Raw genomic sequence first — 115343 nt, forward strand, 5'->3', positions numbered from 1 at the left:
TCGGTGTTTCCGACTCTATCAGATCTTTCCGATCCGATTTCCTCGGTGCTTTCCAGGTTTCCGCTCTCGCGTTTCCCTTTCCGGCGGTTCCGACTTTACCAGAGATTCTGAGTCGGATTTTCCGCCGTTTCCGGGAACGTCTTCCGAAGCGCATGAGGCCTTCGGCTTCCCGTCCTGGCGGAGCCGTAAACGTACTGGAGCGGGGCGCCCCGATGCAAATCGAGGCGCCCCGCCACCAGTTCGCGTGTCCCTGGGACGTACGCGGGTCAGACCTCCACGACGACCGGGAGGATCATCGGCCTGCGCCGGTAGGTGTCCGAGACCCACTTGCCGAGGGTGCGCCGGATGAGCTGCTGGAGCTGGTGGACCTCCGCGATGCCCTCCTGGGCGGACTTCTCCAGCGCCTCCGCGATCTTCGGGACGACCTCGGCGAAGGCGGAGTCGTCGATGCCCGAGCCGCGGGCCTGGACGTGCGGGCCGCCGGTGATCTTGCCCGTGGTGGAGTCGACCACCACGAAGACCGAGATGATGCCCTCGTCGCCGAGGATCTTGCGGTCCTTCAGCGCGGGCTCGCCCACGTCGCCGACCGAGAGCCCGTCGACGTAGACATAGCCGGCCTGGACCTTGCCGGAGATCTTGGCCTTGCCCTCGACCAGGTCGACGGTCACGCCGTCCTCGGCGATGACGATCCGGTCGTGCGGCACTCCCGTGAGGGCGCCGAGCTCGGCGTTGGCCCGCAGGTGGCGCCATTCGCCGTGGACCGGCATCAGGTTCCGCGGGCGGCAGATGTTGTAGAAGTACAGCAGCTCGCCAGCCGAGGCGTGGCCCGAGACGTGGACCTTGGCGTTGCCCTTGTGCACGACGTTGGCGCCCCAGCGGGTCAGTCCGTTGATGACCCGGTACACCGCGTTCTCGTTGCCGGGGATCAGCGACGACGCCAGGATCACCGTGTCGCCCTGGACGATGCGGATCTGGTGGTCCCGGTTGGCCATGCGGGACAGGGCCGCCATGGGCTCGCCCTGGGAGCCGGTGCAGACGAGCACGACCTCGTGGTCGGGCAGGTCGTCCAGGGTCTTGACGTCGACCACCAGGCCCGGCGGGACCCTCAGGTAGCCCAAGTCCCGGGCGATGCCCATGTTGCGGACCATGGACCGGCCGACGAAGGCGACCCGGCGGCCGTGCTCGTGCGCGGCGTCCAGGATCTGCTGGATGCGGTGGACGTGACTGGCGAAGCTGGCCACGATGATCCGCTTGCGGGCGCCGGCGAAGACCTGGCGCAGCACGTTGGAGATGTCCCGCTCATGCGGGGTGAAGCCGGGGACCTCGGCGTTGGTGGAGTCGGTGAGCAGGAGGTCGATGCCTTCCTCGCTCAGCCGCGCGAACGCGTGGAGGTCGGTCAGGCGGTTGTCCAGCGGCAGCTGGTCCATCTTGAAGTCGCCGGTGTGCACGACCATGCCCGCGGGGGTGCGGATGGCGACCGCGAGGGCGTCCGGGATGGAGTGGTTGACCGCGATGAACTCGCAGTCGAAGGGGCCGACGCGCTCACGCTGTCCTTCCGCGACCTCGAGGGTGTACGGACGGATGCGGTGCTCCTGGAGCTTGGCCTCGATGAGGGCGAGGGTCAGCTTGGAGCCGATGAGAGGGATGTCCGGCTTCTCGCGCAGGAGGAACGGGACACCGCCGATGTGGTCCTCGTGGCCGTGGGTGAGGACGATGCCCTCGATGTCGTCGAGGCGGTCACGGATGGACGAGAAGTCCGGCAGGATCAGGTCGATTCCGGGCTGCTCCTCCTCGGGGAAGAGCACTCCGCAGTCGACGATCAGCAGGCGGCCGTCGTATTCGAAGACGGTCATGTTGCGGCCGATCTCGCCGAGACCGCCGAGAGGGGTGACCCTCAGACCGCCGTCGGGGAGGCGCGGGGGCGAACCCAGTTCAGGATGCGGATGACTCAAAAGACTCTCCTCAACCACGCACGCCACGTACCGGTGGGCACGTGGCGCGCGTGACGTTCGTGCAGAAGCAGTTGTCATGGTGGGATGCGGGCACCGGTGTGGCCCGCTTATTCAGTTGTCAGGCCTCGGGTGGTGCGGGGTGGTGCGAAGTCTCGTTGTCAGAGCTGTACCCCGCCGGCGGCAAGATCGATCTTGAGCTGCTCGATCTCCTCGGGCGTGAGCTCGACCATCGGGGACCGCAGCGGCCCTCCGGGCAGACCCTGGAGGGCGAGCGCGGCCTTGGTGGTCATGACGCCCTGGGTGCGGAACATGCCGGTGTACACCGGGAGCAGCTTCTGGTGGATCTCGGTCGCCTTCTGGACCTCACCGGCGGTGTACGCCTCGACGAGGGCGCGCAGGTCCGGGGTGACGACGTGGCCGACGACCGAGACGAAGCCGACCGCGCCCACCGAGAGCAGGGGCAGGTTCAGCATGTCGTCGCCGGAGTACCAGGCGAGTCCGGAGCGCGCGATGGCCCAGCTCGCCCGGCCGAGGTCGCCCTTGGCGTCCTTGTTGGCGACGATCCGCGGGTGCTCGGCGAGGCGGACGATCGTCTCGGTGTTGATCGGGACGCCGCTGCGGCCGGGGATGTCGTAGAGCATGACCGGCAGGCCGGTGGCGTCGGCGACGGCCTTGAAGTGGCGGTACAGGCCCTCCTGCGGGGGCTTGTTGTAGTACGGCGTGACGGTCAGCAGACCGTGCGCGCCGGCCTGCTCGGCGGCGCGGGCCAGTTCGATGCTGTGGCGGGTGTCGTTGGTGCCGACGCCGGCCACGACGTGGGCGCGGTCGCCGACCGCGTCCAGGACCGCGCGTACCAGGTCCGTTTTCTCCGCATCGCTGGTGGTGGGGGACTCGCCGGTGGTGCCGTTGACGATCAGGCCGTCGTTGCCTGCGTCCACCAGGTGGGCGGCGAGCCGCTGCGCGCCGTCGAGGTCGAGTGCGCCGTCCGCCGTGAAGGGCGTGACCATGGCGGTGAGGACCCGCCCGAAGGGGGTCTGCGGAGTCGAGGTCGGAGCCATGGGTAACACGCTACTCGCTGCTCAATGTGGGGACTGCCCTCGGGGGGCGGGCCGGCGGGCGGTGGCAAAGGTGGAGCCCGGCACTGCCTGCTCGGGGGTTCAAGCAGTGCCGGGTCCGTTTGATCAGGCTAGATGAACTTCTCCAAAGCCCGCAATCCGGACACTTCACACGGCTGAACCGTACATCTGTACCGGCTCCGGCGGGCGGTCGCCGGCTACGGCGCGACCCTGCCGTTGGCGTTGAAGGCGGCGTAGGTCAGCGGCATGAGCCTCGCCCACTCGGCCTCCATCTTCTCGCCCACCATCTCGATCTCCCGCTGCGGGAAGGACGGCACCTTGGCCAGCTCGTGCTGGGTGCGCAGACCGAGGAAGTGCATCAGCGAGCGGGCGTTGCAGGTGGCGTACATCGACGAGAACAGGCCGACCGGCAGGACCGAGCGGGCCACCTCGCGGGCGACACCGGCCGCGAGCATCTCCTGGTAGGCCTCGTACGCCTCCCGGTAGGAGTCCGCCATGACCCGCCCGACCAGCTCCTGCTGGGCCTGGGTGCCCTCCACGAACCGGTACTTGCCCGGGCGCCCCTCCTGCACGAGCTTGCGGGACTCGTCCGGAACGTAGAAGACCGGCTCCAGCTCGCGGTAGCGACCGCTCTCCTCGTTGTACGACCAGCCCACGCGGTGCCGCATGAACTCGCGGAAGACGAAGATGGGGGCGCTGATGAAGAAGGTCATCGAGTTGTGCTCGAAGGGGCTGCCGTGCCGGTCGCGCATCAGGTAGTTGATCAGGCCCCTGGAACGCTCGGGGTCCTTGTCCAGCTCGGCCAGGGACTGCTCGCCGAGGGTCGAGACACGGGCCGCGAACAGCACGTCGGCGTCCGACGCGGTCTGCTTGACCAGTTCGACGGTGACATCACTGCGGAAGCTGGGCTTCGGGTCGTCGGCGGGGGTGGCGGTCACGGCTCGGAGGGTCCCTTCCTTCACGTCTGCGGGGCGGCGCCCACTCTACGGCCCGGCTCTGACATCGGGGCGATCGGTGCCGACGCGCGACATCTTCGGTGAAGAACTGCGATTTCGGCGGAACCGGGCACCTTTTGGGACACTCGGTCGTCTGTATGGGTGAAACACCTGTATGGGTGAGACCCCTCAGTTCGACCCCCGGAAGGAGTCGTACCCCCGATGCCCCGTCGGCGCGAACCCGTACCGTTCGCCTTCGTCGCCGAAGCCGATCGGTTCCGCAGCAATGTCGCTCCCCCGCCCCGCGAGCGCGCGTCCACCGGCCGAATAGCCGGGCGCTGCCTGCTGGGGCTGACCATCGTCGCCGCGCTCGTGGGCTCCGTGATCCTGGGGACGCCCGCGCTGACCATCAGCCACTCCCCCGCCGAGACGCAGCAGTCCCAGGTCTCCCCCGGGCACTGAGCGGGTACGGGCACTGAGCGAGTGCGGGCGCCGTGCCGCCGGGACCGACGGCACCGGCGGCGCCTCCCGGCCCCCGCGGCTGGTGGGCACGGGCACAGGCGGATAGCCTCACCGGGCACAGCCCATGCATGGATTTGAGTGAGGACCAGTCGTGCCCCTGTCCTTCCTGACGGCCGACCGCACCTTCGACGCGGCGGACGACGAAGCGCTGCCGTTCGACGACCGCGAGCGCTGGCGACGCCCCTACCGGCCCGGGCCGTGGCGCGTGGGGGCGGCCGCCCTCCTGCTGCTGCTCGCCTCCTTCGTCCTGCTCGCGGGGGTCGTCACAGCGCTCACCGCCACACTCTCCTCCGCCGGTTTCTGCTTCGTCCTCGCCCTGGTCGTGATCGCCGGCGCGCTGCGGCTGCTGCGCATGGGCGTCTGGGTCGGTGCGCGCGGGCTGCGCCACGTGAGCCTCCTCGTCACCCGTACGACGCCGTGGGCGCAGGTCGCCGGCGTGCGGACCGTGCAGCAGCCGGTGCGCTGGCTGGGGCTGCCGCGCACGGTGCAGGGCCAGGCGCTGGTACTCAGCCGCAAGAGCCGTGCACAGCAGGGGCTGCCGCCGCTGCTGACCACGCACAACGCCGACTTCCTGGGACGCGCCGAGGCGTTCGACCGAGCGGCGGACGCGGTGGAGGCGTGGGCGGCGGAGAACAGGAAGCGCTGACCCCGGCCGACGGCATGCCGAAGGGGCCCGGTCCGCGCGCGGACCGGGCCCCTTCGCGTTCACGGGGTGCCGTGGGTGTCAGGCGGCCTGCACCGGTCTGCCGTCGTGCAGGGCGATCGCCCGCTGCATCGCCTTGCGGGCACGGGGGGTGTCCCGGGCGTCGTGGTAGGCGACGGCGAGGCGGAACCAGGTGCGCCAGTCGTCGGGCGCCGCCTCCGTCTCGGCCTTGCGCCGGGCGAAGACCCGGTCGGCCGAGTCGCGGTCGACGCGCCCGCTGGGCGTGCGCGCCAGTTCGTCGACGGGCAGGCCCCCTTCGGCGTCGAGTTCGGCGGCGAGCCGGTTGGCCCGGCGGACGAACTGGGTGTTCTTCCACAGGAACCACAGGCCGATCACCGGCAGGATCAGCACGGCGATGCCGAAGGCGACGGTGACGGGTGTGCCGTACTGGATGAGCATGACGCCGCGGCTGCCGACCAGGACGAAGTAGAAGACCAGGACGGCGGCCGTGACGAGGTAGGTGATCTTCGCGCGCATGAGGGGCTTCGGGGCTCAGTTCAGGTCGAGGAAGTGCTCCAGGCCGACGGTCAGGCCCGGAGTGGTCACCACGCGGCGCGCGCCGAGCAGGATGCCCGGCATGAAGCTGCTGTGGTGGAGCGAGTCGTGGCGGATGGTGAGCGTCTCGCCCTCGCCGCCCAGCAGGACCTCCTGGTGGGCGAGCAGTCCGCGCAGGCGCACGGAGTGGACCGGCACCCCGTCGACGGCCGCGCCGCGCGCTCCGTCCAGGGCGGTGACGGTGGCGTCCGGCGCCGGGGCCGAGCCCGCCTCGGCCCGGGCCGCGGCGATGAGCTGTGCGGTGCGGGTGGCGGTGCCGGAGGGGGCGTCGGCCTTGTTCGGGTGGTGCAGCTCGATGACCTCGACCGACTCGAACCAGGGCGCGGCGATCTGCGCGAACTTCATGGTGAGCACGGCGCCGATGGAGAAGTTCGGGGCGATGAGCACACCGGTCTGCGGGGACTGGGCCAGCCAGCCCCGCAGTTGCGCGAGGCGCTCGTCGGTCCAGCCGGTGGTGCCGACGACGGCGTGGATGCCGTGCCGTACGCAGAAGTCGAGGTTGCCCATGACCGACCCGGGGGTGGTCAGTTCGACCGCCACCTGGGCGCCCGCCTCGGCGAGGGTCTCCAGCTTGTCGCCCCGGCCGAGGGCGGCGACCAGTTCCATGTCCTCGGCGGCCTCGACCGCCCGTACCGCCTCGGACCCGATCCGGCCCTTGGCTCCGAGGACCGCCACGCGCAGCTTGCTCATCTCTTGCTTCCTTACCACCGACGGACGGGACAGAGGTTAGGCGACCGCATCGTCCAGCCGTGCGGCCTGCTTGTCCTTGAGCGGGCCGATGACCGACAGCGACGGGCGCCGGCCCAGGATCTCCCGGGCGACGGAGCGGACCTCGTCCGGGGTGACCGCCGCCATCTTGGTCAGCATGTCGTCGACGGACAGCTGCTCGCCCCAGCACAGTTCACTCTTGCCGATACGGTTCATCAGCGCACCCGTGTCTTCCAGGCCGAGGACGGTGGAGCCCTGGAGCTGGCCGATGGCGCGGCCGATCTCGTCGTCGGTCAGGCCGTTCTCGGCGACGTGGTCGAGTTCGTCCCGGCAGATCCTCAGCACGTCGTGCACCTGGCTCGGGCGGCAGCCGGCGTAGACGCCGAACAGTCCGCAGTCGGCGAAGCCGGAGGTGTAGGAGTACACGCTGTAGGCCAGGCCGCGCTTCTCCCGGACCTCCTGGAAGAGGCGGGAGGACATGCCGCCGCCGAGGGCGGTGTTCAGCACGCCCAGGGCCCAGCGCCGGTCGTCGGTGCGGGCGAGTCCGGGCATGCCGAGGACGACGTGCGCCTGCTCCGTCCTGCGGTTCTGCAGCTCGACCCGGCCGGCGGTGCGCAGGGTGCGGCGGCCGTCGCGCGGGGCGATGGGGGTGGCCAGGGTGTTCTTGAGGGCGCCGGCCTTCTCGAAGGCGGCGCGGACCTGGCGTACGACCTTGGCGTGGTCGATGTTGCCGGCGCAGGCGACCACCAGGTGGGTGGGGTCGTAGTGCTTCTTGTAGAAGCGGCGGATGCGGTCGGCGGTGAGGGCGTTGACCGTGTCGACCGTGCCGAGGACGGGGCGGCCGAGGGGGTTGTCGCCGAACATGGTGTGCGCGAACAGGTCGTGCACGCAGTCGCCGGGGTCGTCCTCGGTCATGGCGATCTCTTCGAGGATCGCGCCGCGCTCGACGTCGACGTCCTCCTCGAGGATCAGCGAGCCGGTGAGCATGTCGCAGACGACGTCGATGGCGAGGGGCAGGTCGGTGTCGAGCACGCGCGCGTAGTAGCACGTGTACTCCTTGGCCGTGAACGCGTTCATCTCGCCGCCGACGGCGTCGAGCGCGGCGGAGATGTCCAGGGCGGACCGGCGGGACGTGCCCTTGAAGAGCAGGTGCTCCAGGTAGTGCGTGGCGCCGCCCAGCGCGGGGGTCTCGTCGCGGGAGCCTACGTGCGCCCAGATGCCGAAGGTGGCCGAGCGCACGGAGGGCAGCGTCTCGGTGACGACGCGCAGGCCGCCCGGGAGGGTGGTCCTGCGGACGGTGCCGATGCCGTTCTGGCCCTTGATGAGGGTTTGGGTACGGGCGACGGCCCGCGCCTCCGAGGAGGTGCGGGCCGTCGCCTTGAAGCCACGGGACGTCACTTGTCGGCGTCGTCCTTCTTGTCGTTGCCGTCTTCCTCGCCCTCGATCACGGGGACCAGGGAGAGCTTGCCGCGGGAGTCGATCTCGGCGATCTCGACCTGGACCTTGTGGCCCACGCCGAGCACGTCCTCGACGTTCTCCACGCGCTTGCCGCCGGCCAGCTTGCGGATCTGCGAGATGTGCAGCAGACCGTCCTTGCCGGGGAGCAGGGAGACGAACGCGCCGAAGGTGGTCGTCTTCACGACCGTGCCCAGGTAGCGCTCGCCGACCTCGGGCATCGTCGGGTTGGCGATGCCGTTGATCGTGGCGCGGGCGGCCTCGGCGGACGGGCCGTCGGCGGCACCGATGTAGATGGTGCCGTCGTCCTCGATGGTGATCTCGGCGCCGGTGTCCTCCTGGATCTGGTTGATCATCTTGCCCTTGGGGCCGATGACCTCGCCGATCTTGTCGACCGGGATCTTCACGGTGATGATCCGCGGCGCGTTCGGGGACATCTCGTCCGGCCTGTCGATCGCTTCCATCATCACGTCGAGGATGTGGAGGCGGGCGTCGCGGGCCTGCTTCAGGGCGGCGGCCAGCACGGAGGCCGGGATGCCGTCCAGCTTGGTGTCGAGCTGGAGCGCGGTGACGAACTCCTTGGTGCCGGCGACCTTGAAGTCCATGTCGCCGAAGGCGTCCTCGGCGCCGAGGATGTCGGTCAGCGTCACGTAGTGCGTCTCGCCGTCGATCTCCTGGGAGATCAGGCCCATGGCGATACCGGCGACCGGGGCCTTGAGCGGCACACCGGCGTTCAGCAGCGACATGGTCGAGGCGCAGACCGAGCCCATCGAGGTCGAGCCGTTGGACCCGAGGGCCTCGGAGACCTGACGGATCGCGTAGGGGAACTCCTCGCGGGCGGGCAGCACCGGCACGAGCGCGCGCTCGGCGAGGGCGCCGTGGCCGATCTCGCGGCGCTTGGGGGAGCCGACGCGGCCGGTCTCACCGGTGGAGTACGGCGGGAAGTTGTAGTTGTGCATGTAGCGCTTGCGGGTCACCGGGGAGAGGGTGTCCAGCTGCTGCTCCATGCGGAGCATGTTCAGGGTGGTGACGCCCAGGATCTGGGTCTCGCCACGCTCGAACAGCGCGGAGCCGTGCACCCGCGGGATGGCCTCGACCTCGGCGGCCAGGGTGCGGATGTCGGTGACACCGCGGCCGTCGATGCGCTTCTTCTCCTTGATGACGCGCTCACGGACCAGGGTCTTGGTCAGCGAGCGGTACGCGGCGGAGATCTCCTTCTCGCGGCCCTCGAACTCGGGCAGCAGCTTCTCGGCGGCCAGCCCCTTGACGCGGTCCAGCTCCGTCTCGCGCTCCTGCTTGCCGGCGATGGTGAGCGCCTGGGCGAGCTCGGGGCGGACGGCGGCGGCGAGCGCCTCCAGGACGTCGTCCTGGTAGTCGAGGAAGATCGGGAACTCGCCGGTCGGCTTGGCGGCCTTGGCGGCGAGGTCCGACTGGGCGCGGCAGAGCACCTTGATGAAGGGCTTCGCGGCCTCCAGACCGGCGGCGACGACCTCCTCGGTGGGGGCCTCGGAGCCGCCCTCGACCAGCTTGATGGTCTTCTCGGTGGCCTCGGCCTCGACCATCATGATCGCGACGTCGCCGTCCTCCAGGACGCGGCCGGCGACCACCATGTCGAAGACGGCGTCCTCGAGCTCGGTGTGCGTCGGGAACGCGACCCACTGGCCGCGGATCAGCGCGACGCGGACGCCGCCGATCGGGCCGGAGAAGGGCAGGCCGGCCAGCTGGGTGGAAGCGGACGCGGCGTTGATCGCCACGACGTCGTACAGGTGGTCGGGGTTGAGCGCCATGACGGTGCAGACGACCTGGATCTCGTTGCGCAGGCCCTTCTTGAAGGACGGGCGCAGCGGGCGGTCGATCAGGCGGCAGGTGAGGATCGCGTCCTCGCTGGGCCGGCCCTCACGGCGGAAGAAGCTGCCGGGGATCTTGCCGGCGGCGTACATCCGCTCCTCGACGTCCACCGTGAGCGGGAAGAAGTCGAGCTGGTCCTTGGGGTTCTTGGAGGCGGTGGTGGCCGACAGCACCATGGTGTCGTCGTCCAGGTACGCCACGGCGGAGCCGGCGGCCTGCTTGGCCAGGCGGCCCGTCTCGAAGCGGATGGTACGGGTGCCGAAGGCGCCGTTGTCGATCACGGCTTCGGCGTAGTGGGTCTCGTTCTCCACTAGCGTTTTCTCCTCGTCGTCGTCCTCCCGCCCGTGTGGCGGGGGGACGGTGGCGGAGAGGCGCTCCGTCTGGTGCGGGCCGGTCTTCGATCGAAGCACCCGGGGTTCTTCTCCCGGGAGCCACTACCGAGGACCGGCGGCGGCGAGGTGCGCTCCTCCTCGTTCGTCAGGCGCGATGACGTGCCGTGCCCTCCTCGGGCAGGCCGTATCACGCCGTGTCATGGGGTACTGCGTCTACTGCGTCGTGCTACCACACTACAAAGCGGCACCGACACTCCGCACGTTCCCGTACGTTCCCGCGTGCACTCCGCACGCTCCCGCGCGGTTCCGTGGCTCGCGTTCCCGTATGTACGGCAAAGGGAGCGGTCCCCTGTCTCCCGGGAACCGCTCCCTTCACGACGTCTTACTTGGCGCCCGCCGCACCACGGCGGATGCCGAGGCGGTCGACCAGCGCACGGAAGCGCTGGATGTCCTTCTTGGCGAGGTACTGCAGCAGGCGGCGACGCTGACCGACCAGGATCAGCAGGCCCCGGCGGGAGTGGTGGTCGTGCTTGTGGGTCTTGAGGTGCTCGGTCAGGTCGGAGATCCGACGGGACAGCAGAGCGACCTGGACCTCGGGGGAGCCGGTGTCACCCTCCTTGGTACCGAACTCGGTGATGATCTGCTTCTTCGTTGCGGCGTCGAGCGACACTCGTACTCCTCGTGCTCTGTGAGTGGCCTCCGAGTGCCCCCGGTCTTCATCTCGGGGGACCTTCCGTTACTCGGGAGGCGGGGATCCGCTGGGCGCGGCCTCCAGGACCCGCAGGACTTCCTGCGAGGGCTCCGGGGGTGCGTACACAAACGGCCGTTACACAGGGTACCAGGACGCGACGGCCCGTTTTCCCCCGGTTCTCCGATCACGACGAGACGGGCCGGCGGGCCACTAGGGTGAGCCCGGCATCGTAGGGCACGTCTGGAAGGGGTCGCTGCGACATGGCGGAGACGGAAGCGGAGATCAAGGCCCGCAAGGAGCGCGAGCGTGACGAACTCTACGCGCTCGACATCTCCGGTGTGCGGTGGCACTGCGCGCCGGGTACGGAGGAGCACGAGGAGCGCGTCGAGATCGCCTACCTGCCCGACGGTGCCGTCGCCATGCGCTCCTCGCTCGACCCGGACACGGTGCTGCGCTACACGGAGGCGGAGTGGCGGGCGTTCGTGCTGGGTGCACGGGACGGTGAGTTCGACCTGGAGCCGGCGCCGCACAACGGGGGTCTCGCTTCCGAGTGAGGGGCGCGCGGATACGCAAGGAGGCGGCACGTGCGCGTGCCGCCCCCTTTTTTCTGTTTTTCTGTCAGCTTTCCGTCAGCCATGCCGGTCGACCCGTCAGATGTGTGCATCACATGTGCGTCATGTGTGCGCCATATGCGCGTGGTTGACGGCTCGGGCCTTCAATGGACCGGCCGCACCGGCCGGTTCGTGAGCCCTGGTGCATCGGGTTCAGTGTTCATCTTCTGTACGACCTGGCCACGGTTGTGTCCGGTTTGCTGACGGATGCCTTGCCGCGTACGGCGATTCCGGGCCGGTTGTCGTCAAGTGGGCGGGCACCACGAGACGGACGGGCCTGCCATGGTGAGTCTCCTGGTGATTAGGCTGGTACATGGGGGCGCGATGTCAGAACCCGTGGACCGGACATCGTCGTCACGGGGGGAAGTCGGTGGATCGGACGACCTCGAACGACCAAGGACGACGAGTAATGGTCGCCCCCGCACGGCATTGAGGGTGCTCGACCACACCAGGAGGAACTGTGAGCAGCGATCGGGACGGGATCCGCGGGGGCTGGGCCACGCCCGGCGACGACCAGCCCGACACGGCGTCCTCCATCGAGACGACCGGCGAGTTCACGATCGACTACGCACCGCCCGCCTGGTACACGCAGAACGCGTCGAGCGGTTCGGGATCGGGGTCCGGGGCGGAATCCGGGGCAGGGCAGGGGGCCAACGCGGGTGGTGCGGCCCCCGGGGGTCCTTCCTCCGATGCGCCGGCTTCTCCGGGCGGTCCCCTGCGGCCCGCTGCTCCGAGCGGTCCGGTGCCCGGGCTGACTCCGCCGCCGCACGCCACCGCGACGCCCGGTGCTCCCTTCACGCCTCCTCCGCCCGCGCCGGGTGCGCCCTTCACTCCGCCGACTCCCGCGCCGGGTGCGCCCTTCACGCCTCCCCCGCCGCCGGTGGGAAGCCCGATCGCGGTGCCGAAGCTGCCGGTGGGGAGCGGGTTCGAGCCGCAGGGGGCGGCCTCGCCGGACACGGATCCGGCCGGTGCGGGGTCCCCGACGGCGGTGCCGAACATTCCGGTGGGCGGGTTCCCGTCGCCGGGAGCCCGGGCGGCGCGGCCGCAGGGTGAGCAGGGGGCCGGTGCCGGAGCCGGTGACCTCGAGAGCGGTGCCACCATGCGGATCTCCGCCGTCGCCGTGCGGCGGGAGGTGACGGAGGCGGCCGAGGAACGGGGGGAGGCGTCCGGCGCCGAGGGCCGGGAGGAAGAGTCGGCCGCGGCGACGGACACGGAGCCCGGGGCCGAGCCGGCCGAGCCGGCCGAGGCCGAGACCGCGGTTGACGAGGCCGACAAGGCGGACGACGACGCCGGGGAGTCCGGGGCCGGAGAGTCCGGGTTGAGCGACGTGGCCGAGGTGTCCGGGCTTCGAGACGGAGCCGACGCGACGGAGGAAGCGGAAGCGGCCGAGGAAGTCGACTCGGCCGACGTGGACGCTGCCCCGGCGGACTCCAGCGCCGAGGTGGACGACGAGGACCAGGTGGCGGAGACGGCATCCGCCGCGTCCACATCCACGGAATCCGAGGAATCCGAGGAATCCGAGGAATCGGACGAGGCGGAGGCCGAGGAGGCGGAGCTCGAGGAGACGGAGCTCGAGGGTGCCCCGGACGCCTCGGCGTCCGACGTCGAGCCGGCGGACGGTGCGCCCGAGGACTCCGCTGCCGCGATCTCCCTGCCTGTCCCCGCCGAACCCCGGGACTTCGCTCTCGAGGACTCCACGCCCACCGCGGAACCGCAGGACGCGGAACCACGGGACGCCGCCCCTCACGATGCGGAGCCGCAGGACGCCGTTCCGCAGGAGTCCACGCCCGAGGACTCGGAGCCGCAGGACGAGGCTCCTCAGGACGCCGTCGCGCAGGCCTCGGCGGCCCAGGACATGGCGTCCCAGGAAGTCGCTCCGGCCCCGGCCGCCGAGGCTTCGCAGGGCGCGCCCGCCGCCTGGGCTCCGCCGCCGGTCCCGCAGGGTCCGGTGCCGCCCCTTCCGCCGTCCTACCGGCCCGCCGCGCCCACGGCGGCGGCCCAGTGGCCCAACGAGCCGCAGGCGGCCGCTCCGCAGGGGCAGCCGCACGTGCCGGCCCAGCAGCCGCCCTTCCAGCCGCAGGCACCTCAGCCGGCCCCCGCCGCCTGGAATCCCCCTGCCGCGCCGACACCGCCGCCCCCGGCGGCCCCGCAGCAGGGTTACGGCTTCCCGCACCCCGGCGCGCAGCAACCGTCTGCCCAGCAGTCGGCACCCGGCCCCACCGCGCCCCCGGCCAACCCCCAAGCCGGATACGGCTTCCCCCAGCCCGGCACTCCCGGCGCACCACCCTCGCCGACGGGCCGGCCGCCGGTCGGCCCCACCACGTCCCCCGCCAACCCCCAACAGCCCGGTTACGGCTTCCCTCAACCCGGCGCGCAGCAACCGCCCGCCCAGCAGCCGGCACCCGGCCCCACCGCGCCCCCGGCCAACCCCCAAGCCGGATACGGCTTCCCCCAACCCGGCACTCCCGGCGCACCACCCTCGCCGACGGGCCGGCCGCCGGTTCCGGGTTCGGTGGTCGCGGAGCAGCCGCACGGCTACGGATTCCCCCAGGCGCAGGCCGCCGCGCCCGGCGTCCCCAACCCGCCCGCGCAGCCCGACGGGTACGGCTTCCCGCAGCCGCCCGCACAGCCCGACGGGGCTCAGCCCCAGCCGCCGGCCGCCCCGCAGCAGCCCGTGGACCCCCGTCTCGGGGCCAGTTGGCCGCAGCCGATACAGCACGACCAGCGGCAGCCGATCAACCCCGGGGCGGCGCCGCTCGGTTACACGGCGGCCGTGGAACTGTCCTCCGACCGGCTGCTCAACAACAAGAAACAGAAGGCCCGCAGCACTCGGCCCGCCGGTCCCGGGCCGCGGTTCCGGATCGGCGGGAAGAAGGAGGAGGCCGAGCGGCAGCGGAAGCTGGACCTGATCCGTACGCCGGTGCTGTCCTGCTACCGCATCGCCGTCATCAGCCTCAAGGGCGGCGTCGGCAAGACGACCACCACCACCGCGCTCGGCTCCACGCTCGCCACCGAGCGGCAGGACAAGATCCTCGCCATCGACGCCAACCCGGACGCCGGCACGCTCGGCCGCCGGGTGCGCCGGGAGACCGGGGCCACCATCCGTGACCTCGTCCAGGCCATCCCGTACATCAACTCCTACATGGACATCCGGCGGTTCACGTCCCAGGCGCCCTCGGGTCTCGAGATCATCGCCAACGACGTCGATCCGGCCGTGTCCACGACGTTCAACGACGAGGACTACCGCCGCGCGATCGACGTGCTCGGCAAGCAGTACCCGATCATCCTCACCGACTCCGGCACGGGTCTGCTCTACAGCGCCATGCGCGGTGTGCTCGACCTCGCCGACCAGCTCATCATCATCTCCACGCCGTCCGTGGACGGAGCCAGCAGTGCCAGTACGACGCTGGACTGGCTGTCGGCGCACGGGTACGCCGATCTCGTCGCCCGTTCCCTCACCGTGATCTCCGGGGTGCGCGACACCGGCAAGATGATCAAGGTGGAGGACATCGTCGCGCACTTCGAGACCCGGTGCCGCGGCGTCGTCGTGGTGCCCTTCGACGAGCATCTCTCCGCGGGCGCCGAGGTCGACCTCGACATGATGCGGCCGAAGGTGCGGGAGGCGTACTTCCACCTCGCGGCGATGGTCGCGGAGGACTTCGTCCGGCACCAGCAGGCGCACGGGTTGTGGACCTCCGACGGCAACCCGCCGCCGGTCGCGGCCCCGCCCATGCCGGGCCAGCCGATCCCGAACCAGCCGTACCCCGGGCAGCCGTATCCCGGTCAGCCGGTTCCGGGACAACCCGTCCCCGGCCAGGCCGCCCCCGGGCAACCGGTTCCGGGCCAGCCCGGCGTCGGCCAGGCCTACCCCGGGCAGCCCGTCCCCGGTCAGCCTGCCCCCGGTCAGCCGGTTCCGGGGCAGTTCGCTCCCCAGCAGCAGCCCGGCCAGCCCGGCCCCGGTCAGCCGTACCCGGGCCAGCCGCAGCCCTATCCCGGCCAGCCCGGCCAGCCCATTCAGCCGGGCCAGTCCGAGCAGCCCTACCCCCAGGCCCCTCACCACCCCCAGTACCCGCAGCACCCGCAGTACCCGCAGTACCCGCAGGGGCAGACCCCGCCTCCTCCCCCGCCCCACCAGTAGCTCGGCCGCACCACTCAAGGGCCCGCGTCGTCTCCCACGGCGCGGGCCTTCGCGTGTTCGCAGTCAGAACCGGTCGGATTCCGCCGCCACGCCCTCACCAGCGAGGCTTCAGTGGTCTCAACCAATGGGAGCAAGATCGCGGTCAAGTCGTTATTTCCGCAGGCCACATGGGGTTTGACATACCGTTGACGCGCGCAGACTGGCGCTGGTAGACACTCACTTCATTCCGACGGCGTCACCCGATCAAGCCCGTTCAAGCCCGCCCGGCAGGAGGCGCAAACCGTCTTCTGCGTGCGACGACGCGAGGTCACCGAGCCATGAAGACACATGATCAGCACGGCAGAGGACGTACCGGCCCCCGGCTGAAGGGGATACGGCTTCTGGCCGCGGGAGCCGCCGCCCTCGTCCTCACGGCCGGGCTCGCGTCCCCGCTCGCTCCGGCCTCGACGCAGGCCCACGCCGCGGAGAGCGCGCAGAGCGCCAAGGACACCAAGGGCAAGAAGGTCCTCACGGTCGCCGTCGCGCAGAGCGTCGACTCGCTCAGCCCGTTCCTGGCGGAACGCCTGCTCAGTACGAGCATCCACCGGCTGATGTACGACTTCCTGACCAACTACGACCCCAAGGACGCCCACGTCGTCCCGGGCCTGGCCACCAAGTGGGAGACGTCGCCGGACAAGCTGACCTGGACGTACACGATCCGCTCCAACTCCAAGTGGTCGGACGGGCAGCAGGTCACCGCCGAGGACGCGGCGTGGACGTTCAACAAGATGATGACGGACGAGGGCGCCGCCACCGCCAACGGCAGCTTCGTCAGCAACTTCGCGGAGGTCACCGCTCCCAGCCCCACCAAGCTGGTGATCCGGCTCAAGGAGCCGCAGGCCACGATGACCGCGCTCGACGTGCCGATCGTGCCCAAGCACGTCTGGGAGAAGGTCACCGACTTCTCGAAGTTCAACAACGACACGAGCTTCCCGATCGTCGGCGACGGACCGTACGTCCTCACCGACTACAAGCCCGACAGCTATGTGCGGCTGGTGCCCAACAAGAACTTCTGGCGGGGGGCGCCGAAGTTCGACGAGCTGGTCTTCCGGTACTACAAGGACCAGGACGCCGCCGTGGCCGCCCTGCGCAAGGGCGAGGTCTCCTTCGTGGCCGGGTCCCCGGCGCTGACGCCCGCCCAGGCCGCCTCCCTCAAGGGCGAGAAGAACATCCGGGTCAACGAGGGCCCCGGCCGCCGCTTCTACGCCATTGCCGTCAACCCGGGCGCGCAGGCCAGAAACGGCGAGAAGTTCGGTGACGGCGACCCGTCGCTGCTGGACGAGCGGGTGCGGCACGCGCTGTTCATGGCCGTGGACCGAAAGGCCATCGTCGACAAGGTCTTCCAGGGCCACGCGGTGGAGGGCCAGGGCTACATCCCGCCGCGCTTCCCGTCGTACTTCTGGGAGCCGTCGGCGGACCAGAAGCTGGCGTACGACCCGGCGAAGGCCGCCCAGCTCCTCGACCAGGCCGGCTACAAGAAGAACGCCGACGGCAAGCGGGTGGGCAAGGACGGCAAGCCGCTGAACTACCGCATGCTGTGCCACGCCACCGACCCCAACGACAAGGCGGTCGGCCAGTACCTCCAGGAGTGGTGGGGCAAACTCGGCATCGGGGTCACGCTCAACTGCCTGGACAACGTGACCGACCCGTGGCTCGCGGGCAAGTTCGACCTCGCCTTCGACGGCTGGTCCGTCAACCCCGATCCCGACTACGTGCTGTTCATCCACACCTGCGGCGCGCGCCCGGCGACCCCGAAGGACACCGACGCCACCGACGACTTCATCTGCGACAAGAAGTACGACGAGCTGTACAGCCAGCAGCTCGCGGAGTACGACCCCGCCAAACGGGCCGACCTCGTCCAGCAGATGGAGTCCCGGCTGTACGACCTCGGGTACATGAACGTCATGGCGTATCCGAACGCGGTCGAGGCCTACCGCACGGACCAGATCGAGTCGATCACCACCATGCCGTCCGCGGCGGGCAACATCTACGGCCAGGACGGCTACTGGAGCTGGTGGTCCGCCGTTCCGGCGAACTCCGGCGACTCCTCGGGCGGTTCCACGTCCACGGGGGTCATCATCGGGATCGCCGCCGGTGCCGTCGTCCTCGCCGGCCTCGGAGTGCTGTTCACGGTGCGCCGCCGGGCCACCGCGGAAGAGCGTGAGTAGACAGTGAGTGCGCATGACCGCTGAAGCGACTCCCGCGCTGGTCGAGGAGTCCGCCGCCGACCCGGGAAGCTCCGGGCCGGCGGCGGGCCGCGGGCCACGGGCACGGACCGGGACCGCGTATCTGCGGTACCTGGTGGGCAAGCTGGCCGGCGCGGCCGTCTCGCTGCTGGCCGTCCTCGTCACCAGCTTCTTCCTCTTCCGGCTGATCCCGGGCGACCCGGTGAAGTTCATGACCGGCGGGCGTCCGGTCTCCGAGCAGCAGATCGCCATCTACCGACGGGAGTTCGGGCTCGACCTCCCGCTGTGGCAGCAGTTCACGGACTACTGTGGCAAGGCGCTGACCGGGGATCTGGGCACCTCGTACCAATTCCGCGCCCCGGTCATCGACAAGATCACCGAGGCGCTCCCGAACACCCTGCTGCTGACCGTGACGGCCTTCGTGCTGTACACCGCCCTCGGCATGTTCCTCGGTACGCGCTCCGCCTGGCGGCACGGCCGGCTCGGCGACCGGTTCAACACGGGGCTGGCGCTGACGCTCTACTCCATTCCCGCGTTCTGGCTGGGGCTGCTGCTCATCATCGTGCTGTCGGTCGGTGTGGGCCCCATCCCGGGTCTGTTCCCGACCGGAGGCATGGAGTCGGTCGGCAAGGAGGGCTTCGCGTACGTCCTCGACGTCGCCCACCACCTCGTCCTGCCGGTGGTGACGCTGGTCGCGGTGGAGTACGGGCAGACGCTGCTGGTGACGCGGTCGGCGCTGCTGGACGAGATGGGCGGCGACTATCTGACGACCGCGCGCGCCAAGGGACTGCGGGACGACGTCGTACGGCGTCGGCACGCCGTGCCGAACGCGCTGCTGCCGACCGTGACGCTGATCTTCGTCAATCTCGGCCGGACCGTCGCGGGTGTGATCCTCGTGGAGACCGTCTTCTCCTGGCCCGGCCTGGGCGGACTGTTCTTCCAGGCGCTGAGCGTGCCCGATCTGCCGCTGGTGCAGGGGCTGTTCTTCGTCTTCGCCGCGGCGGTGATCCTGATGAACACCCTGGCCGACCTCCTGTATCCACTGCTCGACCCGAGGGTGGGCCGATGACCGCCGACACCGCCACGACCACGGGCCCGCGCACGCTGGCCTGGCAGCGCCGCCGGGCCTCGGCCCTGCGCTTCTGGAGGGAGTACCGGACCCACCGCGCCGGCCTGTTGGGCCTCGCCGTGCTCGTGCTGTGCGCGCTGATCGCGCTGACGGCGCCGCTGACCGTCGGCGCGGACGTGCAGAGTGTGACCGAGGCACCCGGCAAGGCGCTGGAGGACCCGAGCGCCCGCTTCCCCCTCGGCACCGACCAGTTCGGGCGCAACCTGCTGGGCCTGGTGATCTGGGGATCGCGCGTGTCGCTCCTGGTCGGGCTGCTGGCGGCGGTGCTGTCGGTGGCGATCGGGGCGCTCATCGGGATCACCGCGGGGCACTTCCGCGGCTGGTACGACACGGTGATGATGCGGATCACGGACTGGTTCCTGGTGATGCCCACGCTGGTGCTGGCCATCGCGCTCGCCACCGTGTTGTCCCGCTCGCTGGGCACGATCATCCTGGCGATCGGCGTGACCACCTGGCCGACGACCGCCCGGCTGGTGCGGGCGCAGACGCTGGCGGTGGAGTCACGGCCGTACATCGAACGCGCGAAGGCGCTCGGCGGCGGCCACGGACACGTGATGTCCCGGCATGTGCTGCCCAACGTCATGCCGCTGGTGCTCGCCCAGACGACCCTGATCATCTCCTCGGCGATCCTCGCCGAGGCGACGCTGGCCTTCCTCGGGCTCGGCGACCCGACGGTCGTGTCCTGGGGCGGGCTGCTGCAGAACGCGCGGGAGGCGGGGGCGGTCAGCTCCGGCGACTGGTGGTACCTGGTGCCGCCGGGCATCGCCATCGCGGTCGTCGCGCTGGCGTTCACGCTGTGCGGCCGTGCCGTCGAGTCCGTTCTCAACCCCAGGCTGGGGGTGTCCCGTTGAGCCTGCTCGACGTCAGAAACCTCGAAGTGACCTACCCCGGCGGAGTGGCCGCGGTGCGCGGCGCCGACCTCTCGCTGGAGGCGGGCGAGAAGCTCGGCATCGCGGGCGAGTCCGGCTGCGGCAAGTCCACGCTGGCGCTGGCGCTGCTGCGGCTGCTGCCCGCCGGCACCCGGGTCGGCGGCGAGATCCTGCTCGACGGCGAGGACGTGCTGGCCATGAAGTGGGGCCGGGTGCGGGCGGTGCGCTGGGCGGGGGCCTCCATCGTCTTCCAGGGCGCCATGCACTCCCTCAACGCCGTGCACCGCGTCGGCGACCAGATCGCCGAGCCGATCCTGCTGCACCGCAAGGCGACCGCGGCGGGCGCGAAGAAGAAGACCGGGGAGCTGCTGGAGCAGGTCGGCCTGCCCGCGGCCCGGGCGGGCGCCTACCCGCACGAGCTCTCCGGCGGTCAGCGGCAGCGCGTGATGATCGCGATGGCGCTGGCCTGCGATCCGCGTCTGATCATCGCCGACGAGCCGACCACTGCGCTCGACGTGATGATCCAGGCCCAGATCCTGCGCCTGATCGAGGGGCTGGTGAGCGAGCAGGATCTCGGGCTGGTCATGATCAGCCATGACCTCGCCGTGCTGGCCGACACCTGCGACCGGCTTGCGGTGATGTACGCGGGCCGCGTGGTGGAGGAGGGCCCGGCCCGGCAGGTCTACGACGACGCCCGGCACCCCTACGGCAGGGCCCTGTCGGAGGCGTTCCCGCGCATCGGCGACCCGTCGTCGCGGTTCGCGCCCCGCGGCCTGCCGGGCGACCCCCCGGACCCGGCCGCCGTGCCCGCCGGATGCGCCTTCCACCCGCGCTGCCCGGTCGCGCTCGACCTGTGCGCCACCCAGGACCAGTCGCTGCGGGAGGCGGGACCGGCCCGGCGGGCGGCCTGCGTGCACGTGGCGCAGGAGGCGCAGGAGGCGCAAGCGGTGACGGTGGAGAACGACGCGAGGAGCAGTAACCGATGAGCAATGCGCCGCTGCTGAGCGTCGAGGGCCTGCACGTCACGTTTCCCGGGCGGCATGGTGCGGCGACCGCCCGGGCCGTGGACGGGGTCGACCTCGACATCCGGCCGGGCGAGATCGTGGCCCTGGTCGGCGAGTCGGGCTGCGGAAAGACGACCCTGGCCCGCTCGCTGCTCGGTCTGGTGCCGCCGACCGCGGGCCGCGTCACCTTCGACGGCGCGCCGCTCGACTACTCGTCGCGCGCCCTGAAGGCGTACCGCAAGCGGGCCCAGCTGGTGCTCCAGGATCCGAGCGGCTCGCTCAACCCTCGGCACACGGTCTACGACGCGGTGGCCGAGGGGCTGCGCATCCACGGGTACGGCGGTGACGAGCGGGCGGCGGTCGCCGGGGCCCTGGCCCGGGCGGGGCTGCGGCCGCCCGAGCGGTTCTTCCTGCGTTACCCGCACGAGCTCTCCGGTGGTCAGCGCCAGCGGGTGGTCATCGCCGGCGCCCTGGTCCTGGAACCCGAACTCGTGGTCGCCGACGAGCCGGTGGCCTCCCTCGACGCCTCGGTCCGCGGCGAGATCCTCGCTCTGCTGCTGCGGCTGCGCACCGAACTCGGCCTGGCCGCGCTGGTGGTGACCCACGACCTGGGCCTGGCCTGGAACATCGCCGACCGGGTCGCGGTGATGTACCTGGGCCGGATCGTGGAGACGGGCGAGGTGGAGCAGGTTCTGACGGCGCCCCGCCACCCGTACACCCAGGCCCTGCTGTCCGTCCTGCCCGAGGCGCCCGGAGAACCGGTCGTCCTGTCGGGCGAGCCTCCGGACCCGTCCCGGATCCCCTCCGGCTGCCGCTTCCACGCTCGCTGCCAGATCCTGGCGAGCGGCGAGGCCGAGCGGGCGGGCGTCGCACAGGCGTGCCGCGGCCGGGACCTGGAGATCCTGGGCGGGGGCGGGGAGGCACAGGTGGCGTGCCACTGGGCACGGGCCCAGGCAACCGCCGAGACCGTCCCGGAACCGTCGTAAGCCGAGTCCCGCCACCGCAAGTCGCGCCGTCGTAAGCCGGTCGCTGGAACGGGCAGCCGACGCAAGAAGGCCCCCGGGACGAGCGGCCGGTCCAGAACTGCCCCCGGACGGGCGGGCCGTTCCGGAACCGCCAAGCCGGATCCGCCGTCGCAAGCCGGTCGCCGGAACGGCGGCCGACGCAGGACAGCCTCGAGATGGGCGGCCGACGCAGGACGGCCGCCGGGGCGGTTACGCTCGGGCGGTGTCTGCGGTGATGATCTCCCGGCACTTCTCGACGTCCTTGGCCATCGTCGCCAGGAAGGCCTCCAGCGAGTCGAACCTCGCCTGGCCGCGGACGAAGTCGAGGAAGTCGACGCCGACGTGCAGACCGTACAGGTCGAGGCCCACCCGGTCGATGGCGTACGCCTCCACCGTGCGCTCGGTGCCGTCGAACTGCGGGTTCGTGCCCACGGAGATCGCTGCCGGCATGACCTCGCCCTGGGCGTGCAGATAACCGGCGTAGACGCCGTCGGCGGGGATCGCGGTGTGCGGGAGGGTCTCGACGTTGGCCGTCGGGAAGCCGAGCTCGCGGCCGCGCTGGGCGCCGCGGACCACGACACCCTCGACCCGGTGCGGGCGGCCCAGGATCTCCCGGGCGCCCCGGACGTCGCCCTCGGCGACCAGGCGGCGGGTCAGGGTCGAGGAGAACGGGCGGCCGCCGCCCGCCTCGCCGGTGACGTACAGCTCGACGACCTCCACCTCGAAGTCGTAGGTCTTGCCCTGTTCGGCCAGGAAGTCGACGGTGCCCGCGGCCTTGTGCCCGAAACGGAAGTTGGGGCCCTCGACGACCGCTTTGGCGTGCAGCTTGTCGACCAGCACCTTGACGACGAAGTCGGCGGGCGACAGCTTCGAGAACTCGGAGGTGAAGGGCAGTACGAGGGTCGCGTCCACGCCCAGCTCGGCCATCAGCTCGGCACGGCGGTGGTGCGGGGCGAGCAGCGGCGGGTGGCTGCCGGGACGCACGACCTCGCTCGGGTGCGGGTCGAAGGTGACGACGACGACCGGGACGCCCAGCTCGCGGGCACGGGCCACGGCGTGTTCGATGATCAGCTGGTGTCCGCGGTGGACTCCGTCGTAGGAGCCGATGGTGACGACGCTGCGCCCCCAGTCCTGGGGGATGTCCTCCAAGCCACGCCAGCGCTGCACTGTGACCGCTCCTCGTCGAACCCGTGTCCGTGTTGCCTTGGTTGTCTTGCTGTCCTGCTGCCTTGTCCGCAGGTCTAAGGGTGCCATGCCCGGCGGTCGCCGCCTGCATCGGCATGGGGAGCTGTGACCGGGCGCACGTCGCCGGGCGAGGGCGGGTGCGCCGTCAGGCGGGGACGGGTACGCCCGCGATGTTCTCGATCATCCGGCGGGTGCTGGGGCCCACCACCACGGCCCAGTCCCGCGGGGCGTCGGTCAGCCAGCCGGTCACGCGGGCGGCGAAGCCGGGCACCTGCCGGCCCAGCTCCACGAGGGCCCGGTCGAACACGGCCGCGCCGTCGGGGGTGCGGAGGAGGAGCAGGCCGACGCGGTGGACCAGGCCGGGGAGGTCCTCCTCGGCCGTGGAGGCGGCGGCGCGCAGCACGGCGTCCAGGACGGCCGGGACGTCCTCGTGGGCCAGGAGGAAGTCCAGCAGCTCCCGGCGCAGCGGACGGGAGGCCGGGGTGCCGGGCACGGCGAGCACGCCGGCCAGCGCGGAGCGCAACCGCTCGGGGCCACCGGGGCCGCCCTCGCCACCCTCCCCGGCGCCGCCTCCGGTCCCACCGTGTCCGCCATCGCCGCCGCCATCGCCGTCGAGGAGCCCCGCGACCAGGGGGAACAGCACCGAGCGGGCGGCCAGGTCGTCGTCCAGGCGCTGATCGACGTACGCCGCCACCGGTCCGGCGGCCTCCGGGTCCCGCGTCACCGCCTCGCGGACCAGGACGGCGACCCTGCGGGCGAGCGCCGGCGTGGCGACGTCACCCAGGGCGCGCAGTACCTCACCGATGCCGATACCGGGACCGGGACCGAGACCGGCGCCGGCGCCTCGACGCAGGCACGCGCCGATGACCGCGAGGACCGCCTCGGGATGGGTGACCAGGGCGGGCGCCAGCGCGCTCGACGGCAGATGCGGGTCGCCCCCCGCGAAGTGCCGCAGCGCCTGCGGCAGATGGCGGGCGCGGGTGTGCGGGTCCCGGACGAGAAGGGCGAGCGCGCCGGCGTGCAGGGCGGAGTCGTCCGGGCGGTCGAGCAGGGTGAGGGCGGCGTGGCGCAGCAGCTCGCGGTCGGCCCCGCTACGTACCTGGGGCGCGGTGCGCAGGCCGTACGTCAGGGCCGCCGCCCGCAGCGCGGGGCGGTCGTCGTGCGCCCACCGGTCCACGGCCCGGCACAGCGCCGACGGCTCCTCCTCGGCGAGCACGGTCAGCAGTTCCTCGGCGCGCGGGTGCGCGCATTCGGCCAGTGTGTCGGTGAGGTCGTCCAGGGCGCGGTCGCGGTGGGTGTGGAGCAGTGCCTGGGCGGCCGTGGCCACGGTGGCGTGCGGCGCGGCGGGCAGCGGGCGCTCGTCCGCGAACCAGCGTGTGAGCTGCGGTTGCACGGCGGCGGGGTCGGCGGTGAGAAGGTGTGCGACGGCGTCCAGGTAGCGGGACGGACGGCGGGGTCCGGCGCTCGCGTCGTGGCCGTCCCGGGGTGCGCCGTCGGCGAGGAGGAGACGCCTGAGCAGGTCGCAGCGGTCGGCGTCGGACAGGTGGAGCGCGGTCCAGAAACCCGGCCCGAAGCCGGACGGCACGGGCAGGTCGCACTGCTGCCACACCACGATCCGCTCGGCGAGCAGCCGCAGCACGCGGACGTACGGTGTCGCGTCCGCCGCGCGCAGCAGTACGGCGGCGAGGAGGCGGGACGCCCACCAGGAGCGCGGGTCGGAGTCGAGGGCGCACAGCAACTCCTCGAGCCGGACGGCCAGTCGGCGGGTGCCGTGCTGGCGGGCCAGGAGAAGCAGGGCCTGGACGACGGGGCCGATGCGGTGGTGCGGGACGGGCTGTGCGGGGCGCGGCGATCCGGGCGTGTGCTGTCGGTGCACCAGGACGCGCAGGGCCTCGTCCAGGTCGAGGTGCATGCCCTGGATCCAGTCGGCGATCTCCTCGTGGGCGAAGCGGTAGCCGCCGCCCACCGGGACGAGCAGGCCCTCGGTGAGGACGGCCGCCGCCCAGTCGCTGCCGCCGCCGAGGCGGGCCGGGGCGGGGCCCCGCGGGAACACCTCCTCGAACGCCGCCCGGTCCAGTTCCCCTCGGCCGAGACTGCGGCGGGCGGCCTCGTGCACCTGACCGGAGACCTTCGCCGCCAGGCGCCGTACAGCGGTGCCGCGCAGGCCGTTCTCTGCGGCGAGGCGGACGGCGATGCGCAGGCACATCAGGTCCAGGTGGGCCGCGAGGACGTCGTCACGGGCCAGCGGGGGATGGCCGGCGGCGTCGGGGAGGGCCGCGCGGACCTCCGACAGGAGCCGGAGGGTGAGCGGGTGGCGGGCGGCGGCGTCCGCCAGTGTGCCGTCCGGGATGCCGTGGCGGGCACGGGCCGCGTGGGACTCGGCGGGGGTGAGGCCGCCGAGGGGCAGGCAGGGCGGCAGATGGCCGGTGCGGCCGTCCGGGCCGGCCGGCGCGGTGACCGGGGTGTGGAGCAGGTCGGCCGGGAACAGCGCGCCCGCCGTCTCCCAGTAGGCCTCCCGGCAGGCCACCACCAGCCGCGCCCCCGTACCGCTCAGCCACTGCGCGGTGTGCTCGGTCCACTCGGGGAGCCGGTCGGCCAGAGCGGGCGGCATCTCCTCGGGGCCGTCGAGGAGGAGCAGGAGGGGACGGCCGTGGGCGCCGGCGAGACGGGCGACGCGCTCCGGGGTGAGGTCGGTGCGCTCGGTGGGCAGGGGCGACCGGGCGGACGCGACGATCCGGGCCGCCCGGTCCAGCGCCCGGCCCACCGCGTCCGCGACCGAGGCGTCGGTGCCCAGCAGATCGGCCCCGCGCAGCCACAGGGTGGGCGCCGGCGAACCGCCGCGGGCACGACGGCCGGCCTGCGCGGCGAGCTCCGTCGTACGCCCGCTTCCGCACTCCCCGACGAGTCCGAGCACTGCGGCCCGGCCGGCATCGAACGCGGCCAGTTCCCCCGCCACGGCGGCGCGCTCCACCGGTCCGGCGGGCGACCCGGGCCCGCCCGGTTCCGTACGGGGGAACGGCAGGGCTCCGGCGGGGCCGTCCTGGGCCAGGGAGGTGGCCGTGAGTTCGAGGACGGCCGCCAGGTTCAGATCGGGGCCGTAGGCGGCGACCGTGGCCTCGTTGCGGGCGAGGAGGTCGGCCAGGAGGCCCTCGCCGGGGCGGTGCAGCGGCACCGCGAAGCCGGCGTCGCCGCGGCCGGACCGCAGTGCCGTGCCGAGGACAGCGACCACGGCGCCGGTCGCCAGGTCCAGGACCGGTCCCCCGGCGGCCCCGCCACCCGGCCGGAGCGCGTCGCGGCCCGCCGTGCCGATCGCCAGCTCCGTCACACCGTCGAGGAGGTGGGGGCGGTCCGTGGCCGTGTCCGTGGCCCTGTACGTCACCGCGGCCGCGCCGAGCACCCGGGCCTCGCGCCAGCCGTCGGCCGCGATCCGGACGTAGGTGCCGCTGCGGACTTCGTCGCGCACGGTGACGGGAAGCGGCTCCACGCCGAGGCCCTCGGCGCGGACGAGAGCCAGGTTCAGGGCGGGCAGCGCGGTGATCGCGTCGGATGTCACCACGCAGGAGCGCCCGCCCGCGCCGGCGGCGTGCAGCACGAGACGGGGCAGGCCGTCGACGGCCTCGTGACTGGTGATCACCGTGCCCTGGTGGTCGGCCGCGAAGCCGGTGCCGCGGGGTCGTCCCGCCAGGTCGTGGATGCGGATCAGGGAGCGGTCCAGGGCGCGGTCCCGGGCTTCCGCCGTCACCCGCCGCCGGATCGTGTCAGCCGGCTCCCGCCCGTTCGGGGCCGGCTGGAGCGCGTGGGGGACGGGGCCGGATCCCTCTGATCCGTGCGCCTGTGTGGATTCATGGAGGCCCCGCCCCGCCATGCCCGAACCTTCCCGCCGTACCGCCGTGCCTGCCCTCGACGGTAGGCGGCTGATGATCAGCGGACCAGGGCATGCCGCGAACGCGCCCCCCTGCACTCCCCCTGTTCACTCCGAGCGCCCGCACGGCCGGGTGAATGGACGCGTGTCGCTGGACAAAGCTCATGGGTGGGGGAACCGAGGGGGGACGGGACCGTGGAGCGGCGGCCGGGGAGCACCCCGTGTCCGCCGCTCCACGGGCACCCCCGCGTGGTCAGCCGAAGACGGGGTCAGCCGAAGACGGCCAGGCTCTTGGCCTTGCCCCGCTGCTCCTCCACGAGCGCGAGGAGGCGCCCGTCGGGGCCGTAGACGGCGATGGCACCGGCACCCGCGTACTCGTCGGGCACCTCCAGCCGTACGCCGTTGGTGAGCAGCCGGGCGCGCCGGGTGTCGACGTCCCAGCGGGGGAACGCCGCCGCGGCCGCCTCGGCGATCGGCATCACGGTCAGTTCCTTCTGGAGCTGGTCGAGCGTCCTGGCGGAGTCCAGCTTGTACGGGCCGACCCGGGTGCGGCGCAGCGCGGTGAGGTGGCCGCCGACGCCGAGGTCGGCGCCCAGGTCACGGGCGAGGGCGCGGATGTAGGTGCCGGAGGAGCAGACCACGGACACCACGAGGTCGAGCACGGGGGTGCCGTCGTCGGCGACGGCGTCGCGGACGTCGTGGACGGTGAAGGAGGAGACCGTCACCGGCCGGGCCGGGATCTCGAACTCCTCGCCCTCTCGGGCCCGCTTGTACGACCGCACGCCGTTGATCTTGATTGCGCTGACCCTGGACGGCACCTGCATGATGTCGCCGGTCAGCTTGGCGATGGCGGCGTCGACGGCGTCCCGGGTGACCTTGGAGGCGTCCGTGGCGGAGGTGATCTCGCCCTCGGCGTCGTCGGTGACCGTGTTCTGGCCGAGCCGGACGGTGCCGAGGTACTCCTTCTCGGTCAGCGCGAGATGGCCGAGGAGCTTGGTGGCCCTCTCCACGCCGAGCACGAGCACTCCGGTCGCCATGGGGTCGAGGGTGCCCGCGTGGCCGATCCGGCGGGTCCTGGCGATGCCGCGCATCTTGGCCACGACGTCGTGCGAAGTGAAGCCCGACGGCTTGTCGACGATGACGAGGCCGTCGGGCGGGGTGGGCTTGCTGGTCATGCGGTGGTGTCGTCCGTCCCGTCGTCGGACCCCGGCTTCTTGTACGGGTCCGCCTCACCGGCGTAGGAGGCACCGGCGGACGTCTCGCGCACCTTCGCGTCGGAGGTGCGGGCCTTGTCGAGGAGGTCCTCGATGTTCCGGGCGGTGTCCGGCAGGGCGTCCGCGACGAAGGCGAGGGTCGGGGTGAACTTCACTCCGGCCGCCCGGCCGACCTCGGAGCGCAGGATGCCCTTGGCGCTCTCCAGTCCGGCGGCCGCGGCCTTGCGGTCCTCGTCGTCCCCGTAGACGGTGTAGAAGACGGTCGCCTCCCGCAGGTCACCCGTGACCCGGGTGTCCGTGATGGTGACGTGCGAGCCGAGTCGCGGGTCCTTGATCCCGCGCTGCAGCTTCTGGGCCACCACCTCTCGGATGAGGTCCGCCAGCCTTTTCGCCCGCGCGTTGTCGGCCACTGGTCCGTCTCCCGTTCTTTCTACTTCTGCTGCTTTGTGGATGGTGCGATGAGGTGGGGTGCGGTCAGTCGTCCTCGCCGTGGAAACGGCGTCTGACGGACAGCAGCTCCACCTCGGGGCGGCCGGCGACCAGCCGTTCGCACCGGTCCAGCACGTCGGTCAGGTGCGTCGCGTCGCCGGAGACCGCGGCGAGACCGATGACGGCCCGCCGGTGGAGGTTCGTGTGGTCCACCTCCGCCGCGCTCACCGCGTACTTGCGCTGGAGCTCGGCGACGATCGGGCGGACGACGGAACGCTTCTCCTTCAGCGAGTGGACGTCGCCGAGGAGCAGGTCGAAGGACAGAGTCCCCACGTACATGTGTGTGCCCGGGTTGCCCGCCGGTACGGGTTCGATGGTCCTGCCTTCTCGGTGGGCAGGGACATCAAGAACGGTACCGCGAACCGTGCCGGAGACTCGACGGGTTTCCCGCCGCCCAGGTGGGACGGGATCTCCCGCCGTCCGACACGGCTCGTGGGGCCGTACGCGGAGCCTCGCGGCCCCGGACACGGCCGTGCCGGCCGACGGGAGCTGGTCCCGCCGGCCGGCACGGGGTGTCTGCGGCGTTACGCCCGCGGCTTCTCGCGGAGCTCGTACGTCGCGATGACGTCGTCGACCTTGATGTCGTTGAAGTTTCCGAGGTTGATACCACCCTCGTAGCCTTCGCGGATCTCGGTGACGTCGTCCTTGAAGCGGCGCAGACCCTCGATGTTGAGGTTCTCCGCGATGACCTTGCCGTCGCGGAGGAGGCGCGCCTTGCTGTTGCGCTTGACCTCGCCGGAGCGGATGAGCACACCCGCGATGTTGCCCAGCTTGGACGAACGGAAGACCTCGCGGATCTCCGCCGTGCCGAGCTCGACCTCCTCGTACTCCGGCTTGAGCATGCCCTTGAGGGCCGCCTCGATCTCCTCGATCGCCTGGTAGATGACCGAGTAGTACCGGACGTCCACGCCCTCGCGCTCGGCCATCTGCGCGGCACGCCCGGCGGCGCGCACGTTGTAGCCGATCACGATGGCGTCCGAGCCCATCGCCAGGTCGATGTCCGACTCCGTGACCGCACCGACGCCGCGGTGCAGGACGCGGATGTCGACCTCTTCGCCGACGTCGAGCTGGAGCAGCGAGGACTCGAGGGCCTCGACCGCACCGGACGCGTCGCCCTTGATGATGAGGTTGAGCTGCTGCACCTCGCCGGCCTTGAGCACCTTGTCCAGGTCCTCGAGCGAGACACGGCGGACGCGCTTGGCGAACGCGGCGTTGCGCTCACGGGCGGCGCGCTTCTCCGCGATCTGACGGGCCGTACGGTCCTCGTCCACCACGATGAAGTTGTCGCCCGCACCCGGGACGTTGGTCAGGCCCAGGACCTGCACCGGCGTCGACGGTCCTGCCTCGGCCACGTTGTTGCCGTTGTCGTCGAGCATCGCCCGGACGCGGCCGTACGCGTCGCCGACCACCATGGTGTCGCCGACCCGCAGCGTGCCTCGCTGGACGAGCACCGTCGCCACGGCACCACGGCCGCGGTCGAGGCGGGACTCGATCGCGATGCCCTGCGCGTCCTGCACCGGGTTGGCCCGCAGGTCGAGCGAGGCGTCGGCGGTCAGGACGACCGCTTCCAGCAGCGAGTCGATGTGCAGACCCTGCTTGGCGGAGATGTCGACGAACATGGTGTCGCCGCCGTACTCCTCGGCCACCAGGCCGTACTCGGTCAGCTGACCGCGCACCTTGGTCGGGTCGGCACCCTCGACGTCGATCTTGTTGACCGCGACCACGATCGGCACGTCGGCCGCCTTGGCGTGGTTGAGCGCCTCGACCGTCTGCGGCATGACGCCGTCGTTGGCCGCGACGACCAGGATGGCGATGTCCGTCGACCGGGCACCGCGGGCACGCATGGCGGTGAACGCCTCGTGACCCGGGGTGTCGATGAAGGTGATCGCCCGGTCCTCGCCGTTGACCTCGGTCGCGACCTGGTAGGCACCGATGTGCTGGGTGATGCCGCCGGCCTCGCCCGCGATGACGTTCGTCTTGCGGATGGCGTCGAGCAGGCGGGTCTTGCCGTGGTCGACGTGACCCATGACGGTGACGACCGGCGGGCGGACCACGAGGTCCTCCTCGCCGCCCTCGTCCTCGCCAAACTCCAGGTCGAAGGACTCGAGCAGCTCGCGGTCCTCCTCCTCGGGGCTGACGATCTGAACCTCGTAGTTCATCTCGCCGGCGAGGAGCTGGAGCGTCTCGTCGGACACGGACTGCGTGGCCGTGACCATCTCGCCCAGGTTCATCATGACCGCGACGAGCGACGCCGGGTTGGCGTTGATCTTCTCCGCGAAGTCGGTGAGCGACGCACCGCGCGACAGGCGAATGGTCTCGCCGTTGCCGCGAGGCAGCATCACGCCGCCGACCGACGGGGCCTGCATGGCCTCGTACTCCTGGCGCCTCTGCCGCTTCGACTTGCGACCGCGACGCGCGGGACCGCCGGGACGGCCGAAGGCGCCCTGCGTGCCACCACGGCCACCGGGACCACCCGGACGTCCGCCGAAGCCGGGACGGCCACCGCCGCCACCGAAGCCGCCGCCACCACCGGGACGACCGGCGAAGCCGCCGCCACCACCGGGACGACCGGCACCGCCGCCACCGCCGGGACGACCGGCGAAGCCGCCGCCACCACCGGGACGACCGGCACCGCCGGGACGACCCGCACCACCCGGACCGCGACCGCCGCCACCGGGGCCGGGACGCGGGCCGGCAGCGGGACGCTGCGGCATCATGCCGGGGTTCGGGCGCGGACCGCCCGGACGCGGACCGCCCTGCGGACGGGGCATCGAGCCCGGAGTCGGACGCGGACCGCCCGGAGCCTGCGGACGCGGACCGCCGCCCTGGCCGCCGGCGCCCTGCGGACGGGGACCGGCGCCGGGGGCACCGGGGCCGCCGGGACGCGCGCCCTGCGGACGCGGCGCCTGCGGACGCGCCATACCGGTGGAGCCACCGGAGGTGAAGGGGTTGTTGCCCGGACGCGGACCGGCCGGACGAGCACCCGGACGGGCACCCTGGCCACCGGGGCGCGCGGCACCCTGACCCGGACGCCCACCCTGGCCCTGACCGGGACGGGCACCCGGCTTGGGACCGCCGGGACGGGCGCCGGGCTTCGGCGCGGCCGAAGCCGGGGCCGACGGCGGAGCGGTGAACTCCGGCGTGGTCGGCGCGGCCGGAGCCGGACGCGGCGCGGGCTTGGGACCCGGCACCGGACGCGGGCCGGGGGTCGGCGCGGACGCCGACGGGGCCGAGGGCTGCGCCGGGGCGGGCTTGGGCGCGGCCGGCGGCTTGGGCGCGGCCGGACGCTCACCCGCGGGCTTGGCCGCGCGGGAGGGACCCCCGGCCTGCGCCGGCGAGGGCGCGGGGGGCCTGGGGGCGGCCTTCCTCGGGGCACCCGGCTTCGCGGCGGACCTGCCGCTGCCGTTGCCCTGCTGGAAGGCGTCAGTCAGTTTGCGTACTACGGGCGCCTCGATCGTCGAGGACGCTGATCGGACGAATTCACCGAGTTCCTGGAGCTTGGCCATGACGACCTTGCTCTCCACACCGAACTCCTTGGCGAGTTCGTATACCCGGACCTTAGCCACTTCGCTCCTTTGAGGTCCGGGTTGCGGCCGGACCGTCGCTAGTTCATGGGCGTACTCATCGCGTACTCATCGAGTGCTCATCGCAATCTCGACCTGCTTTCGACTCGCGAGGTACCAGGCCGCACGGGGGCTTCCGTACGGCACGTTTTCCTTGCCGTGTTGCCTCAGCAACCTTGTGCCTGCTCGACGTACTGGCGCAACGCCATTACGTCGAGCGGTCCCGGGACGCGGAGTGCCCGCGGGAACGCCCGGCGGCGCACCGCCTGGTCGAGACAGACCGGGGCGGGATGTACATAGGCACCCCGGCCGGGCAGCGTACCGCGAGGATCGGGGACGCACTCTCCCGCGACCACCACGGTCCGCAACAGTTCGTTCTTGGCCGCTCGCTCCCGGCATCCCACACAGGTACGCTCAGGGCATGCGCGGGCACGCGTCCGGCCAGACACAGCTAAGTCTACCTCCCCGCACCGACCTCACCCCTGCGGGGCAAGGATCGAACGGCCGTTGTCGTATTCCGAGCGGCCTGTGGCCCGGTTTCTATTCCCCCCGTACGGGTGAACTCCCCCGCGGCCCCGCCCGGACGCCCGGGGGCGCCTACTCGGACGCCTGCTCGGTGTCCGGGCGGATGTCGATCCGCCAGCCGGTGAGCCGGGCCGCCAGCCGGGCGTTCTGGCCCTCCTTGCCGATCGCCAGCGAGAGCTGGTAGTCCGGCACGGTGACGCGGGCCGACCGGGCGGCCAGGTCCACGACCTCGACCTTGGAGACGCGGGCCGGCGACAGCGCGTTCGCCACCATCTCGGCCGGGTCGTCCGACCAATCGACGATGTCGATCTTCTCGCCGTTCAGCTCGCCCATCACGTTGCGCACCCGGCCGCCCATGGGGCCGATGCAGGCGCCCTTGGCGTTCAGGCCCGAGCGGGTGGACCGTACGGCGATCTTGGTGCGGTGACCGGCCTCGCGGGCGATCGCGGCGATCTCCACGGAGCCGTCGGCGATCTCCGGGACCTCCAGGGCGAAGAGCTTCTTCACCAGGTTCGGGTGCGTACGGGACAGGGTCACCGAGGGGCCGCGAACGCCCTTGGCGACCCGGACCACGTACGACCGCAGCCGCAGGCCGTGCGGGTAGGTCTCGCCCGGGACCTGCTCCTGCACCGGCAGGATGGCCTCCAGCTTGCCGATGTCGACGAGCACGTTCTTCGGGTCGCGGCCCTGCTGGACGACCCCGGTGACGATGTCGCCCTCGCGGCCGGCGTACTCGCCGAGCGTCGCGTCGTCCTCGGCGTCGCGCAGCCGCTGCAGGATGACCTGCTTGGCGGTGGTGGCGGCGATACGGCCGAAGCCGGACGGGGTGTCGTCGAACTCGCGGGGCTCCTGGCCCTCCTCGAGGTCCTGGGGGTCCTCCTTCGCCCACACGGTCACATGCCCGGTCTGCCGGTTGAGCTCCACGCGCGCGTGGCGGCGGCTTCCCTCGGTGCGGTGGTAGGCGATGAGGAGGGCCGACTCGATCGCCTCGACCAACAGGTCGAAGGAGATCTCCTTCTCTCGTACCAAGCCCCGCAGGGCACTCATGTCGATGTCCACGGCTACGCCTCCTCTTCCTTCTCGTCCTTGCGGCTGAACTCGACCTGCACCCGCGCCTTGACGACGTCCGCGAAGCCGAGTCTGCGGGTCGTGGGCCTGCGCCCCTTCACTCCGGGCACTTCGAGGTCGAGGCCTTCGTCGTCGACCCCGAGGATCCTGGCCACCAGCTCGCCGCCGTCGGCCAGCTGGAACTTCGCCAGCCGGCCCGTGGCGCGCACGTAGTGCCGGTGTTCCCTGAGGAGGCGCTCCGCGCCCGGGGTGCCGACCTCGAGGGTGTACTCGCCCTCGCCCATCGCGTCCGTCTCGTCGAGCCTCGCCGAGAGCGCACGGCTCACATCGGCGATCCGGTCCAGGTCCGCTCCGGTGTCGGAGTCGACGACGACGCGCAGCACACGCCTGCGTCCTACGGAGTCCACGGCGATCTCTTCGAGATCCAGGCCCTGGGAGGTGACGAGCGGTTCCAGCAGTTCCCGCAGCCTCTCGCTCTGGGTGGTGCTCATCCGGGTGACTCCTCGGCCGCGTGTGCTGTTGTGGGGTGGTCGCGTGTCTGGTCAAAGGGTATCCGGTCGAAAGGGGTGTTGCCGTCCACCTGGCCAGGGACGGTGCCGCTGAGTGGTGCGTGCCCGGGGCGCGGGTACCGTGATCACGGGCGAGCCGCCCTGCCCCTCCCGTCCATTTCGTTCGTACGCACCCGAGGACGTCTGCCGTGCCGTTCCCCTCACCTCCGCGCGCCCTGACGGGCCCGCGCAGAAGGAGCCTGCTCGCCTCGGCCGCGGGGGCCGCCCTGCTCGTGGGCTGCTCCACCGGTTCCGACGACTCCGACCGCACGGGCAAGGTCCCGTCGCCCGACGAGCGGGCACGCGCGCGTGCGGCGCGCGACAGCGAGGAGCTCGCCGGGCGGTACGACGCGGTGATGGCCGCGCATCCGGCGCTGGCGGAGCGGCTGCGGCCCCTGCGCGCGCAGATCGCGGCCCATGTGGAGGCGTTCGGCGGCACCGCGAAGGCCTCGCCCGGCACGACGGCGTCGACCACGCCGACCACGGCCTCGACGGCACCGTCGACGACGTCGACCGCGCCGTCGTCGGACTCGGCCACGCCCGAGGACTCCGGCTCACCCGAGGGCTCCGTCTCGCCCGAGGACTCGACGGCACTGGCGGGCGCCGAGGCGTCGGGCTCTCCGGCCGCCCCGGAGACCGCGAAGTCCGCCCTGGCCTCTCTCGCCGCTGCCGAGCGCTCCCTGTCCGACCGGCGCACGGCGGTCCTGCTCCAGGTGTCCGGCGAGCCGGCCCGCCTGCTGGCCTCGGTGGCGGCGGCCGGGGCCGCCCACGCGTATCTCCTCACGGAAGGTGACAAGTGAGCCAGGTGACGGATCGTCGGCGGCTGGAGGCCCTCCAGGCGGCGCTCGCCGCCGAGCACGCGGCCGTGTACGGGTACGGCGTCGTCGGGGGGCGGATCGGCGAGAGCCGGCGGGCCGAGGCACGGTCGGCGTACGACGCCCATCGGGCCCGCCGGGACGCCCTGGTGCGCGAGGTGCGGGACCTGGGCAGGCAGCCGGTGGCCGCGGCGGCCGCCTACGCGCTGCCGTTCCCGGTGCCGGACTCCGCGGCGGCGGTACGGTTCGCCGCCGAGCTGGAGGAACGCGTGGCCGGGGTGTACTCCGACCTGGTCCGGGCCGGCGCGGGCGAGCAGCGGCGGGAGGCCGCCGGGGCGCTGCGCGAGGCGGCGGTCCGGGCGGTGCGCTGGCGCGGGGAGAGCGTAGCCTTCCCTGGTCTCGCCGAACGGTCCGGTGCGGCGGGCAGGCCCACGGCCTCGACGGCACCGACGCCGTAGAGCGTGCGGATCCCACGGATCGGCGGGGACGGGCGGGACGGCAGGAGCAGGAGGAACCGGACATCACAGGAGGCGCCCACGGCGCACCGCGACAGCGGAGGACGCGTCCGCGAAGTCCAGGAAGGCCAGGAAGGAGCGACTCGGCATGGCTTTCGAACCGCCGCGGCGTCTGGTGCGGGCGATGGGTGAGACCGCTCCGGACGGGGACGACTGGCTGGAGAAGCTGCCCGGACTGGCGCGGCAGGCCGTGGCGTTGCGCGAACTGACCGTCGAGCGGGTGCAGATGCCCGGCGGACGCAGCAGCCTCGTCGTCCTGGTGCGGACGGCGGACGGGACGCCGGCCGTGCTCAAACTCGCCCCGGCCCGGGCCCGTCCGGAAAGCGAGCGGGTCGCGCTCGTGCACTGGGACGGGCGGGGCGCCGTGCAGTTGCTGGAGGACGGTCCGGTCCCGGTCGAGGGTGTGCTGCTGCTGGAGCGACTGCACCCGGACGTGTCGGTGCGGTCGCTGCCGGAGGCGAGGGCGCTGCTGGAGGCGGCGGGCACGTTGCGGCGCCTGTGGGTCGAACCGCCCGCCGGGCACCCCTTCGAGACGGTCGAGGAGCGGACCGGGCGGCAGGCCGAGGCGATGCGGGCCGACGCGGAGACCGACGCCGAGGTGGCGCCGCTGGTCGAGGCGGCGCTCGCGGCCCGCGCGGAACTGCTGACCGCGCCGCCCGAGCAACGGCTGCTGCACGGCACGTTCCGGCAGAGCAAGGTGCTCGCCGGGGACCGGATGCCGTGGCTGGCCGTGGGCCCGGACCCGGTGGTCGGCGAGCCCGCCTTCGACCTGGCGCGGCTGGTCCGCGACCGGGTGGAGGACCTGATCGCCGCACCGTCCGGAGCCGCCACCGCCCGGCGCCGGATCAAGCGGCTGGCGGAGTCCCTGGAGGTCGACCGGGACCGCCTGCGCGGCTGGACGCTCTTCCGGGCCGTGGAGTCGGGCGTCCGCGCCCGCCGCGTGGGCCGCCCGAAGGACGCGGAACTCCTCCTGGAGTTCGCCACCTGGCTCTGACCCCGCGGACGCGGACACGGCGCCGATGCCGGGCGGGGGATCGTGATACGAACGCGGGGCCGGGTGCGTCCCTGGTCGCCTTGCGGCTGGACGCACCCGGCCCCGCGTTCCGGACGGACGGACGGACCGTGAGTGTCGCTCTCCCGGGCGGGACTACGCGGTGAGGCGGGTGATGGCGTCCTCGATCGAAAGTTCCTCGCGCTCGCCGGTGCGGCGGTCCTTCAGTTCGACCACGCCCTCGGCCGCGCGGCGGCCGACGACCAGGATCTGCGGGACGCCGATGAGCTCGGAGTCGGTGAACTTCACGCCCGGGGAGACGCCGGCCCGGTCGTCGACCAGGACGCGGACGCCTGCCGCGGCAAGCTTCTGGGACACCTCCAGGGCCACCTCGGTCTGCAGGGCCTTGCCGGCGGCGACCACGTGCACGTCGGCCGGGGCGACCTCCTTCGCCCAGACCAGGCCCTTGTCGTCGGCGTGCTGCTCGGCGAGGGCGGCCACCGCGCGGGAGACGCCGATGCCGTAGGAGCCCATGGTGACGCGGACCGGCTTGCCGTTCTGGCCGAGCACGTCGAGCTTGAGGGCGTCAGCGTACTTGCGGCCGAGCTGGAAGATGTGGCCGATCTCGATGGCCCGGTCCAGCTTGAGGCCGGTGCCGCACTTCGGGCAGGGGTCGCCGTCCTGCACGACCACGACGTCGACGTACTCGTCGACCTCGAAGTCGCGGCCGGCGACCACGTTCTTCGCGTGCGTGTGCTCCTTGTTGGCGCCGGTGATCCAGGCCGTGCCGGGCGCCACGCGCGGGTCGGCGATGTACGTCACCTTGTCCAGGCCCTGCGGGCCGACGTAGCCGCGGACCAGGTCGGGGCGGCCGACGAAGTCCTCGGCGGTGACCAGCTCGACGGCGGCCGGGGCGAAGTGCGCCTCGACCTTGCCCAGGTCCACCTCACGGTCACCGGGGACGCCGACGGCGATGATCTCCCCGTCGACCTTGACCAGCAGGTTCTTCAGCGTGGCGGAGGCCGGCACGCCGAGGGAGGCGGCGAGGGTCTCGATGGTCGGGGTGTCCGGGGTGGGGATCTCCTCGGCCGCGGACACCGCGGAGCCGTCCACCGGCACCAGCTCGTACTCGATCGCCTCGGTGTTGGCGGCGAAGTCGCAGTTCGGGCAGTCGGCGAAGGTGTCCTCGCCGGCGGCGGCCGGGGCGAGGAACTCCTCGGACTTGGAGCCGCCCATCGCGCCCGCGGTCGCGGCGCAGATCCGGTAGTCCAGGCCGAGTCGGTCGAAGATCCGCTGGTAGGCCTGGCGGTGCAGGGCGTAGGACGCGTCGAGGCCCTCGTCGGCGAGGTCGAAGGAGTAGGAGTCCTTCATCAGGAACTCGCGCCCGCGCAGGATGCCCGCACGGGGCCGCGCCTCGTCCCGGAACTTGGTCTGGATCTGGTAGAGGATGACCGGCAGGTCCTTGTAGGAGGTCGCCTGGTCCTTCACCATCAGGGTGAAGATCTCCTCGTGGGTCGGCCCGAGGAGGTAGTCGCCGCCCTTGCGGTCCTTCAGGTGGAACAGCTCGGCGCCGTACTCGTTCCAGCGGCCGGTCGCCTCGTACGGCTCACGGGGCAGCAGTGCGGGCAGCAGCACCTCCTGGGCGCCGATGGCGTCCATCTCCTCGCGGACGATCCGCTCCACGTTGGCGAGGACCTTCTTGCCCAGCGGCAGCCAGCTCCAGATCCCGGCGGCGGTGCGCCGCACGTAACCCGCGCGGACCAGCAGCTTGTGGCTCAGGACCTCGGCGTCCGCCGGGTCGTCGCGCAGCGTCTTCGCCAACAACTGGGACATGCGCTGGACCGGTGCGTTGGCCATGGTTCTCGTACTCCTGCCGATGGTGGCCCCCGCTCGGGCGGGGCCGAGAGTGGGGGAAGCTGATGGCTAGGAGGTTAGCCGGGCTTGCCGCGCCGGTGGAAATCGGTTAAAGCCGACCGGGCGCCGCATTCGGACGGCGGCGCAGCGGCAGCGGGGCGCCCATCACGGCGTACGGTTTCGGCGCGCTCGGGAAGAGCACCTGGCGGGCGAGGTCCTCGTAGCCCAGGGAGTGGTAGAGGCCGCGGGCCGGGCTGTCGGTGTCGATCGCGGAGAGGATCGAGCGGGGCTCGCTCGCGCCGTCGGTGATGGTGGTGATCAGGGCCCGTCCGATGCCGCGGTTCTGGTGGCTCGGGTGGACGTGCAGCTCGGTGATCACGAAGGAGTCGTCGAGCCAGTCGCCGTGACCGCGGGCGCGCAGGTAGGGCTCGACGACGGTGGACCACCAGTGGGCGCGGTCGTTGGGCATGCCGTAGACGAATCCGACGAGCCGGCCGTCGGCCGTGGTGGCGCCGAACGCGCGGGCCCCCCGGCAGGTCATGTGGCGCAGCACGATCTGCCGGCGCACGGCCACCTCGTCGGCGCCCAGACCGAAGGCGACGGCCTGCACGGCGAGCGCCTCGTCGACGTGGACCGATAGGTCGAGGGGGCCGATCACGACGTCGTCGCGGCGGCGGTGTCCGCGATCGGGGAAGTGCGCCATGCCGGGGAGACTACAGGGCGTGCACGGGGCTCTGAACGGCGCAGTGAGGCGCAGGTCAGAACAGGACGCTCATGAAAGCGCCGACCTCGCGGAAGCCCGTCCTCAGGTAGGTCCGCCGGGCCGCGGTGTTGAAGTCGTTCACGTACAGACTGACCACCGGGGCCACGTCGGCCAGCGCGTACCGCAGGACCGCCGCCATGCCGGGGGCCGCCAGACCGCGGCCGCGGTACTCGGGTGCCACCCACACTCCCTGGATCTGGCAGGCCTCGTGGGTCGCGGCGCCGATCTCCGCCTTGAACATCACCTTGCCGTGCTCGTCGAGGCGTGCGAAGGACCGGCCGGAGCCGACGAGTTCGGCGACCCGGGCCTGGTAGAGCAGGCCGCCGTCCCCGGCGAGCGGGGAGACGCCGACCTCCTCGGTGAACATCGCCACGCAGGCCGGCATGATCGTCTCCAGCTCGTCCTTGCGGATGCGGCGGACGTAGGGATCGGGAGCGATGTGGGCCGGCATGCGGTCGGTGACCATGAGCGGCTGGTGCGCGCGGATCTCGCGGGCCGGACCCCAGCCGGGTTCCAGGATCCGCCACAGCTGGGCGGTGGGTTCGGCCGGTCCGACGATGGAGGAGCAGCGGCGGCCGGCCCGGCGGGCGCGGTCCGCGAAGGCCCTCACGGCCCGGGGGGTGGCACAGATCGGGACGAGGTTGGCCCCCGCGTAGCACAGGGACGTCAGTATGCCGCCCTCGTACCAGCCCCACATCTCGCCGCCGAGCCGCCACGGGTCCAGTCCGGCGACCTGAACGCGGGATGTCACGAAGGCGTTCGCGACCGGCTCCCGGCCGAGGACCGCGAGCGCGGCGTCGAGGTCGCTCGGTCCGAGGACCGTGGTGGTCGTCTGGGTCAACACGTCGGCGGGGCCTCACCACGAGGGTCTACTGGTTCCCGCACTGTACCTGCCAGGAACGGGGGACGCCGCCCGGCGGTGAACAGCGCCGGACGGCGTCCCCCTGCCCCTGGGGACGGCCCGCCTCCTACGCGGACCGGTCCTCCTTGACACGCGTCACCAACTGGGTGGGATTGACGAAGCGCAGCGCGATCACGAGCAGCACGAGCATCGACAGCGTGTACATCACGGCCATCGCGTCGATGGACTGCTGGGTGCGGATACCGGCCGAGAAGACGGCGTAGTAGAGCGCCACGACGAGGGTCTGGCTGTCCGGACCCGCGGTGAGGAAGGTGAGTTCGAACATGCCGACGGTGCGGACCAGGACCAGGACGGAGGCGGCGAGGATCCCGGGCACCAGCAGCGGCGCGAGGATGCGCAGCAGGACGGAGCCGGTGCGGGCCCCGCACATCCGGGCGGCCGCCTCGATCCTGGGGTCGATCTGCTCGATGAACGGGGTCATGGTCAGGACGACGAACGGCACCGACGGCACCAGGTTCGCCAGCACCACCCCGGTCAGGGTCCCGGCGAGCTGGAACTTGTACAGGACGGTGGCCAGCGGGATGCCATAGGTGAGCGGCGGCACCAGGATCGGCAGCACGAACAGCAGCAGCACGGCCTTCTTGCCGGGGAAGTCCCGCCGGGCCAGCGCGTAGGCGGCCGGCACCCCTATCACCACGGACAGGACGACGACGAGCACGGACACCAGCGCCGTGGTCCAGAAGACCTGGCCGAGCTGGAACTCCCGCCAGGCGGAGCCGTACCACTTCGTCGTCCAGCCCTGCGGCAGCCAGCTGGTGAACCAGCGGGTGCCCAGGGAGTCGACGAGCGGGACGCCGATGACCCCGGCGAGCTGGAGGAAGAAGAACCCGAAGACGACGGCGGCGATCCAGGTGCCGGGGCGGATCCTGCGCCACCGGGAGGGGGCGGCCGGATCCGGGTCGGCGTGGGCCTCGGGGGTCTGGACGAGGTCGGCCATCAGCCCTTGCCTCCCGTCGCGCCTCGGTACAGCAGCGACCGCCAGGCGAGCACCAGGACGACGACCGCGAGCATCACCGCGGCCATGATCATGGCGATGGCGGAACCGAGGGAGTAGTCGAATTTCTGGAACGCCGCCTGGTACGCCTCGATCGAGATCACATGGGTGGACTTGCGCGGGTCACCGACCAGCTGCGCGGACGGGAACACCGCGAACGCCAGGACGAACGACAGGCAGAAGGTGATGGCCAGGCCCGGTGCGAGCAGCGGCAGGAGCACGTACCGCAGCCGCTTGCGCCAGTCCGCGCCGAGCGTCGCGGCGGCCTGCTCCAGGCTGGGGTCGATACCGGTCAGGTACGACAGCGTCAGCAGGTAGGAGAAGGGGAAGCCGGTGATGATCAGCGAGACCAGCACACCCCAGTAGTTGTGCACCAGGGCGAGCGGTTCGTCGATGAGGCCGAGTCCCAGCAGGGCCTTGTTGAACCAGCCGTTGGGGCCGAGGTAGCCGAGCAGGCCCTGGGCGGTGAGGACCGTGCCGAGCGTGATCGGCATGACCAGCAGCGTCGTGATCAGCCGCCGGCCCCGGAACGGTCCGCGGGTGCGGAACGCGACCGGCACGGCGGCCAGGCAGTTGATCAGCGCGGCGGGCACGGCCAGGCCCAGCGTGATCCACAGGGTCTCCCGCAGGTACGGATCGCTGAAGAAGAGCCGGTAGTTGGCGAACGGCCCCCCGCCCTGGGCGGGTTGGAAGGACAGTCCAAGGCCGTAGAAGAACGGGTAGCAGAACAGCACCGCGAGGAAGAGCACGCCCGGGACCGCGAGGAGCAGGAGCCGGTCGACCCCGCGCTCGGCCAGCCGGTGGCGCAGCGCGGGCCGGGCCGCCGGGGGTTCCGGCGGCGCGGGCGGCGGGGCCGCGCGGGTGTCGATGGCGCTCATGTCGCCACCTGCTTCGGGGTGTCGCGCCCCTCCCGGGGCTCGCGCGACGTCCCGGCCGTGCTCTCGCCCGCCGGTGCGCCCGCCGGGTTGTGCGGGTCGGCGGAGTCCGGCTCCCCGCCCTCGGGGGAGGACGGTCCGGCCTCGGTGTCGGGGCCGCGGGACGGCCCGTCACCGCTGTCGCCCGGCTGTCCGCCGCCGTCGTCGGCGGCGAAGACCAGGACCCGGTCGGGCGGTGCGACGAGCCGTACCGAGTCGTCGGGCGCGAGCCGCTTCCCGGTGCGGAAGTGGACCCGGCGGCCGTCCGTCAGCCGTGCCTGGACGGCGAGTTCGCGTCCGTGGTACTCGACGACCTCGACCGTCGCGGGCAGTGCCGGCGTGCCGGACGTACCGTCGGTGGGCTCGTCCCCGACCGCCACGTCCAGGTCCTCGGGGCGGATGGCCGCCGTGACCCGGCCTCCGGCCGCCACACCGTCCCGGTCGAGCCCGACCAGCGGGCTGCCCGCGATGTCGACGACCACGTGGGGGCCGCGGGTCCCGGTGACGGTGGCGTCCAGCAGGGTGCGGTACCCCATGAAGGAGGCGACGTAGCGGTTGGCCGGGCGGCTGTAGACCTCCTCGGGGGTGCCGATCTGCTGGGTGCGGCCGTCGCGCAGCACGACCAGCCGGTCCGCGAGGGAGAGGGCCTCCTCCTGGTCGTGCGTGACGTACACGGTGGTCAGTCCGAGCCGCTGGTGCAGGCGGCGGATCTCCGCCCGCATCTCCAGCCGCAGCGCGGCGTCGAGGTTGGACAGCGGTTCGTCCATCAGCACCAGGCGCGGCTCCAGGACGATGGCGCGGGCGATGGCGACCCGCTGCTGCTGGCCGCCGGAGAGCTGACCGGGCCGCTTGTGGGCGTGCGCGGTCAGCTGCACCATGTCCAGGGCCCGGGTGACCCGTTCGGCTGCCTCGGCCCTGGGGACCTTCGCCATCTTCAGGCCGAAGCCGACGTTGTTCCGGACGGTCATGTGCGGGAAGAGGGCGTAGTTCTGGAAGACCATGCCGAACCCGCGCCGTTCGGGGGCCAGTTGGTCGATGCGTTCCCCGTCGAGGAAGATCTGGCCGCCGGTCAGCGGCAGCAGTCCGGCCAGGCAGTTGAGGGCTGTGGACTTTCCGCATCCGGAGGGGCCGAGCAGCGCCACGAACTCGCCGCCCGAGATCTCCAGGTCCAGTCCCCGCAGGGCCTGGTGTCCGCCGAAGCTGCGGGTGACCCCGGCCAGGCGCAGGGTCGAGATACGGGCTCCCGTCACTGGCCGGCCACCTGACGGTTCCACAGGTCGAAGGCCTTGACCTGCGCCTGCGCGGACAGCGACGGCTTCTTCGGGAACTGGTCGATCCAGGTGTCGAACTCGGGAACGCCGTACTCCTTGATGACCTGCTGGGACTTGGCGGGCGCCATCGACAGGGGCACGTCCTTGACGGCCGGGCCCGGGTAGAAGTAGCCGTCGTCGTAGGCCTTCGCCTGCTGTTCGGGGGTGAGCATCCAGTGGAGCAGGTTGAGCACCGCGGACATCTTGTCGGCGCTGACTCCCTTGGGGACCACGGCGTACTGGGCGTCGGTCACCCAGGTCATGTCGTCGAAGTGGCCGGCCTTCATCTTCTTCGGCACGGTGCCCAGGGCACGCGGGTTGATGTACCACCCGGTGGTGCTCATGACCATGTCGACCTGACCGGTGGCCAGGTTCTTCATCGTCTCGGACGTGCCCGAGGCGTACACGTCGACGTACTTGTCGAGTTCCTTCAGGTACGCCCACGTCTTGTCCCACCCCTTCTCGGGGTCGGACGGGTCCTTGTCGCCGAGGAGGTACGGCAGCCCCATCAGCCAGGTGCGGCCGGGGCCCGAGTTGGCCGGGTCGGCGTACTGGAAGCGCTTGGGGTGCGCCTTGGCCCAGGCGAGGAGTTCCTGCGGGGTCTTCGGCGGGTTCGGCACCTTGGCCGGGTCGTACTCGAACAGGGGCCCCGACGGGTAGTACACGACGGCCGTGCCCTTGCCCTGCGCCAGCGCGGCCATGTCCGCCGCCGGCGGCAGGTAGTCCGGGTTGCCGATGGCGTCCTGGTGCGCGGACATGTCCGCCCAGAGGTCCTGTTCGAGCCCGGCGGCGAGGCCGTCGGTGCCGGTGAGGACCATGTCGATCTGGACGCGTCCGGCCTGCTGCTGGGCCTTGATCTTGCCGGCGAGTTCCGGGGCGGGCGCCTTGGAGTACGAGATCTTGCTGACGATCTCCGGGTGCTTCTTCTGGAACTCGTCGATCATGCCCTGGGTCAACTGGAGGTTCCCCGCGACGTCGAGGATCTCCAGGGAGACCGGCTTGCCGGGCTTGTCCGGCACCTTCTGGGTGGACTGCCCCTTGTCCCCCGACGACTCACTGCTCGGCGCACTGCATCCGACCACCGTGACCGCGAGCAACAAGCCGGCGGCCACCAGGCGCTGAACGGACGGCATACGAAGACTGGCTCTGTGGACGGTGCGGGACACAGCAACTCCCTGCGGGCGTCGGCCCGATATTCGTCAGCGACGGTGAGGAAACGCTTTCTCGGCCTTGTGCCCGAACAAAATCCTGCCAGCCATCGGATCTGTCAAGAAGGTGCGCCGGTCGAACCACGGACGTGCAGGTCAACGGGGATGGACTCGCACTCGATATCGCCCTCGCCCGCCATCAGCCGCAGCAGCGCGGCACCGGCCGCATGCCCGAGCCTTCCTCGGGGAATCGCTACCGTGGTGAGGGGCGGCGCCGAGAAGCGCGCCATGTCGATCTCGTCGAAGCCCGTCAGGGACACGTCGCCGGGCACCCGCACGCCGAGTTCGGCGAAACGCGCGAGCAGACCGAGCGCCACGAAGTCGTTGTAGGCCATCACGGCGCTCGCGCCGGTGGCGAGGGCGGCGTCGGCCGCCGCGTATCCGTCGTCGGCGGTGGAGCCGCCGTCGACCGTGCGCACCCGCAGTCCGAAGTCCTCGGCGGCGGCCAGGGCGCGCATCCGCTCGTGGTGGGCCCAGGCCTGCCCGGGCCCGGCGACGTAGACGACGTCCCGGTGCCCGAGTTGGGCGAGGTGACCGCACAGGGCGAGGACTCCGCGGAAGAAGTCGACGGTGATCGCCCGCAGTCCGAGGCCGGGCTCCTGCCGGTTGGTGACCAGGATCGGGGTGTCGCGGCCGGTCAGCGCCACGACGTCGGCGCGCGGCATGCGCGGGGAGCAGAGCAGCAGGCCGTCCGCGTACCGGACGAGGTCCTCGGCCAGTTCCCGCTCGGCGGCGGGGTCCTCGTTGGAGTCCATGACCAGGACGCGGGACCCGTTGGATCTGGCCACCGCGGAGAGGGCCTTGATGATGTCGTGGAAGTACTGGTTCGCCAGGTCCGGGACGAGCACCCCGAGCGTGCCGGAGCGTCCCCTGGCCAGGCCCTGCGCCGCGGCGTTCGGGCGGTAGCCCAGCTCGGCGATGGCCTCGCGGACCCGGTCGGCGAGGTCCGGGGCGACGGTGCCGACCTGGTTGATCACCCGCGAGACGGTCGACACGGAGGCGCCGGAGGCGCGGGCCACATCGGCGATGGTGACGCGTTTGCGCCCCCGGCCCAAGGACCGTTTCGCGGGCCCCTCGCCGCCGTGTCCGGCGCGCTCCCCGGTGCGCCGCGCTGTGGTCATCGCATCCCCCCTGGAGTCGTCCGGTGCCGAGATAGCGGTTTCTCAGCCTGCTCGTTGGCAAGTTAGCAGTCACAGGCGAGCGGGAAGAGGGCGTGGACGGCGGTGATGCGTGAACCGTCGCAACATTTCGGTGACGACGCTTTCCGGAGAACCGGGCAGCCCCGCCCTTGAGGGGCGGGGCTGCGGTGTGGCGCGGCGGGTGCGGCGCGGTGGGGCGGGGCTGCGGTGCGGCGGTCAGCCGCTGACCGAGATCTCCGGCTCGCCCGAGGCGACGCCGTCCTGCTCCATCTGCTCGGCGAGCTTCATCGCCTCCTCGATCAGGGTTTCCACGATCTTCGACTCGGGCACGGTCTTGATGACCTCGCCCTTCACAAAGATCTGCCCCTTGCCGTTGCCCGACGCGACCCCGAGGTCGGCCTCGCGGGCCTCACCCGGACCGTTGACGACGCAGCCCATCACCGCGACGCGCAGCGGCACCTCCATGCCGGTCAGACCGGCCGTGACCTCCTCGGCCAGCTTGTACACGTCGACCTGGGCACGGCCGCAGGACGGGCAGGAGACGATCTCCAGGCCGCGCTGCCGCAGGTTCAGCGACTCCAGGATCTGGATGCCGACCTTGATCTCCTCGACCGGCGGCGCGGACAGCGACACCCGGATGGTGTCGCCGATGCCCTGGGAGAGCAGCGCGCCGAAGGCGACGGCCGACTTGATCGTGCCCTGGAAGGCGGGGCCGGCCTCGGTGACGCCCAGGTGGAGGGGGTAGTCGCACTGCTCGGCGAGCTGCCGGTAGGCCTCGATCATCACGACCGGGTCGTTGTGCTTGACCGAGATCTTGATGTCCCGGAAGTCGTGCTCCTCGAAGAGGGACGCCTCCCACAGCGCCGACTCGACCAGCGCCTCCGGGGTCGCCCTGCCGTACTTCTGCAGCAGCCGGCGGTCCAGCGACCCCGCGTTCACACCGATACGGATCGGCGTGCCGTGGTCCTTGGCCGCCTTGGCGATCTCCCTGACCTTGTCGTCGAACTGCTTGATGTTGCCCGGGTTCACCCGGACCGCCGCGCACCCCGCCTCGATCGCCGCGAACACGTACTTCGGCTGGAAATGGATGTCCGCGATCACCGGGATCTGCGACTTGCGCGCGATCGTCGCCAGCGCGTCCGCGTCATCCTGCGTCGGACACGCCACCCGCACGATCTGGCACCCCGACGCCGTCAGCTCCGCGATCTGCTGCAACGTCGCCCCGATGTCCGACGTACGCGTCGTCGTCATCGACTGCACCGACACCGGCGCGTCCCCGCCCACCGCCACCGACCCGACCTGGATCTGCCGGCTCTTGCGGCGCTCGGCGAGCTTGGTCGGTACGGACGGCATGCCGAGTGAAATCGCAGTCATCTGCTGTGCAACCCCAAGTCGTGGATCAAGGTCCGGCCTCGTTCAGCGGCGGGCTCCAGACATCGAGATTACGGCACGTCCGTGCGCCCCAGCACATCCCACCCGTCCGAACCCGCTCAAGGGAAGACGGCCGGACGGAAGATCCGTCCGGCCGCCGTGAACAGCGGGTGGCTAGGAGATTTTGACCGGGTTGACCACGTCGGCGATCATCACGAGGACCGTGAAGCAGACGAAGACGCCCGCCACCACATAGGCCACCGGCATCAGCTTCGCCACGTCGAACGGACCCGGGTCCGGCCGGCGCAGCGCCCTCGCCAGGTTCCGCCGCAGCGACTCCCACAGCGCCCCCGCGATGTGCCCGCCGTCCAGCGGGAGCAGCGGCAGCATGTTGAACAGGAACAGGGAGAGGTTGAAGCCGGCGACCAGCATCAGGGCCATGGCCAGTTGCTGGGTGGGCGGAATGTCGAGGGTGAAGATCTCGCCGCCGACGCGGGCCGCGCCGACCACGCCCATGGGGGAGTCGGGCTGGCGCGGGGCGCCGTCGAAGGCCGCGTTCCACAGGGCGGGCACCTTGCCGGGCAGGCTCGCGATGGAGTGGACGGCCTCGCCGAGCCGGTCGCCCATCCAGGTCACGGACTGGCCGAAGTCCTGGCGGACGATGCCGGTGGCGGCGCTGAAGCCGAGGAAGCCGGCGCTGACGTACTGCCCCTGCACGATCTGGCCGTGGGAGTCCTTCTTGGCGACCTGGTTGGTGGCGATCTTCGCGTGCAGGGTGACGTCCTGGCCCTTGCGGTCGACGACGATCGGCACCTCCTTGCCGGGGTTGGCGCGGATCAGGTCGGACAGCTGGTTCCAGTTGTCGGTCTTCACCCCGTTGAAGGAGACGATCTTGTCGCCCGCCTTCAGGCCCGCGGCCGCGGCCGGGGCGGGGGCGTCGGTCTTCTTGCAGTTGTCGCGGTTCTCGCTCTGCGCGATGACGCACTGGGAGACCGAGCTGACCGTGGTCGTCTGCTGCGAGATGCCGAAGCCCATGAGCACGGTCAGGAACAGCGCGACCGCGAGGATCAGGTTCATGAAGGGGCCGGCGAACATCACGATGACCCGCTTCCACGGGGCACGGGTGTAGAACAGCCGCTTCTCGTCGCCGGGGCCCAGTTCCTCGAAGGCCGCCGAGCGGGCGTCCTCGATCATGCCGCGCCAGGGCGAGGTGGAGCGCGCGGTGATCCGGCCGTCGTCGCCCGGCGGGAACATGCCGATCATGCGGATGTAGCCGCCGAACGGGATGGCCTTGATGCCGTACTCCGTCTCCCCCTTCCTGCGGGACCAGAGCGTCGGACCGAATCCCACCATGTACTGCGGCACGCGGATGCCGAAGAGCTTGGCGGTGGACAGATGCCCCAGCTCGTGCCACGCGATCGAGACCAGCAGGCCCACCACGAAGACGACTATGCCGAGGATCATCATCAAGGACGTCATGCACGAGCCTCCGCTGTCGCCGTTCGCGCTGTCAGTTCCCGGGCCCTGGCGCGGGCCCAGGTCTCCGCTTCGAGGACGTCCGGCACCGTCAGGGTAGTTCCCGTGGTGGGTGTGCCGTGTTCCTCAACCACCTGTGTCACGGTCTCCATGATCCCGTTGAAGGGCAGTGTGCCGCGCAGGAACGCGTCGACACACTCCTCGTTCGCCGCGTTGAACACGGCCGGGGCGGTGCCGCCCAGCCCGCCCACGTGCCGCGCGAGCCCCACGGAGGGGAAGGCCTCGGTGTCGAGCGGGAAGAACTCCCAGGTCGACGCCTTGCTCCAGTCGAAGGCGGGCGCGGCGTCGGGAACGCGCTCGGGCCAGCCCAGGCCGATGGCGATGGGCCCGCGCATGTCCGGGGGCGTCGCCTGAGCGAGGGTGGATCCGTCCGTGAACTCAACCATCGAGTGGACATACGACTGCGGATGGACGACAACCTCAATGCGATCGAAGGGAATGTCGTACAGCAGGTGTGCCTCGATGACCTCGAGGCCCTTGTTGACCAGGGTGGCGGAGTTGACCGTGATCACCGGGCCCATCGCCCAGGTGGGGTGGGCAAGGGCGTCCTCGACGGTGACGTCGGCGAGCTCGGCCTTGGTCCGGCCGCGGAAGGGCCCGCCGGAGGCGGTGACGACGAGCTTGCGCACATCGGCCCGTGTCCCCGCCGCGAGCGCCTGGAAGAGGGCGGCGTGCTCGGAGTCCACCGGGATGATCTGACCGGGCTTGGCGAGCGCCTTGACCAGCGGGCCGCCGACGATGAGCGACTCCTTGTTGGCGAGCGCGAGGGTGCGGCCGGCTTCCAGGGCGGCGAGGGTCGGGGCGAGGCCGATGGAGCCGGTGATGCCGTTGAGGACGGTGTGGCAGTCGGAGGCGGCGAGCCGCGTGGCCGCCTGTGGTCCGGCGAGGATCTCGGGGAGCGGCTCGGACGTCCCGTACTGCGCGGCGAGTGCCTCGCGCAGGGCCGGGACGACGTCCTCGCGGGCCACGGCGACGGTCCGCACCCGCAGCCGGTACGCCTGCTCGGCGAGGAGACCGACCCGTCCGCCGTTGGCGGAGAGCCCGGTGACCCGGAAGCGGTCCGGGTTGCGCAGTACGAGGTCGATGGCCTGGGTGCCGATGGACCCGGTGGACCCGAGGACCACCACGTCCCTCGGCCCGTCGCCGGCGACGGGGTCGAAGACGAGGTGCGGGTCGGCGAGAGGGGCTGGACTGTCGCTCATCCCCCCATTGTGGCCGCAGCGGCTCCCCGAACGGACAGCGCGTCCCTCCCGGGTGGAGCGAGTCGCCGGTCGCCGCGCCGCGGATGCGCCACAGCACGCCCCGACGGCGGACGCGGTCGGCCGCCCGGTGGCCGATGCCACCGGGCGGTCGCTGGAGGGTGCCGACGGGCGGCCGTACCGCGTGTCACGGCCGCCGGTCGGCCGTCACCGGATCGGCCGGTGCACGTTCTCCCGCTCGCTCGGGCCGGGGTCCGCCGCCGCGATCCACGGGCCGTCGTCCGACGGGTCGATGACCCCCTCCTCCAGCCAGGTGTAGACGCCGCCGAGGACACCCTTGACGACCTTGCGGTCGAGGTCGTCGGTGTTGGTCCACAGGCGGTCGAAGAGTTCGGCGACGCGGATGCGGGACTGCCGGCAGAAGGCGTCGGCGAGCTGGTAGGCCTCGCGGCCGTGGTCGCCCCGGGTGCGCAGGAGCTCGGCGCGGACGCACGCCGCGCTCATCGCGAACAGTTCGGCGCCGATGTCGACGACCCTGCCCAGGAAGCCCTGCTTGGTCTCCATCCGGCCCTGCCAGCGGGACATGGCGTAGAAGGTGGAGCGGGCGAGCTTGCGGGCGTGCCGTTCGACGTACCGCAGGTGCGGTGAGAGGTCGGCGTGCCCGGCCGGGTGGAACTCGGCGTACGAGCGCGGGAGCTGGCCCGGACCCGCGACCAGCCTGGGCAGCCACTTGGCGTAGAAGACGCCCGCGTTCGCGCCCGCCCTCGCCTTGTCCGACAGGGTCTTGTCCGGGTCGATGAGGTCGCCGGCGACCGCGAGGTGGGTGTCGACCGCCTCGCGTGCGATCAGCAGGTGCATGATCTCGGTGGAGCCCTCGAAGATGCGGTTGATGCGCAGGTCGCGCAGCATCTGCTCGGCGGGGACCGCGCGTTCCCCGCGGGCGGCGAGGGACGCGGCCGTCTCGTAGCCGCGGCCGCCGCGGATCTGGACCAGTTCGTCGGCCATCCGCCAGGCCATCTCGGAGCCGTAGAGCTTGGCGAGGGCGGCCTCGATGCGGATGTCGTTGCGGTTCTCGTCGGCCATCTGGGACGACAGGTCGAGCACCGCCTCCAGCGCGAAGGTGGTGGCCGCGATGAAGGAGATCTTGGAGCCGACCGCCTCGTGCAGCGCGACCGGCTTGCCCCACTGCTCGCGGACCGCGGACCACTCGCGGGCGATCTTCAGGCACCACTTGCCCGCGCCCGCGCACATCGCCGGCAGGGACAGCCGGCCGGTGTTCAGGGTGGTCAGGGCGATCTTCAGGCCCTGGCCCTCCGCGCCGATGCGGTGGGCGGCCGGCACCCGGACCCGGTGGAAGCGGGTGACGCCGTTCTCGATGCCGCGCAGGCCCATGAAGGCGTTGCGGTTCTCCACCGTGATGCCCTCGGAGGCGGCCTCGACGACGAAGGCGGTGATGCCGCCCCGGTGCCCTGGCGACTTCGGCACGCGCGCCATGACCACGAGGAGGTCGGCCACGACCCCGTTGGTCGTCCACAGCTTGACTCCGTCGAGGACGTAGTCGTCGCCGTCCGGGACTGCCGTGGTCGCCAGGCGCGCCGGGTCGGAGCCGACGTCCGGCTCGGTCAGCAGGAAGGCGGAGATGTCGGTGCGGGCGCAGCGCGGCAGGAAGGTGTCCTTCTGCTCCTGGGTGCCGAAGAGCTTCAGCGGCTGCGGTACACCGATCGACTGGTGCGCGGAGAGCAGCGCGCCGATCGCGGGGCTGGCGGAGCCGGCCAGGGCGAGGGCCTTGTTGTAGTAGACCTGGGTCAGGCCGAGGCCGCCGTACTTGGTGTCGATCTTCATGCCGAGTGCGCCGAGCTCCTTGAGCCCGGTGACGACCTCGTCCGGGATCCGCGCGGCGCGCTCGATGCGGGCCGAGTCGATCTTCGTCTCGCAGAAGTCGCGCAGCTTGGCCAGGAACTCCTCGCCGCGCTGGACGTCGTCGGCGGCGGGCAGGGGGTGCGGGTGGATGAGGTCGAGCCGGAAGCGGCCGAGGAACAGCTCCTTGGCGAAGCTGGGCCTGTGCCAGTCCTGCTCCCGGGCGGCCTCCGCCACCTGGCGGGCCTCGCGCTCGGTCACGGTGGGCTTGTTGGATGTTGGTGCGGACATGAGGCTCACCTCGCCGCGAATAGGGAGGGTGGGGCGGTACGTTACCGACTGGTGCTACTGGACCGTATGTACCCGATACCGGGCGGACCCACCACCCCACGCGCACGGACGCTCGCAGTTCACCGTCTGGCGTTCACCGTCTGATGCGGTGCGACCCACCCAGCATCGTGTGTGCGCCAAGTGACGACCACTCGTTGTACTCCGTTGGGATGCTCCTGGGACGTTCCGTCCGAGGCCGGGGAAAGAAAGCTGTCGAAGCGCTTCGACAGGCTCTGGACAGCCACTCTCGCCGGGGTTACTGTCGAACCACCCTCACCCACCGCTGACAGCACCGCGCACTGTCGAAGCGCTTCACACATCTTGGAGAGCTGGATGGTCACCCTCGCCGAGGTCGCCCAGCACGCCGGAGTCTCGGCGAGCACGGTGAGCTACGTCCTCAGCGGCAAGCGGTCCATCTCCGCGAGCACCCGGCAGCGAGTCGAGGAGAGCATCCGGAAACTCGGCTACCACCCGAACGCGGGCGCCCGCGCCCTGGCGAGCAGCAGGTCGAACATCATCGCCCTGATGATCCCGCTGCGCACCGACATGTACGTGCCGGTGATGATGGAGATCGCCATCGCCGTGACGACCACCGCACGCGCCCACGGCTACGACGTGCTGCTGCTCACCGGCGAGGAGGGCCCCGACGCCGTGCGCCGGGTCACCGGCAGCGGGCTCGCCGACGCCATGATCCTGATGGACGTCGAGCTCGACGACGAACGGCTGCCGCTGCTGCGCGGTGGGCAGCACCAGCCATCCGTCCTGATCGGCCTGCCCGCCGACACCTCCGGGCTGACCTGCGTGGACCTGGACTGGGGTGCGACGGGCGCGCTGTGCGTGGAGCATCTGGCGCTGCTCGGGCACCGTGACGTCGCCGTCATCGGCGAGGCGCCCGCGGTCTACGAACGGCACACCGGCTTCGCCGAACGCACCCTCGACGGCCTGCGCTCCCGGGCCCGCGAGCTGGGCCTGGGACTGCTGCACCGCCCCTGCGAGGGCGGCTACGACGCGATGGCGGTGACCCTGGCCCGGATCCTCGACGAGCGCCCGGGCACCACCGGCTTCGTCGTGCAGAACGAGTCCGCCGTCGAACCCCTGCTCGCCCTGCTGCGCCAGCAGGGCCGGGCGGTCCCCGAGGACGTGTCGGTGGTCGCGATCTGCCCGGACCAGGTCGCCGTCCAGGCCTCGGTGCGGCTGACCTCCGTGGGCATCCCCGCCCAGGAGATGGGCCGGCACGCGGTCGCACGACTCGTGGCCAAGCTCGACGGGCGCGCCACGGACGAAGTGGTGCTCATCGCGCCCGAGTTGACCGTCCGGGCGAGTTCGGGGCCGGTCGCCTCCGGCTCCTGACACCGGTCTGCTCCGGCCCTGGCCCGCCCAGGACGCCTCCGTCCCACTCCTTCAAGGAGCACTCTTGAACCCTCTCCCAGCTGAAACAGGGAGATTCCTGGCTCACATCGCCTGCGGATCCAGCGGACCAGCAGGTCTTACACGATCAACACCAGCCGGGGTGGAACCAGCCCGGTTTGGCACTGCAAGCGAAGGAGTCGCTGTGCTGGCTTGGTTCTCGCTCAGCACGCCGAAGAGCGTACCAGCCCGTCCCATTCCTCCCCGCTCTGAAGGGCGGGGCATCCTCGGAGGAACCCGGTGAACCAGCATGCCGAGAACCAGCCGCCGCCCGGCCCGGTCAGCCTCGCCCAGTCCTCCCCCACGGTCGGCACCTTCCGCGACCGGGACGGCGTGCTGGAGTGGAGCGGCCGCCAGGAGACCGTACGCATCGAGCCGTGGGGGCCGGACGCGGTCCGGGTGCGCGCCCGGCTCGGGGGCCCGGTCCTGGACGACCTGCCCGGCGCGCTCCTCACCCACGCGCCGGCCACCGAGAGCACCGTCAAGATCGAGGACGGCCGGGCACGCCTGACCGTCGGCGCGCTCACGGTCGACGTCGACGCCGCGGGCCTGATCCGCTTCCTGCGCACGGACGGCCTCACGGAGCTGCTGGCCGAGGAGCGCGCCCATTTCTGGTGGCCCGGTCCCCGCCTCTACACCGCCGTCGGAGGCGGCCACCACCGCCTGGAGCAGCGCTTTCGCGCCTACGACGACGAGCGTCTGTACGGCCTCGGCCAGCACCAGCACGGCCGGCTGGACCAGAAGGGCCTGGTCGTCGACCTGGTGCAGCGCAACGCCGAGGTGTCCATCCCCGTGCTCACCTCCAGCCGCGGCTACACCCTGCTGTGGAACAACCCGGCCGTCGGCCGGGTGGAACTGGCCGGCAACGGCACCCGCTGGGTGGCGGACTCCGCCCGCCAGATCGACTACTGGATCACCGCGGGCTCCCCGGCCGACGCCCAGCGCCGCTACAGCGCGGTGACCGGCCGCACCCCGATGCTGCCGACGTGGGCGGCCGGCTTCTGGCAGTGCAAACTGCGCTACCGCACCCAGGACGAACTCCTCGAGGTGGCCCGGGAGTACAAGCGGCGGAACCTGCCGCTCGACGCGATCGTCTGCGACTTCTTCCACTGGACCCATCTGGGCGAGTGGAAGTTCGACCCCGAGGAGTGGCCGGACCCGGCGGCGATGGTGCGCGAGCTGGCGGATCTCGGCGTCAAACTGGTGGTGTCCGTCTGGCCGTCGGTGTCCCCGCTGAGCGAGAACCACCCGGTGATGGAGCAGCGCGGCTACTTCATCGGCACCCAGTACGGCCCGATGGCTCACGCCGACTGGCCCGACAAGGAGGTCGCCTCCACCGTCCAGGTGGCCTTCTACGACGCCACCAACCCCGAGGCGCGCGCGTTCGTGTGGTCCAGGATCAAGGAGAACTACCTGGACCCGTACGGCATCACGGCGTTCTGGCTGGACGCCTGCGAGCCGGAGCTGAAGCCGGGCTTCGCCGAGAACCTGCGCTACTGGGCGGGCCCCGGCCTGGAAGTCGGCAACCTCTATCCGGCGGAGAACTCCCGCGCCTTCGAGGAGGGTCTGCGCGCCGCCGGCGTGGACGAGGTGATCACCCTCAACCGCTCGGCGTGGGCGGGCAGTCAGCGCCACGGCGCCGCCCTGTGGTCGGGTGACATCGGCACCGACTTCGCGACCCTGCGCCGCCAGATCGCGGCCGGCCTGAACACCGCGCTGTCCGGCATCCCCTGGTGGAACACCGACATCGGCGGCTTCCACGGCGGCGACCCGGACGACCCCGCCTACCGGGAGCTGCTGGTGCGCTGGTTCCAGTTCGGGGCGCTGTCCCCGCTGATGCGGCTGCACGGCTTCCGGGACCCGGGCATGCCGCTGGGCCCCGCGATGACCGGCGGCCCCAACGAGGTCTGGTCGTACGGCGAGCGGGCCTATCCGATCCTGGAGAAGTACCTGCGGCTGCGCGAGCGGCTGAAGCCGTATGTGCTGGAGGTCATGCGGGAGGCCCACGAGGAGGGGCTGCCGGTGATGCGGCCGCTGTTCCTGGAGTTCCCCGCGGACCAGACGGCGTGGATGGCGGACGACTCCTACCTCCTGGGCCGGGACCTGCTGGTCGCCCCGGTGCTGACCGCCGGGGCCACGGCCCGCACCGCGTACCTCCCGGCGGGCGCGCGGTGGACCGACGCGTGGACCGGCCGGGAGTACGAGGGCGGCAGGGCCGTGACCGTCGACGCCCCGCTGGACCGCATCCCGCTGTTCCTGCGGGACGGAGCCGAACTGCCGGTCGCCGGGTAGCGCGCCCGGAGGCCGACGTGCGGCCGGCCCCTCCCCTATGCGGGACCGGCCGCACACTCGTGGGCCCGCCGGAATCAGCCGCTGCTGACCGTCAGGCTGTTGGTGGTGAAGGCCAGGCCCCCGGACGAGGATGTGATCTCGTAGCCGAACTGCACGTCCCCGATGGTCACGTTGCCGAACCAGCCCTTGGTGTCCTTGATCCACTTCAGGATGGGCAGGATGTCCACCGTGCCGGAGCTGGAGTTGGAGCCGCGGATGAACGAGAAGACGTCGTTCGAGCCGTTGTTGCCCTTGTAGACGGTCCAGGTCGAACCGCCGAGGGTGACGCTGCCCTGCGAACTGCCGAGCGGGCCGACGGCCCCGGTCTTGTTGACCCAGAGCATGATCTCGTACCGGTAGCCGGTGTCCCAGATGTCGTAGGACGTGTTGTACGCGCCGGAGGACGGGACGGTGACGTTGTAGCTGCTGGTGAGCGAGGCGAGCGAGGTGATCGACTTGTTGATCACCTTCTTGGCGTTGGGGTAGGACTTGACGCCGCCGGTGTTCGGATGGTTGGCCGTCACGCCCCAGTTGGTGCCGGAGTTGGCCCAGATGCACTGGCTGCCGGCGCCGGAGCCCCAGATGTTGTTGTAGAGCGTGTAGCCGTTCAGCGTGGTGTTGCCCCACTGGTCGCACGAGTTCCAGACGGCGGCCTGGGCGGGGGCGGAGGCGAGACCGACGGTGGCGCCGAGGGCGAGGGCGGGGGCGATCAGCGCCTTGGAGAGCCTGCTCAGTGTCCGTGGTGCCATGGCCATGGTGTCCTTCCATGGGTGGGGGGAATTGCGGGGGGGCTACCACTCCCTCAGGTCGAGGGCGTGGTCTTCTCCGGCGACCAGGTCCAGTGGCCGGACGCCGGTGGAAGTCCTCAGTTCGATGCGGACGGTGCGGGTGGGGCGCAGGACTGCCGCGACCGTGTCCCGGCTCCACGCCAGGTCGACCTCGGCTCCGAACCGGGTGCGGACACCGCGCAGTTCGCCCTCCGGGTACGCCGGTGGGAGCGCGGGCAGCAGGACCAGCCGGTCCGGGGTGGACCGCACCAGCGTCTCGATCAGCACGGCGGGCAGGGCGTGGGCGGCGTCGGCGTTGTAGACGTTCCGGTTCGGGTAGTGGGCGCTCATCAGGGAGGTGTGGAAGTAGTCGCCCTCCAGGACGTGCGCGAGGGCGCGGGCGACGCGGTCGCCGTCGCCGAGGCGGGCCGCGACCAGGGCGTGGTGGAGGTGGCCGTGGGCCGAGTCGTTCTCCGCGCCGCGCAGTTCCAGGGCGCGGCGGGCGGCGGCGGCCAGGTCCGGGGTGTCGTGAGGGGTGATCTCGTCCAGCGGCCAGACGGCGTAGAGGTGGCTGAGGTGGCGGTGGTCGTAGGTGTCCGCCAGGCCGGGCCACGCCCATTCGGCGAGGGCGCCGTCGCTGTTGATCCGATGCGGTGGGAGGCGGTCGGCGAGGGCCTGCCAGCGGTCGGCGTCGGGGGTGCCGGGGTGGTAGGCGGCGGCCGTCCGCAGCGCGTGCCGGGCGGCGGAGAGGTCCATGGCGGCGTTGAGCGCGCCCCAGCTCGCGTTGGCGGGGCGGTTCTCCGGTGAGTAGGAGGGGACGACCACGAGGTGGCCGTGCTCGTCGGTGCGGGTGAGGAAGTCCTCGTAGAACCGGGCGACCTCGGCGAGCGCGGCGGCGGTGCGGGGGTCCTGGACGCCGCGTGTCTCGTCGAGGTGGACGAGCGGCCCCAGCAGCCAGTCGGCGCCGGCAGTCCACAGGTGCAGCGGGTACTCACGGCTGAAGTGGTACGTGTGGCCGGACTCGCCGTCGGTGTGCGCGGGCGCGACGGCCCCTCGGGTGCCGAAGATCGCGCGGGCGTTGTCCCGCCAGTCGGGGAGTTGTGCCTCGACGAGCCGGGCCAGGGCCTCGCCCACCTCGGGGAGTCCGGCCGCCGCGGCGGAGGCGGTCTGGAGGTTGAGGTTGGCGTCCGTGGTGAACGCGCCGGACCAGGCCGTGTCCCAGTCGCCGGTCCACAGTCCGGTGAGCCGGGGCGGGAGCAGGCCGCTGGCGGAGAGCAGGTGGTAGCGGCCCGCCGCGAACAGCCGCTCGAGGAGGGCAGCGCTACCGGGCCGCTGCAGCAACTCCGACCCCGGCAGGTCGCGTTCGGCGGGGTCGCCGCGCAGGTCGAGGGTGACCCGGTGGTAGGCGGTGCGGTGTGCGGGCAGATGGCTCTCGAGGAGGTCGTCGTAGGTCCGCCCGGTGAGCAGGTCGAGCAGGGCTCCCGCGTCCTCGGCCACGGCCGGTTCACCGGTGTGCCGGCGGACCCGGGTGAGCAGCAGCACCGAGTCCGCGCCGGTGATGCGCGCTCCGGACGGGGTGAGCGCCGTGGTGCCACCGGTGACGGCGATCAGCGTCACGCCGGTGTAGGCACGGTCGCTGCCCGGGTAGCGGGCGTGCAGGCTCAGTACGGCGCCCCCGGCGGTGAGCCGTGCCCCGTGGCCGACGCGCAGGCCGGGCGGCACGCCGGGCAGCCGGTGGTCCAGGCGGACGTCGAGCACGGCACCGGGCGCGGTGACGTGCTGGACGATCACGTCGTCGGCGCGGGAGACGAAGACGCGGCTGCTCCGGTCCCCGCACACCGCCGTCACCTCGCCGCTGGTGAAGTCGACCGAGCGGCGGTAGCCCCGCCGGGCGCGGGCCGGGCGGCTCAGCCCGATCCGGAAGGCCGGGTGGAAGGGCCGCACCCACTGCAACGGCCGGCCGTCCGTGAAGGACTCGGCGGCGGTGCGGTCACCGGCGAGCAGCCGGTCCTGGAGCGCGGCGAGCCGATCGGCGAGGAGCGGGGGCCGGGCGTGCTCGGCGCCGTTCGGACGGACGAGGGTGTGATGGGTGACGATCACGTGGTCGTCGTCCGGGTCGCCGGACACCAGGGCGCCGTGGTGGCCGTTGCCGCTGAGGAAGGCGTCCTCCCAGCGGGCGGCCGGGAGGGGTTCCCAGGTTCCGTGCCGGGGTCCGCCGGTCACGGTTTCAGCACCGCCGCTCCGTACCGTCCGAGCGTCGTGCGGCCGCTCACGGCCGACCCGGTGAGCAGGTCGCGGTGGCTGCCCGGCACGTCGACGGTCACCGGTTCACGCCGGTGGTTGAGCAGGAACAGCAGCTCGCCGCGCCGTACGGCCTCGACCCCGGCGGGCAGTTCGTCCAGCACCGGGCGGACGCCGGCACCGGCGGCGACGCGGGTGAGCAGGGCGCGCAGCGCCTCGGGCTCGGGGAGCGTGGAGACGTACCAGGCGCGGCCGCGGCGCAGCACGGCGGGCATCCCGTCGAGTTCGCCGCCCCGGTACGGGACCGTCTCGTCGGCGGTGGCGGCGGCCTCGATCTCCTCCGACCACAGGGTCCCGCGCAGTCCGCCCGCGCACGCGACGCTCTCCCCTGCCTCCAGCGGCCACCACTGGTGCAGCGTGCGGATGCCGAACAGCTCGCGCAGCCGCGGGTCCATGCCGCCGGGGCGCACCCGGTCGTCCTCGTCGGCGACCCCGGTGAGGAAGCCGCACACGAGGGTGCCGCCGCCGGCGACGTACGCCAGAAGGTTGCCGATCGCCTCGTCGGTGAGCAGGTAGAGCTGGGGGACGACGACGAGCCGGTGGGCGGTGAGGTCGTGCTCGGGGTGGGCGAAGTCGGCGGTGAGGTGGGCTTCCCACAGGGCGCGGTGCCAGGCGCGCAGGACCTCGGGGTACACAACGTGCGTGGACGGGCGGCCGTCCTGCTCGCAGGCCCACCAGGAGTGCCAGTCGTGCAGGATCGCGATGTCGCGGGTGCCGTGGGTGCCGGACACCTCGGCGCCGATCCGGCGCAGTTCGGCGCCGATCCGCTTGACCTCCTGGAACGTACGGCCCCGCTCGCCGGCGTGGCCGACCATCGCGGAGTGGAACTTCTCCGCGCCCTGGCGGGACTGGCGCCACTGGAAGTAGCAGACGGCGTCGGCCCCGTGGGCCACGGCCTGAAGGGACCACAGGCGGTTGAGCCCGGACGGCTTGGGGTGGTTGACGGGGCGCCAGTTGACGGGTCCGGCCGCCTGTTCCATGAGCATCCAGGGGCCGCGGGCCTGGGAGCGGGTGAGGTCCTGGACGAGCGCGCCGTACTGGGCGCCGAGGGGGTCGTGCGGGTCGGGGTAGAGGTCGACGGAGACGACGTCCTCCTCGGCGGCCCAGCGCCAGCCGTCCTGGCCGGACCACAGCGGCATGAAGTTGGTGGTGACCGGGAGGTTCGGGGTGTGCCGGCGGACGATGTCGCGTTCGGCGCGGTAGCACTCCAGGAGCGCGTCGGAGGTGAAGCGGCGGAAGTCCAGCACCTGGGTGGGGTTCTTCAGGTAGTGGGCGCGGCGCGGGGGCAGGATGCCGTCCCAGCTGTCGTAGCCCTGGCTCCAGAAGGCGGTGCCCCAGGCGGTGTTGAGGGCGTCGAGGGTGCCGTACCTGGTGTGCAGCCAGCGACGGAAGGCGGCGGCGGCCTCGTCGCCGTAGTCGTGGGTGCAGTACTCGTTGTTGATGTGCCACATCGTCAGGGCCGGGTGGCCGGCGTAGCGGGCGGCCAGGTCCTCGGTGATGGCGGCGGCGTAGCGGCGGTAGGTGGCGCTGGAGTGCGAGAAGTGCTGCCGGCCGCCCCACCACTCGGTGCGGCCGTCCTCGTCGCGGGGCAGGGTGTCGGGGTGCAGGCGGCCCATCCAGGGCGGGGGCGAGGAGGTGGGGGTGGCGAGGACGACTCCGACGCCGTGGTCCGCCATGAGGTCCATCACCGCGTCGAGCCAGCCGAACTCGCGTGCGCCGGGGTGCGGTTCGAGCTTCGACCAGGAGAACACGCCGAGGGTGACCGAGTTGACTCCGGCGTCCTTCATCAGCCGGACGTCCTCGTGCCAGGTCTCCTCGGGCCACTGCTCGGGGTTGTAGTCGCCGCCGAAGAGGATGCGGCCGCGGGTCGTACGCGTCGACCACGGAAGCTCCCTCATCCCTTGACCGCCCCCGTCAGCATCCCCTTCCTGAAGTGCTTCTGGACGAACGGCGACAGCACGGCCACCGGCAGCAGCGCCATCACCATGACCGCCATCTGCACGGCGAGCCCGGACAGTTGACCGGTCTTGATGGACTGGGCGAGACCCACGGGGGCCTCCTGCTTCTGCACGAGCTGGATCATGACGTTCTGCAGCGGGAGCATGCTCTGGTCGTTGAGGTACAGGGAGGCGTTGAACCAGGCGCTCCAGTAGCCGACGGCGTAGAACAGGGTGATCACGGCGAGTACCGCGCGGGAGAGTGGCATGACGATCTGCCACAGGATGCGCAGATCGCCGGCGCCGTCGATGCGGGCGCTGTCGACGAGTTCGGGCGAGATGCCCATGAAGAAGCCGCGCAGGACGAGGATGTTGAACACGCTGACCGCGCTGGGCAGGATCAGCGCGAGGTAGGTGTCGGTCAGGCCGAGGGTCTGCACCAGCAGGTAGGTCGGGATGAGACCGGCGCTGAAGAACATCGTCGCCAGCAGGGTCATCAGGATCCAGCGGTGGCCGAGCGAGCCGGTGCGGGACAGGCCGTAGGCGCACAGCACGGACACCGTCATGGAGAACAGCGTGCCGACCAGGGTGACCAGGATGCTGACGACGGCGGCGCGGGTGACCTGGCCGCCGCCGAGCAGTTCCCGGTAGGCGATGAAGGTGATGCCCTTGGGCACCATCACCAGGCCGCCCGCCTCGTCGATGGTCCTGCGTGAGGAGAGGCTGGTGACGACGACGATCCACAGCGGGAAGAGGATCGCCAGGCAGGCCAGGGTGAGGACGAGGCCCTTGCCCGCCAGGCCCGCCCTCGTGGGCTGTTCCTCCCACACCGGCCGGGGCGGCGCGGCCCACCGGCGGCGTCCGCGGACGGGCTTGTCGATCACGGCGGTCACCTCTTGTACACCCCCTGCTCGCCCATCAGATGGGCCACCTTGTTCGCGGCGAGGACCAGTCCGATGCTGACCACGCCCTTGATCAGTCCGGCGGCGGCCGCGTAGCCGAAGTCCTGGTTGCGTACACCGTTCCACCACACGAAGGTGTCCAGCACCTCCGCGGCGCCCGGTCCGACGGCGTCGCGTTGCAGCAGGATCTGTTCGAAGCCGACGGTGAGGGCGTCGCCGACGCGCAGCACCAGCAGCAGCGCGATGACCGGGCGCAGCGCGGGCAGCGTGACGTGCCAGATGCGGCGCCACCGTCCGGCGCCGTCCATCGCGGCGGCCTCGTACAGGTCCGGGCTCACCGAGGTGAGCGCGGCGAGGAAGACGATGATCCCCCAGCCGGCGTCCTTCCACACGCTCTGCGCGGTGAGGAGCAGCTTGAAGGTGGCGGGGTCGGTCATGAGGTCGAAACCGTCGTAACCGTGTTGGCGCAGCAGCTGGGAGAGCAGTCCGGCGCCGCCCAGCAGCTGCTGGAAGACGGCGACGATCAGCACCCAGGAGAAGAAGTGCGGCAGGTACAGCACGGCCTGCGCGACCGCCCGCACCCGCGGTCTGACCACGCTGTTGATGAGCAGCGCGAGCAGGATCGGGATGGGGAAGTACAGCACGAGCTGGAGGAAGAACAGCACCAGGGTGTTCCGCACGGCATTCCAGAACGCCGAGTCCGCGAAGATCGCCTGGAAGTTCTCCAGGCCCACCCAGGGGCTGTGCAGGATGGAGACGACGCCGTTGTCGCTGATGTAGGGGTCGTAGTCCTGGAAGGCGACGACGTTGCCGAGGATCGGTACGTAGTTGAAGAGCAGGACGAGGACGACGGCCGGGAGCGTCATCAGGAGCAGCACGCGGTCGCGTCGGAACCTGGTCCGCAGGCTCAGCCTCCCCGGGTGCGCGTCCTCGCGGGTTCCGGTGGCGCCGCCGGACGCCTCCGGAGTCCTCTCCGTCGTGTCGGCCTCGGTCCCGCTCCGAGGCACCGTGCTGTGGGACACGGCCGGTCTCCTTGCCTCTGCGCCCGGGTCAGCCTGCCGCCGGGCCGTTCTCGTCCAGGAGCTTCTTGTACCAGTCGCGCAGTCGGTCGCCGCCCTTGCTCTTCCAGTCGGAGACGGCCTGCTGCATGTCGCTGATCTTCTTGTGGCCGCGGACGATGTCGTCCTCCAGCTGTTCGAAGTCGTTGGACAGGTTGGTATAGCGGGAGGGCTCGGCGATCTGCATGCCGTAGAAGGAGGACTTCCTGGTGGCGGCGCCCATCCGCTGCTGCCACTCGACCTGGGCCCGGGCGGTGTCCGGGAAGTCCGGGTGGGCGAGGGTGGTCGAAACGGGGCTCGCGACCATGACGTAGGCGTTGATGACCTCGTTGTTGCCCCGGTCGTTCTTGACGGGCACCCCGTTCTTGACGGTGTAGTGGGTGCCCTCGACCCCGTAGTTGGTGAGCATGTACTCCTTGGTGCCGTACGGGGCGGCGGTGACGTTGGCGACGGCCAGCACGTCACGGACGACGGACTCGGGCGCCTTCTTGCTGACGAACGCGAAGATGTTGGCGGGCTGGGTGGCCCACAGGGTGGGCGTACCGCCGTCGTGGCCGAAGACGTCCATGCCGGAGATCTTGAAGTCCGGGTTCTGGACGGCCTGTTCGGCGGTCCGGCTGTACCACTGCGAGATGTCGTCGTTGTAGATCAGGAACTCGCCGGAGGCGAACTTGGGGCCCGAGTCGGTCTGGGCGCTCTTGCCCAGCTTGGCGTCGGGGTGGACGTACCCGGCGGCGAAGAGCTTGCGGGTCCACTCCAGCGCCTCCAGGTACTCCTGGGTCTCGACCCGGTAGATCAGCTTGCCGTCGACGAGGTTCCAGCCGAGCGGCTTCTCGCTGCCGGAGAGCACACCGAAGATGTTGAACGCGGTCCACTTCATGTCGAGGCAGGCCCACCGCTTGGCCCGGGCGTTGGTGATGTCCTTGGCCAGCGCCGCGAACTCGTCCGCCGAGCGCGGGACTTCGTAGCCCTCCTTGTCGAAGATGTCCTTGCGGTAGAAGGGCACGATGTTCGTGACGTAGGGGGCGGGCATCGGCAGGCCGCGCAGTTTCCCGCCGAAGATGCAGCGCTGCCAGGCGTCCGTCGGGATCGCCGCGAGGTTCGGGTACTCCTTGACCTTGTCCCCGGACAGGTGGGGGCCCAGGTCGGCGAACTTGCCGGTGATCGCGCTGGGTATCTTGCCGCCCATGTTCCAGCCGGGGATCACCACGACGTCCGGGACGCTGCTGGAGGCGAGGACGGCTCCCAGCTTCTGTTCGTAGGTGTTGCCGTCCTGGTTCTGCCAGACGACGTCGACGCCGATGAGGTCGTTCATCCCCTGGTAGTACGGGTTGTCCTGCTTGGGCGGGGACCCCCAGAACGGCGACATGATCGTCACCTTGCCGCCCTTGCCGAGCTTCTTCGGCACGGAGGTCTTCAGGCCGGCGAGGTCGAGCGGGCTGGTGAAGCCGACGGCGGAGCCGTTCTTGGCGGGGATGTCGGGGGTGACGACGCTGTTCGCCACGTAGGACGGCAGCAGCTTCTTCGCGTCCTTGCCCGAGGTGGTGCCCCCGCCCGAGCCGCTGTCGGAGCCGCCGCAGGCGGTGAGCAGCGGCATCCCTCCCGCCACCGCTGCGGCGGCGACCGCCGTGGAGGCGAGGAAGCTTCTCCGGCTGGGGCCGGCGGAGGCGGGGGCGGCGTTCGGCGTCATTGCGTCAACCCTTCGTGGCGCACCAGGACGCCCGGCGGTGGAGCCGTCGGCTGCGGTGTCCCGATGTCTCGATATCTCGATGCTCGATGTCTCGAGTGGAACTGGCTGAGGTCGAAACCGAGTCGAAGCGCTTCGATGTTGCTGCGAGGTTAAGTGAACACCTGGGGGCGCACAAGGGCCGGATCCCATCGGATCCGAGATTGCTCCGGGACGGTGCGCACGGGGCCGCTCTCATACGTCCCTTGAGATGCGGGCCGGGAATCGGACTTGTTACCCCGGACCGTCTTGACACCCGCCGCGAGTCGACTGAGCATCGAAGCGCTTCGAAAGAGGCTCGCCGTTCCAGCACCAGGGGGACCCCCACGTGACCGTACGAACGCCTCACACTCCGCCGTTCCGCGATCCGCGGCTGCCGTTCGCGAAGCGCGTCGACGATCTGCTGGCACGGCTGACCCTCGACGAGAAGGTCTCCTTCCTGCACCAGTTCGCGCCCGCCGTTCCGCGGCTGGACGTCGCCGCGTTCCGCACCGGTCAGGAGGCGCTGCACGGGGTGGCCTGGATGGGGCCGGCGACGGTCTTCCCGCAGGCCGTCGGGCTCGGCGCCACCTGGAACGACGACCTGGTGCGCCGGATCGGCGAGGCGGTCTCCCACGAGGTTCGGGCGATGCGCGCCCGCGACGACCGCGTCGGCCTCAACGTCTGGGCGCCGGTGGTGAATCCGTTGCGCCACCCGCTGTGGGGCCGCAACGAGGAGGGCTACTCGGAGGATCCGGGGCTGACGTCGGCGATCGCCGTCGCCTACACCCGCGGCCTGCGCGGCGGCCATCCGACGTACTGGCGCACGGCACCGGTCCTCAAGCACTGGCTGGCCCACAACAACGAGACGCGCCGGGACACCACGTCCTCCTCGGTGCGCCCGCGCGTCCTGCACGAGTACGACCTGCGGGCCTTCCGGGCGGCGGTGGCGGCGGGCGCGGTGGCCGGCGTGATGCCCGCCTACAACCTGGTCAACGGCCGCCCCAACCACGTCTCGCCGTACCTGCGCGAGCAGCTGCGCGCCTGGACCGACGAGGAGCTGCTGGTCTGCTCGGACGCGTGCGCGCCCTCCAACCTGGTCGACTCCGAGCGCTACTTCGCCACCCACGAGGAGGCCACCGCGGCCGCGCTGCTGGCCGGCGTGGACAGCTTCACCGACCACGGCACGGACCCGACGAAGATCGTGGCGCGGGTGCGGGGCGCCCTGGACCAGGGGCTGCTGACCGAGGCCGACGTCGACACGGCGGTGCGCCGGCAGCTCTCGGTGCGCTTGCGGCTCGGCGAGTTCGACCCGGCAGACGATCCGCACGCCGCGACCGAGGACTTCGACACCCCGGAGCACCGCGCGCTCGCCCAGGAGGCCGCCGAGCAGGCGATCGTGCTGCTGAGCAACGACGGCCTGCTGCCCCTGGCCCCGGACGCCCGCATCGCTGTGGTCGGCCTGCTCGCCGACGAGTGCAAGCTCGACTGGTACAGCGGCACGCTGCTGCACCGGTCCACGCCGCTGGAGGGCCTGTACGACCGGTTCGGCGCCGAGCGTGTGGAGTTCGCGGAGGGCGTGGACCGGATACGGCTGCGCACGGCCGACGGCGCCTTCCTGCACGTACCGTCGGCCGCGGACGTGAGCGACCGGGTACGCGGCGCCGAGGGCGCGTTGGACCCGGCGTTGCTGTCCGGCCGCACCGACCTGCCGCCGCTCACCACCGACGCCACCGGCACCGAACTGGCGTTGGTGGACTGGGGCGAGGGTGTCCTGACCCTGCGCGCCCCGGACGGCCGCTACCTCTCGGTGGCCGACGACGGCTACCTGCGCGCCTCGGCCGACCAGCCCGGCGGCTGGGTGGTGCAGGAGACGTTCCGCCTCGAACCGCACGGCGGCGGCCGCCTGCTGCGGCACCTCGGGACGGGTCGTCACCTCTGTGTCACCGCGGAGGGCGTGCGGGTCGCCGTGGAGAACCCCGGGGTCTTCGAACTGGTCGTGACCGAGCGCGGCGAGGAGGCGGTCGCACGCGCGGCCGGCCGCGCCGACGTGGTGCTGGTGGTGGCGGGCAACGACCCGCACATCAATGGCCGGGAGACTCAGGACCGTACGACCCTGCGGCTGCCGGGGCACCAGGAGCGGCTGCTGCGCGCGGCCCGCGCCGCGAACCGGAACACGGCGCTGGTACTGGTCTCGTCGTACCCGTACGCGGTCGACCCCGCACCCCTGCGGGCGGTGCTGTGGACCGCCCATGGCGGCCAGGCGGCGGGCACCGCCCTGGCCCGGGTGCTGGCCGGCGACTCCTCCCCCGCCGGCCGGCTCCCGCAGACCTGGTACGCGGACGACTCCGACCTGCCGGACCTGCTCGACTACGACGTGATCGGCAGCCGCCAGACGTACCTGTACTTCGAGGGCACCCCGCTGTTCCCCTTCGGACACGGGCTGTCGTACGCGTCGTTCGGATACGCCGACCTGGCGGTCCGGGCCGGGCCGGACACGGTGCGGGTGTCCTGCACGGTCACCAACACCGGGGGCGTCACCGCGGACGAGGTCGTCCAGCTCTACACCCGCGCCGTGGACCCGTCGGTCCCGCGCCCGCGCCGCGAGCTCGCGGCCCACCGCCGCGTCACGCTCACGCCCGGCGAGAAGACGGACCTGACCTTCGAAGTCCCCCTCTCGGCCCTGGAGTTCTGGGACGTTTCCCAGAACCGCCGGCGCCTGGAGCCGGGCCCCTACGAGCTCCTCGTCGGCGCCTCCAGCGAGGACATCCGCCTCCGCACCACGCTCACCCTCGACGGGGAACCCGGCACACCGCGCCCGATCCTCCACCACGGCCTGAACGCCGCCGACTTCGACGAGCAGTCGGGCATCGAGATCGTCGACCGGACGAAAACAACGGGCGACGCGGTGACACCCGCCCCCGGCAGGCCGGGCGAACTCCTCTACCGCGGCTGCGACTTCGGCACCGGAGTGACAGGGGTGAGCGTGGAAGTGGCAGGCGAGGGCACCGTGGAACTGACCCTGAACGGCGGCCCGCCGCTCGCCGCCCTCACCCTGACCCCACCCACGTCGGACCTGTACGACTACACCACGCTCACCACTCTGGCCACCGCCGCCGGCATCCACGACGTACACGTCAGGCTGACCGGCCCCCTGCGTCTGTCACGGGTCGGCTTCACGACCTGAGTCGCGGCCCTCCGCTCTACCCGACAAGACTCCCCCGATCAGCGCTTCCTGGTAAGCCTGGCCCAGCGGCTGCGCAGCACCTCGGTCTTCACGCCCGTGTCGCCCCGCATGTGTGACGGAACGGTCCACCTCGGGATGTTGAACCAGACGACCGAGAGGTTCACCGCGGCGGCCAGCAGGAAAAGGGCGACCATGAGCAGGACGAGGGCGAGCAGCACGTCCTCCCTCGACCCGCCCTGCCACACCTCCTCCAGGCCGCCGGTGACGAAGATGCCTCCCAGGAAGACCAGTTCGACCGTCAGTACCGCGGAGGCCCTCACCGCCCCCCGGTTGCCCTCAAGGCCGTAGGAGAGACCGGTCATCCTCTGGGACAGCCGCCGGGCGAAGTCGGGATCACGCCAGACCCTGCGGCTCACAAGGCACCCGTGGAGGATCGCTCCCACAACGACCAACGCGCCGAGCACCAAGTTGAACACCAAGACCCCATCCCCTTCACCCGGGCCGCCCGGTCACCCGATTGCCTGCCCTCCCCCAGCCGAGGAGGTACACGGTCCTACGACTGCGCCTCAGCCGTTCCGGTCGACGGCGTACGCGACGACAACGCCCGGGCGCCCTGCCCGACGGCCGGCCCGGGTGTCGTGCCCGGGGCTAGAAGTGCCCGATGTCCATCTCGTGGTCCAGCCGCTCCCTCAGCTTCATGACGTCCTTCAGGAGGGCATCCATCGCGGCCGGGTCCGCCGGATCCGCCTTCTGCACACCCTCGGACACCCTGTCGGCCAGGTCACTGAGATCCGCGTAGTACGGATCCCACCCCGCTTCGTCGTGCAGTTGCTCCGCCACCGGAGACGCAACCGACTGAAGCCCCATGAGAGCCGCCTTGCACTGGTGCTCACTGGCACACCCCCCGGAGAAACTCTCCTCCGCGGTGAAGCTCGTGTACTGAAGCGCAGCGGATTTCGTCGCCCTCATCGCATCCGGCTTAGCCTTCGGGACCGTCACCACCGCCGGCTGCGCCTCCCTGGTCACGCCCGGCTTACCGGCCACCCCACTGCACCCCGTCACCAGAACCAGTACCCCACCCACGACCAGCACGGATACGCCACGGCCGGCCCACCTCCGGATCTTCATGCGCGGGAACGTAGCACTTCACCAGCCCCGCCGACCCGGCCAAGTGCCGGCCTGGCGCAACGATGCCGCGCGGTGTGACGCCAGGTCCGTCTCACGGTGCCCGGAGTGGACCCCGCGTCGCACCCCGTCGGGATCACGGTCAACTCGGCGGCCAGCAAGTCGGCGGCGGGGTCGGCGGCGCCGGCGGCGGCTGGCGACGGGCACTGATGTGGTCCTGTTGTGCTCGGGTCGGCCATGTTGGCGGTCTGTGCGGATCAGGATGGGGGTGTACGGCAACGGCCGGAGCCCCCGCACAGCGGGCTCCGGCCGTTGTCGGCTGTCCGGAAGGGGGGCCTACAAGGCGAGGCCGGTCAGGACCAGGACGCGCTCGTAGGTGTAGTCGTCCATCGCGAACTTGACGCCCTCGCGGCCCACGCCGGACTGCTTGACGCCGCCGTACGGCATCTGGTCGGCGCGGTAGGAGGGGACGTCGCCGACGACCACGCCGCCGACCTCCAGGGTGCGGTGGGCGCGGAAGGCGGTCTGCAGGTCGTGGGTGAACACGCCCGCCTGGAGGCCGTACTTGGAGTCGTTGACGGCGGCGAAGGCCTCGGCCTCGCCGTTCACCTTCTGCACGGTCAGGACGGGGCCGAAGACCTCCTCGCAGGAGATCGTCACCTCGGAGGGCACGTCGGTGAGGACGGTCGGGGCGTACGAGGCGCCGTCGCGCTTGCCGCCGGTGCGCAGGGTGGCGCCGGCCTCGACGGCCTCCTGCACCCAGGACTCCACGCGCTGGGCGGCGTCCTCACTGACCAGCGGGCCGACGTCGGTCTTCGGGTCGGAGGGGTCACCGGTGACCTGCGCCTCCACGGCGGCGACGATGCGCGGCAGCAGGCGCTCGTAGACCGAGGCGTCGGCGATCACGCGCTGCACGGAGATGCAGGACTGGCCGCCCTGGTAGTTGGAGAAGGTCGCGATGCGGCTCGCGGCCCAGTCCAGGTCCTCGTCACTGGCGTAGTCGGCGAGGACGATCGCCGCGCCGTTGCCGCCGAGCTCCAGGGTGCAGTGCTTGCGCGGCACCGAGTCCATGATCGCGTAGCCGACCTTCTCGGAACCGGTGAAGGAGATGACCGGGAGGCGCTCGTCCTGGACGAGGGCGGGCATCTTCTCGTTGGCGACCGGGAGGATCGACCAGGAGCCGGCTGGCAGGTCGGTCTCGGCCAGCAGCTCGCCGAGGATCAGCCCGGACAGCGGGGTGGCCGGGGCGGGCTTGAGGATGATCGGCGCGCCGGCGGCGATGGCCGGGGCGACCTTGTGGGCGCACAGGTTCAGCGGGAAGTTGAACGGCGCGATGCCGAGCACGACGCCCTTGGGGAAGCGGCGGGTGAGGGCGAGGCGGCCCTGGCCGCCGGCGTCGGTGTCCAGGCGCTGGGCGTCGCCGCCGTTGAACCGGCGGGCCTCCTCCGCGGCGAACCGGAACACGGACACGGCACGGCCGACCTCGCCGCGCGCCCACTTGATCGGCTTGCCGTTCTCGGCGGAGATGAGCTGCGCGATCTCCTCGGTGCGCTCCACCAGCCGCTTGCTGACGTGGTCGAGGGCGGCGGCCCGTACGTGCGCCGGGGTGGCGGCGAACTCGTCCCGCACGGCGTACGCGGCGGCCACGGCCTCCTCGACCTGGGCGTCGGTCGGCACCACGGCCTTGCCGACCAGCTGCCCGTCCCACGGGTTGGTGACGTCGAAGGTGTCCTCGCCGGTGACCTGGCGGCCGGCGAGCCAGAAGGCGTGGGTGGAAGTCATGTACGAGTCCCGGCCCTTCCGCGTTTGGGGGTGTCTGCTGTCGACGTCCACGGTAGGGCGGGGGCGGCCCGGGGTCGTTTGTCCGAGTCGTAGCAGTACGCGGCGGGGGTGCGCCGGATTGGCGTATCAGATGCAGTATCCGGCGGCTCCCTGCTCCGTGGAGGTGGCCTTCACTCCGTGGAGGTGGCCTTCAGCGCCAGCCACAGCTCCATCCGCACGTCCGGGTCGTCCAGGGAGCGGCCGAGGATCTCCTCGACCCTGCGCATCCGGTACCGCAGGGTGTGCCGGTGGACACCGAGGTCGGCGGCGGCCGCGTCCCACTGGCCGTGCCGGGACAGCCAGGCCCGCAGCGAGGCCACCAGGTCGCCGCGTCCCGTCGCGTCGTGCTCGTACAGCGCGCGCAGCAGCCCGTCCGCGAACGCCCTCACCGCGTCGTCCGCCAGCAGCGGCAGCACCGATCCGGAGGCGAGCTGTTCGTGCTCGACGAGCACCCGTCCGCGCCGCCGCGCCACCGACAGCGCCTGTTCGGCCTGCTTGTACGCGGCGGCAGCCGCGATGGGCCCGGCCGGCCCGGACAGGCCGACGACCAGTTCGTCCTCCTCCCCGCTCGGCTGCTCGCGCACGGTCTCGGCCCGCGCCGCCTCCAGCGCGGCCGCGTACCGGCCGCACACCGCCACGGCCGCGCCGCCGTCGGCGGCCAGCACCACCAGGCGCTCCCCGTCGGGCACCACCAGCACGGCCTCCCCCGACCGGGCGGCGGCCGCCTCCACGACCTCGGCCAGCGCGGCGAGCGGGTCGGCGCCGGGATCGGCGCCGACCAGTACGGCGGCCGAGGAGGGTGCGGCGGGCTGCACGCGCGCGTGGGCACCGGCGTGCGCCCGCGCGGCGGACGCCGAGGCGGACTCGGCGACGATCACGCGGAAGGGGGCGTCGAGCAGGCCGCCGTACAGGTCGCCGGCCACCGCGCGGGCGTGGTCCGGCTGCCCGGCGAGCAGCATGCGCAGCACGGCGGCGCCGATCCGCTGCTCGGCGGCGTGCAGTGAGCGTGAGCGTTCCGTGATGAGCGTCAGCAGGGCCACGGCGGAGTGGACGGCGTACCGCTCGGCGGTGCCGAGGGCGGCGGCCGTGCCGACGGCGAGCGCGGCGCGCGGGCGGCGTCCGGTGCCGAGGGAGTGCAGTTCGACGCGGTCCTCGGTCTCGGGCCCGCCGACCACGGCCGACGCGGGGGCGGACCGGTCGCGCAGCCGCTCGATGTCGGCCGTGAGCCGTTCGGCGCGGCGGGTGGCCCACTCGGGTGCCGCGGCGACGACGGCGCCGGAGGCGTCGTAGAGCGCCGTCCAGCCGTCCACCTGGGCCGCGAGCGCGGCGAGCAGTCCCTCCGGGCCGGCGTTCAGGGCCTGTTTGGTCAGCTCCCGCTGGGCGGCGAAGCCTGCCGTGACCGCCCGGTACTGGTCGGCCGCGATGGCCGCCGAGACCGCCTTGCTGATGGCGAGGAACGGGGTGCGGCGGGGCACCTCGAGCAGCGGCAGGTTCTCCTCCTCGGCGGCGTCGACGAGCGCCGCGGGGATCTCGTCGTAGTTCACCCCGACCGCGAAGCCGAGCCCGACGACCCCGGCCTTGGCCAGCCGCTTCACATAGCGGCGCATGGCCTCGGGCTCCTCCGCGTCCAGCTTGAGCGCGGTGATCAGCAGCAGCTCCCCGCCCTCCATGTACGGCACGGGGTCGGCGAGCTCGCTGACGTGGGCCCAGCGGACTGGTACGTCCAGGCGGTCCCCGCCCGCGCGCACGGTCAGCTTGAGCGCGGAGTGTTGGACGAGCGAGGCGAGCGTCGGGGGCATGAGGCCTTCTGGTCTCGGAGGGTACTTCGGAGGAAGTTCTTCAGCGGCGATGGGCGGTTCTTGGGTGACGGTTCTTCGGTGGCGGTTCCTGCGGGGTTCTGTGGAGATCGGATGATCGTTGTGATCTTTTGGACGTCACGTATGAACGGCCTATGCCGATTCTGCCTCACCGTACGGTGAACGCGTTACGGTCCGCACGGGTGAACGCTTTGCGCCCGTGCGGACAACCGCCGCGTTCGCCGTAGCGCTCCCCTCAGCCCCGCAGGTCCACCAGCAGCGGCGGCGCGTGCTCGCCCCGGACGCTGGTCAGCGACAGCACCCCGTGACCGGGCGGGACCTCCTGGGCCAGCCGGGAGGCGGACCAGCGCTCCCGCTCCACCTGCCGGGTCGTCACGGCGTCCGTGGTCACGGCCCGTCCGGTCACCAGCTTGCGCAGGGCGTGGATGGCACGGGTCATCGGCTGGTGGGCGAAGACGGTGTGCTTGGCCACCTCCTTGGTCTCCACCCACTCGGTCCCCCAGGCCTGCGCGAACCGGCTGCCGTCCCAGGTGGTGACGCCGGAGAGCGCCATACGGCAGCCGACGGCCGCAAGCAGCGGGCCGTGCAGCGCCTCGGGCACGTCGGCGACCGACCGGAGCGCGAGGACGACACCGGCGTTCTGGGAGCGCAGCCCCTGGACACGGCGCACCGACTCGGCGGTGACGGCCCCGGTGGCGTCGTCGAGGACCAGACAGGCGAAGTGGGGGCGCCGGGTGTCCCGTGCGACGGTGTGGAACTGGGCCAGGACCAGCCGGGTGATCAGCCGGGACGCCTCCTCGTGCCCGCGTTCGGGCAGGTCGACGCGGACCCGCAGCGGATGGTGGGCGACCGCCCGCAGCGAGAAGGGCCGGCCGTCGGGTCCCGCCGCGCCGAAGAACTCGGCGAAGGCCGGCCGGTCCAGGAGCGCGAGCCTGTCCGCGAGGGCGGCCCCGGCGTCGGCCGCGGTGCCGGCCTGCCGCATCCGGGCGTCGAGTTCGCGCCGCATCACGGTGTGCTCGCCCGCCGACAGCGCCGCCCGCAGGGACGCCAGCGCGCCCGGATCGCCCTCCAGCAGCTCGCGCAGCGCCGGCAGCGGCGGGAAGTGGCCGTGCACCGCCCGGTAGGGGCCGAGCAACTGGGCCAGCGCGGTGGCGGCGTTCCGCGCGCCGACGGTGTCGAGGTCGCCGACCAGGGCCTCGGCGAGGAATTCGGCGGCCTCGTCGGGGTCGTCGGACCCGGCGTACGGGTCGAGGTCGTGGACGGAGGCGGGGTCGCCGATCCGGACCACCACGTCGTACGCGGAGTCCGGGCCGAGCGGGGTCCCGGCGGCGCAGACGGCGACGACCGCGCACCCGCCGGTCAGCGCCTGGAGCGTGAGCGCCTCGGTGACCGGCCCGATGACGTGCCGGGTCTTCCCGGAGCCGGGCGGCCCCACCAGCAGCAGCGAGGTGCCCAGCGTGTCGGGGCCGAGGGCGGCCCCCGCCCCCTCGTAGTCGCGCGGGGTCCGCTCCCCCGGCGCCCACTGTCCGATGCGCACCTGCCCTTCCAGCAGGTCGTGGTGGGCGGTGCGGCCGGGCAGGTCGCGCGCCCCGGAGGGGTGGGTCCAGGCGGTGGCGCCCTGGCGCAGCACGGTGTCGGTGAAGGCGGCCGGCTGTGCCTCCCGCCCGGCCGCCTCCCACGCCCGCTCGACGCGGGCGCAGTCCACGTCGTTCATCCGGCCGGCGGCCACCTCGCCGGTCAGCAGGTCGGCCGCCTGGTACTGCCCGGCCCGGCGGGGCCCGGGCCACTGCGAGCGCGGCAGGTCCGGCGCGGGCGGGGCGACGGGGGCCGCGGCGGCCCGGCGGCGCGCGGCGATTTCCCGGGCGTACGCCCACCAGTCGCCGAGCCGGGCGAACGGCCAGACGACCAGCAGGGTGATGAGCGCGTACAGCGCGTCGGTGAACAGCTGGGAGGAGAACAGGCCGTAGCCGCCCGAGACGAGGACGACCAGGGAGAACACGGGGTCGACGACCGGCAGGGGGTTCCAGCCGACGCCCGGGAAGGCGTCGGGGAAGACCAGGCTGAGCGCGATCAGGGCGCCGACGGCGGCGTACAGGGCCCGCGCGGGCTGCGGGCGGCGGCCCACGAAGTGCCGAGCGACGTCGGGCCAGCTGCCGAGCCGTCCGACGGCGTAGACGAGCACGGCGAAGAACACGCCGTCGTAGACCACCATGGCCTCACGGCCCTGCGTCCCCTTGGGGGAGGTCGTGCCGCCCCACCACCAGTCGCCGGGGGTGAACAGCTTCAGCGGCGCCCACTGGTACGGCAGCGCCCCCTGCCGCCACAGGGACCACACCAGCAGGGCCACGACCAGCGGGATCAGCAGCCCGACGATCGTGATCGACGGCAGCCGGTCCGGCGTCCTGGCGGCCTTGGACGGGCGGTGCCCGAAGCGCCAGACGCCGGGCGCGGCGGCCGGGCGCGGGGTGTCGAGCCAGTCGGCGACGGCGGCCCGGGGGCTGTGCTGCGGCGGAAGCGAATGTTCGTACGCCTGCGGCGCGCCCGGCGGACGTGTGGGCCGGGGTGGCGTCGCGGGGGCGTCCCGTGGCACCGTCGGGCGTGGCACGGGGTTCGCGTGCGTACCCCGGGCGTCCTGCGTCCTGTCGTCCATCGCCCTTGCCCCCTGACCAGCCGCTCCGTCCACCATCAGCGAGTCAATCTAACGCCCGGGCAAGGGGAGTTCACCGATTGCACGGTACGCCGCAGGTCACGGCCCCTGCGCCCGCGTCCTCCGGTCCGCGTCCGCCCCTGTCCGTCGCTGTGTCCACTGCTATGTCCACGGCGGACAACCGCGGGCGCCGACAACGCCCACATGGAGCATGCCCACGTCCGCCCCGTCGCCCTAGCCTGCGAGAAAAGAAGGAAAAGCGTCCGAAAAACGCCGCCGTACGCAAGATCTCATCAGGGAGCCCCCATGACCGCACTTGAGCAGGAGCGCCGCGTCGTCACCGCCATCCCCGGCCCGAAGTCGCAGGAGCTGCAGGCCCGCCGGACCGCTGTGGTCGCGCAGGGCGTGGGCTCCACGCTGCCGGTCTTCGTCACGCGTGCCGGCGGCGGCATCATCGAGGACGTCGACGGCAACCGCCTCATCGACTTCGGCTCCGGCATCGCGGTGACCTCGGTCGGCGCCTCCGCCGAGGCCGTCGTACGCCGTGCCTCCGCGCAGCTCGCCGACTTCACCCACACGTGTTTCATGGTCACGCCGTACGAGGGCTACGTGGCCGTCGCCGAGGCGCTGGCCGAGCTCACGCCGGGTGACCACGCCAAGAAGTCCGCGCTGTTCAACTCGGGCGCCGAGGCCGTCGAGAACGCCGTCAAGATCGCCCGCGCGTACACCAAGCGCCAGGCCGTCGTCGTCTTCGACCACGGCTACCACGGCCGCACCAACCTCACCATGGCGCTGACGGCGAAGAACATGCCGTACAAGCACGGTTTCGGCCCCTTCGCGCCCGAGGTCTACCGGGTGCCGGTGGCCTACGGCTACCGCTGGCCGACCGGCCCGGAGAACGCCGGCCCCGAGGCCGCCGAGCAGGCCATCGACCAGATCACCAAGCAGGTCGGCGCGGACAATGTGGCCGCGATCATCATCGAGCCGGTGCTCGGCGAGGGCGGCTTCATCGAGCCGGCCAAGGGCTTCCTGCCCGCGATCCGCCAGTTCGCCGCCGACAACGGCATCGTGTTCGTCGCCGACGAGATCCAGGCCGGCTTCTGCCGTACCGGTCAGTGGTTCGCCTGCGAGGACGAGGGCATCGTCCCGGACCTGATCACCACCGCCAAGGGCATCGCCGGCGGTCTGCCGCTGGCCGCCGTCACCGGCCGCGCCGAGATCATGGACGCCGCGCACGCGGGCGGCCTCGGCGGCACCTACGGCGGCAACCCGGTGGCCTGCGCCGGTGCGCTCGGTGCCATCGAGACCATGAAGGAACTCGACCTCAACGCCAAGGCGAAGCGGATCGAGGAGATCATGAAGGCCCGCCTCACCGCGATGCAGGACAAGTTCGACATCATCGGCGACGTCCGCGGCCGCGGCGCGATGATCGCCATCGAGCTGGTCAAGGACCGTGACACCAAGGAGCCGAACCCGGAGGCGACGGCCGCGCTCACCAAGGCCTGCCACGCCGAGGGCCTGCTGGTCCTGAGCTGCGGCACCTACGGCAACGTGCTGCGCTTCCTGCCCCCGCTGGTCATCGGCGAGGACCTCCTGGGCGAGGGTCTCGACATCATCGAGCAGGCGTTCGCGCGCATCTGAGCAGCGCATTCGCACGCCTGACGCAGCCGGCGGCAGAGCGTGTGAAGAAGGTGTGCGAGGTGGATGGCAGGACGCCGTTCCGGCTGTCCTGCGCCCACCGGCTGCCGTAGGTTCTTCCCGGATGAGAGATACACCCGCCCGCAGGGGACTGCGGGCGGATCCAGGCCGTGGCCTCCCCAGCTTCGACCTGGTCGTGCCTCGCGCACACACCCGGAGCCCTCGGGTTCCGGTTCTCCTCAATGATCGGACGGTCGCCCGCCCCAGACCCCCCGGGGCGCGCGGCATTCCGGTCCGGACGGTCGCAAAGAGTTGGGACGGCCGTCCCCGTCGGGCCGGCGCACTTCCCCCCCTTGCGCCGGCCCTTCGGTGTCTTCGGGCCCGGCCGGCAGGACGGCCCTGCCCACCTGCGAAGCTGTGCACCGTGGTGTTCGTGGTGTTCCTCCTGGCCGTCCCGGCCGTCCTGCTCGCGCTGATCACCTGGCAGGTGGTGGCGGGCGGCCCGCTGCTGGGGGTGGACCGGGAGGTCGAGCACGCCCTGCTGCACCCGGACCGCCTCTCCCAACTGCTGGCCGATCTGGGCCAGGTGCAGATCGCGGTACCCGTGCTCCTGGCCGTCCTGGTCCACACGGCCTGGCGGGGCCGCGCCACCGGCGCGGACCAGTGGTGGCGCGCGCCCCTCGCGGCGGCCGTGACGATGGCTCTGGTCCCGGCGCTGGTCGTGCCGTTGAAGGCCTGGACGGCCCGGCCCGGTACGGCGGTCATGCCGCCCGGTACCGGCTACTTCCCGTCGGGGCACGCGGCCACCGCCGCCGTCGCCTACGGTGCCGCGGCCCTCGTCCTCCTGCCCTGGCTGCGCACGCCCGCCGCCCGCCGGACCGTCGTCGCGGTGTGCGTCGCGCTCGTCCTGGGTGCCTCCTTCGGGCTGGTGCGGCGGGGCTACCACTGGCCACTGGATGTCGTGGCCAGTTGGTGCCTGGCGTCCGTGCTGCTGTCCGCGCTGTGGCGGCTGGTCAGCGGCCTCGGCCGAAGTAGGCGTCGAAGGTGTTCTGGAACTGCCAGTCCCCGAACCGGTCCCAGTTGACCGACCACGTCATCAGACCGCGCAGCGCCGGCCAGGTGCCGTGGGTGGTGTACGAGCCGCAGTTCGTCGCCCTGGTCAGGCAGTCCAGGGTCTTGGTGACCTCCGCCGGGGCCACGTAGCCGTTGCCCGCGTTGGTGGACGCCGGCATGCCGATCGCGACCTGGTCGGGGCGCAGCGGCGGGAAGACGTTCGCCGCGTTGCCGGCCACCGGGAAGCCGGTCAGGAGCATGTCGGTCATGGCGATGTGGAAGTCCGCGCCGCCCATGGAGTGGTACTGGTTGTCCAGGCCCATGATCGGGCCCGAGTTGTAGTCCTGGACGTGGAGCAGGGTGAGGTCGTCGCGCAGGGCGTGGATCACCGGGAGGTACGCGCCGCAGCGCGGGTCCTGGCCGCCCCACTGGCCCGTGCCGTAGTACTGGTAGCCCATCTGCACGAAGAAGGTCTCCGGGGCCATGGTCAGGACGAACCCGGCGCCGTACTTCGCCTTCAGGGTCTTCAGCGCCGAGATCAGGTGGACGACCACGGGTGTGGTCGGGTTCCTGAAGTCCGTGTCGTTCGCGTCCAGGGACAGGGAGTGGCCCTCGAAGTCGATGTCGAGGCCGTCGAGGCCGTATGCGTCGATGATGCGCGAAACGGACGAGACGAACGTGTCCCTGGCCGCCGTCGTGGTCAGCTGCACCTGGCCGTTCTGGCCGCCGATGGAGATCAGGACCTTCTTGCCGGCGGCCTGCTTGGCCTTGATCGCCGCCTTGAACTCGGCGTCGCTCTCGATGTTCGGGCACTCGGTGACCGGGCAGCGGTCGAAGCGGATGTCGCCCGAGGTGACCGACGTCGGCTCGCCGAAGGCCAGGTCGATGACGTCCCAGCTGTCGGGGACGTCGGCCATGCGCGTGTAACCGGAGCCGTTGGCGAAGCTGGCGTGCAGGTAGCCGACCAGGGCGTGTGCGGACAGGTCCGTGCCGTCGCCGGGCCCGCCCGGGTCGTCCGGGCCGCCCGGGTCCGCGGCTGTCTTCGCCGTCACTGTCGCCGACCTCGCCGACTCACCCGCGGCGTTCACCGCCGCGACCTGGAAGCCGTACGCGGTCGAGGGCGACAGGCCGGCGATCGTCGCGGACGTGCCGGTCACCGTCTGGGCTTTCGTGCCGTCGCGGTAGACCGTGTAGCCGGTGGCGTCGGCCACCGGGGACCAGGACAGGGCGACGCTGGTCGAGGTGACGGTGCCGGTCGTCAGGCCGGCCGGTGCGGCGGGCGGCCGCTGGCCTGCGCTCCCGCCCGGGCCGACGAGCGTGAGGTCGTCGGCGTAGTAGGCGCCCGTGCCGTACCAGCCGTGCGTGTAGACCGTGACCTCGGTGGTCTGCGCGCCGGTGCGGAAGGTGGTGGTGAGCTGCTGCCAGTCGGGGGCGGACTGGGTCCAGGTGGAGACGTCGGTGGTGCCGGTGCCGCTCGCGCCCAGGTAGACGTACGAGCCGCGGACGTAACCGGTCAGGGTGTACTGGGAGTTCGGCTGGACCGGCACCGTCTGCGCGCACTGGGCGTTGTCGCTGTCGGACGGGGTCGCCTGCAACGCCGAGCTGCCGCTGCGGACGGGCGACTTCACCGTGGTGCCGGATCCCGGGCAGGTCCAGCCGTCGAGGCCCGCCTCGAAGCCGCCGTTGCGCAGGACGTCCGCGTCGTCGGCGCGGGCGGTCGTCGCGAGCGCGGTGACGCCGGGCAGGGCGAGGAGGGTGGCTGTCAGCGCGGCGAGCAGTCGGCGCTTGGCCGGTCCGGCTGGTCTGTGTCTGGCGCGGTCCACAACTACCTCCGGGCGTGGGGGGTTTGGGGAGGGTGGAGCGCGCCCCAACCTGGTCCAGACCAATTCGGTTGTCAAGACCTGTGGCGCCGGCGGCATGAGAAGACCTCCCTCTCCCGTGGACGCGGAGGGTGCGTCGTACGGGAGAGGGAGGTCTCGTCGGGGTCGGACCTCAGCTGTCGAAGCCCAGGCCCAGGCGGTCCATCGTCCGCAGCCACAGGTTGCGCCGGCCGCCCTGCTCGTCGGCGCGTGCCAGGGACCACTTGGTCAGCGCGATGCCGGTCCAGGCGAACGGCTCGGGCGGGAAGGGCATCGGCTTCCTGCGGACCATCTCCAGCTCGGTGCGCTCCGTGCGCTGCCCGGCCAGCAGGTCGAGCATCACCTCGGCGCCGAAGCGGGTCGCACCCACGCCCAGGCCCGTGTAACCGGCCGCGTAGGCGACCTTCCCCTGGTGGGCGGTGCCGAAGAACGCCGAGAAGCGGGAGCAGGTGTCGATCGCCCCGCCCCAGGCGTGGGTGAAGCGGACGCCCTCCAACTGCGGGAAGCAGGTGAAGAAGTGGCCGGCCAGCTTGGCGTAGGTCTCCGGCCTGTCGTCGTACTCGGCGCGCACCCGGCCGCCGTACGGGTAGATCGCGTCGTAGCCGCCCCACAGGATCCGGTTGTCCGCGGACAGCCGGAAGTAGTGGAACTGGTTCGCCTCGTCCCCGAGGCCCTGGCGGTTCTTCCAGCCGATCGACGCCATCTGCTCGGCGCTGAGCGGCTCGGTCATCAGGGCGTAGTCGTAGACCGGGACGGTGTACGAGCGCACCCGCTTGACCAGGTTGGGGAAGACGTTGGTGCCGAGCGCGACCCGGCCGGCCCTGATCCGGCCGTAGGGCGTGCGTACCGACATTCCGGCGCCGTACGGCCTCAGGGTCAGGGCGGGGGTGCGCTCGTAGACGCGTACGCCGAGGCGCACGCACGCCTGCTTCAGGCCCCAGGCGAGCTTGGCGGGGTGGATCATGGCGACGCCCCGGCGGTCCCACAGACCGGCCTCGAAGGTCGGTGAGGCGACCTGCTCGCGCACCGCGTCCCGGTCGAGGAACTCGAAGCCCTCGGCCAGGCCGTGCTCCTGCATCTCCGCGTACCAGTCCTTCAGTTCCCTGGCCTGGTACGGCTCCGTGGCGACGTCGAGTTCGCCGGTGCGCTCGAACTCGCAGTCGATGGAGTGGCGGGCGACCGTCTCCTCGATGGCGTCGAGGTTGCGGGCGCCCAGCTCCTCCAGCTTGTGGATCTCCTCCGGCCAGCGGGCGAGCCCGTTGGCCAGGCCGTGCGTGAGGGAGGCGGCGCAGAAGCCGCCGTTGCGGCCGGAGGCGGCCCAGCCCACCTCGCGGCCCTCCACCAGCACCACGTCCGTGGCGGGGTCGCGCTCCTTGGCGATCAGCGCGGTCCACAGTCCGCTGTAACCACCTCCGACCACCAGCAGGTCGCAGGTCTCGGCTCCGGTCAGCGCCGGCTCCGGGCGGGGCCTGCCGGGGTCGTCCAGCCAGTACGGGACCGGCTGGGCCTCGGAGAGGGATGTGGTCCAGTCGTGCTCACGGCTCATGGCGCCAGGGGCCATGATTTCAACTCCCTACAGAGTCACTTGCGTTGTTTCGATGGGAAGGCGTCATGCCTTCTGCCTGGTCCGGCGGTTGGCGATGGCCATGGAGACCAGGACGAGCAGGACGGCGATGACGAACATGGCCGTACCGATGACGTTGATCTGGACGGGTGTGCCGCGCTGCGCCGAGCCCCAGACGAACATCGGGAAGGTCACGGTCGAGCCCGCGTTGAAGTTCGTGATGATGAAGTCGTCGAACGACAACGCGAAGGCGAGCATCGCGCCCGCGGCGATACCGGGGGCCGCGATCGGCAGGGTGACCCGGAGGAAGGTCTGGACCGGTCCGGCGTACAGGTCCTGGGCGGCCTGCTCCAGCCTCGGGTCCATCGACATCACGCGCGCCTTGACGGCGACGACGACGAAGCTGAGGCAGAACATGATGTGCGCGATCAGGATCGTCCAGAAGCCGAGCTGCGCGCCCATGTTGAGGAACAGGGTGAGCAGCGAGGCCGCCATGACCACCTCGGGCATCGCCATCGGCAGGAAGATCAGCGAGCTCACCGTGCCCCGCGCGCGGAAGCGGTAGCGGACCAGCGCGAAGGCGATCATCGTGCCGAGGACGGTGGCGCCGATCGTGGCCCAGACGGCGATCTGGAGGCTGATCGACAGCGATCCGCACATGTCGGCGACACCGCACGGGTCCTTCCAGGCGTCCATGGAGAACGCCTGCCACTGGTAGTTGAAGCGGCCCTTCGGTTTGTTGAAGGAGAAGACCGTGACGATGACGTTCGGCAGGAGCAGGTATCCGAGCGTCAGCAGTCCGCCGATGACGACGAGGTGGCGCTTGAGCCAGTTGACGAAGGCCATTTAAACCAGATCCTCCGTGCCGGACTTGCGGATGTAGATGGTGATCATGGCGAGGATCGCGGCCATGAGGATGAAGGACAGGGCCGCGGCCGTCGGATAGTCCAGGATCCTCAGGAACTGCGTCTGGATGACGTTGCCGACCATGCGGGTGTCGGTGGAGCCGAGCAGGTCCGCGTTGACGTAGTCGCCGGCCGCCGGGATGAAGGTCAGCAGCGTGCCGGAGACCACGCCCGGCATCGACAGCGGGAAGGTGACCCTGCGGAAGGTGGTGAACGGCCTGGCGTACAGGTCGCCCGCCGCCTCGTGCAGCCGCGGGTCGATGCGCTCCAGCGAGGTGTACAGCGGCAGGATCATGAACGGCAGGAAGTTGTACGTCAGACCGCACACCACCGCCATCGGCGTGGCGAGCACCCGGTCGCCGGCGGTCCAGCCGAGCCAGTTGGTGACGTCCAGGACGTGCAGTGTGTTGAGGGCGCCCACGACCGGGCCGCCGTCGGCGAGGATCGTCTTCCAGGCCAGGGTCCGGATCAGGAAGCTGGTGAAGAACGGCGCGATCACCAGGATCATGATCAGGTTGCGCCAGCGGCCCGCGCGGAAGGCGATGAGGTACGCCAGAGGGTAGCCGAGCAGCAGGCACAGGATCGTCGCGGAGGCCGCGTACAGGACCGAGCGGACGAACTGCGGCCAGTACTGCGACAGCGCGTCCCAGTAGGTCGCGAAGTGCCAGGTGACCTTGTAGCCCTGCTCCAGGGAGCCCGTCTGCACGGACGTGGACGCCTGGTAGATCATCGGCAGCGCGAAGAAGACGACCAGCCAGAGGATGCCGGGCAGCAGCAGCCAGTACGGCGTGAAGCGGCCCCGCCTGCGCGGCGGTCTCGTCTGCTGGGCGACGGGCGGCGAGGGCGCCTCGGTGACAGCGGCCATCAGGCTGCGTCCTCCTCGACACTCTCGACGCCCGCGTCGATGTCCTGTTCCGCGTCCAGACCGAAGGTGTGGGCCGGGTTCCAGTGCAGGACGACCTCGGCGCCGGGCACCAGGCGGGCGTCGCGGTCGATGTTCTGGGCGTAGACCTCGAAGTCGGGGCAGACCGGGCTGTCGATCATGTACTGCGTGGAGACGCCGATGAAGCTCGACTCGGAGATCCGGCCGGTGATGCGGTTGCGGCCGTCGGGGATCTCGCCCGCGTCGTCGGCGTGGGTGAGGGAGATCTTCTCCGGGCGGACGCCGACGAGCACCTTGCCGCCGGTCGTGGCCGGGGCGGAACATCGCGCCTTGGGCAGGGTGAGCTTGCCGCCGCCCGCCTTCAGGACGATCTCCTCGCCGCTCCTGGAGCCGACCTCGGCCTCTATCAGGTTCGAGGTGCCGAGGAAGTTCGCGACGAACGTGGTCTGCGGGTTCTCGTAGAGGTCGGTGGGCGCGCCGAGCTGCTCCACCCGGCCGCCGTTCATCACGGCGACCGTGTCGGCCATGGTCATGGCCTCCTCCTGGTCGTGCGTGACGTGGACGAAGGTGATGCCGACCTCGGTCTGGATGCGCTTGAGCTCCAGCTGCATCTGGCGGCGCAGCTTCAGGTCCAGGGCGCCGAGCGGCTCGTCCAGCAGGAGCACCTTGGGATGGTTGATCAGCGCGCGGGCGACCGCGACACGCTGCTGCTGGCCGCCGGAGAGCTGGTGCGGCTTCTTGCGGGCCTGCTCGCCCAGCTGCACCAGGTCCAGCATCTCCTCGACCTGCTTCTTCACCGACTTGATGCCGCGCCGGCGCAGACCGAAGGCGACGTTCTCGAAGATGTCGAGGTGCGGGAAGAGGGCGTAGGACTGGAAGACCGTGTTGACCGGGCGTTTGTACGGCGGCAGGTGCGTCACGTCCTGGTCGCCGAGGTGCACGGTGCCGGAGGAAGGTTCCTCCAGGCCGGCGATCATGCGCAGGGTGGTGGTCTTGCCGCAGCCGGAGGCGCCGAGCAGGGCGAAGAAGGATCCCTGCGGCACGGTCAGGTCCAGCGGGTGCACGGCGGTGAAGGCGCCGTAGCGCTTGCCGATCTGCGAGAGGCGGACATCGCCGCTGTTGTCTGTCGTCGTCATTGTCGTCACGCCCCTGTGAGCTTCGCGAACTTCGCTTCGTACGCCGCCTCTTCCTTGTCGCTCAGGGCGCGGAAGGAGTGGGCCTTGGCCACCATGTCCTTGGTGGGGATGATCAGCGGGTTCTCCGCCGCCGCCTTGTCGATCTTGGCCAGTTCGTCCTTCGCCCCGTCGACGGGACTCATGAAGGCGACGTAGGCGGAGAGCTGGGCGGCCTGCCTCGGCTGGAAGTAGAAGTCGATCAGCCGCTCGGCGTTGGCCTTGTGACGGGCCTTGTTGGGGATCAGCAGGTTGTCGGTGGAGGTGAGCCAGCCGGCGTCCGGGATGACGTAGTCGACGTCGGCGCTGTCCTCCTGGAGCTGGACTATGTCGCCGCCCCAGGCGACGCAGGCGGCGATGTCGCCCTTGGTCAGGTCGGAGGTGTAGTCGTTGCCGGTGAAACGGCGGATCTGCCCCTTGTCGACGGCCTTCTGCAGGCGGGCGACCGCCGCGTCGTAGTCGTCGTCGGTGAACCTGGCCGGGTCCTTGCCCATGTCGAGCAGCGTCATGCCCATGCTGTCGCGCATCTCCGACAGGAAGGAGACCCTGCCCTTGAGCTTGGGGTTGTCCAGCAGGTCGGAGACCGACTTCACCTCGATGCCGTCGAGCGCCTTCTTGTTGTAGGCGATGACGGTCGAGACACCCTGCCACGCGTAGGAGTAGGCGCGTCCCGGATCCCAGTCCGGACTGCGGTACTGCTCGGACAGGTTGGCGAAGGCGTGCGGCAGGTTCTCCGCGTCCAGCTTCTGCACCCAGCCCAGGCGGATCAGCCGCGCGGCCAGCCAGTCGGTCACGACGATGAGGTCGCGGCCGGTGTCCTGGCCGGCGGCGAGCTGCGGCTTGATCTTGCCGAAGAACTCGTTGTTGTCGTTGATGTCCTCGGTGTACTTGACCTGGATCCCGGTCTGCCGAGTGAACTCGTCGAGCGTGGGGTGCTTCTTGCCGCTCTTATCGACGTCGATGTACACGGGCCAGTTGGAGAAGTCCACGATCTTCTCCTTGGCCGAGTGGTCCTCGGCGGAGGTACCCCCCTGTGCCTGGCCGGCCGGCGGGATTCCGCAGGCGCTCAGCGCCCCGAGTCCCCCGACCGCGAGCGCGCCGCCCGCCGAGGCGCGCAGCATCGAGCGGCGGCTGAGGGAGGCCCTGCCGTTGCGGAAGCTGCGCCGCACGGCGGCCAGCTGGGCCGGGGTGAGGCGGTCGGGCTCGTACTGCTCCATGCGCGTGGTGCCCTTTCGGGAAGGTGGCCTGGTGCAAGGCCTGGTCGTTGCTATCGGTCCCCGAAGATCGTGCGGTGCCAGTCCTTGCGGGCCACCGCCGTGTTGTCGAACATGACGTGCTTGATCTGCGTGTATTCCTCGAACGAGTACGAGGACATGTCCTTGCCGAAGCCGGACTGCTTATAACCGCCGTGCGGCATCTCGCTGATGATCGGAATGTGGTCGTTGACCCACACGCACCCCGCCTTGATCTCCCGCGTCGCGCGGTTGGCCCGGTAGACGTCCCGGCTCCACGCCGAAGCCGCCAGACCGTACGGAGTGTCGTTGGCCAGCCGAATCCCCTCATCATCACTGTCGAACGGCAGTACGACCAGTACCGGACCGAAGATCTCCGACTGGACGATCTCGCTGTCCTGCGCCGCGTCCGCGATGAGAGTGGGGCGATAGTACGCCCCGTTCTTCAGTTCGTCCTGGGGTGTCTCGCCGCCGGTGACCACGCGCGCGTAGGCACGCGCCCGGTCGACGAAGCCGGCGACGCGGTCGCGCTGGACGTGCGAGATCAGCGGGCCGAGGTCGGTGCCGGGGGCGAACGGGTCGCCCAGCCGGACGGACGCCATCAGGGCGGCCGTCCGCGCGACGAACTCCTCGTACAGGGGGCGCTGCACGTACGCGCGCGTGGCGGCCGTGCAGTCCTGCCCGGTGTTGATGAGCGCGCCCGCGACCGCGCCGTTGACGGCGGCCTCCAGATCGGCGTCGTCGAACACCACGAAGGGCGCCTTGCCGCCGAGTTCCAGGTGCAGGCGCTTGACGGTCGCGGTGGCGATCTCGGCGACCCGCTTGCCGACGGCGGTGGAGCCGGTGAAGGACGTCATGGCCACGTCCGGGTGGCCGATCAGGTGCTCGCCGGCCACCTTGCCGGTGCCGGTGACGATGTTGATCACGCCGTCGGGGATGCCCGCGTCGGTGGCGGCCTGGGCGAACATCAGCGAGGTCAGCGGAGTCAGCTCGGCCGGCTTGAGCACGATGGTGTTGCCCGCGGCGACGGCCGGGAGGATCTTCCAGGCGGCCATCTGGAGGGGGTAGTTCCAGGGCGCGATGGAGCCGACGACCCCGATGGGCTCGCGGCGGACGTAGGACGTGTGGTCGCCGGAGAACTCGCCGGCCGACTGGCCCTGGAGATGCCGGGCGGCGCCCGCGAAGAAGGCCGCGTTGTCGATCGTGCCCGGCACGTCGAACTCGCGGGTCAGCTTCAGCGGCTTGCCGCACTGGAGGGACTCGGCGCGGGCGAAATCCTCCGCCCGGTCGGCGAGCACGGCCGAGAAACGGTGCAGCGCGTCCGAGCGGTCGCCGGGCGTGGCGCCCGCCCAGCCGGGGAACGCCTTACGCGCGGCGGCCACCGCGGCGTCGACGTCCTCGGGGCCGGCCAGTTCGTAGGTGTAGACCTCCTCCCCCGTGGCGGGGTCGACGACCGCGTGGCTGCGGCCCGAGGTGCCCTTGGTCAGCTTTCCGGCGATGTACTGCGCGCCGTCCGCGAAACGGTCCTGTGCCGGAAATCGGTCCGGGGTGGCGGTGCCCGGGTTGTGCATGTCGCTCTCCTCCGCCTTCGCCCCTCGGTCACCGAGGGCGGGTGGCGTAGCTCCAGCTCGATTTGAGTGCCGATCCTGACAGAGCCCTGGGACTCCAACAAGTGATTCCGTTGTTGCCTTTTGGTTACGCGACGGAATCTGTCGACCAGGTGTCCAGTCGGCGCGGAAAAGGCAGGACGGTGTGTCAGTGGTGCGTGCCACACTCGCGTGCATGGGGAACATCGCCTCCTGGCAGGCTCTGACCAGGGAAGTCCGTGCGGGGACACGGGTGCGCTATCTGCACTTCTGGGGGCATCGGCCGCGCCCGGACGGCCGCGTCGGCCCGAGCTGCCTGAGCCAGTGGTGGCCGTCGCCGTTCACGGTGGACTCGGTGCCGTACGCGACCGCGGAGCACTGGATGATGGCCGGCAAGGCGCGGCTGTTCGACGACGCGGAGGCGGAGCGTCTGGTGCTGGCCGCGCGGCATCCGGCCGAGGCCAAGAAGGCGGGTCGGCTCGTGCGCGGCTTCGACGAGGGCGTGTGGGAGCGGGAGCGGTTCCGGATCGTGGTGGAGGGCAGCGTCCACAAGTTCGCCGCCCACCCCGCGCTGCGGGAGTTCCTGCTGGCCACGGGCGACCGTGTACTGGTGGAGGCCAGTCCGGTGGACCGGATATGGGGCATCGGGCTGACCGCCGGCGACGAGGCGGCAGCCGATCCGGAGCGCTGGCGGGGGCCGAACCTGCTGGGCTTCGCGCTGATGGAGGCGCGCGAGCGGCTGCGGGCCGAGGCCCGGGTGCGTTGACCGGCGGAGGGCTGGGCGGGGCGGGGGTGCGTTGATCGCCTGCGCAGAGTGCGGGGCCGGGCGCGGGTGCGTTGACCGGCGGCGCGCGCACCGTGCGGTGCCGGGCCCGGATGCGTAGACCAGCCCTCGCGAGGTGCGCGGCCGGGCCCGGATACGGAGACCGGCCCGCGCAGGGTGCGCGGGCCGGTCCGCCGTCAGTGGTCGGCCAGGACGCTCACGGCCGACAGCACGGCGCGGGCGGGGTCCTCGTCGTAGGTCGTCGAGGAGTCCTCGAAGGTGCTGACGTAGAACAGACCGAGGACCAGCACGGCGATCGTGATGAGGCCGAGGACGATACCGATGATTCCCGTGATCAGGCCGGCCTGGGCATGGGCGTGGTTGTTGGCCTCGCCGCGTTCGGCCTTGCGGCGGCCCTTGACGCCGAAGACCACGGCGAGGACGCCGAGGATCACCCCGAAGACGCCGTAGAAGCAGAACAGGGTGCAGGACAGGATGCCGAGCACCATGGCGGCGGTGCCCATCCCGTTCTCCGGGGGCATCGGCATGCCGGGCCAGCCGTTGCCCGGTCCCGGATAGCCGGGGTAGCCGTACCCGCCGGGGACGGGGCCGACGGGTGCGCCCGGACCGATGGGAGCGCCCGGACCCATGGGAGCGCCCGGACCCATGGGAGCGACGGGCGGCGGCGGCACGGCGGAGTCCGCGCCGGGGGCACCGTAGCCGGGCGGCGGGTAACCGGTCGCCGGCATCGACGCCATCGTCGCCTGGTCGTGCACGGAGGGCGGGGCGAAGCCGGACGGCTGCTCCGGCCCGGGGTACGGCGCCGGAGCGGGTGGGTTCTTCTCCAGAGAAGGTCTGTTCTCGGGCGGCGCCCACGGATCCTCGGCTCCCGCGCCCCCGCCGGCCTGCGTTCCGTCCGTCATCTCGTCGTCTCCCCCTTGATCGATCGCCTCGCCATGCTAAGGCCTCGTGCGTGCGGGCGGACCGCCGGGCACCGGGCTTCCCCGCCCCCCGGCGCCGACCGCGGCCCGGGCCGCGGCGAGGCGTGCGCCTACCATGACGGTGCTCACCGATCAGCCGATCACCCGCGCCGCGCCCGCAGGGCCCGCGGCGCCCTTCCCGGGGAGGGACCCCTTGACCGACCAGCCCGCACTCCGTGCCCCGCGCGCGCCGCACGCATCGCACGACCTGCACGCATCGCACGACCTGCACGCGCCGCGTGACCGGCACGCCTTCATCGCCGGACTGCCCAAGGCCGAACTGCACGTGCACCACGTCGGCTCCGCCTCCCCCCGGATCGTCTCCGAGCTGGCCGCCCGCCACCCCGACTCCAAGGTGCCCACCGACCCCGAGGCCCTGGCCGACTACTTCACCTTCACGGACTTCGCCCACTTCATCGAGGTGTACCTGTCCGTCGTGGACCTGATCCGCACCCCGGAGGACGTCCGGCTGCTGACCTACGAGGTCGCCCGCGACCTGGCCCGGCAGCAGGTGCGCTACGCGGAGCTCACCGTCACGCCGTTCTCCTCCACCCGGCGCGGCATCGACGAGCGCGCCTTCATGGACGCGATCGAGGACGCCCGCAAGGCGGCCGAGGACGAGTTCGGGACCGTACTGCGCTGGTGCTTCGACATCCCCGGTGAGGCCGGTCTCGAGTCGGCCGAGGAGACCACCCGGCTCGCCACCGACGACCGGCTGCGCCCGGAGGGCCTGGTGTCCTTCGGGCTCGGCGGACCCGAGATCGGCGTACCCCGGCCCCAGTTCAAGCCCTACTTCGACCGGGCGATCGCCGCCGGGCTGCGCTCCGTCCCGCACGCCGGCGAGACCACCGGACCCGGGACGGTGTGGGACGCGCTGACCGAGCTGCGGGCCGAGCGCATCGGCCACGGCACCAGCTCCGCCCTCGACCCGAAGCTGCTCGCCCACCTCGCCGAGCACCGCATCCCGCTGGAGGTGTGCCCGACCTCCAACATCGCCACCCGGGCCGTGCGCACCCTCGAGGAGCACCCCATCAGGGAGTTCGTCCGCGCCGGAGTCCTCGTCACGGTCAACTCCGACGACCCGCCCATGTTCGGCACCGACCTCAACAACGAGTACGCCGTGGCCGGCCGGCTGCTCGACCTCGACGAGCAGGGCCTGGCCGAGCTGGCCAGGAACGCGGTGCACGCCTCCTTCCTGGACGCGGCCGGCAAGGCGCGCATCGTGGAGGAGATCGACGCCTACACCGCGCGGTGGCTCGCGCCCTGAGCCGGAACGCGCGGGACACAATGGGGACCATGCAGACCGTGACCGCCGTGGCGCACCGCGGCGACCCCTACCGCTTCCGCGAGAACACCGTCGACTCACTGCGCTCCGCGTTCGACCAGGGCGCGGACGCGGTCGAGATCGACGTACGGCTGACCCGGGACGGCGTTCCGGTGCTGCTCCACGACGAGTCGCTCAAGCGGCTGTGGGCCCACGACCGGCCGTTGCACGCGCTGTCCGCGGCGGAGCTGCTCGGACTGACGGGCGGCCGGGTGCCCACGCTGGAGGACGCGCTCACCGCGGCGGACGCCGGCCGCGTCATGATCGACCTGCCGGGCCCGGCCCACCCGCGGGCGGTGCGGCGGATCGTCGACGTGGTCGACGCGTGCGGCGCGCGGGACCGCGTGTACTACTGCGCGGGCGCCGAGGCCATGCTCGCGGTGCGGGCCGCCGACCCGGCCGCCGAGATCGCGCTGACCTGGACGACGCTCGCGCCGCCGCGGGCCGGGCTGCTGGCCGCGGTGCGGCCCCGGTGGCTGAACTACCGCTTCACCCTGGTGGACCGGGACCTCGCCGCCCGCGTCCACCGCGACGGCTACCTGCTGTCCGTCTGGACCCCCGACACCCGCCGCTCCCTGCGCCGCCTCCTCGACCTCGGCGCCGACTCGATCACGACCAACCGGGTCGACCTGCTGCACACCCTGCGCACCGCGCAGACCACGGCACCGTAGGGGACGGCCCCCGACAACACCCCGGTACGGTCCGCCACTTGATCCGGGTCGCGTCGGGGACGGCTGCCCTCCCCGGCGACGATCCGCCGGGCGCCGCACGCCTGAAAGTCCGGCGCCCGCTACGGCTACAGCACCGTGCTCGGTGCGACCCGCGACCTGAGCCGCACTCTCGTCTACTCGGTCAACTCCACCGACGCCAAGGGCGAATCCATGAACCCGGTGGCCGAACGCATCGCGCTGGCGGCGCTCAGGTAGCCGACGGTCCGCCCAGCAGGCGGCGGGCCACCGCGTGCGACGCCACCGTGGCCGCGCCCGCAAGGCCCAGGCCGAGGACCAGGTCCCGGGGACGCGTGGGGCGCAGAACGCCGGCGCGGCGCAGACGGGCACGGGCCCAGAGGGTGAAGGGAACGACCAGCACGGGCGACGTCGCGGAGCCGGGGGTGCAGCCGCGCACCGCCGCGGCCTGGGCCAGGTGGACCAGGCCGTGCAGTCCGAAGGCGTTCAGCGCCATCTGGTACACCGCGGAACGCCCGCCGCTCGCCCGGCCCGTGGCGGACGCCGCGGCGACGATCGTGCCCATCACCGCCACGGCCACCGCGAACTCACGCGCGTCCACGGACCCGAGCCGCCGCCACACCGCCTCCGGCACTGCCGGGAAGCGCTCCCGCAGCACCGGCGCACCGCGCCGCAGCCAGGCCCGCATGGCGGCGAGCTCCTCCACGTCGTGCAGCGCCCAGGCCGCCAGCAGTCCGAACGTGACGGCGGGGCCCACCTGTTGGTCGTTCGGCGTGTGCGTCACGGAGGTGAGTCTGCCAGGGCCTCTCGCAGCAGGCCCTAGAGGCCCACGATGGCGTTCCAGCGCTTGGCGAACTCCATGCGCTCGTCGGAGGACATGTCCCGGGCGATGGCGAGGCGCTTGCGCATGGTGGAGTCGGGGAAGATCAGCGGGTTCTCCGCGAGTTCGGCGGTCTCCTTGTCCTTGGAGTCGGCGAGCACGGCCTGGGCCGCCGGGACCGGGCAGACGTAGTTGACCCAGGCGGCGAGCTCCGCGGCGACCTCGGGCTCGTAGTAGTAGTCGATCAGGCTCTCCGCGTTGGCCTTGTGGGTCGACCGGTTGGGGATCATCCAGGAGTCCGACCACAACTCGGCGCCCTCCTCGGGCACGACGAAGCGGATGTCGGGGTTGTCCGCCTGGAGCTGGATCACGTCGCCCGAGTAGGCCTGGCAGGCCAGGACGTCCCCGCTGACCAGGTCCTTGGTGTAGTCGTTGCCGGTGAAGCGGCGGATCTGGCCCCTGCGGACCTGCCGCTCCACCTGGTCGCAGACCTTGTCGAAGTCCCGGGTCTCCCACTTGGTGATGTCCACGCCGTTGGCCTGCATCAGCAGGGCGAACGCCTCGTCCAGGCCGGAGAGCAGAGTGACCTTGCCCTTGAGGTCGCTCGCCCACAGGTCGGAGACCTGGCGTATCTCGCGGCCGAGCTTGCGGCGGTTGTAGGCGATGCCGGTGATGCCCGACTGGTACGGCATCGTGAACTTGCGTCCCGGGTCGAAGGCGGGGTCGCGCAGCAGCGGGTCGAGGTACTCGGCCACCTGCGGCTGACGGGCGCGGTCCATCTCCTGCACCCAGCCCAGCCGGACGAACCGCGCACACAGCCAGTCGCTGATCACGATCAGATCGCGACCCGGATCCTGATGGTTCATCAGCGACGGGCTGATCTTGCCGAAGAACTCGTCGTTGTCGTTGATCTCCTCGACGTAGTCGACGGTGATGCCCGTCTGCTTCTCGAAGGCCTCCAGGGTGGGCCGCTTGTTCGGGTTCTTGTCGTCGGTGTCGATGTAGAGCGGCCAGTTCGCCCAGATCAGCCGGTGGTCGGTGGCGGAGCTGTCCGGGATGGCGCGGTCACCGGGCTGGACGTAGGCGGCGGGCACCCCGCACCCGGCGAGCGCACCGAGCGCGGCCGTGCCGCCCAGGGCGCGCAGCAGGGAGCGGCGGGAGAGCGGGGGCGTGTTCGCAGTCTTGGGCACCGGCCCAGGATGCCGCTCGCCCCGCGGCCGGACAATCGACGCAGCGTCGAGCACGCGGGGAGGGAGCCGACACCTTGTCGATCAACGCCCGGGACGGCGCCCGGCCGTGGACACACCGCGGCCCCGGACGGTCCGTCCCCCGTCCGGGGCCGCGAGCGGGCGAGCCGTGCGATCAGCGCATCACGCGGTCAGCGGCACGCTGTCCGTGCCGCGCGGCCGACGTCATACGTCGGCCGGCCGGCGTCACGCGTCACGCAGTCGGCGTCACGCGTCGAGCGACGTCATGACGTGCTTGATCCGCGTGTAGTCCTCGAAGCCGTACGCCGACAGGTCCTTGCCGTAGCCGGACTTCTTGAAGCCGCCGTGCGGCATCTCGGCGACCAGCGGGATGTGGGTGTTGATCCACACGCAGCCGAAGTCGAGCTTCTTGGACATCCGCATGGCGCGGGAGTGGTCCTTGGTCCACACCGAGGAGGCCAGCGCGTAGTCGACGCCGTTGGCCCACTCCACCGCCTGGTCCTCGTCCGAGAAGGACTGCACGGTGATGACCGGGCCGAAGACCTCCCGCTGGATGATCTCGTCGTCCTGCTTGAGGCCCGAGACGACGGTCGGGGCGTAGAAGTAGCCCTTGTCGCCGACCTGGTGGCCGCCGGCCTCGACCTTGGCGTGGGCGGGCAGCCGCTCGATGAAGCCGGCCACCTGCTTGAGCTGGTTGGGGTTGTTCAGCGGGCCGAACAGGACGTCCTCGTCGTCCGGCTGCCCGGTCTTGGTCTCGGCCGCGGCCTTGGCGAGCGCGGAGACGAACGCGTCGTGGATGGACTCGTGGACGAGGACGCGGGTCGCGGCCGTGCAGTCCTGACCGGCGTTGAAGAAACCGGCGACCGAGATGTCCTCGACGGCCTTGTCGATGTCGGTGTCCTCGAAGACCACGACCGGGGCCTTGCCGCCCAGCTCCAGGTGGACGCGCTTTAGGTCCTTGGAGGCCGACTCGGCGACGGACATGCCGGCGCGCACGGAGCCGGTGATGGAGGCCATCGCCGGGGTCGGGTGCTCCACCATCAGGCGGCCGGTGTCGCGGTCGCCGCAGATGACGTTGAAGACGCCCTTGGGCAGGACCGAGCCGATGATGTCGGCGATCAGGACCGTGGAGGCGGGGGTGGTGTCCGACGGCTTGAGGACGACCGTGTTGCCGGCGGCGAGCGCCGGGGCGAACTTCCACACGGCCATCATCATCGGGTAGTTCCACGGCGCGACCTGCGCGCAGACGCCGATCGGCTCGCGGCGGATGATGGAGGTCAGACCCTCCATGTACTCGCCGGCCGAGCGGCCCTCCAGCATCCGCGCCGCACCCGCGAAGAAGCGGATCTGGTCGACCATCGGCGGGATCTCCTCGGAGCGGGTCAGCCCGATCGGCTTGCCCGTGTTCTCCACCTCGGCCGCGATCAGTTCCTCGGCGCGTTCCTCGAAGGCGTCCGCGATCTTCAGCAGGGCCTTCTGGCGCTCCGCCGGAGTGGTGTCGCGCCAGCCCGGGAAGGCCGCCGCCGCGGCCTCCATGGCGGCGTCGACGTCCGCCTGCCCGGACAGCGGCGCGGTCGCGTACGCCTCGCCCGTCGCGGGGTTGACCACCTCGGTGGTCCGTCCGTCGGCGGCGTCCCGGAACTCACCGTCGATGTAGTTACGGAGCTTGCGCAGCCGTCCCAGCTCGGTGCTCACTGCCCGGCCCTCCTGGTCTGTTCACGATGTCCCATCACTGAGGCACCCACCCTAGTCCGCGGTGCGACGTTTTCAACACCCCCGTCCGGCCGAGTTCTGCGAAATCCGCACGTCTCGGTATCGCAAACAACGAATTTCATCGCATCGGCCTTGCGGAACTGTCGATCCGTCGTGCAGAGTGAGGTCGTGGCCAGTCGAAGCGCAGGGCAAAGGGACTCCCGCGAGTCCAGGCACGGGAGCGGCAGCTCGCACCTGGACGCCGTCTCCCTCGCCATCATCGAGCAGTTGCAGGAGGACGGCCGCCGTCCGTACGCCGCCATCGGCAAGGCCGTGGGCCTGTCCGAGGCGGCCGTGCGCCAGCGCGTCCAGAAGCTGCTCGACCAGGGCGTGATGCAGATCGTCGCCGTCACCGACCCGCTCACCGTGGGCTTCCGTCGACAGGCGATGGTCGGGATCAACGTCGAGGGCGACACGGAGTCCGTGGCCGACGCGCTGACCGGCATGTCGGAAGTCGAGTACGTGGTGATGACCGCGGGCTCGTTCGACATCCTCGCCGAGATCGTCTGCGAGGACGACGACCAGCTGCTGGACGTCATCAACAAACGCATCCGGGCACTGCCCGGCGTGCGCTCCACCGAGAGCTTCGTCTACCTCAAGCTCAAGAAGCAGACCTACATGTGGGGAACCCGATAACCGTGAGCAAGGACCTCAGCCGTACCGCGTACGATCACCTGTGGATGCACTTCACCCGCATGTCCTCGTACGAGAACGCCCCCGTGCCGACGATCGTGCGCGGCGAGGGCACCTACATCTACGACGACAAGGGCAAGCGCTACCTCGACGGTCTCGCGGGTCTGTTCGTGGTCCAGGCCGGTCACGGCCGCACGGAGCTGGCCGAGACCGCGTTCAAGCAGGCGCAGGAGCTGGCGTTCTTCCCCGTCTGGTCCTACGCCCACCCCAAGGCCGTCGAGCTGGCCGAGCGGCTGGCCGACTACGCGCCGGGCGACCTGAACAAGGTCTTCTTCACCACCGGCGGCGGTGAGGCGGTCGAGACCGCCTGGAAGCTCGCCAAGCAGTACTTCAAGCTGACCGGCAAGCCCACCAAGCACAAGGTCATATCCCGCGCGGTGGCCTACCACGGCACCCCGCAGGGCGCCCTGTCCATCACCGGACTGCCGGGCCTGAAGGCGCCGTTCGAGCCGCTGGTGCCGGGCGCGCACAAGGTCCCGAACACCAACATCTACCGCGCCCCGCTCTTCGGCGACGACCCGGAGGCCTTCGGCCGCTGGGCCGCCGACCAGATCGAGCAGCAGATCCTCTTCGAGGGCCCGGACACGGTCGCCGCGGTCTTCCTGGAGCCGGTGCAGAACGCCGGCGGCTGCTTCCCGCCGCCGCCCGGATACTTCCAGCGGGTGCGCGAGATCTGCGACCAGTACGACGTGCTGCTCGTCTCCGACGAGGTCATCTGCGCCTTCGGCCGCCTGGGCACCATGTTCGCCTGCGACAAGTTCGACTACGTCCCGGACATGATCACCTGCGCCAAGGGCATGACCTCGGGCTACTCCCCGATCGGCGCCTGCATCATCTCCGACCGCCTCGCCGAGCCGTTCTACAAGGGCGACAACACCTTCCTGCACGGCTACACCTTCGGCGGCCACCCGGTCTCCGCCGCGGTGGGCCTGGCCAACCTCGACCTGTTCGAGCGCGAGGGCCTCAACCAGCACGTGCTGGACAACGAGGGCGCCTTCCTCTCCACCCTCCAGAAGCTGCACGACCTGCCGATCGTCGGCGACGTCCGCGGCAACGGCTTCTTCTACGGCATCGAGCTGGTGAAGGACAAGAACACCAAGGAGTCCTTCAACGACGAGGAGACCGAGCGGGTCCTGTACGGCTTCCTGTCCAAGGCGCTGTACGACAACGGCCTGTACTGCCGTGCCGACGACCGCGGCGACCCGGTCGTCCAGCTCGCCCCGCCGCTGATCTCCAACCAGGAGACCTTCGACGAGATCGAGCAGATCCTGCGCGCGACCCTGTCGGAGGCGTGGACCAAGCTGTGACCGCGGCGGTGCGACCGCCGCGCGAAAAGCGCACACCTGCGATCAGCTGATCATCACCGGCCCCGGTGCCGTCCGTTCGAGTGAGAAACGGCGGCCCGGGGCCGTGTGCTGTCCGGCCTCCCCGGAGGGGCTGCCTAGCGTGCCCTTGACGCGTCACTCTGCGTCGGACCGGTCCCGTGACCCGAGGTCTTCACACTCGTTCACCCGTACGGGGGACACGGCACGGCATTCCCGATGAGAACCGAGGTGTACGCCCATGGACGTCCCACCCGACAACGAGGTGCTCTGGGCGCGGGCCCTGCACTACACCCACGACGACGGGTCGCCCGCCCTCGGCGGCGTCTCCCTCGGTGTCGCGCAGGGCGAGATCGTCGCCGTGAGCGGGCCGAGCGGCAGCGGCAAGACGACCCTGCTGCGATGCCTGTCCGGCCTGACGCGGGTGCGGCACGGCGAGGTCTGGTTCAACAGCGTCCCCGTGCACACCCTCGGCCCGCTGGCCCGTGAGCGGCTGCGCCGGGACCGGTTCGGCTGGGTCGACCCCGCGCCGGTGCTCGTGCCGGAGCTGAACGTCTGGGAGAACACGGCCCTGCCCCTGATGCTGCGTGGCACGAGCCGGCGGCGGGCCAAGGTGGCCGCCCTGGAGTGGCTGGAGCGCCTCGACGTCGGCGGCCAGGCCCAGCTGCGCCCGCACCGGCTGCGCCAGGCCGAGCGGCAGCGCGTCTGCATCGCCCGCGCGCTCGCCCCCCTCCCCACGGTGCTGTTCGCCGACGAGCCGACGGCCCCGCTGCACCGCGCCGACCGCGCCCACGTGCTGCGCACGCTGACCACCGCGGCCCGCTCGCACGGCATCACGGTGGTGCTCGCCACGCACGACCCGCAGACCGCGGCCGTCGCGGACCGGACGGTGGCGGTGCTCGACGGACGCTGCGTGAAGACCGTGCACCTGCCCCCGGTCGGCGACACCGCGGAAGGCCGGGCCGCGTGCTCGCTCTCCGTCTGATCCGCGTCGCCCGCCCGGGCGTCCAGCTGCGCCGCCTGACGGTCGTGGCGGCGTCGGCGGGCACGGGCTTCCTGCTGCTGTCCAGCCTCGGCTACGCGCTCGGCCACCCGGAGCACTCCGGCGCGGCGGTGCTGCGGCTGTCCTGGTGCGTGCTGCCCCTGGTCGCGACGGTGTACCTCGCGGTCGCCGTGGCCCGCACCGACTCGGGGACCCGCCCCCGGCCCGGTCTGTCGGCGGTCGGTCTCGGTCCGGGCCGTCTGATGGCCGTCTCCGCGGCCACGACCGCCGTGGCCTGCGGGCTCGGCTCGCTGCTCGCGTTGCTGCTCTTCGCGTACCTGCGCGGCGAGGGCACGGGACTGCCGTTCGACGGCGCGGCCTGGGCGTTCCTGGCGGCCGGGGAGCCGCTGCCGGTGCCGGCGGTGCTGACCCTGCTGGCCGTCGTCCCCGTGCTCGCCTCGACGGCGGTCGCGCTGGTGCTGTACCCCCGGGACGCGAGGCCCGCGGCGGCCCGGAGCACCGGCCGGAAGTTCGGCCGCTTCGGGGCCTACCGGCGCACCGGCACGCAGGAGACGTTCGGGGCGTACGGCCGGTTCGGCGCACGCCTCGGCGACGGGACCGCGCGGCGGCAGAGCCGGTCGGCGACGGCGTGCGCGACCCGGCCCACGGAGACGGCCGACGGCCCGGCGCGAGCCGGGACCGACCCGGCCGAGACCGATCCGGCCGAGGCCCGCGCGACCGGCACGGACCTGACCGGCATCGAGCCGCCGGACACCCTCGGGGACGCCGGCCACGAGGACTCCGGCCGCAAGCCCGTGCCCGACGACCCCGATCCCCACCGGCCCTCGGCCCCGCGCAAACCGCCCACCGGGCTCCCCTGGGGCATCGCCGTACTCGCCGCCGGCCTGACCGTGGAGACCTACGCCGGACGGTCCACCACACCCGGGGCCGCCTCCGGACCGGCCCTCCCCGGCGGCCTGGCGGCCGACTCCGCCCTGGTCCTCGTCGGCTGGCTGATGACCGCCCTCGGCCTCGCGCTGGCCGGGCCCGGCCTCACCCACCTGTGCGGGCGTGTGCTCCAGTCCGCGCGCCCCGGAGCCCTGCGGCTCCTGGCCGGCCGTGTCCTGATGGAGGAGGCGGGCCGCATCGGCCGCCCACTCGGTGTGGTCTGCGCGGTGGCGTCGGGGACGTACGCCATGGTCGCGGCCTACGACGGCACCGCTCGGCCGCTCGGCCCGTTGACGACGTTGGGCACGCTGCTCGTCGCCGGCTGCGCCCTGGCCACCCTGCTGATCGCCGTCGTCGAGGCGCGGCAGTCCCGCGCCGGCACCAACGCCGCGCTGCTGCGGCTCGGCGCGCCGTCCACGATGCTGCGCTCCGCCGTCCTCCTGCGCGCCTGCGCCCTGCTGGCCCTGTTCGTCCCACTGACCATGGTGGTCGCCGATCTCGCCGCACTGCCGCTGAACCCCTGAGCCCAGCGGCCCGGCGCCGGCGGTCCACCGGCGCCGGACAAGACGTACGAGAAAATCCCGTGGCCGGCGATGAGTTCCGCGCGGGCCCCGGGTCCACCCCTGTGAACGGCAACGAACCTCGATGGGAGAGACCCCGCCATGTACCAGCAGATGGTCTTCGTGAACCTGGCGACGAACGACGTGGCCGCGTCCAGGACGTTCTTCACCGAGCTCGGCTACACCATCAACCCTCAGTTCTCCAGCGACGACTGCGTCTGCGTCGTCATCAGTGACACGATCATCGCGATGCTGCTCAGCAGGCAGCACTACGCCACCTTCACCAAGAAGGAGATCGCGGACTCGACGAAGTCCAGCGAGGTGCTGATCTGCCTGAGCGCGGAGAGCCGCGAGAAGGTCGACGAGCTGCTGCAGAAGGCGGTCGCGGCCGGCGGCACCGCGAGCGGCGAGACCCAGGACCATGGCTTCATGTACGGCCGCTCCTTCGACGACCTCGACGGCCACACCTGGGAGGTCATGTGGATGGACCCGGCGGCGGTGCAGAGCTGAGCCCACGGGGGTGAGGCTCACAGCGGTCCGGGCGGGTGCGTCGGCACCCGCCCGACTCATGCCAACACCGTTGAAACATTTACCTAGTTAATAATGAGGTAAAGTCAACGCCGGTGGGAGGCTTTCAGATTGACACTCCCGCCGGAGCGCTTATAAACCTGAGCCTCCTGGGGTTGCTGGGGGATCGACCTCACCGTCGCCCCAACGCCCCGCAAACCCCCCGCAATTGGGCATCCCGTGAAGGGCAAAGTGGCTATCTTGTCCATATCCCGTCGTACCGCACGCACTGTGCGCATCCTCGGTGTCGCCTCCGCGTCCGCCGCGCTCGCTCTCGGCGCCGCGGGCAACGCGCTCGCCTGTGACATCAAGGACTTCTCCGCCGAAGCCAAGTGTGACGGCGACAACGGTGTCATCGTCGTCAAGAGCATCGACTCCTCCAGCACCTCGGCCACGGTCACCGTGTTCCTCGAGGACAAGGGTGCCGACGCCAAGAAGATCGGCGAGCAGGAGATCAAGGGCTCGCGTCAGGGGACCACGGTCTCCTTCCCCGAGGACTGGCAGCCGAACGCGGTCTACCGGATCCACGTCGAGACCGCGAAGAACAGCCGGTTCAAGGTCAACGCGGACATCAAGCCGAACCTGGTGGCTCCGGCAACCGCGTGCAAGACCGAGACGCCGACCGAGGAGCCGACCGACTCCACCACGCCGTCTCAGCCGGAGTCGTCGGCCCCGGCGCCTTCGGAGTCCGCTCCGGAGTCGGAGGCCCCGTCGCAGGACGCGTCCGCGACGCCGTCCGCCTCGGAGAGCACCACCGCTCCCGCGGGCGCCGAGAACAACGCTCCGTCGCCCGCCGTCGGTGACTCCAACCTCGCCGAGACCGGTGCCGACTCCAACACCGGCATGATCGCCGGCATCGCGGCCGCCCTGGTCGTCGTCGGCGGTGGCGCGGTCTTCTTCGGCCTGCGCCGCCGCGGAGCGAACAGCAACAGCTGACGCCCCCGGCACACCGACCGTGGCCCGTCCCCGAACTCGGGGGCGGGCCACCGTCGTTCGCCAGTGCCGCGACAGGCAACGTTTGCCCCGTCGCGGCACTAGGGCCTGTTGCGAAAGTCCCGCCTGCCCCGCGACGCCATGCACGCTCCCCCAAGCTCTTCGAGCAGGGGGGACCCCCACTCGCCGCACCGGGCCCTGACCCAAGTACATCCAGTACGAGGGCCAGGGCCCGGCACGCCGAGAGCACGCACCTGACGCCGCGAGGCCCGCCCTCCGGGCGGACGACGGGACTTTCGCAACAGGCCCTAGAACGTCGCCCACTCCAGCCAGAACTCCAGCAGCTCCCGCTCGCCGAGCACCTCCAACCCGGGACTGTCCAGGGGCAGCCGGTTGTAGAACGCGAGCAGCACGGAGGTGAGCGGCCCGCGCAGGACGACGGTCGCCTTCTCGTGACCGCGGCGCCAGACGACGCCGTCCTCGGTGAACTCGATGACCCACTCGGCGTGCAGCTCGGGGTCGCCGTCGGTGGCATGCAGATGGATGCTGCGGCCCGGACCACCCAGCTCCCGGGCGTCCTGCTTCGCCCTGGCCCGCTGGATGAACTCCACGATCTGAAGCCACTCGTCGACGGCGTCGGCGGCCACGTCCGCGGCGACCTCGTAGGGCCGGCCCACGGTCAGCGCCGCGTCGGCACGGTGGATCGTGATCTCGTGGGTCATGCGGCGGGCCCAGAAGCCGCTGTCGAGGAGCCCGGCCCAGGTCCACACCTTCGTGTCCGGTCCGGCCTCGCGGAGGGCGTCGACGACCATCTGGCCGGTCTCCGCCAGCCAGGCGTCCAGCGCGGCCGCATCACCCTGCTCCTCGGGGCCCTGGGCGAGCGGGATCTCCTTGCGCGGGATGTTCTCCTGCGCACGGGTCCTGACCAGCGCCTCGGCCCAACGCAGGGCGCCGCCCATGTGCCGTACCAGCTTCTCCAGTGTCCAGTCCGGGCAGGTCGGCACGGTGCGGGACAGGTCCGCGCCGGAGGTGAGCAGGGATCTCAACTCGTCTACTTGAAGGGTGATCTCGTCGCAGTAACGGTCATGGGAGAGCAGCGTCATGCCCGCACACTAGGGCCTGTCGTTTGGATCAGCCCGGCATGATCCACACGAAAGGCCCTGGGTGGCGCGTGGTCAGTCGAGCACCACGATTTCCGCCGTGTCGAACTCCACCGCCACCTCGTCCCCGACCTCCGGTGCCGCGCGCAGGGCGCAGGCCGCCTCCAGGCGGGGGGCGTTGACGGGCTGGAGGCGGACGGTGACGTGGGTGCCCTTGAAGGTGCGGGCGGTCACCGCGCAGGGCAGGCCCTCGTCGGCGGGGACCAGACGGACACCGGCGGGCCGGACGAGCAGGGTGCGGGTGCCCTGCACCGAGCCGTCGGGGACCGGCACCTTGCCCCACGGGGTGACCGCGACCGCGCCGTCCACGCTCGCCTCCACCACGTTCTCGAAGCCGAGGAAACGGGCCACGAACGCGTCGGCCGGCCGCTGCCACACCTCAAGCGGCGTGCCCGACTGGGCGATCCGGCCGTCCCGCATCACCACGACCCGGTCGGCGAGGGCGAAGGCCTCGCCCTGGTCGTGCGTGACGGCGAGCACGGTGGTGCCCAACCGCCCGAACAGCTCCCGCAGTTCGACGACGAGACGCTCCCGCAGCGAGCGGTCGAGCTGGCCGAGCGGCTCGTCCAGCATCAGCAGCCGCGGCCGGGGGGCGAGCGCCCGGGCGAGGGCCACCCGCTGCTGCTCGCCGCCGGAGAGCGCGGCCACCGCCCGCCGCCCGGCACCGGGCAGCCCGACCAGCTCCAGCAGCTCCCCCACGCGAGCGTCCCGTTCGCCCTTCGCCGCGCCGTGCATGCGCAGGCCGAAGCCGACGTTGCCGGCCACGTCCCGCTGCGGGAACAGCTGGTGGTCCTGGAACATCAGCCCCACCTCGCGGCGGTGCACCGGCACCCCCGCCTGGTCCCGGCCGTCCAGCAGCACCCGCCCGGAGTCCAGCGGCTGAAGCCCGGCCACCGCGCGCAGCAGCGTCGACTTGCCGCTGCCGCTGGGTCCGAGCACGCACACGATCTCGTGCTCGGCGACCGCCAGGTCGACGGCGTCCAGTACGGGCCGCCCGCCGAAGCGCACGGTCGCGGCATCGAGGCTCAGCAGCATCTAGAACTCCCCGGTCCGGTCGGTACGCAGCCGCTCGAGCACGAGCAGCGCCACCGCGCACACCACCATCAGAATCGTGGACAGGGCCATCGCCTGGCCGTAGTTGAGGTCGCCGGGCCGCCCGATCAGACGGGCCACGGCGACCGGCAGCGTCGGGTTGTCGGGCCGCGCGATGAACACGGTCGCCCCGAACTCCCCCAGCGACACCGCGAAGGCGAACCCGGCGGCGATCAGCAGCGCCCGCCGGACCAGGGGCAGGTCGACCTCCCGCCACACCCGCCACGGCGAGGCCCCGAGCACGGCCGCCGCCTCCCGCAGCCGTACGTCCACCGCGCGCAGCACGGGCAGCATGGTCCGCACCACGAAGGGCACGCCGACCAGGGCCTGCGCGAGCGGGACCAGGATCCAGGACTGCCTCAGGTCCAGCGGCGGCCGGTCCAGGGCGATCAGGAAGCCGAAGCCGACGGTCACGGCGGAGACCCCGAGGGGCAGCATCAGCAGCGCGTCGAATCCGCGTACGAGCCGGCCCGCCTCCCGCCGGGTGAGCGCGGCGGCGGCGAGTGCGCCGATCACCACGGCGATGGCGGTCGCGGCGGCGGCATAGCTCAGTGAGGTGCCGACGGCGTTGATGGGCGCGACCAGGAAGGTGCCGCCGTCCGCGTTCGTCAGCGCCCCGTAGTAGCGAAAGCCGGGCGCGGCGAGCGAGCGCTGCACCAGCACGGCGAGCGGCAGTACGAGGAGGACGGCGACGGTGGCGAGGACCGCGGCCAGCAGCGTCCACTGTCCGGCGCCGCGCGGCCGGCGGGCGGTCAGTGAGGCGTCCACCAGCTTCAGCGCGGTCTCCCGGCGCTTCACGGTCCAGGCGTGCACGGCGAGGATCGCGCCCACCGCCGCGAACTGGAGGATCGTCAGGACGGCGGCGGTCGACAGGTCGAAGATCTCGGACGTCTGCCGGTAGATCTCCACCTCGAGCGTGGAGAAGGTGGGGCCGCCGAGGATCTGCACCACGCCGAAGGAGGTGAACGTGAACAGGAAGACCATGAGCGCGGCGGCGGCGACCGCGGGGGCCAGCGCGGGCAGGGTGACCTTGCGCCAGGCGGCGAGCGGCGAGGCGCCGAGCATCCGGGCGGCCTCCTCCTGGCGCGGGTCGAGTCCCGCCCACAGGCCGCCCACGGTCCGTACGACGACGGCGTAGTTGAAGAAGACGTGGGCGAGCAGGATCGCCCACACGGTGGTGTCAAGGCGGACGCCCCACAGCTCGTCGAGCAGGCCGCCGCGCCCGACCAGCGCGAGGAACGCGGTGCCGACCACGACCGTGGGCAGCACGAACGGCACGGTGACGACGGCCCGCAGGACCTGCCGGCCGGGGAAGTCGAGGCGCGCGAAGACATAGGCGCCGGGCAGGGCGACGAGCAGGGTGAGCACGGTGGAGGCGAGCGCCTGCCAGGTGGTGAACCACAGCACGTGCCGGATGTCGGACTGTCCGAGCACCTCGGTGATCCGCTCCAACTGCCAGGACCCGTCCGCCTCCAGGCCGCGCCGGACGATCGCGGCCACGGGGTAGGCGAAGAACACCGCGAAGAACGCGACGGGCACGGCCATGAGGCCGAGCCGCGCCGCGTTCCCCGTGCGGCGGCCGCGTCCGCGGCCTACCTGAGGACGAACGAGGTCCACGACTTGACCCACTGGTCACGGTTGGCGGAGATCCTGTCGGGGGCCATGGTCTCGGGGTTCTTGGCCTGGGGCCCGTACTCGGAGAACTCCTTGGGCACCTGGGCGCCTTCGCGCACCGGGTAGACGAACATGTTCAGCGGCATGTCGTCCTGGAACTTCTTGGAGATCAGGAAGTCCAGGAAGGCCTTGCCCCCTTCGGCGTTCCGGGCGTTGGAGAGCAGACCCGCGTACTCGACCTGGCGGAAGCAGGTGCCCTGCGCGACGCCGGTCGGCGCGGTCTTCGGCCGCGGGTCGGCGTAGATGACCTCCGCGGGCGGCGAGGAGGCGTAGGAGACGACGAGGGGACGGTCGCCCTTGGCCTTCCTGCCGCCGGCGGAACCGGAGAACTCCTGGTTGTAGGCCTGCTCCCAGCCGTCGACGACCTTGACGCCGTTGGCCTTGAGCTTCTTCCAGTAGTCCTGCCAGCCCTTGTCCCCGTACTGCGCGGCGGTGCCGAGCAGGAAGCCGAGGCCGGGCGAGGAGGTGGCGGCGTTCTCGGTGACGAGGAGGTTCTTGTACTCCGGCTTGACCAGGTCGCCGAACGAGGCGGGCGGGGTCAGCTTGTGGTCGGCGAAGTACTTCTTGTCGTAGTTGACGCAGATGTCGCCGGTGTCGATGGGCGTGACCCGGTGCTTCGCCTCGTCGACCCGGTACTGCGGCAGGACCAGGTCGGCGCCCTTCGGCTCGTACGGCTGGAACAGCCCGTTGTCCAGAGCGCGGGACAGCAGCGTGTTGTCGACGCCGAAGAAGACGTCGCCCTGCGGGTTGTCCTTGGTGAGGATGGCCTTGTTGACGGCCTGGCCGGCGTCGCCGTCCTCGAGGACCTTGACCTTGTAGCCGGAGCTCTTCTCGAAGTCCGCGATGACGCCCTTGGACGCGGCCCACGAGTCGTGGCTGACCAGCGTCACCGTTCTGGAGCCCGCGGAGTCCTTGTCGTTCGGTGACGAGCCGCACGCCGACAGCGTGACCAGGCCGAGCCCGACCGCGACTGCCGTGAACGTCTTGATGTGCACTGGATGTCCTCCTGGGGGTTGGCCAGGAAGAGACGCGGCCCTGCCCGGGTTCCGCGAGGCAGACCCGGGCAGGGCACAACAGCTTGAGTGATGACCGAACTTCCTACCCAGAATGACCTGGGCGAGGTTCAGAGGGTCTGCGGCCGGTGCCGCACTCTCAGCGCTGTGGCGCTCCCCTGTCGGAATATGAAGATGTGTACGGTCTCAGCCTACCGTCCGGCTACCTTTCAGCTACCTCTCGGTGGCGGCCAGCTGACCGCAGGCGCCGTCGATCTCCTGACCCCGGGTGTCCCGGATGGTCACCGGCACACCGTGGGCGGCGATCGCCTCGACGAACGCCTTCTCGTCCTCGGGCCGGGACGCGGTCCACTTCGAGCCGGGCGTCGGGTTCAGCGGGATGAGGTTGACGTGCACCGGCCTGCCCTTGAGCAGCCGGCCGAGCCGGTCACCGCGCCACGCCTGGTCGTTGATGTCCCGGATCAGCGCGTACTCGATGGACAGCCGGCGCCCGGACCTGGCGGTGTACTCGAATCCGGCGTCGAGCACCTCCCGCACCTTCCACCGCGTGTTGACGGGAACGAGGGTGTCGCGCAGTTCGTCGTCCGGCGCGTGCAGGGAGATGGCGAGCCGGCACTTGAAGCCCTCGTCGGAGAACCGGTGGATCGCCGGCACCAGGCCCACCGTCGAGACGGTGATCCCACGCTGGGACAGGCCGAGCCCGTCCGGCTCGGGGTCGGTCAGGGCGCGGATGGCGCCGACGACGCGGTTGTAGTTGGCGAGCGGCTCGCCCATGCCCATGAAGACGATGTTCGACAGGCGGGCGGGGCCTCCGGGGACCTCTCCGTCCCGCAGGGCGCGCATCCCGTCCACGATCTGGTGCACGATCTCGGCGGTGGACAGGTTCCGGTCGAGTCCGGCCTGTCCGGTGGCGCAGAACGGGCAGTTCATGCCGCAGCCCGCCTGCGAGCTGATGCACATGGTCACCCGGTCCGGGTAGCGCATGAGCACCGACTCCACGAGCGTGCCGTCGAACAGCCGCCACAGCGTCTTGCGGGTGGTCCCCTGATCGGTCGACAGATGCCGCACGACCGTCATCAGCTCGGGAAGCAGCGCTTCCTGGAGCTTGGCGCGGGATCCGGCGGGGATGTCGGTCCACTGCTGCGGATCGTGCGCGTACCGCGCGAAGTAGTGCTGCGACAGCTGCTTGGCACGGAACGGCTTCTCGCCGATCGCGGCGACGGCCTCCTTGCGCTCGGCGGGCGACAGGTCGGCAAGGTGTCGCGGCGGCTTCTTGGCACCGCGCGGGGCGACGAAAGTGAGTTCTCCGGGCTTAGGCATGGCTGTACCAGTGTCGCAGATCCACTTGGGTGACCTGGGACTGTCGGTCTGGACGCCTGTCGCTGGTGGTCGTCATCTGTCGTCGCTGATCCCCCTCGGACGGCCCACAGACGGCCCGGGACTGCACCGGAGCTGGCTGCGTCTACCAGCGTGAATCCCCAGGGAAGAGGGAGTGGAGTGAGCGCTTTACCTCCGGTGAAGTGGCGCCGGCGCTCGCTGGCCTCAAAGTGCGTTCCCCGTCGTTCCCCGCAATACCTGGGCACGGTCTGGCACGAGTTGGCAGGTGGGTGGCCACTCTTACGGAAAGAAGCGCCCCATCTTGCCGTACCGCCACCCCTGTCCGGAAACCCGTGCGGCCGGGGCGCTCTGACCTGGGGTTTCATCGCTGACAACTGTGGGGCACCTGTCACTGTCGGTCGCCGTTGGTCGGTCTCGGGGAGCCTCGGACGGCCCACAGACGGCCCAGGGCAAAGAGTGTCACCCCCGCCGTGCCGGGCTATCGTGCCGCCGTGACAAGCGCAGCGGAGCGCCCCATCCTCTTCCTCGACGTTGACGGTCCACTCATCCCGTTCGGGTCGTCCCCCAGTCGCCTGCAAGCCCCTGCTTCCGGCTTCCAGACGTCCCTCGACCAGGGGAACCCGCTGCTCGGACGGCTTGACCCCGGCCTTGGACCGCGCCTCATGGCCCTGGGTTGTCAGCTCGTATGGGCCTCGACCTGGATGGAGGATGCGAACGAGGCCGTCGCCCCACGCCTCGGGCTGCCAAGGCTGCCCGTCGTGGAATGGCCGGACGCCTGCGCCGACGACAGCCCGCGCGGCCTGCACTGGAAGACCCGCCACCTCGCCGAGTGGGCCAACCGCCGGCCGTTCATCTGGGTCGACGACGAAATCAGCGCCATGGACCGCCTCTGGGTCGCGGCTCAACACCCTGCACCGTCGCTCCTTCATTGCGTCGACCCGACGAAAGGCCTCGTAGACGCCGACTTCTCCGCGCTCGTCGATTGGCTCCGGCTGCGCTGAGATGAGCACCGCTTTAGGAGTTCGATCCCCCAGCCGCGGCCCTGGATCGCCACGGCTGCATGACTGCGCCTACTCCGCCGAGAACCGCGGCCATCCGGTGGTGTCCGCTGTCGTTGATGTCAGCCATAGATGTCAGCCTGCTCTTGATGCCGTGGTCGCTCGTATTACCCGTTCGGGTGCGTACCTCGTGCCGGCGCCCGCGCGGATGTCCAGGCTTGATCTCACGATATGTCTCCTCGTGAAGGTGAAAGAACATGCCCACGTACGTCGCCTTGCTGAGTTGGACCGATCAAGGGGTTCGAAACTACAAGGACACCGCGAAGCGCGCCGAGACCTTCGGCTCAGCGGTACAGAAGCTCGGGGCGAAGCTCCTGAGTATCTACTGGACCGTGGGTCCATACGATCTCGTGGCCATCGTCGAGGCACCCGACGACGAAACTGCCACGGCAGCACTCCTGCAGCTCGATGAGGTAGGCAACGTCCGTTCCACAACTCTGCGGGCCTTCGGCCGAGAGGAGATAGAGCGCATCATCGCCAAGGCGGCCGGCTAACGACCCTGCAGACAGTGCAAGCGATGGCGTCCGGCGAGTCGGCTCAGCGGCCGGGACTGACCCCTGCACCGGGCACGTCTGCGGCACGCGACCTCTTCGTCCCGAAGCAACTTGCGCGGGTGGCCGACCATGGGCCGGTGGGCCTCTCACCTGCTGCGAGCGTCCACAGCCGTCCGCGCTTGTCCGCCGCTGTGCGTCGGCGTTGTCACGCAGTTAGACACTCGCCCGGTGTGCGACCCGACGCTTAGAAGATGCGGGCAAGGCAGTGCGGCAGGCGCTGACGGGCTAGCGCCAATGCCGTAGCGCGCTGCTGGGCGCTGTCGTCATGCGCCCTCGTTGCCGTCAGCACTGCCGTCACCGCCGTCGCTACGCACTCAACGCAGCATGTCGCGGCGGCAGAGACGGCCCAGAGACAGCGTGGGATAACGCGTTGACCTGACTGTGGAGGTGGGGTGTGATCACCCTATGGGTCCTGGCAACAGTGAGACGGATGCAGGCGTGGCCGACGACGCGATCGTCGCTGGGCGGATCATCCTCGGGCTGAAGACGCTACGTGATCGCCTCGGCTGCTCTCTGCATGAAGCCCTCGACGCCTACGTCGCACGCTACGAGGTGCTGCGACGGGAACGTCCGGCCGACTTCACCAAGAGCCACGAGGAGTACTGGGCGAACTTCTACTCATGACCCAATGGACGCGATCTTGAAAACCGTCGTGGCGCGAGTCACCGTGGGTTCAAATCCCACACCCCCCGCGCAGGTGAACGGCCCCTGACCAGGCGAATCGGTCAGGGGCCGTTGCGTTGTGCTGTGCCCGCTCGACACCGCAGTTCCCCGCGGTTCCCCGTTCGCTCGGGCACGGATGGGGCACGGGCACCTTCTGATCCGTAGCTCTATGTGGACCGGTCGTGGACGGTCATACCGGTCGGGCTACAGCCCTACAAGGTGTCGTCGACGGGTGAAATGAGGACCACGGACGGCGGATCAAAAGCGGGCCACTGCGTGATCTCTTGATCATCCTGACTTCACTGGTACGGGAGTCAGGAGGGAAGAGAGGTGATCGGCGTGGAGGACTGGGCTGAGATCCGTCGGCTGCACCGGGCCGAGGGCCTGTCGGCCCGGGCGGTGGCCCGGCAGTTGGGGATCTCCAGGGGCACTGTCCTGCGGGCCCTGGCCTCGGACCGGCCGCCGGTCTACCAGCGCCCGCTGAAGGGCTCGGCCGTGGACGTGGTCGAGCCGGCCATCCGCGAGCTGTTGAGGCAGACTCCGACGATGCCGGCCACGGTGATCGCCGAGCGGATCGGGTGGGACCGCGGTCTGACCATCCTCAAGGAGCGGGTGCGCGAGCTGCGGCCGGCCTATCTGCCGGTCGACCCGGTCTCGCGCACGGTCTACTCGCCCGGTGAGCTCGCCCAGTGTGATCTGTGGTTCCCGCCGGCGGACATCCCGCTCGGCTACGGGCAGACGGGTCGGCCTCCGGTCCTGGTCATGGTGTCGGGCTACTCGAGGATGATCACGGCCCGGATGCTGCCCTCGCGGAGCTCCGCCGACCTGATCGACGGGCACTGGCGACTGCTCAGCGGCTGGCAGGCCGTCCCGAAGATGCTGGTCTGGGACAACGAGAGCGGGGTGGGCCAGGGAAGGCTGACGTCGGAGTTCGCGGCGTTCGCGGGCCTGCTCGCGATCCGGATCCATCTGTGCCGGCCACGCGACCCGGAAGCGAAAGGCCTGGTGGGGTCGTGGAGGTCATGTTCTCCACGCCCGACGAGGTCGAGATCCTCAAGCTCACCGTCCCGCAGCCCGGCGTCTCCGAGGACCTGACCATGGGCACTCCCGTGGCCCTGACCGGCCTGGTCGCCTCGGCGTGGGAGAACGAGTTCAACGGCCAGAAGCGGCACGGGATCGCCTTCCGCGCGGTCGCGGTCACCTCGCTGGCCGCTGCGGGCACGGCCTCGAAGGCGGCCTGAGCCGTGACGTGGCCGACGGTCTTACTGCTGGTAGTCGTCGCCGCTGCGGGTCTCCTGCGGTGGCGGCGCCCCGCCTGGTACTGGCTGACCTTCGGGGTCACCCTCGCCGTCCTGCGGGTCCTGATCCGCTACGCCACGGTCATGGACGCCTGCGGTCTGACGGTCCCGCCCCCGCGCTGGCGCCTGACGCTGGCCCGGATGACCAACCGTCCGGCGCCGGAGTCCCGTCCGCCGCGCATCCTGCGGCTGCGGCCCACCCGCACCGGCCTGGTCCTGCGGGTGGGACTACGCCCGGGACAGGATGCCTTTGACGTCGCCGCCGCCTCGGACCGGCTGCGCCACTCCTTCGGGATGTACGGCGTGACCTCCCGTGAGCTGCGCTCAGGCGTCGTCGAGGTACGGATGACCGGCTACGACGTGCTCAAGCGGGTCCAGATGCCCGCCCGCCTCGAACCCCGGCCGATGCGCGTCCCGGTGGCCCTGCGGGAGGACGGCTCGGTCCACTTCCGCGACTACCGCGCCGTCCCGCACGGCCTGACCCTCGGGGCCACAGAATCCGGCAAGTCCGTCTACCAGCGCAACCTCGTGGCCGGGCTCGCCCCGCATGATGTCGCCCTGGTCGGTATCGACTGCAAGCAAGGAGTCGAGCTGTTCCCGCTGGCGCGCCGGTTCTCCGCCCTCGCCGACAACCCGGACACCGCGCTGGAGCTGCTCGAAGCGCTCGTTGCGGACATGGAGGAGGTGTATCAGCTCATCCGGGCTGAGCAGCGGATCAGTGTCGCGGTGCCGGATGCGGAGATCGCCGCCGACATCTGGGACCTGCCCGAAGATGTGCGGCCGGTGCCGGTGGTCGTCCTGGTCGACGAGGTCGCCGAACTCGCCCTTTTCGCCAGCAAGGACGAGGAGAAGCGCCGGGACCGGATCATCACCGCCCTGGTCCGCCTCGCCCAGCTCGGCCGCGCGGCCGGCATCTACCTGGAGATCTGCGGGCAGCGCCCCGGCTCCGAACTCGGCAAGGGCATCACCATGCTCCGCGCCCAGCTCACCGGCCGCACCGCGCACCGCGTCAACGACGAGACCTCCGCGAACATGGCCTTCGGCGACATCGCCCCGGACGCCGTCCTGGCCGCCATCCAGATCCCGGCCGAGACGCGCGGTATCGCCATCGCCGGGGACTCCACCGGCGGCTGGCACCGCATCCGCGCCCCGCACACCTCGCTGCGCCAGACCGTCAACCTCTGCAACAAGTACGCCGACCGCACCCCCGACCTTCCCGCCCTGGCGGCCTACCGGCCCGTGGTCGCCTCGCTGCCCTCAAGCCGTGTGCCGCTGTCCAAGACAGCCCCCGCCACCGCCTGACCCACCCTCACCTTTCGGCTGGCGTGACCGTCCTTCGCGCCAGGTCCCTACCCCCGCCATGCCTCATCACAGGAAGGAGCCGTGATGACCCGCCCCGCTCTCCGCGTCGACGCCGTGCTCGTCCAGGCCGTCATTGCCGGGGCGCTCTCCTTCGCCCACCTGCATGACCTCGCTGCCGCAGCCGGACAGGACGGCTGGAAAGCGTGGGCCTACCCCATCTCGGTGGACCTGCTGCTGGTCGCCGCCTGGCGACGGTTGCGCACCGACGGCCCGTCCCGGTTGGCCTGGTCCTGGTTCCTCATCGCCCTGGTCGCCTCGCTCGGCGCGAACGTCGCCACCGCCGGACTGCTCGACCTGAACGACGTTCCCGCCTGGCTAAGCATCCTCGTCGCCGCCTGGCCCGCCCTGGCCTTCATGGGCGGCACCCTGCTCGCCCACTCACCCGCGGACCGCTCCTCGGCTCCGCCGGCACCCGCCACTCCGGACCCGGACCCCGTGCCCGAGGTGGAGCCGGAACCGGCCGCCGTCGCCGAGCCGGACCCACTGCCCGAACCCGTCGTGGTCCCGGAGCCCGAGGAAACCCCGGCCCTGCCCACAGCCGAACCGGCCCCGGTCGCGCCGGTCCCGGCCGCGCTGGTCGACCACGCACACAAGGTCGCCGACGACCACCACGCCCGCACCGGATCCCCGATCGACACCGACACCCTGCGCGCCCGCCTCGGCGTCCCGCCGCACCTGGCCGACGCCATCGCCGCCCAACTCGCCTGACCCGAAAGGAGACGACTCGCCATGCCCGCCCGCGACTTCTTCCACTCCGTGATGCGGATCGGCCCCGTGCAGATCGGCACCCACCGCGACCGCCACGGCACCACCAAGCACGCCGCCGTGTGCAGCTCCGACGGCTGCGGCTGGTCCGCCGACTACACCAGCCAGTCCGCCGCCCAGCTCGCCGCCCGCACCCACCGCTGCAAGGTCCGCTAGGAGGCCAGCGCCATGCAGGTCCCGCTCTGGTTCGCCCTGCTCTGCGTCGGAGTCCTCGGCGTCAAGCTCATCCGCCCGCCCTGGTGGCTCGTCGCCGTGCTGCTCCTCGGTGGCTACCTCCTCGCCGACAGCCTCTTCGCCCCGGTCATCGACACCGCCGTCAAGTAACCCGCGAAAGGAGATCCGCTCATGTTGCGGCCCAAGCTCCCGACCATGCCCCAGCCCACCGGCACGGTCACCCCGCCCGCGGTCGTCGTCGAGCCGACCGCCATCACCCCGGGCACCCCGGCCCCGCCGCCCGTGCCCGTCGCCCCGGCCTCGACCCGGCCCACGATCCAGCTCACGCCCGGCACCGCGCTCGCCCTCGTCGGCGGCGGCACCGCCGCGGTCCTGGTCGTCGGAGCCGTCCTGGTCTCCATGCTCCTCGCGGTCGCCATCACCAGCGCCTCGGTCGCCGTCTGCGCCCTGGTGATCCGCTCCCTGATCAACGCCGACAACCGGCGCCGCTGAGCGGCCCCCGGAGCGGCCTCCGTCGCCAAACTTCGTCCGCTCCGGGCGCCTTCCCACCCTCCAGATCCAACGGACCCGAAAGGCAAGCCCATGATGCCCCAGCACGCCCCCACCCGGCGTATCTGCCGCGACTGCGACGGCTTCGCCACCGTCGCCATCACCACCGGCACCCGCCAAACCGACGGCTCCCGCGTGACGGTCCACGTCACCTGCCCGACCTGCAAGGGCACCGGTCACGCCCTCCCCGCCGCCCTCGTCCGGGCCGGGAGGTAACAGCGTGACCGACACCGCCACCCTGGCGGGCCTGGACCCGACCACCCTCGGCGACCTGCTGCGGGTGGCCGGGTCCCCCGGCTTCGACCGCTGGCAAGACCAAATCAAGCGCACCGGAGGATGCGCCGACCCCATCCACCTGACGGGCTGGGTCTTCCACAAGGACAAGACCACCGGCCAGACCCTGCACCACTACACCACCGAGAACGAGCCGGGCGGACGCCTCCGCGTCGCCTGCGGCAACCGCCGCGCCTCCCGCTGCCCCGCCTGCGCCTGGACCTACGCGGGCGACACCTACCACCTCATCCGCGCAGGCCTGGCCGGAGACGACCGCCGCGACATCCCCGCCACCGTCCGCGATCACCCCCGCGTCTTCGCCACCCTCACCGCACCCTCGTTCGGCCCGGTCCACAACCGGCCCGACCACGGCACCTGCCGCTGCGGCACCCACCACGCCCCGGACGCCCCGGAACTGGGCACCGCCCTCGACCCGGCCACATACGACTACGCGGGCGCAGTGCTGTTCAACAACCACGCCGGACAACTCTGGCAGCGCTTCACCACCCGGCTCCGCCGCGAGATCGCCGCCCGCGCCGGCCTTTCCCGCAGGGAACTCGCCGACCACTGCCGCGTCTCGTACGGCAAGGTCGCCGAGTTTCAGAAGCGCGGCGCCGTCCACTTCCATGCCGTGATCCGCCTCGACGGACCCGACGGGCCGGACACCCCGCCGCCCTCCTGGGCCACCGTCGACCTGCTCGCCGAAGCGATCCGCGCCGCCGCCGCGCACTCCTACACCTCCATCTCCGTCCCGGCCGCCGACGACCAACCGGCCCGCACCTTCCGCTGGGGCCGACAGCTCGACGTCCGGCCCGTGAAGGCGTTCGGGGACGGCTCCGACATCACCGAACAGGCCGTCGCCTCCTACGTCGCCAAGTACGCCACCAAAGCCGCCGAGAACACCGGCACCCTCGACCGCCGCATCGGGGAGCTCGCCGAGCTCGACCGCCACCAGGTCCCCGACCACACCCGCCGCCTCATCGAAGCCTGCAAGATGCTCGACCCGCTGTATCCGGACCGGCGGCTGTGGGCCTGGGCGCACATGCTCGGCTTTCGCGGCCACTTCTCCTCCAAGTCCCGCCGCTACTCCACCACCCTCGGCGCCCTCCGCCAGGCACGCGCCGACTACCGCGCCACCCAAGAGGCTGCCGCCCTCGGCCTGGACGACGCCGAGCCGGACACCGTCCTTGTCCTCGCCGACTGGCAGTACGCAGGCCACGGCCACACCCCCGGGGAATCCGCTCTCGCCGCCACCATCGCCCGCGACCTCCAACTCAACCGCGAAACCGCCCGCGAAGCCCTACGCGACCAACTCGCGGACGAAAGGGAGTGCTGACCATGGCCTCAGAGCTGCCGAACCGGTTCCTGACCCCTGAGGACCTGGTCGAGATGTTCGAGCTGCCCAGTGTCGAGACGGTCTACCAGTGGCGCCGCAAGCGCACCGGTCCCCGCGGCTTCCGCGTCGGCCGGCACCTCCGCTTCGACCCGACCGACGTGCGGACCTGGGTCGACTCCCAGCTCGGGAGGCCGCCTGATGGCTGGCCACATCCAAGACCGCTGGTACCGGACCAAGACCGGGCCAGACGGCACGACCAGCAAGGTCAAAACCGACCGCCACGGCCTCGGCCTGCGCTACCGGGCTCGCTACATCGGCCCCGACGGCACCGAGAAGTCCAAGAGCTTCCCGGATCGACAGAAGCGTCTCGCCGAGACGTGGCTCACCGACATTGCGTCGGACATGTCGCGCGGTCGGTACATCGACCCGCGCGCCGCCCGAATCACCTTCAAGAGCTACGCCGAGAGCTGGCTCAAGACGCACGGCATCGACCCGGCCAGTCTGGTTGTGGTCGAGCAGCGGTTGCGGCTGCACGCCTTCCGCCTGATCGGCTCTCGGCCGTTGGACTCGTTCCGCCCGGAGCACATCCGCGGCCTGGTGAGCGCGCTGGAGAATGACCCGGCCGTGAGCGGCGGCTATGCGCGGAACATCTACGGTGACGTGCGGGCCG

At 71.4% G+C, this 115343-nt stretch carries 94 protein-coding genes, 4 pseudogenes and 1 riboswitch (1 of these 99 running past the window's edge); of the genes and pseudogenes, 42 read left to right on the forward strand and 56 right to left on the reverse strand.

Going from position 1 to position 115343, the window contains the following annotated elements; all coding sequences use genetic code 11:
• Nucleotides 1-266: 266 nt before the first annotated feature.
• The 3 genes from ACIHCX_RS28715 to thyX all read right to left on the reverse strand — a co-directional run bounded on the left by ACIHCX_RS28715 (nt 267) and on the right by thyX (nt 3966).
• Nucleotides 267-1952, reverse strand: coding sequence for a ribonuclease J (locus tag ACIHCX_RS28715; protein WP_400034472.1), 1686 nt, complete (start codon nt 1950-1952; stop codon nt 267-269).
• A gap of 158 nt (nt 1953-2110) precedes the next feature.
• Nucleotides 2111-3010, reverse strand: coding sequence for a 4-hydroxy-tetrahydrodipicolinate synthase (gene dapA, locus ACIHCX_RS28720; RefSeq protein ID WP_400034474.1), 900 nt, complete (start codon nt 3008-3010; stop codon nt 2111-2113).
• Between the two features lie 215 nt (nt 3011-3225).
• Nucleotides 3226-3966: an FAD-dependent thymidylate synthase gene (gene thyX, locus ACIHCX_RS28725; RefSeq protein WP_400034476.1), complete on the reverse strand. Its 741-nt coding sequence runs from the start codon at nt 3964-3966 to the stop codon at nt 3226-3228.
• 219 nt (nt 3967-4185) lie between these two features.
• Here thyX and ACIHCX_RS28730 point away from each other — a divergent pair, with 219 nt between their 5' ends.
• The gene (locus ACIHCX_RS28730) at nt 4186-4425 is read left to right on the forward strand and encodes a hypothetical protein (RefSeq protein WP_400034478.1); all 240 of its coding nucleotides are present in this window, start codon (nt 4186-4188) and stop codon (nt 4423-4425) included.
• A 151-nt stretch (nt 4426-4576) separates the two neighbouring features.
• Nucleotides 4577-5131 carry a hypothetical protein gene (locus ACIHCX_RS28735; protein ID WP_400034480.1) on the forward strand — a complete coding sequence of 185 codons (555 nt, stop codon included), beginning with the start codon at nt 4577-4579 and terminating at the stop codon, nt 5129-5131.
• Between the two features lie 78 nt (nt 5132-5209).
• Here the strand turns inward: ACIHCX_RS28735 and ACIHCX_RS28740 are convergent, their stop codons facing one another.
• The 5 genes from ACIHCX_RS28740 to rpsO all read right to left on the reverse strand — a co-directional run bounded on the left by ACIHCX_RS28740 (nt 5210) and on the right by rpsO (nt 10756).
• Nucleotides 5210-5665, reverse strand: a complete 456-nt coding sequence (locus ACIHCX_RS28740) for a hypothetical protein (protein ID WP_400034482.1) — start codon at nt 5663-5665, stop codon at nt 5210-5212.
• 15 nt (nt 5666-5680) lie between these two features.
• Nucleotides 5681-6433: a 4-hydroxy-tetrahydrodipicolinate reductase gene (gene dapB / locus ACIHCX_RS28745; RefSeq protein ID WP_400034484.1), complete on the reverse strand. Its 753-nt coding sequence runs from the start codon at nt 6431-6433 to the stop codon at nt 5681-5683.
• A gap of 36 nt (nt 6434-6469) precedes the next feature.
• Entirely contained in the window at nt 6470-7849 is a 1380-nt protein-coding gene (locus ACIHCX_RS28750) for a M16 family metallopeptidase (protein ID WP_400034486.1), read from the reverse strand.
• On the reverse strand, nt 7846-10065 hold the full coding sequence (locus ACIHCX_RS28755; RefSeq protein ID WP_400034841.1) for a polyribonucleotide nucleotidyltransferase: 2220 nt from the start codon (nt 10063-10065) through the stop codon (nt 7846-7848). Before ACIHCX_RS28755 ends, ACIHCX_RS28750 begins: the two co-directional genes overlap by 4 nt.
• Before the next feature lie 403 nt (nt 10066-10468).
• Nucleotides 10469-10756, reverse strand: a complete 288-nt coding sequence (gene rpsO / locus ACIHCX_RS28760; RefSeq protein ID WP_100571636.1) for a 30S ribosomal protein S15 — start codon at nt 10754-10756, stop codon at nt 10469-10471.
• A 281-nt stretch (nt 10757-11037) separates the two neighbouring features.
• Between rpsO and ACIHCX_RS28765 the strand changes: the two genes are divergently transcribed.
• The 8 genes and pseudogenes from ACIHCX_RS28765 to ACIHCX_RS28800 all read left to right on the forward strand — a co-directional run bounded on the left by ACIHCX_RS28765 (nt 11038) and on the right by ACIHCX_RS28800 (nt 21739).
• Nucleotides 11038-11331, forward strand: a complete 294-nt coding sequence (locus tag ACIHCX_RS28765) for a DUF397 domain-containing protein (protein WP_400034488.1) — start codon at nt 11038-11040, stop codon at nt 11329-11331.
• Nucleotides 11332-11848: 517 nt separating this feature from the next.
• Nucleotides 11849-11980 (forward strand): annotated as a pseudogene (locus tag ACIHCX_RS28770) (SCO5717 family growth-regulating ATPase); the annotation flags it as partial.
• Between the two features lie 507 nt (nt 11981-12487).
• Nucleotides 12488-15526 carry an AAA family ATPase gene (locus ACIHCX_RS28775; protein ID WP_400034843.1) on the forward strand — a complete coding sequence of 1013 codons (3039 nt, stop codon included), beginning with the start codon at nt 12488-12490 and terminating at the stop codon, nt 15524-15526.
• A gap of 317 nt (nt 15527-15843) precedes the next feature.
• Nucleotides 15844-17733, forward strand: a complete 1890-nt coding sequence (locus ACIHCX_RS28780) for an ABC transporter substrate-binding protein (protein ID WP_400034490.1) — start codon at nt 15844-15846, stop codon at nt 17731-17733.
• Nucleotides 17734-17746: 13 nt separating this feature from the next.
• Entirely contained in the window at nt 17747-18820 is a 1074-nt protein-coding gene (locus tag ACIHCX_RS28785; RefSeq protein WP_400034492.1) for an ABC transporter permease, read from the forward strand.
• On the forward strand, nt 18817-19731 hold the full coding sequence (locus tag ACIHCX_RS28790; protein WP_400034494.1) for an ABC transporter permease: 915 nt from the start codon (nt 18817-18819) through the stop codon (nt 19729-19731). The genes ACIHCX_RS28785 and ACIHCX_RS28790 overlap by 4 nt, the downstream gene beginning before the upstream one ends.
• Nucleotides 19728-20735: an ABC transporter ATP-binding protein gene (locus ACIHCX_RS28795; protein ID WP_400034496.1), complete on the forward strand. Its 1008-nt coding sequence runs from the start codon at nt 19728-19730 to the stop codon at nt 20733-20735. The genes ACIHCX_RS28790 and ACIHCX_RS28795 overlap by 4 nt, the downstream gene beginning before the upstream one ends.
• Nucleotides 20732-21739, forward strand: a complete 1008-nt coding sequence (locus ACIHCX_RS28800; protein WP_400034498.1) for an oligopeptide/dipeptide ABC transporter ATP-binding protein — start codon at nt 20732-20734, stop codon at nt 21737-21739. Before ACIHCX_RS28795 ends, ACIHCX_RS28800 begins: the two co-directional genes overlap by 4 nt.
• Nucleotides 21740-21967: 228 nt before the next feature.
• On the opposite strand, the gene ACIHCX_RS28805 is transcribed toward ACIHCX_RS28800, so the two are convergent.
• The 9 genes from ACIHCX_RS28805 to rimP all read right to left on the reverse strand — a co-directional run bounded on the left by ACIHCX_RS28805 (nt 21968) and on the right by rimP (nt 34154).
• Nucleotides 21968-22924 (reverse strand): bifunctional riboflavin kinase/FAD synthetase, encoded by a 957-nt coding sequence (locus ACIHCX_RS28805; protein WP_400034500.1) that lies wholly within the window; start codon nt 22922-22924, stop codon nt 21968-21970.
• Between the two features lie 163 nt (nt 22925-23087).
• Nucleotides 23088-26807, reverse strand: a complete 3720-nt coding sequence (locus ACIHCX_RS28810; protein ID WP_400034502.1) for a trypsin-like peptidase domain-containing protein — start codon at nt 26805-26807, stop codon at nt 23088-23090.
• A 266-nt stretch (nt 26808-27073) separates the two neighbouring features.
• The gene (truB, locus tag ACIHCX_RS28815; protein ID WP_400034504.1) at nt 27074-27979 is read right to left on the reverse strand and encodes a tRNA pseudouridine(55) synthase TruB; all 906 of its coding nucleotides are present in this window, start codon (nt 27977-27979) and stop codon (nt 27074-27076) included.
• The gene (gene rbfA / locus ACIHCX_RS28820) at nt 27976-28428 is read right to left on the reverse strand and encodes a 30S ribosome-binding factor RbfA (RefSeq protein ID WP_400034506.1); all 453 of its coding nucleotides are present in this window, start codon (nt 28426-28428) and stop codon (nt 27976-27978) included. Before rbfA ends, truB begins: the two co-directional genes overlap by 4 nt.
• 64 nt (nt 28429-28492) lie before the next feature.
• Entirely contained in the window at nt 28493-28786 is a 294-nt protein-coding gene (locus ACIHCX_RS28825) for a DUF503 domain-containing protein (RefSeq protein WP_100571646.1), read from the reverse strand.
• A 245-nt stretch (nt 28787-29031) separates the two neighbouring features.
• Nucleotides 29032-32073 carry a translation initiation factor IF-2 gene (gene infB / locus ACIHCX_RS28830; RefSeq protein ID WP_400034509.1) on the reverse strand — a complete coding sequence of 1014 codons (3042 nt, stop codon included), beginning with the start codon at nt 32071-32073 and terminating at the stop codon, nt 29032-29034.
• A 164-nt stretch (nt 32074-32237) separates the two neighbouring features.
• On the reverse strand, nt 32238-32519 hold the full coding sequence (locus ACIHCX_RS28835) for a YlxR family protein (RefSeq protein ID WP_400034511.1): 282 nt from the start codon (nt 32517-32519) through the stop codon (nt 32238-32240).
• Between the two features lie 148 nt (nt 32520-32667).
• On the reverse strand, nt 32668-33654 hold the full coding sequence (gene nusA, locus ACIHCX_RS28840; RefSeq protein WP_400034513.1) for a transcription termination factor NusA: 987 nt from the start codon (nt 33652-33654) through the stop codon (nt 32668-32670).
• 2 nt (nt 33655-33656) lie between these two features.
• Complete coding sequence (gene rimP, locus ACIHCX_RS28845) at nt 33657-34154, reverse strand: ribosome maturation factor RimP (protein WP_400034515.1); 498 nt, start codon at nt 34152-34154, stop codon at nt 33657-33659.
• 206 nt (nt 34155-34360) lie between these two features.
• Between rimP and ACIHCX_RS28850 the strand changes: the two genes are divergently transcribed.
• The 3 genes from ACIHCX_RS28850 (at nt 34361) to ACIHCX_RS28860 (ending at nt 36535) form a co-directional block, all read left to right on the forward strand.
• Nucleotides 34361-35011, forward strand: coding sequence for a hypothetical protein (locus tag ACIHCX_RS28850; RefSeq protein ID WP_400034517.1), 651 nt, complete (start codon nt 34361-34363; stop codon nt 35009-35011).
• Complete coding sequence (locus tag ACIHCX_RS28855; RefSeq protein ID WP_400034519.1) at nt 35008-35484, forward strand: ferritin-like domain-containing protein; 477 nt, start codon at nt 35008-35010, stop codon at nt 35482-35484. Before ACIHCX_RS28850 ends, ACIHCX_RS28855 begins: the two co-directional genes overlap by 4 nt.
• A gap of 145 nt (nt 35485-35629) precedes the next feature.
• A complete protein-coding gene (locus tag ACIHCX_RS28860) occupies nt 35630-36535 on the forward strand; it encodes an aminoglycoside phosphotransferase family protein (protein ID WP_400034521.1) in 906 nt (301 codons plus the stop codon).
• Between the two features lie 153 nt (nt 36536-36688).
• Here ACIHCX_RS28860 and ACIHCX_RS28865 read toward each other — a convergent pair whose 3' ends face one another.
• The 12 genes from ACIHCX_RS28865 to ACIHCX_RS28920 form a co-directional block, all read right to left on the reverse strand.
• Nucleotides 36689-38389: a proline--tRNA ligase gene (locus tag ACIHCX_RS28865; RefSeq protein ID WP_400034523.1), complete on the reverse strand. Its 1701-nt coding sequence runs from the start codon at nt 38387-38389 to the stop codon at nt 36689-36691.
• 106 nt (nt 38390-38495) lie between these two features.
• Entirely contained in the window at nt 38496-39089 is a 594-nt protein-coding gene (locus ACIHCX_RS28870; RefSeq protein ID WP_400034525.1) for a GNAT family N-acetyltransferase, read from the reverse strand.
• A 55-nt stretch (nt 39090-39144) separates the two neighbouring features.
• Complete coding sequence (locus tag ACIHCX_RS28875) at nt 39145-39993, reverse strand: GNAT family N-acetyltransferase (RefSeq protein ID WP_400034527.1); 849 nt, start codon at nt 39991-39993, stop codon at nt 39145-39147.
• 124 nt (nt 39994-40117) lie between these two features.
• Complete coding sequence (locus tag ACIHCX_RS28880; RefSeq protein WP_400034529.1) at nt 40118-41008, reverse strand: ABC transporter permease; 891 nt, start codon at nt 41006-41008, stop codon at nt 40118-40120.
• Entirely contained in the window at nt 41008-41943 is a 936-nt protein-coding gene (locus tag ACIHCX_RS28885; protein WP_400034532.1) for an ABC transporter permease, read from the reverse strand. The genes ACIHCX_RS28880 and ACIHCX_RS28885 overlap by 1 nt, the downstream gene beginning before the upstream one ends.
• Nucleotides 41940-43229, reverse strand: coding sequence for an ABC transporter ATP-binding protein (locus ACIHCX_RS28890; protein ID WP_400034534.1), 1290 nt, complete (start codon nt 43227-43229; stop codon nt 41940-41942). The genes ACIHCX_RS28885 and ACIHCX_RS28890 overlap by 4 nt, the downstream gene beginning before the upstream one ends.
• On the reverse strand, nt 43226-44422 hold the full coding sequence (locus tag ACIHCX_RS28895) for an ABC transporter substrate-binding protein (RefSeq protein ID WP_400034536.1): 1197 nt from the start codon (nt 44420-44422) through the stop codon (nt 43226-43228). The genes ACIHCX_RS28890 and ACIHCX_RS28895 overlap by 4 nt, the downstream gene beginning before the upstream one ends.
• Nucleotides 44423-44556: 134 nt before the next feature.
• Complete coding sequence (locus ACIHCX_RS28900; RefSeq protein WP_400034538.1) at nt 44557-45618, reverse strand: LacI family DNA-binding transcriptional regulator; 1062 nt, start codon at nt 45616-45618, stop codon at nt 44557-44559.
• Between the two features lie 234 nt (nt 45619-45852).
• Complete coding sequence (ispG, locus tag ACIHCX_RS28905) at nt 45853-47010, reverse strand: flavodoxin-dependent (E)-4-hydroxy-3-methylbut-2-enyl-diphosphate synthase (protein ID WP_400034540.1); 1158 nt, start codon at nt 47008-47010, stop codon at nt 45853-45855.
• A gap of 171 nt (nt 47011-47181) precedes the next feature.
• On the reverse strand, nt 47182-48474 hold the full coding sequence (locus ACIHCX_RS28910) for a M50 family metallopeptidase (protein ID WP_400034845.1): 1293 nt from the start codon (nt 48472-48474) through the stop codon (nt 47182-47184).
• 8 nt (nt 48475-48482) lie between these two features.
• A complete protein-coding gene (dxr, locus tag ACIHCX_RS28915; RefSeq protein WP_400034542.1) occupies nt 48483-49745 on the reverse strand; it encodes a 1-deoxy-D-xylulose-5-phosphate reductoisomerase in 1263 nt (420 codons plus the stop codon).
• A 204-nt stretch (nt 49746-49949) separates the two neighbouring features.
• Complete coding sequence (locus tag ACIHCX_RS28920) at nt 49950-51890, reverse strand: acyl-CoA dehydrogenase family protein (RefSeq protein ID WP_400034544.1); 1941 nt, start codon at nt 51888-51890, stop codon at nt 49950-49952.
• A 372-nt stretch (nt 51891-52262) separates the two neighbouring features.
• Between ACIHCX_RS28920 and ACIHCX_RS28925 the strand changes: the two genes are divergently transcribed.
• Both ACIHCX_RS28925 and ACIHCX_RS28930 read left to right on the forward strand, forming a co-directional pair.
• Complete coding sequence (locus ACIHCX_RS28925) at nt 52263-53279, forward strand: LacI family DNA-binding transcriptional regulator (RefSeq protein WP_400034548.1); 1017 nt, start codon at nt 52263-52265, stop codon at nt 53277-53279.
• 297 nt (nt 53280-53576) lie between these two features.
• Nucleotides 53577-55628 carry a TIM-barrel domain-containing protein gene (locus tag ACIHCX_RS28930; protein ID WP_400034550.1) on the forward strand — a complete coding sequence of 684 codons (2052 nt, stop codon included), beginning with the start codon at nt 53577-53579 and terminating at the stop codon, nt 55626-55628.
• Between the two features lie 74 nt (nt 55629-55702).
• Here ACIHCX_RS28930 and ACIHCX_RS28935 read toward each other — a convergent pair whose 3' ends face one another.
• From ACIHCX_RS28935 to ACIHCX_RS28960, 6 genes are read right to left on the reverse strand one after another with little or no spacing between them, the layout of a single operon-like run.
• Nucleotides 55703-56416, reverse strand: a complete 714-nt coding sequence (locus ACIHCX_RS28935) for a hypothetical protein (RefSeq protein ID WP_400034552.1) — start codon at nt 56414-56416, stop codon at nt 55703-55705.
• A 42-nt stretch (nt 56417-56458) separates the two neighbouring features.
• Nucleotides 56459-58657 (reverse strand): glycosyl hydrolase family 95 catalytic domain-containing protein, encoded by a 2199-nt coding sequence (locus ACIHCX_RS28940; RefSeq protein WP_400034554.1) that lies wholly within the window; start codon nt 58655-58657, stop codon nt 56459-56461.
• Nucleotides 58654-60633 carry a beta-galactosidase gene (locus ACIHCX_RS28945; protein ID WP_400034556.1) on the reverse strand — a complete coding sequence of 660 codons (1980 nt, stop codon included), beginning with the start codon at nt 60631-60633 and terminating at the stop codon, nt 58654-58656. The genes ACIHCX_RS28940 and ACIHCX_RS28945 overlap by 4 nt, the downstream gene beginning before the upstream one ends.
• Nucleotides 60630-61565 (reverse strand): carbohydrate ABC transporter permease, encoded by a 936-nt coding sequence (locus ACIHCX_RS28950; protein ID WP_400034558.1) that lies wholly within the window; start codon nt 61563-61565, stop codon nt 60630-60632. Before ACIHCX_RS28950 ends, ACIHCX_RS28945 begins: the two co-directional genes overlap by 4 nt.
• Complete coding sequence (locus ACIHCX_RS28955; RefSeq protein ID WP_400034560.1) at nt 61562-62596, reverse strand: ABC transporter permease; 1035 nt, start codon at nt 62594-62596, stop codon at nt 61562-61564. The genes ACIHCX_RS28950 and ACIHCX_RS28955 overlap by 4 nt, the downstream gene beginning before the upstream one ends.
• 28 nt (nt 62597-62624) lie before the next feature.
• Nucleotides 62625-64322, reverse strand: coding sequence for an extracellular solute-binding protein (locus ACIHCX_RS28960; RefSeq protein ID WP_400034562.1), 1698 nt, complete (start codon nt 64320-64322; stop codon nt 62625-62627).
• Between the two features lie 364 nt (nt 64323-64686).
• On the opposite strand from ACIHCX_RS28960, the gene ACIHCX_RS28965 reads away from it, so the two are divergent.
• Nucleotides 64687-67524 (forward strand): glycoside hydrolase family 3 C-terminal domain-containing protein, encoded by a 2838-nt coding sequence (locus tag ACIHCX_RS28965; RefSeq protein ID WP_400034564.1) that lies wholly within the window; start codon nt 64687-64689, stop codon nt 67522-67524.
• Nucleotides 67525-67562: 38 nt separating this feature from the next.
• Here the strand turns inward: ACIHCX_RS28965 and ACIHCX_RS28970 are convergent, their stop codons facing one another.
• The 5 genes from ACIHCX_RS28970 to ACIHCX_RS28990 all read right to left on the reverse strand — a co-directional run bounded on the left by ACIHCX_RS28970 (nt 67563) and on the right by ACIHCX_RS28990 (nt 74937).
• Nucleotides 67563-67940, reverse strand: coding sequence for a hypothetical protein (locus tag ACIHCX_RS28970; protein ID WP_400034566.1), 378 nt, complete (start codon nt 67938-67940; stop codon nt 67563-67565).
• A 232-nt stretch (nt 67941-68172) separates the two neighbouring features.
• On the reverse strand, nt 68173-68652 hold the full coding sequence (locus tag ACIHCX_RS28975) for a hypothetical protein (RefSeq protein WP_400034568.1): 480 nt from the start codon (nt 68650-68652) through the stop codon (nt 68173-68175).
• Between the two features lie 333 nt (nt 68653-68985).
• Nucleotides 68986-70431 carry an aldehyde dehydrogenase family protein gene (locus tag ACIHCX_RS28980; protein WP_400034570.1) on the reverse strand — a complete coding sequence of 482 codons (1446 nt, stop codon included), beginning with the start codon at nt 70429-70431 and terminating at the stop codon, nt 68986-68988.
• Between the two features lie 170 nt (nt 70432-70601).
• On the reverse strand, nt 70602-72269 hold the full coding sequence (locus ACIHCX_RS28985) for a PucR family transcriptional regulator (RefSeq protein WP_400034572.1): 1668 nt from the start codon (nt 72267-72269) through the stop codon (nt 70602-70604).
• 253 nt (nt 72270-72522) lie between these two features.
• Entirely contained in the window at nt 72523-74937 is a 2415-nt protein-coding gene (locus ACIHCX_RS28990) for an ATP/GTP-binding protein (protein ID WP_400034574.1), read from the reverse strand.
• A 303-nt stretch (nt 74938-75240) separates the two neighbouring features.
• On the opposite strand from ACIHCX_RS28990, the gene gabT reads away from it, so the two are divergent.
• Nucleotides 75241-76575 (forward strand): 4-aminobutyrate--2-oxoglutarate transaminase, encoded by a 1335-nt coding sequence (gabT, locus tag ACIHCX_RS28995; RefSeq protein WP_400034576.1) that lies wholly within the window; start codon nt 75241-75243, stop codon nt 76573-76575.
• 421 nt (nt 76576-76996) lie between these two features.
• On the forward strand, nt 76997-77656 hold the full coding sequence (locus ACIHCX_RS29000) for a phosphatase PAP2 family protein (protein ID WP_400034578.1): 660 nt from the start codon (nt 76997-76999) through the stop codon (nt 77654-77656).
• Here ACIHCX_RS29000 and ACIHCX_RS29005 read toward each other — a convergent pair.
• The 7 genes from ACIHCX_RS29005 to ACIHCX_RS29035 all read right to left on the reverse strand — a co-directional run bounded on the left by ACIHCX_RS29005 (nt 77586) and on the right by ACIHCX_RS29035 (nt 86811).
• A complete protein-coding gene (locus tag ACIHCX_RS29005) occupies nt 77586-79448 on the reverse strand; it encodes a chitinase (protein WP_400034580.1) in 1863 nt (620 codons plus the stop codon). The genes ACIHCX_RS29000 and ACIHCX_RS29005 overlap by 71 nt on opposite strands.
• A gap of 169 nt (nt 79449-79617) precedes the next feature.
• Nucleotides 79618-81045 (reverse strand): NAD(P)/FAD-dependent oxidoreductase, encoded by a 1428-nt coding sequence (locus ACIHCX_RS29010; RefSeq protein ID WP_400034582.1) that lies wholly within the window; start codon nt 81043-81045, stop codon nt 79618-79620.
• Between the two features lie 48 nt (nt 81046-81093).
• Nucleotides 81094-81894, reverse strand: coding sequence for an ABC transporter permease (locus ACIHCX_RS29015; RefSeq protein WP_400034584.1), 801 nt, complete (start codon nt 81892-81894; stop codon nt 81094-81096).
• Nucleotides 81895-82818, reverse strand: a complete 924-nt coding sequence (locus tag ACIHCX_RS29020; RefSeq protein WP_400034587.1) for an ABC transporter permease — start codon at nt 82816-82818, stop codon at nt 81895-81897.
• A complete protein-coding gene (locus ACIHCX_RS29025) occupies nt 82818-83981 on the reverse strand; it encodes an ABC transporter ATP-binding protein (RefSeq protein ID WP_400034589.1) in 1164 nt (387 codons plus the stop codon). The genes ACIHCX_RS29020 and ACIHCX_RS29025 overlap by 1 nt, the downstream gene beginning before the upstream one ends.
• Nucleotides 83978-85225: a spermidine/putrescine ABC transporter substrate-binding protein gene (locus tag ACIHCX_RS29030; RefSeq protein ID WP_400034591.1), complete on the reverse strand. Its 1248-nt coding sequence runs from the start codon at nt 85223-85225 to the stop codon at nt 83978-83980. Before ACIHCX_RS29030 ends, ACIHCX_RS29025 begins: the two co-directional genes overlap by 4 nt.
• A 50-nt stretch (nt 85226-85275) precedes the next feature.
• Nucleotides 85276-86811: a gamma-aminobutyraldehyde dehydrogenase gene (locus ACIHCX_RS29035; protein WP_400034593.1), complete on the reverse strand. Its 1536-nt coding sequence runs from the start codon at nt 86809-86811 to the stop codon at nt 85276-85278.
• Between the two features lie 211 nt (nt 86812-87022).
• Between ACIHCX_RS29035 and ACIHCX_RS29040 the strand changes: the two genes are divergently transcribed.
• A complete protein-coding gene (locus ACIHCX_RS29040; protein WP_400034595.1) occupies nt 87023-87592 on the forward strand; it encodes an NADAR family protein in 570 nt (189 codons plus the stop codon).
• 194 nt (nt 87593-87786) lie between these two features.
• Here the strand turns inward: ACIHCX_RS29040 and ACIHCX_RS29045 are convergent, their stop codons facing one another.
• The gene (locus ACIHCX_RS29045) at nt 87787-88512 is read right to left on the reverse strand and encodes a DUF4190 domain-containing protein (RefSeq protein WP_400034597.1); all 726 of its coding nucleotides are present in this window, start codon (nt 88510-88512) and stop codon (nt 87787-87789) included.
• A gap of 133 nt (nt 88513-88645) precedes the next feature.
• Between ACIHCX_RS29045 and ACIHCX_RS29050 the strand changes: the two genes are divergently transcribed.
• The 3 genes and pseudogenes from ACIHCX_RS29050 to ACIHCX_RS29060 all read left to right on the forward strand — a co-directional run.
• The gene (locus ACIHCX_RS29050; protein WP_400034599.1) at nt 88646-89836 is read left to right on the forward strand and encodes an adenosine deaminase; all 1191 of its coding nucleotides are present in this window, start codon (nt 88646-88648) and stop codon (nt 89834-89836) included.
• Between the two features lie 29 nt (nt 89837-89865).
• The gene (locus ACIHCX_RS29055; protein ID WP_400034601.1) at nt 89866-90564 is read left to right on the forward strand and encodes a glycerophosphodiester phosphodiesterase; all 699 of its coding nucleotides are present in this window, start codon (nt 89866-89868) and stop codon (nt 90562-90564) included.
• Between the two features lie 105 nt (nt 90565-90669).
• A pseudogene (locus ACIHCX_RS29060) lies at nt 90670-90819 on the forward strand (peptidase); the annotation flags it as partial.
• Here ACIHCX_RS29060 and ACIHCX_RS29065 read toward each other — a convergent pair.
• From ACIHCX_RS29065 to ACIHCX_RS29075, 3 genes are all read right to left on the reverse strand, one after another.
• Nucleotides 90812-91363 carry an HXXEE domain-containing protein gene (locus tag ACIHCX_RS29065; protein WP_400034603.1) on the reverse strand — a complete coding sequence of 184 codons (552 nt, stop codon included), beginning with the start codon at nt 91361-91363 and terminating at the stop codon, nt 90812-90814. The pseudogene ACIHCX_RS29060 and the gene ACIHCX_RS29065 overlap by 8 nt on opposite strands.
• Nucleotides 91364-91398: 35 nt before the next feature.
• Nucleotides 91399-92589 carry a PotD/PotF family extracellular solute-binding protein gene (locus ACIHCX_RS29070; protein WP_400034605.1) on the reverse strand — a complete coding sequence of 397 codons (1191 nt, stop codon included), beginning with the start codon at nt 92587-92589 and terminating at the stop codon, nt 91399-91401.
• Between the two features lie 264 nt (nt 92590-92853).
• The gene (locus ACIHCX_RS29075; protein ID WP_400034607.1) at nt 92854-94302 is read right to left on the reverse strand and encodes a gamma-aminobutyraldehyde dehydrogenase; all 1449 of its coding nucleotides are present in this window, start codon (nt 94300-94302) and stop codon (nt 92854-92856) included.
• A gap of 171 nt (nt 94303-94473) precedes the next feature.
• Here ACIHCX_RS29075 and ACIHCX_RS29080 point away from each other — a divergent pair, with 171 nt between their 5' ends.
• From ACIHCX_RS29080 to ACIHCX_RS29105, 6 genes are all read left to right on the forward strand, one after another.
• The gene (locus tag ACIHCX_RS29080; protein WP_400034609.1) at nt 94474-94995 is read left to right on the forward strand and encodes an Lrp/AsnC family transcriptional regulator; all 522 of its coding nucleotides are present in this window, start codon (nt 94474-94476) and stop codon (nt 94993-94995) included.
• Nucleotides 94980-96359, forward strand: coding sequence for an aspartate aminotransferase family protein (locus tag ACIHCX_RS29085; protein WP_400034611.1), 1380 nt, complete (start codon nt 94980-94982; stop codon nt 96357-96359). Before ACIHCX_RS29080 ends, ACIHCX_RS29085 begins: the two co-directional genes overlap by 16 nt.
• Nucleotides 96360-96615: 256 nt before the next feature.
• The gene (locus ACIHCX_RS29090) at nt 96616-97359 is read left to right on the forward strand and encodes an ABC transporter ATP-binding protein (protein WP_400034613.1); all 744 of its coding nucleotides are present in this window, start codon (nt 96616-96618) and stop codon (nt 97357-97359) included.
• Nucleotides 97341-98828, forward strand: a complete 1488-nt coding sequence (locus ACIHCX_RS29095; RefSeq protein ID WP_400034615.1) for a hypothetical protein — start codon at nt 97341-97343, stop codon at nt 98826-98828. The genes ACIHCX_RS29090 and ACIHCX_RS29095 overlap by 19 nt, the downstream gene beginning before the upstream one ends.
• 138 nt (nt 98829-98966) lie before the next feature.
• On the forward strand, nt 98967-99374 hold the full coding sequence (locus tag ACIHCX_RS29100; protein WP_400034617.1) for a VOC family protein: 408 nt from the start codon (nt 98967-98969) through the stop codon (nt 99372-99374).
• Nucleotides 99375-99623: 249 nt separating this feature from the next.
• Nucleotides 99624-100367 carry an LAETG motif-containing sortase-dependent surface protein gene (locus ACIHCX_RS29105; RefSeq protein ID WP_400034619.1) on the forward strand — a complete coding sequence of 248 codons (744 nt, stop codon included), beginning with the start codon at nt 99624-99626 and terminating at the stop codon, nt 100365-100367.
• A 305-nt stretch (nt 100368-100672) separates the two neighbouring features.
• Here the strand turns inward: ACIHCX_RS29105 and ACIHCX_RS29110 are convergent, their stop codons facing one another.
• The 5 genes from ACIHCX_RS29110 to rlmN form a co-directional block, all read right to left on the reverse strand.
• A complete protein-coding gene (locus ACIHCX_RS29110) occupies nt 100673-101467 on the reverse strand; it encodes a maleylpyruvate isomerase N-terminal domain-containing protein (RefSeq protein ID WP_400034621.1) in 795 nt (264 codons plus the stop codon).
• Between the two features lie 72 nt (nt 101468-101539).
• The gene (locus ACIHCX_RS29115; RefSeq protein WP_400034623.1) at nt 101540-102559 is read right to left on the reverse strand and encodes an ABC transporter ATP-binding protein; all 1020 of its coding nucleotides are present in this window, start codon (nt 102557-102559) and stop codon (nt 101540-101542) included.
• Nucleotides 102560-104161, reverse strand: a complete 1602-nt coding sequence (locus ACIHCX_RS29120; protein ID WP_400034625.1) for an ABC transporter permease — start codon at nt 104159-104161, stop codon at nt 102560-102562.
• Between the two features lie 47 nt (nt 104162-104208).
• Nucleotides 104209-105285, reverse strand: coding sequence for a thiamine ABC transporter substrate binding subunit (locus ACIHCX_RS29125; protein WP_400034627.1), 1077 nt, complete (start codon nt 105283-105285; stop codon nt 104209-104211).
• An 82-nt stretch (nt 105286-105367) separates the two neighbouring features.
• Nucleotides 105368-105473, reverse strand: a riboswitch (TPP riboswitch).
• Nucleotides 105474-105516: 43 nt separating this feature from the next.
• On the reverse strand, nt 105517-106623 hold the full coding sequence (rlmN, locus tag ACIHCX_RS29130) for a 23S rRNA (adenine(2503)-C(2))-methyltransferase RlmN (RefSeq protein ID WP_400034629.1): 1107 nt from the start codon (nt 106621-106623) through the stop codon (nt 105517-105519).
• A gap of 509 nt (nt 106624-107132) precedes the next feature.
• On the opposite strand from rlmN, the gene ACIHCX_RS29135 reads away from it, so the two are divergent.
• The 14 genes and pseudogenes from ACIHCX_RS29135 to ACIHCX_RS29200 form a co-directional block, all read left to right on the forward strand.
• Nucleotides 107133-107642 carry an HAD domain-containing protein gene (locus ACIHCX_RS29135; RefSeq protein WP_400034631.1) on the forward strand — a complete coding sequence of 170 codons (510 nt, stop codon included), beginning with the start codon at nt 107133-107135 and terminating at the stop codon, nt 107640-107642.
• Nucleotides 107643-107896: 254 nt separating this feature from the next.
• The gene (locus tag ACIHCX_RS29140; RefSeq protein ID WP_400034633.1) at nt 107897-108193 is read left to right on the forward strand and encodes a GYD domain-containing protein; all 297 of its coding nucleotides are present in this window, start codon (nt 107897-107899) and stop codon (nt 108191-108193) included.
• Between the two features lie 498 nt (nt 108194-108691).
• On the forward strand, nt 108692-108877 hold the full coding sequence (locus tag ACIHCX_RS29145; protein ID WP_400034635.1) for a hypothetical protein: 186 nt from the start codon (nt 108692-108694) through the stop codon (nt 108875-108877).
• 369 nt (nt 108878-109246) lie between these two features.
• Nucleotides 109247-109924, forward strand: a pseudogene (locus tag ACIHCX_RS29150) (DDE-type integrase/transposase/recombinase); the annotation flags it as partial.
• Nucleotides 109888-110157: a hypothetical protein gene (locus tag ACIHCX_RS29155; protein ID WP_400034637.1), complete on the forward strand. Its 270-nt coding sequence runs from the start codon at nt 109888-109890 to the stop codon at nt 110155-110157. The pseudogene ACIHCX_RS29150 and the gene ACIHCX_RS29155, both read left to right, overlap by 37 nt.
• A gap of 3 nt (nt 110158-110160) precedes the next feature.
• A complete protein-coding gene (locus ACIHCX_RS29160) occupies nt 110161-111516 on the forward strand; it encodes an FtsK/SpoIIIE domain-containing protein (protein WP_400034639.1) in 1356 nt (451 codons plus the stop codon).
• An 84-nt stretch (nt 111517-111600) separates the two neighbouring features.
• Nucleotides 111601-112284, forward strand: coding sequence for a DUF2637 domain-containing protein (locus ACIHCX_RS29165; protein ID WP_400034641.1), 684 nt, complete (start codon nt 111601-111603; stop codon nt 112282-112284).
• 21 nt (nt 112285-112305) lie between these two features.
• Nucleotides 112306-112497, forward strand: a complete 192-nt coding sequence (locus ACIHCX_RS29170; protein WP_344569109.1) for a mobile element transfer protein — start codon at nt 112306-112308, stop codon at nt 112495-112497.
• Between the two features lie 12 nt (nt 112498-112509).
• Nucleotides 112510-112665 carry a hypothetical protein gene (locus tag ACIHCX_RS29175; RefSeq protein WP_361417302.1) on the forward strand — a complete coding sequence of 52 codons (156 nt, stop codon included), beginning with the start codon at nt 112510-112512 and terminating at the stop codon, nt 112663-112665.
• A 21-nt stretch (nt 112666-112686) separates the two neighbouring features.
• Nucleotides 112687-113007 (forward strand): SpdD-like protein, encoded by a 321-nt coding sequence (locus tag ACIHCX_RS29180; RefSeq protein ID WP_400034644.1) that lies wholly within the window; start codon nt 112687-112689, stop codon nt 113005-113007.
• 93 nt (nt 113008-113100) lie between these two features.
• Entirely contained in the window at nt 113101-113280 is a 180-nt protein-coding gene (locus tag ACIHCX_RS29185; RefSeq protein ID WP_400034847.1) for a hypothetical protein, read from the forward strand.
• 4 nt (nt 113281-113284) lie between these two features.
• The gene (gene repSA, locus ACIHCX_RS29190; RefSeq protein WP_400034646.1) at nt 113285-114673 is read left to right on the forward strand and encodes a replication initiator protein RepSA; all 1389 of its coding nucleotides are present in this window, start codon (nt 113285-113287) and stop codon (nt 114671-114673) included.
• 2 nt (nt 114674-114675) lie between these two features.
• Nucleotides 114676-114855: pseudogene (locus ACIHCX_RS29195) on the forward strand (helix-turn-helix transcriptional regulator); the annotation flags it as partial.
• A gap of 16 nt (nt 114856-114871) precedes the next feature.
• A protein-coding gene (locus tag ACIHCX_RS29200; RefSeq protein WP_400034648.1) for a tyrosine-type recombinase/integrase crosses the window boundary here: on the forward strand, nt 114872-115343 show its start. 779 nt of this gene lie beyond the right edge of the window; the window shows 472 of its 1251 coding nt (coding positions 1-472); the start codon lies at nt 114872-114874; its stop codon lies off the right edge, out of view.

This window comes from Streptomyces sp. NPDC052043 (assembly GCF_044548235.1).
In the GTDB taxonomy this organism is placed as follows: domain Bacteria; phylum Actinomycetota; class Actinomycetes; order Streptomycetales; family Streptomycetaceae; genus Streptomyces.

Coding starts and splice junctions, on each gene's coding strand:
- ACIHCX_RS29185 (WP_400034847.1), top strand. CDS start 113,101: ATGCCCCAGCACGCCCCCACCCGGCGTATCTGCCGCGACTGCGACGGC.
- ACIHCX_RS29100 (WP_400034617.1), top strand. CDS start 98,967: ATGTACCAGCAGATGGTCTTCGTGAACCTGGCGACGAACGACGTGGCC.
- dapB (WP_400034484.1), bottom strand. CDS start 6,433: ATGAGCAAGCTGCGCGTGGCGGTCCTCGGAGCCAAGGGCCGGATCGGG.
- ACIHCX_RS28800 (WP_400034498.1), top strand. CDS start 20,732: ATGAGCAATGCGCCGCTGCTGAGCGTCGAGGGCCTGCACGTCACGTTT.
- ACIHCX_RS28885 (WP_400034532.1), bottom strand. CDS start 41,943: ATGAGCGCCATCGACACCCGCGCGGCCCCGCCGCCCGCGCCGCCGGAA.
- ACIHCX_RS29010 (WP_400034582.1), bottom strand. CDS start 81,045: ATGGCCCCTGGCGCCATGAGCCGTGAGCACGACTGGACCACATCCCTC.
- ACIHCX_RS29090 (WP_400034613.1), top strand. CDS start 96,616: ATGGACGTCCCACCCGACAACGAGGTGCTCTGGGCGCGGGCCCTGCAC.
- dxr (WP_400034542.1), bottom strand. CDS start 49,745: ATGAGCGACAGTCCAGCCCCTCTCGCCGACCCGCACCTCGTCTTCGAC.
- ACIHCX_RS28935 (WP_400034552.1), bottom strand. CDS start 56,416: ATGGCACCACGGACACTGAGCAGGCTCTCCAAGGCGCTGATCGCCCCC.
- ACIHCX_RS29045 (WP_400034597.1), bottom strand. CDS start 88,512: ATGACGGACGGAACGCAGGCCGGCGGGGGCGCGGGAGCCGAGGATCCG.
- ACIHCX_RS29035 (WP_400034593.1), bottom strand. CDS start 86,811: ATGCACAACCCGGGCACCGCCACCCCGGACCGATTTCCGGCACAGGAC.
- ACIHCX_RS29175 (WP_361417302.1), top strand. CDS start 112,510: ATGCAGGTCCCGCTCTGGTTCGCCCTGCTCTGCGTCGGAGTCCTCGGC.
- ACIHCX_RS29170 (WP_344569109.1), top strand. CDS start 112,306: ATGCCCGCCCGCGACTTCTTCCACTCCGTGATGCGGATCGGCCCCGTG.
- ACIHCX_RS28960 (WP_400034562.1), bottom strand. CDS start 64,322: ATGACGCCGAACGCCGCCCCCGCCTCCGCCGGCCCCAGCCGGAGAAGC.
- ACIHCX_RS28895 (WP_400034536.1), bottom strand. CDS start 44,422: ATGCCGTCCGTTCAGCGCCTGGTGGCCGCCGGCTTGTTGCTCGCGGTC.
- dapA (WP_400034474.1), bottom strand. CDS start 3,010: ATGGCTCCGACCTCGACTCCGCAGACCCCCTTCGGGCGGGTCCTCACC.
- ACIHCX_RS28825 (WP_100571646.1), bottom strand. CDS start 28,786: ATGTACGTGGGGACTCTGTCCTTCGACCTGCTCCTCGGCGACGTCCAC.
- ACIHCX_RS28900 (WP_400034538.1), bottom strand. CDS start 45,618: ATGACCACAGCGCGGCGCACCGGGGAGCGCGCCGGACACGGCGGCGAG.
- ACIHCX_RS28975 (WP_400034568.1), bottom strand. CDS start 68,652: ATGAAGATCCGGAGGTGGGCCGGCCGTGGCGTATCCGTGCTGGTCGTG.
- ACIHCX_RS28920 (WP_400034544.1), bottom strand. CDS start 51,890: ATGTCCGCACCAACATCCAACAAGCCCACCGTGACCGAGCGCGAGGCC.
- ACIHCX_RS28740 (WP_400034482.1), bottom strand. CDS start 5,665: ATGCGCGCGAAGATCACCTACCTCGTCACGGCCGCCGTCCTGGTCTTC.
- ispG (WP_400034540.1), bottom strand. CDS start 47,010: ATGACTGCGATTTCACTCGGCATGCCGTCCGTACCGACCAAGCTCGCC.
- ACIHCX_RS29015 (WP_400034584.1), bottom strand. CDS start 81,894: ATGGCCTTCGTCAACTGGCTCAAGCGCCACCTCGTCGTCATCGGCGGA.
- ACIHCX_RS28780 (WP_400034490.1), top strand. CDS start 15,844: ATGAAGACACATGATCAGCACGGCAGAGGACGTACCGGCCCCCGGCTG.
- ACIHCX_RS28880 (WP_400034529.1), bottom strand. CDS start 41,008: ATGGCCGACCTCGTCCAGACCCCCGAGGCCCACGCCGACCCGGATCCG.
- ACIHCX_RS28790 (WP_400034494.1), top strand. CDS start 18,817: ATGACCGCCGACACCGCCACGACCACGGGCCCGCGCACGCTGGCCTGG.
- rimP (WP_400034515.1), bottom strand. CDS start 34,154: ATGAGCACCACCCAGAGCGAGAGGCTGCGGGAACTGCTGGAACCGCTC.
- ACIHCX_RS28925 (WP_400034548.1), top strand. CDS start 52,263: ATGGTCACCCTCGCCGAGGTCGCCCAGCACGCCGGAGTCTCGGCGAGC.
- ACIHCX_RS29040 (WP_400034595.1), top strand. CDS start 87,023: ATGGGGAACATCGCCTCCTGGCAGGCTCTGACCAGGGAAGTCCGTGCG.
- ACIHCX_RS29165 (WP_400034641.1), top strand. CDS start 111,601: ATGACCCGCCCCGCTCTCCGCGTCGACGCCGTGCTCGTCCAGGCCGTC.
- ACIHCX_RS28870 (WP_400034525.1), bottom strand. CDS start 39,089: ATGGCGCACTTCCCCGATCGCGGACACCGCCGCCGCGACGACGTCGTG.
- ACIHCX_RS28910 (WP_400034845.1), bottom strand. CDS start 48,474: ATGATGATCCTCGGCATAGTCGTCTTCGTGGTGGGCCTGCTGGTCTCG.
- ACIHCX_RS28985 (WP_400034572.1), bottom strand. CDS start 72,269: ATGCCCCCGACGCTCGCCTCGCTCGTCCAACACTCCGCGCTCAAGCTG.
- ACIHCX_RS29050 (WP_400034599.1), top strand. CDS start 88,646: ATGACGGTGCTCACCGATCAGCCGATCACCCGCGCCGCGCCCGCAGGG.
- ACIHCX_RS29120 (WP_400034625.1), bottom strand. CDS start 104,161: ATGGCCGTGCCCGTCGCGTTCTTCGCGGTGTTCTTCGCCTACCCCGTG.
- ACIHCX_RS28810 (WP_400034502.1), bottom strand. CDS start 26,807: ATGGCGGGGCGGGGCCTCCATGAATCCACACAGGCGCACGGATCAGAG.
- ACIHCX_RS28945 (WP_400034556.1), bottom strand. CDS start 60,633: ATGAGGGAGCTTCCGTGGTCGACGCGTACGACCCGCGGCCGCATCCTC.
- ACIHCX_RS29055 (WP_400034601.1), top strand. CDS start 89,866: ATGCAGACCGTGACCGCCGTGGCGCACCGCGGCGACCCCTACCGCTTC.
- ACIHCX_RS28980 (WP_400034570.1), bottom strand. CDS start 70,431: ATGACTTCCACCCACGCCTTCTGGCTCGCCGGCCGCCAGGTCACCGGC.
- ACIHCX_RS29115 (WP_400034623.1), bottom strand. CDS start 102,559: ATGCTGCTGAGCCTCGATGCCGCGACCGTGCGCTTCGGCGGGCGGCCC.
- ACIHCX_RS28765 (WP_400034488.1), top strand. CDS start 11,038: ATGGCGGAGACGGAAGCGGAGATCAAGGCCCGCAAGGAGCGCGAGCGT.
- ACIHCX_RS29020 (WP_400034587.1), bottom strand. CDS start 82,818: ATGGCCGCTGTCACCGAGGCGCCCTCGCCGCCCGTCGCCCAGCAGACG.
- ACIHCX_RS28865 (WP_400034523.1), bottom strand. CDS start 38,389: ATGGCCAACGCACCGGTCCAGCGCATGTCCCAGTTGTTGGCGAAGACG.
- ACIHCX_RS28860 (WP_400034521.1), top strand. CDS start 35,630: ATGGCTTTCGAACCGCCGCGGCGTCTGGTGCGGGCGATGGGTGAGACC.
- truB (WP_400034504.1), bottom strand. CDS start 27,979: ATGACCAGCAAGCCCACCCCGCCCGACGGCCTCGTCATCGTCGACAAG.
- ACIHCX_RS28775 (WP_400034843.1), top strand. CDS start 12,488: ATGCGGATCTCCGCCGTCGCCGTGCGGCGGGAGGTGACGGAGGCGGCC.
- ACIHCX_RS29110 (WP_400034621.1), bottom strand. CDS start 101,467: ATGACGCTGCTCTCCCATGACCGTTACTGCGACGAGATCACCCTTCAA.
- ACIHCX_RS29030 (WP_400034591.1), bottom strand. CDS start 85,225: ATGGAGCAGTACGAGCCCGACCGCCTCACCCCGGCCCAGCTGGCCGCC.
- rlmN (WP_400034629.1), bottom strand. CDS start 106,623: ATGCCTAAGCCCGGAGAACTCACTTTCGTCGCCCCGCGCGGTGCCAAG.
- ACIHCX_RS29180 (WP_400034644.1), top strand. CDS start 112,687: ATGTTGCGGCCCAAGCTCCCGACCATGCCCCAGCCCACCGGCACGGTC.
- gabT (WP_400034576.1), top strand. CDS start 75,241: ATGACCGCACTTGAGCAGGAGCGCCGCGTCGTCACCGCCATCCCCGGC.
- ACIHCX_RS28730 (WP_400034478.1), top strand. CDS start 4,186: ATGCCCCGTCGGCGCGAACCCGTACCGTTCGCCTTCGTCGCCGAAGCC.
- ACIHCX_RS29140 (WP_400034633.1), top strand. CDS start 107,897: ATGCCCACGTACGTCGCCTTGCTGAGTTGGACCGATCAAGGGGTTCGA.
- ACIHCX_RS28785 (WP_400034492.1), top strand. CDS start 17,747: ATGACCGCTGAAGCGACTCCCGCGCTGGTCGAGGAGTCCGCCGCCGAC.
- ACIHCX_RS28990 (WP_400034574.1), bottom strand. CDS start 74,937: ATGGACGACAGGACGCAGGACGCCCGGGGTACGCACGCGAACCCCGTG.